Origin of the sequence: Mycobacterium sp. 48b (assembly GCF_048282725.1) — a bacterium.
GTDB lineage: Bacteria > Actinomycetota > Actinomycetes > Mycobacteriales > Mycobacteriaceae > Mycobacterium.
The window spans coordinates 3,166,655-3,281,175 of record NZ_JBLVUL010000001.1 but is presented as its reverse complement, the minus strand read 5'-3'; the positions used below and the strand labels follow the sequence as shown (position 1 = coordinate 3,281,175).

Here is a 114,521-nt window from a genome sequence, read left to right as displayed (position 1 = left end):
TATGAATTAGCCATTCGATTCATATGAATTCTCCGTGGGAAACCATCCGGTGAGAACATGTGATTTCGATATGAGGTGGTCGATGCCACCTCTATTCGAACTTAGACTGAAGGATATTTCACCTACTGGAAAGGTGGTGTTTCCAATCATGAAGGGACCAAGATATAACCGAATGACCGGTGTTGTGGCGATTATCGGAGGTGCAGCGGCCTTGGGCCTGATAACGGCCGCTCCCGCCGTCGCCGCACCGTCGAACCCGTCCGCGCAGGAGACCATCGACAAGTTGAAGGCCGACGGCTACAACGTCATCGTCGCCAAGGTCGGCAACAACTCGGTGGATCAGTGCACCGTCAGTGCGGTGCGCGACGGCCACGACGTCAAGAACAACTGGATCATCCGGGGACCGGCCGGCCAGGTGGGCACCCAAACGCGCTACACCACGGTCTACGTCGACCTGCACTGCAAGGGATGACGCCAGTCCACACCCGCGGCGTTCTGATCGCCTGACGCAGGCGGCCTGAGCCGTTGTCCTGCACGGAAAGCCGCGCGTCGGGCTGATGATGATCCTTGGTGGGCGCGGACGGTATCGAACCGCCGACCGCTGGTGTGTAAAACCAGAGCTCTACCACTGAGCTACGCGCCCCGTCGGAGGCACGGTACACGCCGAAACGGCGTGACCGGAAATCCCCCGAGAGATTTGTCAGACCCTTAAGGCCGCCAGCGCCTCCCGCCACACCGCCTGATCGCGCGGCTGACCCGGATCCATCATCTCCGCGAAGCGGATCTGGCCGGCCCGGTCGACGACGAACGTGCCCCGATTCGGGTATCCGGCATCGGAGTTGAACACGCCGTAGGCCTGGGTGACCGCGCCGTGCGGCCAGAAATCCGACAGCACCGGGAACGTGAATCCGCTTTCGATGGACCAGATCTTGTGCGTCGGTGGCGGGCCGACCGAGATGGCCAGGGTCGCGGTGTCGTCGTTCTCGTAGAGCGGCAGCTTGTCGCGGATCTCACCGAGTTCGCCCTCACACACGCCGGTGAACGCCAACGGAAAGAACACCAGCAGCACATCCTTGGCACCGCGGTACGCGCTGAGCGTGATCGGCCTGCCGTTCTGGTCCCGGAGCGTGAAATCTGGCGCCGGGGCCCCGACAGCGAGCATCAGGTCCGCTTTCCGGCGGCCTTCGATTTCGGCTGTACCAACCGGCTCGCCGTCCAGTCCCCCAATTTGGCCGACGAGGTCTGCATCAGACCCGCCGTCGGCGCCGATTCGGCGATCTCTGCGGGCAGCACGTGCCCGGGCTTACCGGTCTTGGGGGTCACCACCCAGATCACGCCGTCCTCGGCGAGTGGGGTGATGGCGTCCATGAGCCGGTCGACCAGATCCCCGTCGTCGTCTCTCCACCAGAGCAATACGACATCTACGACTTCGTCCGAGTCCTCGTCGAGCAGCTCGGAGCCGCACGCTTCCTCGATGTCGGCCCGGATGTCGTCGTCGCTATCCTCGTCCCAACCCAGTTCCTGGACTATCTGATCCTTCTGGATCCCCAGGATGTGGGCGTAGTTCGGGCCTGAGTCCGTCCCCGCCGCCGCGACCACCGTCGTCCTCCTTAACCTTTCTTCGAGCCTCTCTCAAGACCTGTCCGTTGCCCGCCTCATTCGCGCGTGCGATGCGTGTTGTGCCCTATCGTCGCACGGCGACCCACCAGTGCGGGTGTCCGGCGGGCGAGTTTGTCGGCCCGCCGGTCAGTAAGCCTTGTCGCATCTGGTCAGTGCGTTCTCTCTGGCGGTGTTGGAGCGTGTGGACGCCGCGTTGAACTGGTCGGGGCCGACGTGGCCGGAAATGGCGGTGACGAGGGCTCTCGCCGAGTCGACCCACTCGGTCAGCGCGGTGCGCAGATCCGGTGACAGCGCGTCGGACAGGCCGGAGCTGACCAGATCGGCGCTGCGATTCAACCCGTCGATCGCAGGGCCCGCCTTGGCCGCGGTGTCGCCGTTGTTGTTGACGGCCTCGACATAGCCGTTGACCGCGTTGACCGCGTCCACGGCTGACGTGCTGAGGTCCTCGCACACGGTGTGCACGGCGCGCGTGGTCAGGGAGGCCTGACGTTCGGATTCTCGGGTCACCGAGCTCGCCGAGGACTCCTCGATCGACGCCTTCACCGACGCCCGGTACTCGGGGGCCGCCGCAGAATCCACCTGGGCGGTACCGCCGGTAACAGCCGAACAACCCACCACGACCATCGCGACCACCGCGGCGCCACCGAGTGCGCACGCGGCGATCCGCGCCTTTGCCCCAAACTGCCCATCAACCGGCACGATCTGCAGACGTTACCGGTTCACAAAGCAACTGATGGGTAACTTCCGCACCGCCACCCCCAGCGACACCGAGGCGGCAAGATTGGTGGACGATAGAAGGTGCCACAAGCACTGTCAGTTGTTACCGCCTAACAAGGAGCGGAAGTTGACCACCGAGTTCGTGCGCCAGGATCTGGCCCAAAACTCCTCTACCGCAGCCGAACCCGACCGGGTCCGGGTGATTCGCGAGGGAGTTGCCTCCTACCTTCCCGACATCGACACCGATGAGACCGCGGAATGGCTGGAGTCGTTCGACGAGTTGCTGGAGCGGTCCGGCCCGGCGCGGGCGCGCTACCTGATGTTGCGGCTGTTGGAGCGCTCGCGCGAGAAGCGCGTCGCCATCCCGGCACTGACGTCCACCGATTACGTCAACACCATCCCCACCGAACTGGAGCCCTGGTTCCCCGGCGACGAGGACGTCGAGCGACGCTTCCGCGCCTGGATCCGGTGGAACGCGGCCATCATGGTGCACCGCGCCCAGCGTCCGGGAGTCGGTGTGGGCGGCCATATTTCGACGTACGCGTCGTCGGCTTCGCTGTACGAGGTCGGGTTCAACCACTTCTTCCGCGGCAAATCCCACCCCGGCGGTGGCGACCAGGTTTTCATCCAGGGCCACGCCTCCCCCGGCATCTACGCCCGCGCCTTCCTCGAGGGCCGGCTGACGACCGACCAACTGGATGGTTTCCGTCAGGAACACAGCCATCCCGGCGGCGGCCTGCCGTCCTACCCGCACCCGCGCCTGATGCCCGACTTCTGGGAATTCCCCACGGTGTCGATGGGCCTGGGTCCGATGAACGCCATCTACCAGGCGCGGTTCAACCACTACCTGCACGACCGCGGCATCAAGGACACCTCCGATCAGCACGTGTGGGCCTTCCTCGGCGACGGCGAGATGGACGAGCCGGAGAGCCGCGGCCTGATCCAGGTGGCCGCCAACGAGGCGCTCGACAACCTGACCTTCGTGGTGAACTGCAACCTGCAGCGCCTGGACGGCCCGGTGCGCGGCAACGGCAAGATCATCCAGGAGCTGGAGTCGTTCTTCCGCGGAGCCGGCTGGAATGTCATCAAGGTGGTCTGGGGCCGCGAATGGGACGCCCTGCTGCACGCCGATCGCGACGGCGCGCTGGTCAACCTGATGAACACCACGCCCGACGGTGACTACCAGACCTACAAGGCCAATGACGGCGCCTACGTGCGCGACCACTTCTTCGGCCGCGACCCGCGCACCAAGGCCCTGGTCGAGCCGATGACAGATCAGGAGATCTGGAACCTCAAGCGCGGCGGTCATGACTACCGCAAGGTGTATGCCGCCTACCGCGCCGCGATGGAGCACAAGGGCCAGCCGACGATCATCCTGGCCAAGACCATCAAGGGCTACACGCTGGGCAGCCACTTCGAGGGCCGCAATGCCACGCACCAGATGAAAAAGCTTGCGCTGCAAGACCTCAAGGATTTCCGCGACGTCACCCGGGTGCCCATCACCGACGAGCAGCTGGAGCAGGACCCCTACCTGCCGCCGTACTACCACCCGGGGCCCGAGGCACCCGAGATCCGCTACCTGCTGGACCGTCGACGCGCCCTGGGCGGGTTCGTTCCGGCGCGACGCAACAAGTCCACACCACTGCAGCTGCCCGCGTCGGACGCCTACAAGGCGCTGAAGAAGGGCTCGGGCAACCAGGCCGTGGCCACCACCATGGCAACCGTGCGCACGTTCAAGGAGCTGTTGCGGGACAAGAACATCGGACCGCGCCTGGTGCCGATCATCCCCGACGAGGCCCGCACCTTCGGCATGGACTCGTGGTTCCCGAGCCTCAAGATCTACAACCGCAACGGGCAGCTGTACACCTCGGTGGACTCGGCGTTGATGCTGGCGTACAAGGAATCCGAGGTCGGCCAGATCCTGCACGAGGGCATCAACGAGGCCGGGTCGACCGCGTCGTTCAGCGCGGTCGGCACGTCCTACTCCACCCACAACGAGCCGATGATCCCGATCTACATCTTCTATTCGATGTTCGGGTTCCAGCGCACCGGCGACGGCCTGTGGGCGGCGGCCGATCAGATGGCCAAGGGCTTCGTGCTCGGGGCCACCGCCGGGCGCACCACGCTGACCGGCGAGGGCCTGCAGCACGCCGACGGCCATTCGCTGCTGCTGGCGTCGACCAACCCGGCTGCGGTGACCTATGACCCGGCGTTCGCCTACGAGATCGCCCACATCATCGAGAGCGGTCTGCAGCGGATGTACGGCGAGCACGCCGAGAACGTGTTCTTCTACATCACCATCTACAACGAGCCCTATGTGCAGCCCGCCGAGCCGGCCGATCTGGACACCGAGGCGCTGTTGCGCGGCATGTACCGGTACCGCCGGGCGCCGGAACAACGGACGAATACCGCCCAGATCCTGGCCTCGGGCGTGTCGATGCCCGAGGCACTGCGCGCGGCGGACATGCTGGCCGCCGAATGGGACGTCGCCGCCGACGTGTGGTCGGTGACCAGCTGGGGCGAGCTCAACCGCGAGGGCGTGGAGATCGAGCGGCACCGGCTGCGCCATCCGGATCAGCCCGCCCGCACCCCGCACGTGACCAGCGCGCTGGCCGACGCGGCAGGCCCGGTGGTGGCGGTGTCGGACTGGATGCGTGCGGTGCCCGAGCAGATCCGGCCCTGGGTCCCGGGCACCTACATCACGCTGGGGACCGACGGCTTCGGCTTCTCCGACACCCGTCCGGCCGCGCGGCGGTATTTCAACACCGACGCCGAGTCGGTGGTGGTGGCCGCGTTGGAGGGGCTGGCCCGTGACGGCGAGATCGATCCCTCGGTGGCGATCGCGGCGGCCAAGCAGTACAAGATCGACGACGTGTTCGCCGCCGCGGTGTCCTACGTCGACACCGGCAGCGCCTAGCCGAGCACTCCGGACGGGGCGGTCACAGTTGAGAGTGTGACCGCCCACCGGAGGGGCACTTGGAGGAATCCACCATAATTTTGGCGTAGCTTTTAGGAATGGCCGACAAGCGGTTCGTTCCGCCGAAATCCACCGTCGAGGTCCTCGAGACGGTGCCCGATTCGACGCTGCGCCGGTTGAAGCAGTATTCGGGCCGCCTGGCGACCGAGGCCGTGCACGCCATGGCCGAGCGCCTGGACTTCTTCTCCGACCTCGACGCGTCGCAGCGGGCCAGCGTGCAGCTGGTGGTGCAGACCGCCGTGGTCAACTTCGTCGAATGGATGCGGGACCCGGAAAGCGACGTCAGCTACACGGCTCAGGCCTTCGAGGTGGTGCCCCAGGACCTGCGCCGTCGCATCGCACTGCGCCAGTCGGTCGAGATGGTGCGCACCTCGATGGAGTTCTTCGAAGAGGTGGTGCCGCTGTTGGCCCGGTCCGAGGAGCAGCTCAACGCGCTGACCGCGGGCATCTTGCGCTACAGCCGGGACCTGGCATTCGCGGCGGCCAGCGCGTATGCCGACCAGGCTGAGGCCCGCGGAGCCTGGGATCTCCGGATGGAGGCCAACGTCGTCGACGCGGTGGTGCGCGGCGACTCCGGACCCGAGCTGCAGTCCCAGGCAGCCGCACTGAACTGGGACGCCACCGTGCCTGCCACGGTGATCGTCGGCCTGCCCCGCCCGGATCGACTGGACATGGCCCGCGATGACATCCACGACGTCGTGAAGCGCCACGACCGGTCGGCTCTGTCCGATGTGCACGGGACATGGTTGGTGACGATCGTGTCCGGCCCGCTGTCAGCAACGGACCGCTTCCTGGTCGACCTGCTGTCGGTGTTCGCCGACGGCCCGGTCGTGATCGGGCCGACCTCCCCGACGCTGACCGCCGCACACCGCAGCGCCACCGAGGCGATCTCCGGCATGAACGCGGTGGCCGGCTGGCCCGGCGCGCCCCGACCGGTGTCGGCGCGAGAGTTGCTGCCCGAACGCGCCCTGCTGGGCGACTCGACCGCGATCGCAGCACTGGAGATCGAGGTCATGCGCCCTTTGGCCGACGCCGGGCCGGCGCTCACGGAGACCCTCGACGCGTTCCTCGATTCCGGGGGCGCCATAGAAGCTTGCGCGCGCAAATTGTTCGTTCATCCAAACACCGTGCGGTACCGGCTGAAACGGATCGGCGACTTCACCGGCCGCGATCCGGCCGTGCCGCGGGACGCCTACGTGCTGCGCGTTGCGTCGACAGTCGGCAGATTGAGCAAACAGGCGTCCCAGCCGAGCACGCTAAACGCCGGAACCGTCGTGATACCGGCGATCCGGCCGGCACATCCCACCCGACAGCGGGCCTGAACTGGGCTCACCGGATATCCGAGGGGCTGTGACAGATTTCGCTGAGGTGAAGGTCATGTCGCATCACATGCACTTTTGTGGGGAACCTACAAAAACATAAGACAAGGTTCATAATCTCTTACACCCCACAAAATCGTCTTCACAGTGTTCTCTTAATGACGTGCCTCAACCCGTGCTCGCATTGCTTGCTCCCGGACAGGGATCGCAGACCCCCGGCATGCTCTCCCCTTGGCTGGAGCTGCCCGGTGCGGCCGATCGCCTCGCCACGTGGTCGCAGATCAGCGGTCTGGATCTGGCTCGCCTGGGAACCACCGCCACCGCGGAGGAGATCACCGACACCGCGGTGACGCAGCCGCTGGTGGTGGCCGCGACGCTGCTGGCCTACGAGGAACTGGCCAAGCGCGGTGTGCCTGCGACCGCAGAGACCATCGTCGCCGGCCACTCGGTCGGTGAGATCGCCGCCTACGCGATCGCCGGCGTCATCTCCGCCGACGACGCGGTCAAGCTGGCCGCCACCCGTGGCGCCGAGATGGCCAAGGCCTGCGCCGTCGAGCCGACCGGCATGTCGGCGGTGCTCGGTGGCGACGAAGCCGAGGTCTTGGCCCGGCTGGAGTCACTGGACCTGGTTCCCGCCAACCGCAACGCCGCCGGCCAGATCGTTGCCGCGGGTGCGATCGCCGCACTGGAGAAGCTCGCCGAGGACCCGCCGGCCAAGGCCCGCGTCCGTCAACTGGCGACCGCAGGCGCGTTCCACACCCATTACATGGCTTCCGCGCTGGACGGCTACGCCGCTGCCGCTGCTTCTGTAACGACCTCCGAGCCCACCGCGACACTTCTGTCGAACGCGGACGGCCAGCCGGTCGCCTCGGCCGCCGATGCGATGGAGAAGCTGGTGTCCCAGCTGACCAAGCCGGTGCGCTGGGATCTGTGCACCGCCACCCTGCGGGACCGTTTCTCTGGCGCCGAGCGCGCCGGGATCGTCGAGTTCCCGCCGGCGGGCACCCTGGTCGGCATCGCCAAGCGTGAGCTGAAGGGCACACCGACCCGCGCGGTGAAGGCCCCCGCAGACCTGGATGGCCTGGACGAGCTGTGAGTCCAGCGACAACTGAATAGGCAGTTTCAACCGAACGTCCCGAATGTCCTCCGCTCCCGGAGGGCGTTGTCAACAAAAAGAAGGAGCCATTGTGGCCGCCAGTCAAGAAGAAATCATCGCCGGTCTCGCTGAGATCATCGAAGAGGTCACAGGCATCGAGCCGTCTGAGGTGACCCCCGAGAAGTCGTTCGTCGACGACCTGGACATCGACTCGCTGTCGATGGTCGAGATCGCCGTGCAGACCGAGGACAAGTACGGCGTGAAGATCCCCGATGAGGATCTGGCCGGCCTGCGCACCGTCGGTGACGTGGTGTCCTACATCCAGAAGCTCGAGGAAGAGAACCCCGAGGCCGCCGCCGCCCTGCGCGAGAAGTTTGGCTCGGAATGACAAAACCTTCCACTGCTAACGGAGGCTTCCCGAACGTCGTGGTGACTGCCGTGGAGGCCACCACGGCGCTCGCTGCTGACATCGAGAGCACGTGGAAGGGCCTCCTGGCCGGAGAAAGCGGCATCCGTGAGTTGACCGACGACTTCGTCACCAAGTGGGACCTTCCGGTGCGTATCGGTGGTCACCTCGTCGATGACGTCGACAGTCACCTGACCCGCATCGAGTTGCGCCGTAATTCCTACGTGCAGCGCATGTCTCTGGTGCTGGCCCGCCGGCTATGGAAGAACGCGGGTGCGCCGGAGGTCGATCCGGACCGGTTCTCGGTCGTGATCGGCACCGGTCTCGGCGGTGGCGAGAAGATCGTCGAGACCTACGACGCGATGAACGAGGGCGGGATCCGCAAGGTCAGCCCGCTCGCCGTTCAGATGATCATGCCCAACGGTGCGGCCGCGGTCGCCGGCCTGGAGCTGGGCGCCCGCGCCGGGGTCATCACCCCGGTGTCGGCGTGCTCGTCGGGCTCTGAGGCCATCGCCCACGGCTGGCGTCAGATCGTGATGGGTGACGCGGACTTCGCCGTCGTCGGCGGCGTGGAAGGCGGTATCGAGGCCCTGCCGATCGCAGCGTTCTCGATGATGCGAGCCATGTCGACCCGCAACGACGATCCCGCGGGTGCGTCCAGGCCGTTCGACAAGGATCGCGATGGCTTCGTGTTCGGCGAGGCCGGCGCGATGATGATCATCGAGACCGAGGAGCACGCCCTGGCCCGTGGCGCCAAGCCGCTGGCCCGTGTGTTGGGTGCCGGTATCACCTCGGACGCGTTCCATATGGTCGCTCCCGCGGACAACGGTCAGCGTGCCGGTGCCGCGATGAAGCGGGCAATGGAAACCGCGGGTCTGGAAGCCAAGGACATTGACCACATCAATGCCCACGGCACGGCCACCCCGATCGGTGACACCGCCGAGGCCAACGCCATCCGCGTTGCCGGATGCGAGAACGCAGCGGTCTACGCGCCGAAGTCGGCGCTGGGCCACTCGATCGGTGCAGTCGGTGCGCTGGAGTCGGTGTTGACGGTCCTCGCGTTGCGCGACGGGGTCATCCCCCCGACGCTTAACTACGAGACACCGGATCCTGACATCGATCTCGATGTGGTTTCGGGCGAGCCTCGTTATGGCGACTACAAGTACGCCATCAACAACTCGTTCGGGTTCGGTGGCCACAATGTGGCTCTGGCCTTTGGGAAGTACTGAGGGCGGGCAGACGTCCGTAGGTAACTCCCGAGGCTGAACAACCGAGGGAATGCACGGAAGGAAGAACTCCGTAAATATGGCGGGATTGTCCACTGGGAATGGTCTTCCCAATGTGGTTGTCACCGGCGTAGCCATGTCAACGGCGCTGGCAACCGATGCTGAAAGCACTTGGAAGAAGTTGCTCGACGGTCAGAGCGGCATCCGCACGCTCACCGACTCGTTTGTCGAGGAGTACGACCTGCCGGTTCGCATCGGCGGCCATCTCCTGGAGGACTTCGATCACGAGCTGACGCGGGTTGAACTGCGCCGGCTGTCATATTTGCAGAAGATGTCGACGGTGATCGGCCGCCGGGTCTGGGCCAACGCAGGCTCCCCGGAGGTCGATACCCGCCGTCTCATGGTGTCGATCGGCACCGGTATGGGCTCCTCCGAGGAGCTTGTGTTCGCCTACGACGGCATGCGGACCAAGGGATTGCGCGCAGTCTCACCGCTCGTCGTCCAGATGTACATGCCCAACGGTGCGGCAGCGGCCGTCGGGCTTGATCGCAAGGCCAAGGCCGGGGTGTGTACCTCGATCTCGGCCTGCGCGTCAGGCTCGGAGGCCATTGCCAACGCCTGGCGCCAGATCGTGCTCGGAGAGGCCGATATCGCGATCTGCGGCGGCGTCGAGACCAAGATCGAAGCGGTGCCGATCGCGGGCTTCGCCCAGATGCGCATCGTGTTGTCCAACACCAACGATGATCCCGCGGGCGCCTGCCGACCGTTCGACAAGGACCGCAACGGCTTTGTGTTCGGCGAGGGCGGTGCGCTGATGGTCATCGAGACCGAAGAGCACGCCAAAGCACGCGGTGCCAACATCCTGGGCCGACTCATGGGGGCCAGCGTGACCTCCGACGGCTACCACATCGTGGCGCCCGACCCCAACGGCGAGCAGGCCGGTTACGCCATGACCCGCGCCATCCAATTGGCAGGCCTGCAGCCCACCGACATCGACCACATCAACGCACATGCCACCGGCACCAACGTCGGCGATGTGGCCGAAGGTAAAGCGATCAACAATGCGATGGGCGGCCATGTGCCCGCGGTCTACGCGCCCAAGTCCGCGCTCGGCCACTCGGTCGGTGCGGTCGGTGCGGTCGAGTCCATCCTGACGGTGATGGCGCTGCGTGACGGCGTCATCCCTCCGACGCTCAACCTGCGCAACCTCGATCCGGAGATCGATCTGGACGTGGTGGCCGGTGAGCCGCGACAGGGCGACTACAAGTACGCCATCAACAATTCATTCGGATTCGGTGGGCACAACGTCGCGCTCGCCTTCGGGAAGTACTGAGATTCCGGAACTACCGCGACCCAGAGCTTTCCATCAAAGGAGACCTTTATGACGATCATGGCCCCCGAAGCCGCTGCTGAATCGCTCGATCCCCGCGATCCGCTGTTGCGCCTGCAGACCTTCTTCGACGACGGCAGCGTCGAGCTGCTGCACGAGCGGGACCGCTCCGGCGTGCTGGCCGCGGCAGGCACCGTCAACGGCGTTCGTACGGTCGCGTTCTGCACCGACGGCACCGTCATGGGCGGCGCCATGGGCATCGAGGGCTGTGCCCACATCGTCAACGCCTACGACACCGCGATCGAGGAGCAGAGCCCGATCGTCGGCATCTGGCACTCGGGCGGTGCCCGGCTGGCCGAGGGCGTCAAGGCGCTGCACGCGGTCGGCCTGGTCTTCGAGGCGATGATCCGGGCGTCGGGCTACATCCCGCAGATCTCGGTGGTCGTCGGATTCGCCGCCGGCGGTGCGGCTTACGGGCCCGCCCTGACCGACGTCATCATCATGGCCCCGGACAGCAAGGTGTTCGTCACCGGCCCGGACGTGGTGCGCAGCGTCACCGGTGAGGACGTCGACATGGTGTCGCTCGGCGGCCCCGACGCCCACCACAAGAAGTCCGGCGTGTGCCACATCGTCGCCGACGACGAGCTCGATGCCTACGAGCGCGGCCGTCGCCTGGTCGGATTGTTCAGCCAGCAGGGTCATTTCGATCGCACCAAGGCCGAGGCCGGGGACACCGACCTTGCCGCGCTGATGCCCGAGTCGGCCCGCCGCGCCTACGACGTGCACCCGATCATCGAGGCGCTGCTCGACGAGGGTGTGCCGTTCGAGGAGTTCCAGGGCAAGTGGGCCCCGTCGATCGTCGTCGGTCTCGGTCGGCTGGCGGGCCGGTCGGTCGGCGTGATCGCCAACAACCCGCTGCGCCTGGGCGGTTGCCTGAACTCCGAAAGTGCCGAGAAGTCGGCACGTTTCGTGCGGCTGTGCGACGCGTTCGGCATTCCGCTGGTGGTCGTCGTCGACGTCCCGGGCTACCTGCCCGGCGTGGACCAGGAGTGGGGCGGTGTGGTGCGCCGCGGCGCCAAGCTGCTGCACGCCTTCGGTGAGTCCTCGGTCCCCCGCGTCACCCTGGTGACCCGCAAGATCTACGGCGGCGCCTACATCGCGATGAACTCGCGGTCGCTCAACGCCACCAAGGTGTTCGCCTGGCCGGACGCCGAGGTCGCCGTCATGGGAGCCAAGGCTGCTGTGGGCATCCTGCACAAGCGCAAGCTGGCCGCCGCTCCGGATCACGAGCGTGAGGCGCTGCACGAAGAGCTGGCCATCGAGCACGAGCGCATCGCCGGCGGTGTGGATTCCGCCATCGAGATCGGCGTGGTCGACGAGAAGATCGATCCGGCGCACACCCGCAGCAAGCTGACGCAGGCGCTGGCCGAGGCCCCGCACCGGCGCGGCCGCCACAAGAACATCCCGCTGTAACTCTCCAGCTGGCGCTAATGGCCAGTTATTGCACACGACAGGCGAAAAGCCGTGCAATAACTGGCCATTCGGCGTTTCAGCGGGTGGTGTAGCCGCCGTTGGCGAAGATGGTCTGCCCGTTGACCCAGTGCCCCTCGCCGGTGAGGAACACCACCAGCGGGGCGATGTCGGTGATCTCGGTCAGCCGGTTGCCCATCGCCTGCGACTTGTGGAACTCGACCCGCTCGGGCGTCTCCTGCGGGTAGAAGAACGGCGTGTCCATCGGACCGGGTGCCACGTTGTTGACGTTGATGCCGCGGACGCCGAATTCCTTGGAGGCGGCCCGGGTGAAGTGTTCGACGGGGCTCTTGGAGCCCGCGTAGGTCGAGTATCCGTCGGTGTAGGCGGCCAGCAGCGCGGTCACGATGGTGACCACCGAGCCGTTGTCGTTGAGCCGCTTGCCCGCCTGCTGCAGGAAGAAGTAGGCCGCCTTGGCATTGATGTCGAACATGGAGTCGTACTCGGCCTCGGTGGTTCCCACGAACGGCTTGCGCAATACCTTGCCAACCGTGTTGATCGCGATGTCGACGCTGCCGAACGCATCGGTGGCCGTGTCGAAGAGCCGTTCGACGTTCGCCGGCACCGTCAGGTCACCCTGTACCTTGACGGCCTTGACGCCCGCGTCCTGTACCGCCGCAACCGTTTTGTCGGCGTCCGCCTCGGTGGCAGCGCTGTTGTAGTGAACGGCGACGTTGACACCCCGCGAAGCCAACGTCGTGCTGATCAGGCCGCCGAGATTCTTGGCTCCGGCAGCAACAATTGCTGATTTACCTTCCAGTTTGCTCATAGGTCGCAGCGTAGCCACGCTATCCACATATGAATAACGCAAAAATCTGATGTTTTCACAAGCAATACTTGTAGATAGATTAGGTACGTGTCGGCGAACATTCCTGATCTGCGGCGTTTACGTCACTTCATCGCAATCGGCGAGGCCGGCAGTATCACCGCTGCGGCGACTGCACTGCATGTTAGCCAACAGGCTCTCAGCAGCTCGATGCAGCAACTCGAAAAAGAACTCGATGCCAGGCTGTTCCGACGCGAGGGCCGTCGCCTCACGCTCACCCCCGCCGGCGAACTGCTTCTCACCGAGGGCCGGACACTGCTGGCAGCAGCCCATACGGTGGCCGACCGGGTGGCGCAAACCGCCGGAGGCGCTGCCGAGGTCTTTGTCGTCGGCCACACCCCGGCCCTCAGCGGCAGCGAAGCCTATGCCCGCCTCGAACCGGCCATCATCGCGTTTCCGGAGACCTCTTTCACCTTCCGTCAGCTCTACCCTGATCAGCTCACCGCCGCGGTGCTCGACGGCACGGTGCATCTGGGCCTGCGCCGCGGGGTCGTCCCCACCAACGAATTGTCCACGGCCATCTTGGGTTACGACCGGGTCCGGCTGGCCGTGCCCCGTGAACACCGGCTGGCGGATTCACCCACTGTGGATATTCATGAACTCGCCGGGGAACGCATCGCGTTGTGGGCGCCCCCGGGCGGGTCGTACTACAGCGACTTCCTGATGGGCGCGTGCCGGCGTGCCGGTTTCGAGCCCGACTACGTCGTCAGCCGGGTGCAGGGCGCGGCGACGGTCGCCGCCCCTCTCACGACCGGCGCCGTCGCGTTTGTCACCTCTCCCCCGGCCCGGTCATGGACGGGCGGGTGGTGATCACCGAACTCGAACCGCCACTGCTGGTGGGCGCGCAGGCAATGTGGCAGCGCCACACCGGTTCAGCGGTGCGCGATGCGCTGCTGGCGCAGCCGTAGTCAAAGGCAGTGGTCGCCGAGCCAGACATGCATGCGTTCGGCCACGTCCCGCCACCCTGGCTCCAGCATCATGTCATGACCCATGGACGAGATCACCTGCGCGGTGGCGCGATACGCGGCCGCCGTCGCACGCAGGTCTGATCGGGTGATGCAGGGGTCGTCGGCCGCTCCCATCACCAGGACGGGCAGACCGGGCCGGTGACGACTGGGCCCGAGGGGCTGCGTCATGTCCGCCATCGCCCGCACCGGCGGCTCGTACGAAAGGCGGCTCAGGCACGCGTCGACAACCGAAACGGAGGTGTCGGGGTGAAAGTACAACGCGCGCAGGTATTGCGCCATTTCGAGCCGCTGCTGTGGATGTGCCGCCTTCATGGCTGTCCGGATGACATCAGCGCGCCGGAGCGCCTCGGCATACCCGCTCGGTGGAACGGCGGCCAGCAGAACTGCCGCGGCCGCCGGATGCGATGACAGATACCGCTGCACCACATAGCCACCCATCGAATGCCCGACCACCACGGGCACGGTGGGCAGTTGATCGCAGACCGTCCGGACATCCTCGACGAAATCGGCGATCGAACACTCACCGACCCGGCACGAGTTCGACGCCCCGTGCCCGCGCAGACTGAGCGCGACGGCGCGGTAACCGTGATCGGCGAAGTAGCCGAGGAAATGGTCGTCCCAGCACCAGGCGCCATGTTGGACGCCGTGGACGAACACCAACGGCGCCGGATGCACATCGGTGGTCGCCCCCTTTTCGAGGACCTCCAATCCCCCGGCGTGCACGGGCGTCAACCGACCCGGGTCAGGTCGCTGCCCACTGAGATCTGCACCACGCGGCCCTCCGGATCGTTGTCGGGCACAGGCGCTTTCCACCAACCACGTGATCGCTCTTGCCTGCAGACCGTCGAGGCGATGTACTCGTTGCCGCCCTTTCCGCCCTCGCGCGAATGGGGAGGCAGGAAGCGGTAGATACCTTTACGCGAATTCTCCGCTGCCTGAGCAGGATTCGGGTCGATGCGGGTGTACGCATCGACAATGTCGTCGAGCGTCGTCGCGTCACCAGGGAACACACCGGGCTGGAAGGCCGAGTCGACGAACGTCAAGCCCGCACCACGGGCCTTCTCCAGCATCCAGCACAACGCGATGTCGCTGAGCCCACGGTTGCCGTTGCCGCCGCCCACATCGGAGTGCGCTCCGGCGAACCACACCTGTTCCAGACGTTGCTCGGCCGGAGCCATGTCCGACTGGGACCAGATGGTCGGGACGAACGGCCCGCGGCGTTCATCGATCGCGAGTGCCTGGTAGGCCTCGCCGACCCTCGAACTCAGAGTGGTGTCGTGAAACTCGTACCGCTTGTTGAACTGACGGGCCAGCCACCCTCCGACTGACGGGATCCCCAGGGCGCCCACGGTGTCCCAGACGCCGATGAACCGGATGTCGGGTTCACAGGAGTACATCTTCCGGAACAGTGCCGCCGCAACGCTGCGCGGATTGGTGTTCTGGTTTCCCGCTCGGTACAGCGCGTACGCCTGTTCGATCTGATCGGAATTATCGCGATGCAGCACACCCGAGTTGCGGATGAGGCCCGCCGTGCTGCGTGCGGTGTATGCGCCGCGGCTGAAGCCGAAGAAGAACAGCTCGTCGCCCTCTTCGTAGTTCTGCACGACGAATCGATAGGTCTCGCAGACATCCCGGAACAGGCCGGCACCGAAGGCTCCGCCGAGCAGACGGTCCGACCGGGTGGTGCCCACACCCCGGTGGTAGTACAGCCGCTGCTCTCGCCCCTCGGCGTCGTGAGCAGCCAGCGCCATCGCCACCTTGGCGACGTTGGTCGGCGCCGGTTTGCCGTCCGTCATCTGATCGGGTGTGTTCCACGTGCCGTCGCAGCACACCACCAGTCGCTTCGCCATCATCGAGCTCCCTCGCCGCACCCATTTGCGCCTCAAGGGTCAGTCTGCTCGCGGCGACCGGCCACACCATGCGTAGTCGGCTACTCGACTTCTCCGAATTCGGCGATCATCTCGTCGGCCGCCGCCGCCGCGAGGTCCCGGTCGCCGCTCACCAGCCCGATGCGGGTGCGCCGGTCCAGCACGTCCTCGGCAGATAACGCGCCTTCGTGGGTGACGGCGTACTCGAACTCGGCACGGATGACGTCGAGTCCCTCGGCCACCGGGTCGGTGGGGCGGGCACACCGGGCCCGGGCGATCACATTGGGTGCCTCGGACCCGTATCGGGCGACCAGCGAGGACGGCAGTTCGTGCTCAGACCGCAACGTGGACACCGGATTGGCCGGGGCGCCGACGAGCGGCAGATTGGCCGTGCGGCACCCCGCGGCGGACAGCCCGCGCAGCGTCAGTGCCCGGCCCAGGACGTCCTGGGCCATGTACCGGTATTCGGTGAGCTTCCCTCCGATGATGCTGATCACCCCGCTCGCCGACTCCACCACCGCGTGTTCACGGGATACATCGGCCGTGTTGCCTTCACCGGTGTCGATCAACGGCCGCAACCCGGCATAGGCACCGCGCACATCCGAGGTGGTCAGGTCGGTGGCCAGGGCGGTGTTGACAGTGTCCAGCAGGAACGCGATCTCACCCGGAGTCGGTTGTGGCACATCGGGAATCGGCCCCGGGGCGTCCTCATCGGTCAATCCCAGGTAGATCCGGCCGAGCTGTTCGGGCATCGCGAAGACGAACCGGTTCAACTCCCCCGGTATCGGAATGGTCAGCGCCGCGGTGGGATTGCCGAACGCGGCGGCGTCGAACACCAGATGGGTGCCGCGGCTGGGCCGCAGGGTGATCGCCGGGTCCAGATCGCCCGCCCACACGCCGGCGGCGTTGATGACAACGCGCGCGGTCGCGTCGAAGGAATCCCCGGTGAGTTCGTCGGTCAGACGCACCGAGGTGGCGCTCGCCCCGCCGGCGGAGACTCTCGTGAGAATGCGGGCCCCGTGCTGCGCGGCAGTGCGGGCGACAGCAGCCACCAGCCGGGCGTCATCGATGAGCTGGCCGTCGTAGGCCAGGTAGGCCCCGTCGAGGCCCTCGGTACGCACCGTCGGGGCCAGCTCGACCGCACGACGTGCGTCCACCCGACTCGACCGCGGCAGCGTCGACGCGCTCGTGCCCGCGAGCCTGCGCAGGCCGTCGCCGGCCACGAACCCGGTGCGCACCAGCGCCCGCGACGCACGTCCCATCGACGGCAACAGCGGTACCAGCTGCGGCATGGCCTTGACGAGATGAGGTGCGTTGCGAGTCATCAGGATTCCGCGCTCGATGGCACTGCGGCGAGCGATCCCGACGTTGCCCGTGGCCAGGTAGCGCAGACCGCCGTGCACCAGTTTCGAACTCCACCGGCTGGTACCGAAGGCCAGGTCGTGCTTCTCCACCAGTGCCACCCGGAGTCCTCGGGTCGCGGCGTCCAGCGCGATGCCGGCACCGGTGATTCCGCCGCCGACGACGATCACGTCGACCTGTTCACCGTCGGCAAGTGCAGCCAGTTCGGTCGTGCGCCTGGCGCGATTGAGCGCGGTGGGTCCGGTCACGAGGCGAGGTATCCGTTCAATGCGTGAGACAGTTCGACGGCCAGCGCGTCGGCGTCGAGAATCGGCTCGACCATCTGGGCGGACTGGATCGCGGACTGCGTGATCAGCAGGCACATGGTGGCCAGCTGGCGGGGATCTCCGGCCCGGACGCGGTTGTCTCCCAGGCCGGCCTCCTGCGCGAGCTTGAGCTCCCCGGCCAGCGCATCGATCAGGATCTGCTGGCTGGTGCCCAGACGCTCAGCGATGTAGACCATCGCCACTTCCGGCGCGGAGTGCAGGACCGCCATGATCACCTCGTCATGGCGCAGCCGTGCGGCCACGGTCACGATGCGATCGACCAGCGCCGCACGACCCGGACCACCGACCTCGGTCGTGTCGAGGACACCGACGACCCGGGCGGTCAGCAGCGCGGCGAGGATCGACTGGGTGTCGGGGAAACGCCGGTACACGGTCGGGCGGCTGACCCCGGCCCGCCGGGCGATCTCGGCCAGCGTCACCCGCTCCACGCCGAAGGCCAGCACGCAGCTGGCGGCGGCCGCCAAGATCTGGTCGCTCAGCGATCGATCGTTACTGATTGACATCATGTGTAATACTGTAACGCATGACTCAGCCGGCTGAACAGTCTCTGCCTCCGATGAAGTGGAATGCCTGGGGCGACCCCGGCGCGGCCAAGCCACTCTCCGACGGAATCCGGTCCCTGCTGCAGCAGGCGCTGGGGGTCGACCCTGCACCGGCAACGGAGCCGACTTCCGACCAGGTGCAGTTGCGGCCGTCGGCCCTGTCCGAGGCAGACCGCGACGCCCTGGCTGCCATCGTGGGCACACCGCACTGCGGTACCGACACGACGACGCGACTGTTGCATGCCGGCGGAAAGTCGACATTGGATCTGCTGCGCCGCAACGATTCCGGAGTGCAGGATGCACCCGACGCGGTGCTGCTACCGGGCACCGAGGAAGAAATAGCCGAGGTGCTCCGCATGTGCGCCGAGCACCGGATCGCCGTTGTCCCGTTCGGCGGCGGAACGAGCGTGGTGGGCGGCCTCGATCCGCTGCGCGGCGATTTCGCCGCGGTCGTCGCGCTCGACCTGCGCCGGTTCGACGCATTGCACGCCCTCGACGAGATCACCGGTGAGGCCGAACTCGGTGCCGGCGTCACCGGGCCGCAGGCCGAGGCATTGCTTGGCGCACAGGGCTTCTCGTTGGGCCACTTTCCGCAGAGCTTCCAGTTCGCAACCATCGGCGGGTTCGCCGCCACCCGGTCCTCAGGGCAGGATTCGGCCGGATACGGTCGCTTCGACGACATGGTCCGCGGCCTGCGCGCCGTCACCCCGGCGGGCACGCTGGACCTCGGCCGGGCTCCCGCCTCGGCCGCCGGCCCGGATCTGCGTCAACTGCTCCTCGGCTCGGAAGGAGTGTTCGGTGTCATCACCCGCGTCCGGGTTCGAGTGCATCCGGTGCCCGAGACCACCCGCTACGAGGCCTGGTCCTTCCCTGATTTCGCCACCGGGGCCGAGGCGCTGCGGGCCGTAACCCAGACCGGCACGGGCCCGACGGTGATCCGGCTGTCCGACGAGGCCGAGACGGGGGTGAACCTGGCCACCACAGAAAGCATCGGCGAGCAGAGCATCACGGGAGGCTGTCTGGCGATCACGCTGTTCGAGGGGACCCCCGCGCACACCGAGAGCCGCCACGAGGAGACCCGCGCCGTCCTGCAGGCCCATGGCGCGACCTCGCTGGGTGACGCACCGGCCCGCGCCTGGGAGCACGGCCGGTTCAACGCACCGTATCTGCGTGATTCGCTGCTGGCGGCCGGTGCGCTGTGCGAAACCCTGGAGACCGCCACCACGTGGTCCAACCTGGCGACGCTGAAGGCCGCCGTCACCGAGGCGCTGACCACCTCACTCGCCGAATCCGGCACACCGGCCCTGGTGATGTGCCACATTTCGCATGTGTACCCCACCGGCGCCTCGCTCTACTTCACGGTCGTCGCCGCTCAGCGCGGTAACCCGATCGAGCAGTGGCAAGCCGCCAAGACCGCGGCATCCGACGCGATGGTGCGCAGCGGCGGCACCATCACCCATCACCACGCGGTCGGCGCAGACCATCGCCCCTGGATGCGTGACGAGATCGGCGACCTCGGCGTCGAGGTGTTGCGCGCCGTGAAAGCCACGCTGGATCCGTCCGGAATCCTCAACCCCGGCAAGCTGATTCCGTGAATCAGGTCACGGTCCTGACCAATCCGATGTCGGGACACGGCAATGCGCCCCATGCGGCCGAGCGGGCGGTCGCGCAGCTGCAGCGGCGCGGCATCGACGTGTGCGCGATCGTCGGGACCGACGCAGCGCACGCCCGACGCCTGGTCGACGAGGCGCTCGACCGCGGCACCGACGCCCTTGTGGTGGTCGGCGGCGACGGGGTGATTCTCGCTGGCCCTGCAGGCACTGGCCACCGGTGATGTTCCGCTTGGCATCGTCCCGGCCGGGACGGGCAACGACCACGCCCGCGAATACCGTTTGCCGACGGGCGATCCCGAGGCCGCAGCCGATGTCATCGCCGATGGCAATACCGAGACCGTCGACCTCGGCCGCATCGAGGATGCCGCAGGCGCGGTCAAGTGGTTCGGCACCGTGATGGCCGCCGGGTTCGATTCCCTGGTCAGCGACCGGACCAACCGGATGCGCTGGCCGCACGGCCGGATGCGCTACAACGTAGCGATGCTCGCGGAGATCTCGAAGCTACGACTGCTGCCGTTCCGGCTCACGTTCGACGACGGGCCGGAGATCCGCACCGACCTCACCCTGGCGGCATTCGGCAACACCCGCAGCTACGGCGGCGGCATGTTGATCTGTCCCGGCGCCGACCACTCGGACGGACTGCTCGACGTCACGATGATCACCTCGGCATCGCGCACCAGGCTGATCCGCCTGTTCCCCACCGTTTTCAAGGGCACCCATGTCGACCTCGACGAGGTGACCACCAAGCGCGCCAGGTCGGTCCACGTGGAATGCCCGGGGATCAATGCTTACGCTGACGGGGATTTCGCACTGCCGTTGCCGGTCACGGTGTCCGCGGTAGCGGGTGCGCTGCGCTTGCTGGTGCCCAAGCAGTCCTGAATGAACTCGACCATGCAGTCGCGGGCCTCCCGGCTCTCGGGAAGGAACGGCAGGAACGCCGGGAAGGCATGGAGCTGACCGGGCCACAACCTGAGAGTGCACGACCGTCCCGCGTCGGTCAGCACCTCGTGCATGCGTTCGGCATCACACCGCAGTGCCTCCGATTCCGCCGCGATGATCAGGCTCGGCGGAAAATCGGCGAGCACCCCGTTGACCGGTGACAGGGCATGCACGTCGGCGTTCTTGGGCCCGACGCATTCGACGATCATCGGCAGGGCAAGCCCGATCCCCATCCGGTCCTCGGCGTAGTTGAGATGGCCGGAGCGGCGTTCCCCGTCGAGTTCGAGCAGCGGGCTGACACCGATGACGCCGGCCGGTGTACCGGTCCCCTGCTCCTGAGCAGCGAGAACGGTTGCGAATGCCAGGAATCCACCTGCCGAGTCACCCGCCACGACTGTGTTGGCCGGGTCCGCACCCTGATCCAACAGCCAGCGGTAGGCGCGAAGGCAGTCCGCGACGGACTCGTCGACGGTTACATCGGGGTGCTGTCGGTACTCGACGTGTACCACCGGAAGCTGGGTCCGACGGGCAAGTGCGACCACGACGTGCAGGTGGGTGTCGAAGCCGCCGAGAAAGAACCCTCCGCCGTGCAGGTAGAGGATGGCGCCGTCAGAGAGCGGGCGGTGAGCCGATTCAGCTGTGCGGATGGTCTCGACCGTGACATGACCGAGCGTGATGCGGCTGATCCGCAGCCCGCGCCGTGGGCGGAGCCGTTGCAGCCGCGCGAGCGCGTTGATGCGGCGGCCGATCGTGGCGAGGCGATCCTCGACAGCTCGATCCCCTTGGTAGGCAACAGATCTACGTACCTGGACGAGCAGTGTTCGGCGGGCGATGCCGTAGCATGCGCGGGATCTGCGACTGGGGCGTCGTGTCGCCAGCGCGGCGGCCGGTAAAGCCATCCCAACTCCTTCGGTCCTCGTATGACAGCGACTGCGGTTTCAGTCGGCTGGTTGCTTCGGCGATCCCAGGGCGGCAAGCAGTTTCACCAGATGACCGAACGCATCGGTGAACGGTCGCGCCGGCACCGACGGGTCGATGGCCCGCTGGATGCCCAGGCCGATACCGGCGCTGAGCAGTAGATTGCCGAGATCGGCCAGGCTTGCCGCGACGTCGCTGTTCGCCATTTGAGCTTCCGTGAGGCCGAGTTCGGCCGACATCGACTGCAGGACGTCGATGACCATCTGCGCGGCCTCGTTGCGCAACGCCGTGATCATCTGGGCGAGCTCGGGATTGTTTCGCGAGAGCACCGCGAATTCGAGTTCGAGCATGGTCCAGCCGACGTCGCCGGCGGTGCGCTCCAGCCAGGCACTCAACGCCTCCACCCGGGCGTCCAGCTCGGCGTCGGATATTGCGAGTTCGGCCATCTCCGCGAACTTCTCCCGGTGGATCAGCTCGAGGACATCGCGACACAGGTTGGGCTTGCTGCCGAAGTTGGAGTACACGGCACCCTTCGAGAAGCCCGCGTCGTCGGCGATGTCTTCCAGGCTGGTGGCGGCATACCCGTGGCTAAGGAAGCGCTGTTTGGCGGCCTCCAGAAGTTCGGCTCGCGTCTGTTCCTGGCGTTGAGCCCTGGTCAGCCGCGGCATTCGCTGATGATAGTTGCCAGCAGACTTTGGGTATTGATTTAACTCAAAGTATTCAGATACCGTCAGTATGCGAAATGCGTGAAACGACTCCAGGGGAGGCATGACGTGCGGTTTTCACAGCGGCAGGCGACGGTGGACGGGGCGGTGGTCATCGTCACCGGCGGGGCGCGTGGCATCGGAGCCAAGACGGCAGAGCTCTTCTCCGCCCGCGGCGCCACGGTATGGATCGGTGATGTCGATGCCGACGTGGCCGCGACAACCGCGGCCGGCCTGCCCCGCTGCCGGGCGGCATACCTCGATGTCACGCAACGGTCGTCGTGGGAGCGCTTCGTCGCCGAGGCCGCCGGTGAATCAGGCGGAGTCGACATCCTGGTCAACAACGCCGGGGTCATGCCACTCGGCGCGTTCGATGCCGAGTCCGAAGCCACCACCGACCTGATTCTCGACGTCAACGTGCGCGGCGTCCTCAACGGCATGCGTGCCGTGATCCCGTCCATGGTGGCCCGCGGTCGCGGTCACGTCGTCAACGTGGCGTCGATGGCAGGCATGATCCCGATCCCGGGCATGGTGACCTACAACGCCAGCAAGTTCGCCGCACTGGGCGCCTCGCTGGCGGCCCGTCGTGAGTACGCGGACACCGGGGTCTCCGTGTCCGCCGTGCTGCCGTCCGCAGTTCGCACCGAACTGGCCTCAGGTGTGCAGCTCGGAAACGGCCTTCCCACCGTCGATCCCGACGATGTCGCGCGGGCGATCCTCAAGACCGTCCGCACTCACGCTGCCCGAACCTCGGTGCCCGGTTGGGTCGCTCCGGGGTGGGCGCTTGTCGAGGCCCTGGTCCCAGAAGCGCTTCAGAGCGCAGTGCGGACCAGGATCGATGACCGCCGCGCCCTGACCGCCCTCGACGAGCACGGTCGCTCGACGTACCTGCAGCGCCTCGACCGGCAGTCGAAAGCCCATGCCGCACAGCCCGGTTCCGAGGTGACGCGATGACGACGGCACTGGTGATCGGCTGCGGTGGCACCATCGGCGGTGCGTGGACGGTCGCGGCCCTGCACGCCCTGGCCGAGCAGACCGGGTGGGATGCCCGCGACACCGCTGTGCTGCAAGGCACGTCGGCAGGAGCCGAGCTCATCACGATGCTGGGCGGCGGTGCCACGGTGGACGATCTCGTCGCCATGCACCGCGGCAACTCCACCGATCAGCGTCTGCGCAGGCACATCGCGGACACGCCGCCCAGCATGCCGCCGATTCCTGCGCCCCGCCTGCTCAACCCGCGGCTGCTCGGCAGCCAACGAGGTCTCGCCGCCGCCACCGGAATCGCTCCGGTGGGGCGCGGCAACGCGGACTGGCTGCAGCGGCTGGCCGACGGGTTCTCGGACGGCTCGGGATGGGTGGCACACCGCGGTGTGCGGATGGTCGCCTTCGACTACGAGCGCGGCGAGCGTGTCGCGTTCGGGGCACCCGGCGCGCCGAAAGCCACCGCAGGCGAAGCGCTCCGCGCCTCCTGGGCGGTCCCGGGCTGGATGCCACCGGTCACGATCGGCGGCAGACGCTTCGTCGACGGCGGCGCCGCTTCGACCGCGTCCGTCGATCTGATCGCCGCCGAGGAAGCCGAGACCGTCTACGTGATCACCCCCATGGCCTCCGAACCAGGAACGCGCGCACCGGGACTCGGCGGAAGACTTGAGCACGGCCTACTGCGCCGGCCGATGTCGGCCGGTCTGGACCGCGAAGTGGCGGCGGTGCGGGCGCGCGGAACCCACGTCGTCGTCATCCGGCCCGACGCATCTGATCTGGCCGGGCTCGGTTCGCATTTCATGCGCCGCAACAGACGACAGTCGGCATTCGAGGCATCGATGCGCACCGCACCCGACACGGTCCGGCGTGCACTGGCCGTCAGCGAGGAGGCCCGATGAGTCGCGAGGTCCGCATCGTCATCATCGGCGCGGGTATGGCCGGTATTGCCACCGCGTACACGCTCAAGCAAGCCGGATTCACGAATTTCACGATCCTGGAGAAGGGTTCGGATGTCGGCGGGGTGTGGCACTGGAACCGCTACCCCGGCCTCACCTGTGACGTACCGTCGCAGATCTACCAGTTCTCGTTCGCACCGAAGCCGGACTGGAGCCACATCTGGGCCAACGGTGCGGACATCCAGCGCTATCACCGCGACGTGATGGAACGATTCGGACTCGACGCCCATCTGCGGTGCGACACGGAGGTCGTCGAGGCGCGCTACGACAGCTCCACCACGTCGTGGACACTCACCACCCGCGACGGCGACACGCTGACAGCCGATTTCGTCATCTGCGCCACCGGCGTGTTGCATCATCCGTCGATACCCGAAATCCCGGGTATGGATACCTTCGGCGGACCGATCGTGCACACGGCGCGATGGGATCCGGACGTGGTGACCGACGGCAAGCGCATCGCCGTGATCGGAACCGGATCCACTGGTGTCCAGGTGGTTTCGGCCCTGCAACCGAAAGCCCGCAGTCTGACCCACTTCGCGAGATCACCGCAGTGGATCCTGTGGGCACCGATGTCGCTGCGGCAGTCGTCGGCACTGGCCAAGGTGCTGCACCGCAGGCCGGGATGGCACGACTTTCTGTTCCGCCGGCTGCACTGGGGGGCGGGAATCCTCGCCGACGTGGTCACCACGCCGTCGTGGCGGCGCAAGTTGGTGCAGTCCTACGCCAGGTGGAGCCTGGCCGCCCAGGTCCGCGACCGTGCGCTCCGCGCGAAGCTGACCCCGGACTACGAGCCGCTGTGCAAACGACAGGTGGTCTCGGGCTCGTACTACCGCGCCATCAAGCGCCCCAACGCCTCCCTGATCGACGATCCCATCCAGGAGTTCACCGCGGGCGGCATCCGCACCGCCGACGGCGCGCACCACGATGTGGACGTCGTGGTGCTGGCCACCGGATTTCAGGCGCACAACTACATGCGTCCCATGAACATCGTGGGCCGGGACGGCATCACGCTCGACGATGCGTGGGTCAAAGGCCCGCGGGCGTACCGCATGACGGCGATCCCGGGCTTCCCGAACCTGTTCACCGTGCTGGGCCCGAACTCGCCGACCGGATCGATCCCGCTCCAGTACTCCGCCGAGCTCACCGCCCGCTACATCGTCGCCTGGCTCAAACGATTTGAAAACGCGGAACTCTCGGAGGTAGAGGTCAGCGAAAAGGCCACCGACGAATTCAACGCAGCGGTCGCCGACGCACTCGGCCCGACGGTGTGGAACACCGGGTGCAATTCGTGGTACTTCACCGACGCCGGAACCATCGACCTGTGGCCGTTCGACCGGGCCACCCTCACCCGGATGCTGTCCGAGCCAGACCCCGCGCACTACCGGATCAGGTGACGCGAAGCCACGCACTCCCAGGCCTGCCCCGGCGATTCGGCGTGTTTGCCCAACAGCGTGAACAGCGCACGGTACGTTTTCGTCTGGGCCGGGGTTGTGAGTGAGTGGACTGGTACGGAGCGTCATGGAATCGACCAAATACATCGGCCGCGTCGGCGCACTGGCCGTTGCTCTCGGCATCGGCACGGCCTTGTCCTCCGGGACCGGAATCGCCTGGGCCGAAGGCGGGTCCGGAGATCCTGGCAAATCCACCGCGGGAAGCCCCAGCGGCTCCACGTCGAGTTCAGATCCGAAGAGCAGTTCGGGCAAACCCTCGAAGATCAAGAAGCCGGCCACAACTCCGTCCGGCACGCTGTCGAAGATCGGCGAGCGGATCCGCAAGGACGTGGAGTCCGGACTCGATGACGTCGGCGACGCGATCAAACAGACGCAGGGCCGGCTGGATTCCGCCCGTACCCCGCTGCCGAAACGGACCACCAAGGCCCGGAGCAAGATTCAGGGCGCACTGACCAACACCGCCGATACCGGCAGCAAGACCGCCGTCGCAGACAAGACCGACAGCGCCCGGATCGTCCCCGAAGCCGCGACCACCGCGCCTGATCTGCGGCGCGCCCAGCGGCCCAACACCGTGGTCGTCCGGATGCGGGATGCCGCGGAGGACATCGACCAGCGCAGCCACGACGCAATCTCGACGCTGCGCGCGGAGGTCGCCCCCTTCGACGTCCCCGCTGTCGCGAAGGAAAGCTCCGTCGTCCCCGTGGCTGCGCTGTCGAGGCCCGAGCCTGCCGCGCCCAAGATCACCGCACCGCCGGTGGTCTCCGCCTTGCTGGGGGTCGCCGGCCTGTCGCCGTTCGGCGCGGGCACCAGCCCGGTCGCTCCCGCCCAGTCCCCCGCGCTGTGGGCCATGATGGCCTGGACGCGTAGGGAATTCGAGCGTGCGATCAATCCGCTGAGTTCGCGCATCATCTCGGCCAACGATGCCGCCTCGGTGGTGGCCGAGGGCGAGATCCAGCCGATGGCTGCCGCCGCCCCCAACGCCGCGGTGCAGACGGACGACCTGACGCCCAAGCCTCAGGTCCCGTCCTCCCTGGCGAGCGCCACCACACCGCTCGACTGGGTGACCGGAGTCGGCGTCACCGACCACTGGTACGTCGCGGGCACGGACCTGGGCATCATGTGGAACAGCGGCTACACCGATCCGGTGACCGGAAAACCGGTCATCTACACGCTGTTCGGCGACACCTACAGCGAGCCCGGCATGGCCGGCGACTGGCGCAACAACGTGCTGTTCCGCACCATCGACACCGATCTGTCCGACGGTCTGCAGTTCAACGGTGCGGTGATCAACGCCGGGGCACAGTATCCCGGCGACCCCAACGGGGAGCATCAGTGGTACGGCACCGGGGGCGCCCCGGCCGGCGCCACGCAGATCATCTACGACCCGGGCGGCCTCAACGGACTGTTCGGCCAGACCTACACGATGATCCCGACCTCGGCGATCGCGATCGAAAACCCTGACGCCGAGGGCGGTTACCGGCAGTACGCCACCGTGATGTCGATCCGCACCTGGGACAACCCGGGCAGTTGGACCACCAACTACTCCGCGATCGCCTTCTCCGACGACGGCGGCAAGACCTGGACCGTCGACCGCGACACCGTGCGCTCGTCGGGCTGGTTCCGCGCCGGCCCGGCCTATGTCCCCGGCGATGAGCATTTCCAGCAGAACGCGCTGGTCATGTCCGACGACCCGACCGACCCGTACGTCTACGTGTACGGAACGCCTTCGGGCAGGCAGGGTTCGGCATACGTGGCCCGCGTGGAAAAGGATCAGATCACCAACCTGGATGCCTACGAGTACTGGTCGGGCGAGGATTCCAGCGGCGCCGGCCAGTGGGTGACCGGTGATCCGTCGGCGGCTGTTCCGGTGTTCGGCTCCAGCAGCACCGATTTCCTGCCGACGCTCTACAAGGTTGCGGACTTCTTCACGTTCGGGTTGTTCACCAAGATCGCGAACGGCATCTGGGTGGGCGGACTGCCCACCAACGGCAATGTCAGCGAAATGTCGGTGCAGTACAACGAGTATCTGGGCAAGTACGTCGTGCTCTACACCGACGGCGGCAACAACGTCGTGATGCGGGTGTCGGAATCACCGCAGGGTGAATGGTCGGATACGACGACTCTGGTGAACAACAACCTGACGACCAACACCGGCATGTACGCGCCCATGATCCACCCGATGTCGGGCACCGACTACTTCAACAAGGTCGACGCCAACGGCAACGTCGTGGAGGACAACTCGCAATACCTGTACTACAACCTGTCCTACTGGGGTGCCTACAACGTCCGGTTGATGCAGACCGACCTGTCCACGATGAAGACGATCTCGGTGTAGTTCCATGCACCGCACTCTTGCATCGACTGCGGCGGCCCTTACCGTGGCAGCCGCACTCACCACGAGTGCCTGCGCACAGGCCGATCCCGAACCGGTGCCACAAGGACCATCCGAAACCACGGCTCCTCAACCTGACTCGTCATGCACCGAGAGTCTTGCCGGGGCGCTGACTGCGGCCGATCCGGCGCAACTCGGCAACGACCGCCGCCTGCTGCAGTGCGATGACCGCCGGTGGCAGACGTTCAGCGGTGCCTATCCGTCGTCTGACCGCTGGTTGACCACCGGGCCCGAACTGATCCTGCACGGCCAGGGCCGGCGGAACCCGGAAGCGGCGGCGGGCACCTGGACGGCTACCCCGCAGACAGCGGAGGCACGGTGCAGCGTCGAGGTTGTCGACGTCCTGGGCGCCGGCAAGACGTCGGAGCCGCAGACGTTCAGCGCCGAGCAGGGCCGGTCGCTGACCTACGAGGTCAGCGACCACATGTTCACGACGAAGCTCAGCGGCTACTGCCTCTGGGCTCGTAGCTGACGTACTACCCCACGCCCCTGTTCAGCCAAGACACCTCGGCGCCGTCACCGCCGTTGCGGTAGGGCTCGAGAGACTCGTCCCATGCGGTACCCAGCACAGTGTCGAGTTCGGCGGCCAGCATGTCAGCCCCACCGGCCATCAGGGATCGCAGCCGCATCTCGCCGACCATCACATCGCCGTTGGCACTCATCGCACCGCTCCACAGACCGAGGTGCGGGGTATGGCACCAGCGGTGTCCGTCCACTCCGGCACTGGGGTCCTCGGTCACCTCGAAGCGCAGCACCGACCAGGAGCGCAGGGCATTGGCCAACTGCGCCCCGGTGCCGACGGGTCCAACCCAGTTGGTCACCGCGCGCAACTGGCCGGGCATGGCCGGTTGCGGGGTCCACTTCAGGTTCGCCCGCGCCGACAGGGTCGACGACAACGCCCACTCAACATGCGGGCAAACCGCCGCGGGTGAGGCATGGACATACACCACGCCCGTCGCCGCGTCGGCGAACTGGTTCGACGCACGCATCTGCTACTCCTTCGGATACGAGGGACGTCTTCCCCAACGACCTGGTATTCCGATCGAGCATGCAGTTGTGTGTGCCGCGCGTGTCTATTGTGCCCTGTGTGGCCAGTGTTGCGCTAGTCTGTCCCGTTTTCTCTCAGCACTCCATCAGATATCGCGGGCCACAGCGGGTAGGTCCAGTCCCCGAAGTCACGATCGGTGAGCACCACCAAGGCCAGGTCAGCGGCCGGATCGACCCACAAAAACGTTCCCGATTGACCGAAATGCCCGAACGTGCGCGCGGAGTTTGCCGAGCCCGTCCAATGCGGGGACTTGTCGTCCCGAAGCTCGAAGCCCAGCCCCCAGTCGTTGGGTCGCTGCACACCGAACCCCGGCAACACCCCGTCCAACCCCGGGAACTGCACCGTCACCGCCTGGTCGTGCAGTTGCTGCGACACCAGCGCCGGTCGCAACAACTCTCCGGCGAACGCCGCCAGATCCGCAACGGTCGACACGCCGCCGAACCCGGCCGCCTCCGCCCCACCCAAGAGCGCTGAACCCGACATCTGCAGCGGCTCGAACACCGCCTCGGTCAGATAGCTGCCGAACTCGATGTCGGCGGCACCCTCGACCGCGCGGGCGAGCAGTTCGAATCCGTAATTGGAGTAGATCCGGCGCTGCCCCGGCTGCGCGAGCACCTCGGCCGAGCGCATGGCCACCCCCGACGCGTGCGCCAGCAGGTGACGGATCGTCGAGCCGGGCGGGCCGGCCGGGGTGTCGAGTTCGACGGCGCCCTCTTCGATCGCGATCTGCGCGGCGCGCGCCACGAGCGGTTTGGTCACCGAGGCCAACGTGAAGGGCTTGCTCGTGTCACCGCGGCTGGCCAGCAACCCGGATGGACCGACCACCGCCGCCGCAGCCGAGTCGACCGGCCAGGTATCGATGACGTCGAGAACATCGGCATCCATCAGCAACGGCCGTTTTTCGTGCCTGCGCTCATCACCCACAAAATCTATCGGGCGCGCCCCACACTCCGGGAAAGCAGTTCCTCGACCAGGCCCGCCGCCACCGCATCCACGTCGGCGACCAGACGACGCAGACCGACCACCTGCCTCACCAGATCGCGCGGGTCGGTGTCGGTGACCGCGGAGAGCCGGTGCACATCGGAGACGGCGCGGTACGCCGACTGGGTCGACTCGGGTTCGGTGGCATCGCACCACCGCTGCATGGACTGCGCCCAGGCCGCCACCCGGTCACCGGCTCCCTGTCGATGCGCCAGCGTCAATGCCCGCCGGTACACGTCGGCCGCCCATTCCACGGGCACCGGTTCGTCGAGCACCGGCAGCAGCACCTGATCGAGAGCCCGGTACCCGGCGCCATCACCGGCGGCGACGGCGGCCGTCCCGGCGAGGGCCCGCGCCAGCGTGACCAGGGCGGCATCGTCCAAGCTCTCCGCGTGTGCGGCCAATTGTCGAGTCGCAGTACCGAATTGCTCGTGATCTCCGGCGTCGGCCGCCGTCACCGCGAGCAGATATGCCAGGTAACCGTGCGCGGCGGTCTCGGGGACGCCGTCGAGCAGTACCTGAGCTCGTAGCGCCCAGCTCCGGGCCAGCGCGAGGTGACCCCGGGCCAGCCAGGCCAAGCCGAGTTCGGCAGCTTTCATCGCCGCCTGCACCGGGTCGGTGCGCAGCAGCCGGGTGTGCACCTGTTCGTTGATCCGTACGGATTCGCGACCGTGTCCCTGACGCCACGCCGCCGCCGCGTACACGGCAAGATCGTCGGTGTCGAGGGTCTGCACCCCGTCGACGAGGCTGAAGGATTCGTAGCTGGTGCGCCAGTCATTTCGGCGATACGCCGTGCGGGCCACCACCAGCAATTGGGTTCGATCATCGACCACAACCCACGGTATCGCGGGGACACGTGGCCGGGCCGAGATTCCGCGGAGGACGAGATCCGGCCACTAATTGGACACCTGTCCGGTTTGCATTAGGTTATAGGCATGCCTCAGACAGTGCGCGGTGTGATCTCCCGGAGCAAGAAACAGCCCGTCGAACTCGTCGACATCGTCATTCCCGATCCGGGTCCCGGTGAGGTGGTGGTCGACATCATCGCCTGCGGCGTGTGCCATACCGATTTGACCTACCGCGAGGGCGGCATCAACGACGAATACCCCTTCCTGCTGGGTCACGAGGCCGCAGGCACCGTCGAGGCGATCGGCGAGGGCGTCACCCACGTCGAGCCCGGCGACTTCGTGATCCTGAACTGGCGCGCAGTGTGTGGCGAGTGCCGCGCCTGTAAGCGGGGCCGCCCGCACCTGTGCTTCGACACCCACAACGCCACCCAGAAGATGACGCTGACCGACGGCACCGAGCTGACTCCGGCCCTGGGCATCGGCGCCTTCGCCGACAAGACCCTGGTTCACGAAGGACAGTGCACCAAGGTCGATTCCGAAGCCGACCCCGCCGTGGCGGGCCTGCTGGGCTGTGGCGTGATGGCGGGCATCGGCGCGGCGATCAACACCGGCGCGGTGACCCGTGACGACACGGTGGCGGTCATCGGCTGCGGCGGCGTGGGTGATGCCGCCATCGCGGGTGCCGCGCTGGTCGGCGCGAAGAAGATCATCGCCGTCGACACCGACAACAAGAAGCTCAACTGGGCCCGCGATTTCGGTGCCACCCACACCGTCAACGCCCGTGAGCTCGACGCGGTCGAGACCATCCAGGATCTGACCGACGGATTCGGCGCCGACGTGGTCATCGATGCGGTCGGCCGCCCGGAGACCTGGAAGCAGGCCTTCTACGCGCGCGACCTGGCCGGCACGGTGGTGCTGGTCGGCGTTCCCACTCCGGACATGACGCTGGAGATGCCGTTGGTCGACTTCTTCTCCCGCGGTGGGTCATTGAAGTCCTCCTGGTACGGCGACTGCCTGCCCGAGCGCGACTTCCCCACCCTGATCTCGCTGTACCTGCAGGGCCGGCTGCCATTGGAGAAGTTCGTCTCCGAGCGCATCGGTCTGGACGCGATCGAGGACGCGTTCCACAAGATGCACGCCGGTGAGGTGCTGCGGTCCGTGGTGGTGTTGAAGAAATGAGCGGCGGACAGCGCGGCATCACCCGTGTAGTTACCAGCGGCAAGTTCGAACTCGACGGCGGCAGTTGGGACGTCGACAACAACATCTGGCTCGTCGGCGACGACAGTGACGTCATCGTGTTCGACGCCGCCCACACCGCCGCCCCGATCATCGAGGCCGTGGGCGGCCGCAACGTCGTCGCGGTGGTCTGCACCCACGGCCACAACGATCACATCACCGTCGCGCCCGAACTGGGCAAGGCACTCGACGCGCCGGTGCTGCTGCACCCCGCCGACGAGATGTTGTGGCGAGTCGTCCACCCCGACAGTGAATTCCGGACGGTCGAGGACGGTCAGGTGCTGCGTGCCGGCGGCATCGAGTTGCACGCCCTGCACACCCCGGGACACTCCCCTGGATCGGTCTGCTGGTCGATCCCCGAGCTGAACGCGGTGGTCTCCGGCGACACCCTGTTCCAGGGCGGCCCTGGCGCCACCGGACGGTCGTTCTCGGACTTCCCGACGATCCTGGATTCCATCTCGAAGCGGCTGGGCCTGTTGCCCGGTGAGACCGTGGTCTACACCGGTCACGGTGACACCACCACCATCGGTGATGAGATCGTGCATTACGACGAATGGGTTGCCCGCGGGCATTAGCGCTTGCAACGGCAACCGAGTCGATACCCTGGCTCAATGGTCGGCAGGCCAGTTCGCACGGCGGTGTTGCTCTGCGTGGCACTGCTGGTCGCGACGGCCTGTTCACCGTCGGCGCCGGAGCCGATGCCTCCGCTGTCCAGCCTGACCACTCAACCAACCAGCGGTCAGCCAAACATCCCGCGGCTGAGCGTCTCGGGAACATCGCTCACCCTCGATGGCAAACCGGTGTGGCCGGTCGGCATCAACGCCTATCAGCTGGCCACCAACTGGTCCATCAATGCCGGATGCGGCGCACAGGTCGATCTCGACTCGTACTTCGGCAGCCTGCCACCGCATTCGGTGACGCGTTTCAACGCGTACTCCAGCTTCGCGGTGAACAAGTACACCGGACAGCTCGACTTCACCTCGCTCGACGCGGTGTTCCGGGCGGCCGAACGACACGGGCAGCTACTGATCGCGGTGCTCACCAGTGACGACGGCGGTTGCGAGAACGACTATTTCAAGGATTACGACTGGTACGCGGGCGGCTGGCGGACCGAGGTGTCGCATGGTCTGCCGATGACGTTCGCCGCGTGGCTGGACACCGCCGTCAAGCGCTGGGGCGGCTCCCCCTCTCTTGCCGGTTGGACCGCGGTGGGCGAACCCGAACCGTCCTACTGCCTTGACCACACCTGCCACTGGACCAAGCGGACTTGCCACGCCACCGCGCCGGAGACGCTGCGGGCCTTCCTGGATGCCTCCGGTGCCCGGATCCGCGAGTTGGACCCTGGCACCGTCATCTTCAGCGGTCACGCAGGCGGTGGGCAGTGCGGATCGGCGGGACACGAGTTCGAGATGGTGGCCACGTCGCCCGGCGTGGACGTGCTCGAGTACCACTACTACGAACACATGGATTATCTGCCCGGCGACACATACGACGGGCTGCAGCGCCGCGTCGCCCAAACACGTGCGGTGGGCAAGCCGCTGTTCGTCGCTGAGATCGGCATGGAGGCCGGCTCCTGCGGTTCACTGGGTGCACGCAAGCAGGTGCTCAGGGATGCCATCGCCAAGATGCGCACGATGGGTGCAGCGGGCGCGATGTTCTGGGCCTTCGTTCCTGATCCCCGACCTCACGAATGCACCCTCGACATCGGTCCCGACGATCCGTTGTTCTCCATGATCGGTGCCGCGCCGGTCTAGGGGTATTGCGATCACGCTGAGCCAGTTCCTTAACGGACCACGGCGGTGCGCCCATAGTGGCACCCATGACGAGTTCAGATCGGCGTACCGCAGCGGTGATCGGCGCGGGACAAACCGGGGTGACGGCCGCTCTCGGGCTGCTGGACAACGGGTTTGAAGTCACCCTCTACAGCGATCGGGATCAGCGCAGCCTGCGCGACGACGTTCCGGCCACCGGTACCGCCCTGATCTTCGGTGAGGCCCAGCGGGCTGAGGAGTCGCTCGGCCTCAACACTTACCTGGCCACCGCCCCGACTTTGACCGGGGAAAGTGTGCGCGTGGTGGACGGTTCCGGTCCGGACCGGTCGGAGGAGATCGCCTTCGACGTCGACTTCGACGGCTTCGTCGGGCTCGCGGTGGACACCCGGCTCAAGGCTGATGATCGGCTTACCTTGTTCCAGCAGCGCGGTGGACGGTTCGTGGTCGAGGCCGTCGACCCCGTGCGTCTGGACGGGATCGCCGCGAATGTCGACCTCACGCTGGTCGCCACCGGCCGCGGTGGGTTGTCGTCCCTGTTTCCCGTCGACGCCGAGCGCTCCGCCTACGATCGGCCCCAGCGCAGCCTGTTGACGGTGACATTGACCGGTTTACCTTACGGGCCTGACGTTTTCGCCCATCGCAGCGGCGCGGGTGGTCGGCACAGCGCCCTGACCGTGGTCACCGATCAGGGTGAGGCGTGGTGGGGCGGCTACCTGCACAAGAACGCCGGACCGGCCTGGGCGTTCCTGGGCTGGGCCCGCCCCGGCAGCGAATGGGAGCACCGGTTCGCCGGCGCGCAGGACGCGCAATCCGCGCTCGACATCGTCACCGCGCTGCACCGCGACTTCATCGACTGGGACCTGCCCGAGGTCGGCGAACTCAGGACCATCGAGGCCGATCCGCACTCGTGGCTCAAGGGCGCCGTCACCCAGGTGGTGCGCGGCGGAGTCGGCCGCACCGCCAACGGGCATCCGGTGGCCGCCCTGGGTGATACCGCGGTGTCCTACGATCCGATCGCCGGTCAGGGCGCCCAGGGCGGGCTGATACAGGCTGCCGCACTTGTGCGCAAGGCAGCCGAACATGACGGACCGTTCGACGAGGCGTGGCTGCGCGGCACATTCGAGGATTTCTATGCGGACCGGGCACGGGCCGCGCAACTGGTGACCCGCTTGTTCCTGTCCGATCCCGAGCTGGCCGAGTACGGCAACCTGTTCTTCGCTGCGGCGCAGACCAGCACGCGGTTCGCCTCGAAACTCTATGGGCTGCTGAATGATCCGAGGCCGGTCGAACGTCTCGACTCGACAGCCGCCGCCAAGCAGCTGATCACCGAGTTCTCCGGTGAGCCCGCAGAAGCCTTACTGGAGCGGTTCGTCCCGAGCGGATCCTTCCAGCGCTCCGGCAGGGTAACGCGCGCCGCCTAGCCTCAGCTCTCCAGGATGCGGCGCTTCTCCGCCTCGAATTCTGATTCGGTCAGCGCACCGGTATCACGCAGGGCAGCAAGCGTTTTGAGCTGCTCGAGCCTGATCGCCTGATCGGTCGGCTGATAGCTACTGGGCTGGTAACTGCCGGGCACCGCCGGTTGTGGCGGTACCGGCTGCAGTCCGGCCGATGAGATGGGGCGCGCTCGCTTGCCCACCCGCGCCGACCACATGACGGCAGCGATCAGGCTCAGCACACCCAGCGCGGCCAGTCCGCCGAACAGCCAGACCAGCCAGCCGTATTGGCTGCCGTGTCCGAAGGCCAGCTGTGGATTGATGTAGCCCTGAACCTGGCCCTCGGCGCTGATCTCGTAGTCACCCGGGCTGGATACCTGCATGACCCACACCCGCACCCGGGCGTCGTTGTTCACCGTGGTTGTCCCGCCGATGGTTTCGGTCAGCACCGGGTCCGCAGCGCCCTCGGGGGCGGTGATGTGCAACCGCAGTGGTGGAACCGGCAGGCCGCTTCCAGATCCGGTGACCATGGTGTGGAGGCTGACGGTCACCTCGCCTTCCGGCAACTCAAGGCTGCCGCTGCCGGGGATGGGTACCTCGCCGTAAGCGTCGTACTCGTCCAGCACGAACGCGTTGAGGAACACCATCACGAACAGGCCGACAGCGCCGATCACGAGGGTGCAGATCGATGTCACTGTCGCGACGCGCGGTGCAGACCGACGGCTGTTCATAGCCGAAGTTTGTCATGGCCGACGACTCACGAGCTACCGTCGGGGTATGCCTCGCGACGAGACCGACGCCTCCGCGACCACCCGCCCGGCGCGGCGGTTCGCGCTGCGTTACTGGGTGGCTCTGATCCTGGTTGCCCTGGCCGCGATCTTCGTCGCACAGAACCGTGATCGGGTGGGTATGCACGTGCTCTGGGTGACCGTCGAGTCGCCGATGTGGTTCATCTTGGTCATCATTTTCGTCATGGGTCTTCTCATCGGACTGCTGCTGCGCCGGAGGCGGCGGAACTGACCATGCCCGCGCCGCGCCGAACGACACCCCACCCCCATACCGCCGGAATGAGTTCGGCGATCAAGCTTCTCGAGCTCGCCGCGCGCTCGGTGCCGATCCCGGACCCCCCACTGCCCATCGTCATCGCCGACTACGGGGCGGGCACCGCGCAGAACTCGATGCAGCCGATCAATGCCGCGATCACCGCCCTGCGCGGCCGAACCCGCCCCGAACACTCGATCCTGGTGACGCACACCGATGTCGCCGACAACGACTTCTCCACGATGTTCCGGATCCTCGAAGAAGCACCGGAGTCCTACCTGCACAAGGATTCGGCCACGTTCAGCTCGGCGATCGGACGGTCGTTCTACAGCCAGATCCTGCCGTCGAACAGCGTGCACGTGGGGTGGTCGGCCTGGGCGATCGTACGGTTGGGCCGCGTACCGATGCCGGTCAACGATCACGTCGTCGCGGCATACAGCCGCGACGACCGGGTGCGCGCCGCATATGCCAGACAGGCGGCGCACGATTGGCACGAGTTCATCGCTTTTCGGGGACGCGAGCTGTACCCGGGTGGTCGCCTGGTGGTGCTGACGACCGCGCTGGACGACGACGGTGACTTCGGTTATCGACCCCTGTTCGGGTCCGTGGCGAGCACGCTGGCCGAGTTGGTCACCGACGGTGTGGTCAGCGCCGACGAGGTCGCCCGGATGTCGCTTCCGATCGCGGGCCGGCGTGCCGTGGATTTTGCCGCGCCGTTCGCGCCGTCGGGGCGGTTCGAGCGGCTGGAGATCCAGCACGTGGAGGTGTTCGACGCCGAGGACCGAATCTTCAACGCCTACCGCACCGAGCGCAACGCACGCGCTTTCGGCACCCGGTGGGCCGATTTCTGCCGGTTCACCGCGTTCGCCGACCTGGGTACCGCGATCGTCGGTGCCCCCGACCGGTTGCCGGTGTTCTACGACCGGTTGCACGCGGGCATCGCGGCGCGGCTGTCCGCCGAGCCCGAGGAGATGCGCATACCGATCGCGGCGGTGGTGTTGGAGAAGCGCCGACCGAATTAGTGCTCAGCCCGGCGACCATGTCGGCAGCGCGGCATCGATCAGGTGCGGACCTGGCTCCGCCAGCGCAGCGCTGAACTGCTCGGCGAGTTCTTCTGCCGTGCGTGCCCGGGTGGCCGGCACACCGAATCCCTGTGCGATCGAGGCGAAGTCCATGTCGGGCCGGCTCAGGTCGAGCAGCGAGCGCGACCGCTCCCCGTCGGCGTGAGTGCCCACGCGCAACAACTCCAGCTGCAGGATGGCGTAGGCGTGGTTGTTGAGGATCACCACGGTGACGTCGAGTTGTTCACGAGCCATCGTCCACAGTGCCGAAATGGTGTACGCGGCACTGCCGTCTGACTGCAGGGCGATCACCGGGCGGCGCGGCGCGGCGATCGCGGCGCCCACCGCAACCGGCAGGCCTTGTCCGATCGCGCCACCGGTCAGCGTGAGGACGTCGTGCACCGCCGCACCTGCGGTGGCCGCCGGCAGGAACATCCCACTGGTGTTGGCCTCATCGGAGATGATGGCGTCCTCGGGCAGCAGAGCAGCGATCACCTGTGCCAGGTTCTGCGGGTTGAGCGGACCCGTCGGCAAGGCGGCCGGGTCGGGTTGCGCCGCAGCGGGCACGGCACCGCCCAATTCGTCTGCAAGGGCGGCCAGGTCGTCGATCGCCAGAGACCGGACTTCAGCTCCGTCGGGCACCAGTACGCTCCGCTTGCCCGGATAGGCGAAGAAGGACACCGGCGACTTCGCGCCGACCAGCACCAGATGCGTCGCACCGGAAAGCTGATCAGTGGCCTGTTCTGCCAGGTAGCCGAGGCGCTCGATGGCGGGTACGCCCTGCCCACGGGTCAGCCGGGCCGGGAACGTTTCGACCAGGACACGCGCCCCGGTGGCCGCGCGGATGCGTGCCGCCGCCGTTAACCCGTCGGCTCCGGTGGCCGCACTGCCGAGCAGGACCACCGCCCGTTCCCCCTGCCCGCGCAGCAGTTCGGCGGCGCCGGCAACATCCAGGTCACCGCCGGGCACCGGGCCTTGTGGAGATATGTTGTCCGGCAACGGGTTCTGTGGTGCGTCGCCCCAGGAATAGTCGGCGGGCAGAATCACGGTGGCGACACGTCCGGGTGCACCGGTCGCGCTGTCCACGGCACTGTGGACTGCCGCGTCGAGATCGGCGGCCGATTCCGGCCGGTGCACCGAACCGTGCGTCCAGCGCCCGAGCGCGTCGATGTCGGATTCCAGCGGCGCGTCGAGGGGCTGGTGACAGGTCGCATGATCGCCGACGACGTTGACCACGGGACTGAACGCCCGTCGGGCGTTGTGCAGATTGGCCAGGCCGTTGGCCATACCTGGGCCGAGGTGCAACAGTGTCGCCGCGGGCCTACCGGCGATGCGGGCGTACCCGTCGGCCGCTCCGGTGGCGACGCCTTCGAACAGGCACAGCACCGGGCGCATCGCGGGAGCGGAATCCAGCGCGGCAACGAAGTGCATCTCGGACGTGCCCGGGTTGGCGAAGCAGACATCGACCCCTTCGGCGAGCAGACGGTTCACCACCACTTCGGCGCCGGTGCTCATGAGCGCCTGGCCATCAACCACAGTCCGCCGATACCCAGCGCGGCATCCTCGGCGACGGTGGCCATGTTCCAGAACCCGCGGCGGTCTCCGCTGCGGATCGCCGCCAGGCGCGTCATGGCCAGCAGGAGCGCGGCCACCGACCACGACCCGAGAAAGGCCTCTGCTCGTCGCCCCCTGGCGTAGGCGACGACGCCGTAGCCCAGGCCTGCGTTGAAGGCCCCGATTTCACGTTGATACCACCGGTCATGCACCCATCCATAGTGGTCTGCCACCCTCCCGGGCGCCAGTACATGTCCGGTGAACGCACCGGCGGCCATCGCCAACGCTCCCGCCCCGAGTACCAGTTCCGCAGTGCCGTGTTTGGTCATCTCCACCCGCTCCTCTATTGACTGATTATCAATCAGTGTGGCACGGTAGGCGGGAACACCAACCGGAGTCAATCGGGGGCAGACATGAGACGACGTCGAATCAACCTGGCCGGCAAGCGAATTGTGCTTACCGGCGCCTCTACCGGAATCGGCCGGGAAATGGCCATGGCCCTGTCCCGTCAGGGTGCCGAACTGGTAGTAGTGGCCCGGCGGGAAGGCCTGCTCAACAAGCTGGCGGACGAAATTTCGCACGCCGGCGGTACCAGTCCCCGTGTGCTCGCCGCCGACCTCGCCGAGCCAGGGTCGGCCGCGCGCGTCGGAGCGCACGCACTCGACGCCCTTGGCGGCGTAGACATCGTCATCAACAACGCGGGCGCAAATTTGACCGGGCCACAATCATTGATCGCGGATTCGGCTTTTGCTCGTGAGGTTTTCGAGGTGAACCTGTGGTCGCCGCTCGCGCTCACCGCGGCGCTTCTGCCTGCGATGCACGCCGCGGACGCCGGCACGATCGTCAATGTCACTTCTACGGTGCAGGCGGTTCCGTTGCCGCTACTCGGGTACTACGCGGCGTCCAAGGCGGCACTCGCCCAGGCGACCAGGTCGCTGCGGTTGGAGCTGGCCGAGACCGGCATCGGGGTACTCGAGGTGGTGCCCGGCTCCACCGACACCGCCCTGCGCGATGTCGACGAACTTCCCTGGAAGACGAAACCTCCGCGAACGCTGCCTCCGGTATCGCCGGCATCGACCGCCAGGGCTGTCGTCCGCGGCCTGCAACGTGGCGCCACTCGCGTCGTCTATCCCTCCTACTCGTTGGTGCCGCTCGAAATCCCGGCATTCGGCCGGCTCGTGGCCGCGGTCGGCGGGCGACGGGTCAACACCCTCGACGCACTGGAACTGGGGACCCGATGATCCGCCTCGTCCTCAGCGACCGGCAGATCCGCGTCGGCACCACACTGGGACTCATCCACGTGCTGGTCGCGCTGGTCGCCCATTTCGCGGTACCCACATCGCTGGAGAGCCGACTGGGGCTGACCGCCGATCCCTGGTTTCGCCGCGAAACCGGCACGGTCAATGCCGGATTCGCCTACGGCCTGTACCGAATCTCCCGCGGAGAGCGCGACGCCACCTTCATCCGCAGCACTGCCATCAGCGGGCTGCTGATGGCGGCGGTGCGCGCCGTCGCGACGCTACGTGGGCGTCGGAGTGGCCCGCTGTCGGCTCTGGTACTGACCAGCGATCTGGTCCTGGGACTGGGCGGACTGGTGCTGGCCCGGCAGTTCGACCGATGAGCGGGCAGCCCGGGGTGCGCGTGAGCGCCGCCGACATGGACCAGCCGCCGCGACCCGGCGCACCGAACAAGCTCGCCCACATCGTGTTCAAGACGCCGCGAGCAGCCGAGATGGCGGACTGGTATTGCCGCGCCCTGGATGCCGTCGTGGTGTTCGACGACAGCCGGATCACGTTCCTGACCTACGATCACGAACATCACCGCATTGCGCTGGTCAAAGTGCCTCGGCTGCTTCGGCTTCCGGGGATGGTGTGGAAACTGCACCGCAAGGTTTACGGCGTCGACCACATCGCGTTCTCCTACCCGGACCTCAAAGCGCTGCTGGCCACCCACCGCCGGCTGGCCGACGCCGGCATCGCACCCGTGTGGTGCATCAACCACGGCCCCACCACCTCGATGTACTACGAAGACCCGGACGGGAATCGGATCGAACTCCAGGTCGACAACTTCACCACGAATCAGGAACTGCTGGATTGGCTCGACGGCGGTGAGTTCGACGCCAACCCGATCGGCGTCGAGTTCGATCCCGATGTGCTGCAACGGCTGGTGACTGCCGGCGTCCCGGGACTCACCCGGCGAGGGTCGGCGCCGCCCGAAGGGAGACCCGCCCGGGCCGGAATGCGCACACTGCGCTGGAAAACTCTGTAGGAGCATGTGAAATGCGATTGGCCACCTTCTCACCGGGAACCGGTGAGCCCCGGGCAGGCGTCATCCTCGGTGACGAGATCGCCGACCTGAGCGCCTGTGACGGCGGTCCCGACTCGATCCTGAGCCTGTTGCAGCGGTCCGATTGGACGACCGCGGCAACATCGCTGCTGGCGCGTGCGCCCCGCTATCCGGTCGAGACCGTCGTGTGGCATGCACCGGTTCCGACACCGTCGTTGTTCATGGCCATCGGGCTCAACGCGCCCGACCACCGACGGGACGTCAACGTCGGTTGGTTGCTGCGCGAACCACGGCTCGTCAGGATCGCCGCGGGTTACCTTCTCGCCCATCCACGTCCGCGGTATCCGTTCTTCTTCGCCAAGGCACCATCGTCGATCGTCGGGCACGGCGCTCCGATCGTGCTGCCCAAGGGTGCCAGACAGGTCGATTGGGAAGGCGAGCTCGCGGTCATCATCGGCACCGGCATCCACGACGTGGGCGAGGACGAGGCCCGCACGGCGATCGCGGGTTACCTGATCGCCAACGATGTGTCGATCCGCGACTGGCAGACCGACAATCCCACCGCGACCGCACTGGCGAAAAGTCACCCCAGCCACGGTCCGCTCGGACCATGGCTGGTGACCGCCGACGAGCTCGACCTGCGTACCGCCGAGTTGCGCACCTACCTCAACGGCGAGCAGCGGCAGCGTGGCAGGATCAGCGATCTGCTGCTGTCCCCCGCGCAGGTGGTCAGCCGGCTCAGCCGGTTCTGTGCCCTGCGGCCCGGTGATGTGGTGGCTTGCGGAACGTTCGGTGGCACCGGCTGGCCGGTCGGCCGGTTCCTCCGGCCCGGCGACACGGTACGAATCGAGGTCGATGGCATCGGGTCCTTGAGCAATCCCGTTAGCCTGGGCTGATGCCAGCCAAACCGGCCGTCGCCGACCGGCGTCAACTGATCATCGACGCGGCCCGGAAACTCTTCGCGACCCGCCCCTATGACCAGGTCACCACATCGGAGATCGCGAAGAATGCCGGTGTGGCGTACGGGTTGATCGCCCATCACTTCGAGAACAAGCGCGGCCTGTACCTGGCGGTGATGAACGAGATCGCGGCGGAGATCGCGGCGGCACAACTCGCCGCTCCGCCTGCCGATGCCTCGCTCATCGATCAGCTGCGCCATGCGTTACGCAGTCACATCGCCTACATCGACTCGTACTCGGACAGCTTCGTCGCGCTTCTGCGCGGCGCATTGGGGGCCGATCCCGAACACCAGGCCGCGATCGAACGGCTCCGCTGGATAGGGGCTGCACGGATCCTGTTGGCGCTGGGCATCGTTGAGCCTGTCGCTCCGGCGCTGCGGACCGCCATGCGCGGGTGGGTCGGTTACCTTGACGAGATGATGATCGACCGCATCGCGAACCGTGACATCGAAGTCGATGCGCTCGTCGAATTCGCCACCGCCGCCCTGGTCGCCACGCTGCGCGCGGCAGCCGACCTCGATCCCGCGATCGTCTACTCCCCCGATGTCGCCGAGGCGCTCGGTTCTTTCCGATGATCGCCGCCGTCGTCGTATTTCTCGGCTACACGGGCGTCATGGTGCGCATCGACGAGCGCCTCAAGGCCCGCGGCTCCGGGATCATCGCATTCGAACTGGCCGGGACGGCCGAGCGAGCCGAACACATCATGGCCGCATGGGGGCACGACGGACGACGCGATGCGCGGGCCTCGCTGCGCCTGGATTTCGGATACATGCTCACCTACGGAATCTTGCTGGCGCTGCTGGTCGATCGGGCGCGTCGCAGGCACGCCCATTCAGCAGCACTGCCATGGCTGGCCGTTCCGGCCGTCGCCGCAGATGCTGTGGAAGGTATAGCGCTGTTGAAAGTACTGCAGCGCAACGACATCGATGCCAATGCGCGACGGGCACGCACCGCAGCGCTGATCAAGTTCGGAATCCTCGCCAACGGACTGGGTTATGCCGTGACCTGGCCACGCAACGGGAATCGTCCTGGCTGACAGGCAATTTCACCGCCCTATCAGCATCTGGTTCGGTGCGGCAGGTGTCGAGACCCGTCAGCCCCCGGTGTGACCGCCACCGGGCGCCGGGACCCACGGCAGACCCGGGATCGTCGGATACGGGGCGGTGGGACTCCACGGCGCCTGGGTGGTGGCAGGCGCCTGGGTGGTCGTCACCGGGGCCTCCGTCGTCGGAGGCGGGGCTTGGGTGGTCGGGGTCGGCGTCGGCGTCTCGGCCGGCGGCGGGTTCTCCGTCGCCGGCGGAGCCTCGGGTGCAGGCTGCTCCACGGTCTGCGTCACGGTGTGCGGGGCCGGTGCCTCATGCGTGACGGTCTGCGGTGCGTCCACCTGCGCCGGCTGGTCGACCGGTGCGGCCGGTGCGGCAGGTGCGGTGTCGTCCGGGGTCGCACTCGTCGACGGGACCGCCTTGGAGGTGGACGCCGGACGGGTGGGCTCATCGCTGCCGGTGATGGTGATCAACACGGCCACGACTGCGACCAGGACCGCTGCGGCACCGGCACCGAGGATCACCGGGGGCCGGCGATACCAGGGCCGCGCCGCGATCTCGTCGCGTTCGGTCAGCTCGCGCTCACCGAACTCGAGTTGCGGGCGCGCCGCGGTGCGCCCACCGGCCGGTTCGAATCCGGTGTCGAAGTCGTTCCCGTAGGCGTCGCCGTAACCCTCGGCGGCGTAGTCATCGACCGGCGCGACGTCGGGGACGTTCTGGGCATCGGACCAGGCCAGTGCCTGGGATGCCGGCGGCGGCTCGGGCGCCACCAGCGACGCGGCCGCGGTCGGCGGGGCTCCGGAGGACGCAGGCGCCATCGCGGTCATCCCGTCCTCGGCGGTGCCGCGCACCGCGATCAGGCCACCGCCGATGGCCGAGGTGAGCTCTGGCTGCGGGGCGGTGATCACCGGCACGCGCAGGTGCTCGGACAGCGATGTGGTGATCGCCGGGATCCTGGCACCGCCGCCGGTGGTGGCCACCGCCACGAGCTCACCGGGACGCAGGCCGGCGCGTTCCACCGCACCGTGCAACACCGCCATGAACTCGCGCAGCGGTTCGGTGATCACGTCGTCGAGTTCGTTGCGGTTAAGCCGTACGTCGCTGCGATGCCCGGGCAGTTCGGCGACCAGTGCGGTGACGGACTCGGTGGACAGCCGCTCCTTGGCGCGCCGGCACTCGGCGCGCAGCCGGCCCAGTGAGCCGATGGCCGAGGTGCTGGCCAGATCGATCGTTCCGGCCGCGGACAGGTCGCTCACCACGTGGGTGAGCAGCCCCTGGTCGATCAGGTCGCCCGACAGATCGGGGTGCCGAATGGTCGGCGCGATCGGCTGGTACCCGTTGTCCGCATCGGCAAGCGTGATGCTGGTGCCGCTGCCACCGAAGTCGCACACGGCGATCACACCGCGCGTGGGCACCCCGGGATTGTCCTGCAGCGCGACCAGCGCCGACTTGGCGTCGGGCACCAGAACCGGGTCGCCGAAGCCGCCGAGCGCAGCCAGCTCGGCGCGCAGTGCCTCGACCTGGTTGGCCCGCCAGTGCGCGGGATGGGTGACGGCGATCGGGTCGGCAGGCGGGCGTCCCCCGGTCAACGTGCGCAGCAACGCTGCCAGAGCGTCGGCCAGCACGGTCTCACCCCGGTGCGACGAGCCGTCAGGGGCCAGCATCCCGACCGGGTCACCCACCCGCTCGACGAAGTCGGTGAGGATCAGACCGCGTTCGTTCAGGTTGGGGTTCTCGCTGGGTACACCCACTTCGGGGGCCCGATGCGGGAAGAGCGTCAGCACCGGCGACCGCGTCACCGCGGCGCGGCCCACCACTACCGCTGTGAGGTTCGTCGATCCAATCGACAACCCGATCCCGTCAGCCATGTCACCCCGTTTCGAGAAGGACCCTATCCGGTAGTCCATCTCATTTGACGGGGCTGGCGTTACCTAGCGAATGGTCCCCAGCCCGGGAATCAGTGGTAGATCCAGTGGTGTCACCCATCCTGGCAAATGTTCATTGACGGCGGGTACGGCGTTGAGCGCCCGCAGTCCGGTGGCCAGACACCCCGCGGCGGCCGCGTCGCGGCCCGAGCCGTCGGTGAACCGGAACGCGGTCTCCTGGGAGATGCTCGGGGTGCCCTCGATGTCGACGCGGTAGACGTCGTTGTCGTTTCCGGACGGCCAGTCCGGCGCGGCGTCGAGACCGATCCGGTTGACGTGCTCGAGCTGGATCCGGGTCTCGCCGCGGTACACACCGTTGATCGTGAAGCGCACGGCGGCGACGTTGCCGGCCGGGATGATGCCCTTGGCCGACTTGCGTTCATCGGGGGTGATCCACTTGTCCCACGTGGTGGTGATCTCGTCGAGTTCGATGCCCGCCGCGTGCGCGATCATCGGAACCGTTGCGCCCCAGGCGAAGATCAGGATGTCCGGCGTTTCGAGCAGGGCACGATGCTCGGGCGGTTTGCCGATACCCATCTCGAATTCGTAGTCACCGGTGTAGTTCGTGTAGTCCAGCAGTTCCGAGGCCCGCACGCGGCGCACCTCCGAGCACAGGCCCATCAACGTCATCGGGAACAGGTCGTTGGCGAAGCCCGGGTCGATGCCGGTCGTGAAACACGACGCCCCTCCCACTTCGCAGGCCTCGGTGATCGGCTCGATCCAGGCCGGCGGGTTGAGGTGCATCTTGGGCCAGACCCACGGGGTCATCGCGGTGGAACAGACGTCGATACCGGCGCGCAGGAATCGGGTGATCACGTCGATGTTGACGTCGGCGTGGGCGGCTGTCGGCCCGTAGTGCACCAACGCGTCGGGTTTCAGCGCGATGAGCGCGTCGACATCGTCGGTGGCCGTGATCCCGACGGGACCACCGAGGGAACAGATCTCGCCGACGTCGCGGCCCACCTTCTCCGGGTTGCTGACACCGACACCGACGAGTTCGAACAGCGGGTGTTTGACGATCTCGGCGATCACCATCTGCCCGACGAAACCTGTGCCCCACACCGCGACGCGTTTCTTCACGCCCACACCATAGGTGATACCGGTCACATCGGGAATCATCATCGGGCGATCAGCTTTGACCTCAACATCATTCGCATTCGTCGCACTACCCGCGGAGGCCCGACATCATGACCACACCAACTTTGACCGGACGCCGCGCACTGGTCACCGGAGGATCTCGCGGTATCGGCGCGGGCATCGTACGGCGGCTGGCGGCCGACGGCGCCGCGGTGGCCTTCACGTACGGAGCGTCTGCCGCCGAGGCAGACAAGCTGGTCGCGGAACTGACGGCCGACGGCGCGAAGGTCGTGGCCATCCAGGCCGACAGCGCCGACCCGGCACAGGTGGCGAATGCGGTCGAGCAGACGGTCGCCGATCTCGGCGGTCTGGACGTCCTGGTGAACAACGCCGGTACGGCCTTCATCGCACCGATCGATGAGTTCCCCCAGGAGCAGTTCGACCGGCTGGTGGCGATCAACATCGGCGGTGTCTACTCCGCAATCCGCAGTGCGGTGGCGCACCTCGGTGAAGGATCGCGAATCATCAACATCGGCAGCATCAATGCCGATCGGGTGCCCACCGGCGGAACAGCGGTCTACGCCATGACCAAGGGTGCGGTGTCGTCCCTGACGCGCGCCCTGGCGCGCGATCTCGGACCCGGGGAATCACCGTCAACAACGTGCAACCGGGTCCGATCGCCACCGATCTGAACCCTGACGAAGGCGAATTCGCCCAAGTGGTCAGGCAAACCACCGCGCTGGGCCGCTACGGCAACACCAGCGACATCGCCGCTGTGGTGAGCTTCCTGGCCGGCCCGGAGTCCGGATACGTGACCGGGGCGAACTGGAACGTCGACGGCGGATTCACCGCCTGAGGGTCACAGGTTGACGGGGTCGGGCTGACGCGGCGTCTTGGAGGTGTCCTTCAGCGCGGCTTTGAATTGCATTGCCCGATAGGGCCATCCGGTGTCGGTGCGCCATTGCGACACCACCAGCCCGACACCGCCGGTGATACCGAAGCGCGAGCCCGGCAGCAGGTAGCCGCCGTACAGCTGAGCGACCTTGCTGCCGGCGTGATCCTCGGCCTCCCACGACGATCCGACGATGGGCGTCTGGACCGGCGTGGTGTACATGTTGGCCACCGGGGAGGACACCACCCGGTAGCCCAATGCGTATGAGGATGCCAGGAATCCGCCCAAAACCCATCGACCGGGGGCGGTGCGTCGAAAGGTCAGTTCTCCCCAGGTCTCGTCCGGCGGGGTGATCGGTGTGGCCTGCCGGCCCCACTGCCAGCGCCCGTTGGTGAACCCCCAGCTGAGGTATTGCGACCGGCGGCCGATCTGATCGGGGCGCACCCGCATCAGGATGATGCCCTTGTCGCGCTGAAATCCCGTCGCCACCACGTACACCCAGCCGTCGTGCGGATCGAAGTCCCACGACCAGCATTGCGCGTGACCGTCATGCAGATCGGCCGGGAACTTCGCCTCTTCACCCAGATGGGTCCAGGACACCCCGCTGTCGTCGGACCGCCAGATCTCGGTCCAGATGACCGTGCCGAAGCCATGATTGACGATGGCGTGCAGGTACAGCGAGTCGCCGACCCGCAGCAGATCCGACGGGATCACGGTGCTGATACCACCGCGCCGCCACCCGGATGCCTCGTCGTCGTGGATGTAGTGCCACAGTTGCCGCGCGTAGTCGGGGTCTGCTCCCCCGGCGGATTCGTAGACGATCTCGTGATTGGCGTCGCCGGTGCCGATCAACACCACCGGCGAGCGCCAGTCGCCCTGGCCGACCTTGCTCCCGGAGAACGTGTCGCCGAAGACTGACACCAGCTTGCCGTTGGGCGCGATGATCGACGCACCGAGATCGGTGGCGGTGACGCCGAAGCGATCGGTGCGTCCCGGCCCGGTGATGTCGACGACCTTGCCGTCGATCAGCGGTAGCACTGCACCTGCTCCTTCGTGCCTACGTGCACCACCGCAGGCCGCCGGGCTCACAATCCAGCGGGTACACCTCCACTTGGGTCTTCAGTGGCTCCTTGTAGGCCAGCGTGAACGGGAAGGTGTGGATGGCGGGAGCGAGAGTGCCGCCGCACGCTTCGTTGTTGGCCACGCTGCGGGTGCCCCTGAGCGCGATGTCGTCGAACTTGTAGGTCTCGGTGATCGGCGCCCAACTGCCGTCGGCGCACTTGATGCCGTCCATGATCGACGTCGAATACGTCCACTGCCCACCGACCAGCCTGGCGTCGCCACCCACGCTGACGCGATGGGTCTCCACGTGGAGCCGGCAGGCCACCGCCAGCTCCAGCGGCTCACGCAAATCGCCGACGGTCGGAACACAGGACGGCCAGACCGACCAGGTGTCGGTCTTGCCACCCTCCTGGCTGTAGGTGTAGACGCCCAGCATCATGGGGTCGGCCTGTGCCGGGGCCGCAACCCCGAGGCTGAGTCCGATTCCGACCGACGACAACAGGGCGGCTGCAGAGGCCATGCGCTTGAACGTCACAATGGGTGAGTATCGCAGTCTTCATCAGCGTCGTCACCGGTATGGGTCGGTATATCTCTGGCCGGCCCCTGTGGCGGCCCCAGCGGGTGAGCGTACGGCGGATCACCCGCGGTGATCCTGGAGTAATCGTGACCACACGACCAGCGTTGAAAGCGTTGGCGGCAGTCCTGGTATTCGTGCTGGCTGCCTGTTCCACCGGCAGCCGGGTAGACCTCGGCGACGAATCGTCGGGCAATCTGATCGCGGCCATCGCGGGAGAACCCGATCAGCTCGATCCACACCGAACGAGTGCCTACTTCTCGTTCGAGGTGTTGGAGAACGTGTTCGACACCTTGGTCGAACCCGACGAGAACCTGCAGATGCGGCCGGCCCTGGCGCGGTCCTGGGAGGTCAGCGACGACCAACTCACCTGGACCTTTCACCTCCGCGACGGTGTGCGCTGGCACGACGGCAGCCCGCTGACCGCCGGGGACGTCGTGTATTCGTACCGGCGCATCATCGACGGGCAGCTGACCAACGTCGACAAGTTCAGTGCCGTCAGCAGCGTCACCGCGCCGGACCCGGCCACCGTGCGGATCACCGTCCGCCAACCCACCCCGAACCTGCTGACCAACCTCGGCGGGTTCAAGGGCATGGCGATCGTGCAACGCGCCAACGTCGAAAGCGGCCGGATCGCCACCCATCCGATCGGCACCGGCCCGTTCTCGTTCACCGGGCGACGTAGCGGGGACTCGATCACCCTGAAGGCCAACCCCGACTATTGGGGAGGCGCTCCCCCGGTGTCCGGGGTGACGTTCCGGTTCATCTCCGAGCCGACGACGGCGCTCTCGGCTCTGCAGGCCGGCGAGATCGACTGGACGGATTCGGTGCCACCGCAGCGGGTGGCCCAGTTGCGCGACGACGACTCGTTGACGCTGGCGGTCACCCCGGGCAACGACTACTGGTATCTGGCGCTCAACGAAGCCCGGCCGCCGTGGAACGACCCACGGGTGCGCGAGGCGATCGCGTACGGCATCGACCGCGATGCCATCGCGGCGGCCACCAGCTACCGCACCGCGGAGGTCAATCAGCTGGCGATACCGCGGGGCAGCCCGTGGTTCACCGACTATCACCGGTACGGGTACTCGGTAGAAGAAGCGCGAGGCCTCCTCCAGGAGGCCGGCGCCGCACCGCACGACCTCGACATGCTGGTCACCAGCGAGTACCCCGAGACCGTGACGGCGGCCCAGATCATCGCCGACAACCTTGCGCCCCTTGGCATCACGGTGCACATCCGCACCGTGGACTTCGCCACCTGGCTCGACGAACAGAACAGCGGCCACTTCGACATGCTGATGATGGGCTGGCTGGGAAACATCGACCCGGACGATTTCTACTACGCCCAGCACCACACGAACGGCACGAGCAACGCGCAGAAGTTCTCCGACCCCGAGGTCGACCGCCTGCTGGATGCCGGCCGGACCGAAACCGATGTCGCCGAGCGAAAAGACATCTACTCCAAGGCCGCAACCCGGATCGCGGACCAGGCCAGCTACATCTACCTGTACAACCCGTCGGTGATCCAGGCCTGGGCCAACAACCTGTCGGGGTACCAGGTACGCCGCGACGGTGCCGTCCGGTTCCGCACCGCCGCTCTCGACGGAGGGGAAACCCGATGACCCAAAAGGGTTTGCGCAGGATGCGTTTGAGTAATCCGGTCGTGGAGTTCCTGGCCCGACGGCTGCTCTACTCGGCGGTGGTGCTCGTCGGGGTGCTGATCGTGGTGTTCGCCCTGGTACACCTGGTGCCGGGCGACCCGGTCCGGATCGCACTGGGCACCCGCTACACCCCGCAGGCCTACGACGCGCTGCGCGCGGCCAGCGGTATGGACCGACCCGTCGTCGAGCAGTTCTTCACCTACATCGGCTCGGCGCTCACCGGCGATCTCGGGGTGAGCTTCCGCAACGGCGATCCGGTCACGGTGACCCTGCTCGACCGCCTGCCCGCGACGCTGTCGCTCGGCCTGGTCGGGATCCTCATCGCCCTGGTGATCGCGCTGCCCGCCGGGATCTTCGCCGCGCTGCGAGAAGGCCGGATCAGCGACGCGATCGTGCGGGTCGCCAGTCAGTTCGGGGTGTCGGTGCCGGACTTCTGGTTGGGCATCCTGCTGATCGGGCTGTTCGCCTCGACCCTGGGATGGTTGCCGACCTCGGGATACCGTCCCCTGCTCACAGATCCGGGCGGCTGGTTGCGCCACATCATCCTGCCCGGACTGACGGTGGGCCTGGTGGCCGGCGCGATCATGACGCGCTACGTGCGATCGGCGGTTCTGGAGGTCGCCGCCATGGGCTACGTGCGGACCGCACGGTCGAAGGGCCTGGCGCCGCCGGTGGTCACCTTCCGGCACATCGTGCGCAACGCACTGCTGCCGGTGTTGACCATCACCGGGATCCAGCTGGCCACCATCCTCGGTGGAGTGATCGTGGTCGAAGTCGTGTTCGCCTGGCCGGGTTTGGGCCGGCTGGTGTTCAATTCTGTTGCGGCACGCGACTATCCGGTGATCCAGGGTGCGGTGTTGCTGATCGCGGTGCTGTTCCTGCTGATCAACCTGCTGGTCGATGTGCTGTATGCGGTTGTCGACCCGAGGATCCGGCTGTCATGACCGCCACGCAGAGTTCACGGGTCGCATCATGGCGGCTGTTGTTGTCGAATCCGGTGACCGCGATCAGCGCCGCGGTACTGGTGGCGGTGCTGGCCATCGCGGTGTCCGCATCCTGGATCGCCCCGTACGGCATCAACGACATCGACGTGCCCAGTGCGTTGCAGGGCCCCGGCGCCGCACACTGGTTCGGCACCGATGAGCTTGGCCGCGACGTGTTCTCCCGCGTGCTGGTGGCCATCGCCGCCTCGCTCCGCGTCGCGGTGGTATCGGTGGCGCTGGCCGCGGTGATCGGCGTGCTGATCGGCGTGCTGGCCGGTTACCGGGGCGGCTGGATCGACACCGTGGTGATGCGTGTCGTCGACGTCATGTTCGCGTTCCCGGTGTTGCTGCTCGCGCTGGCGATCGTGGCGGTCCTCGGGCCGGGAATCACCACCACGATGCTGGCCATCGGGATCGTCTACATCCCGATCTTCGCGCGCGTGGCCCGGGCCTCGGCGCTGGGTGTGCGGGTGGAGCCGTTCATCGCGGTGTCCCGGAGCATGGGCACCGGTGACGGCTACATCCTGGTCCGGCACATCCTGCCGAACATCGCCGGACCCTTGATCGTCCAGCTCTCCCTGTCGTTGGCCTTCGCGATCCTGGCCGAGGCCGCGCTGTCGTTTCTGGGGCTGGGCATCCAACCGCCGCAACCGTCGCTGGGCCGGATGATCTTCGATGCCCAGGGGTTCGTCACGCTGGCGTGGTGGATGGCGGTGTTCCCGGGTGCGGCGATCTTCGTGATGGTGTTGGCGTTCAACCTGTTCGGTGACGGGCTACGCGATGTGCTCGATCCGAAACAGCGCACCTCGATCGAGGCGAGAAGGGCGGGCCGGCGATGACCTCACCAGTGCTGACAGTGTCCGATCTGCACGTGACCATCGGCCGCCGCGAGATCGTGAGGGGCGTGTCGTTCGACGTGCACCGCGAGCAGACGGTCGGCATCGTCGGCGAGTCCGGGTCGGGTAAGTCGATGACGGTGCTGGCCGCCACCGGTTTGTTGGACGCACCGGGTGCGGTGGTCACCGGCAGCGGCCTCTTGGCCGGCGGCTCCCAGCTGATCGGCGCATCGGCGCGGGCGCTGCGCGCGGTGCACGGCAGCCGGATCGGCTTCGTCTTCCAGGATCCCGGGACGTCGCTGAACCCGCTGCTGACCCTGGAACGTCAGATCACCGAAACCCTTGAGACACACCGTGAGATGACGCGGCGGCAGGCCCGGGCGCGGGCCGGTGAGCTGCTCGAGGCGGTCGGGCTGTCCCCGATCGGCTCGATGCGTACCCGCATCAACTGTCCGGCGGCCAACGCCAGCGGGTGATGATCGCGATAGCCCTGGCCTGCGATCCGGAGCTGCTCATCGCCGACGAGCCGACGACCGCGCTCGACGTCACCACCCAGGCTCAGATCATCGACCTGGTGGCCGATCTGCAGCGGGATTTCGGTACCGCGGTCGTGTGGATCAGCCACGACCTCGGTGTCATCGGCCAGGTGGCCGATGAGGTGACCGTGCTGCGCGATGGCGAGGTTGTCGAGCAGGCGCCGATCCTGCAGGTGTTCGACCACCCGCAACACGCCTACACCCGCGAGTTGCTGGCCGCCCGCCCGCTGCTCGACGGTGCGGGTCCCGAACCCGCTCCGGTAGACGCACCGGTTCTGTTGCAGGCCAAAGGTCTTGACGTGCGCTACGGCTCAGTGCACGCCGTCAAGGATGTCTCGTTCGAGCTGCGGCGTGCGACGACGCTGGGGATCGTCGGCGAATCGGGATCGGGCAAGTCGACGGTGGCCGCCGCGCTGACCGGGCTGGCGAAACCGTCGGCGGGCACTGCCACACTCCACGGAGACGACGTGTTCAGCGGTGGGCGATCCCTGCGCCGGCGGATCAGCCTGGTATTCCAGGACCCGTTCGCCTCGCTCGATCCGCGGGCCCGGGTCGGCGCCGCGATCGGTGAGCCGCTGCGGGTCCACCGGCTCGCGAAGGGGCGCGGGGCCCGCGCCGCACGGGTGGCCGAACTGCTCGAACTTGTCGGACTACCAACAGATTTCGCGTCGCGCTATCCGCATGAACTGTCCGGCGGGCAGCGCCAGCGGGTCAGTATCGCCCGGGCCCTGGCCACCGAACCCGACGTGCTCATCCTCGATGAGTCGACCGCGTCGCTGGATGTGTCGGTGCAGGCACGGGTGCTGGATCTGTTGTCCGAGCTGCAGCGGGAGCTGGGGTTGACCTACCTGTTCATCGCCCACGACCTGGCGGTGGTGCGCCGGATGTGTCACGACGTGTTGGTGATGCGGGCCGGCGAGGTGGTCGAGTACGGCCCGGCCGCCGAGCTGTTCGCCGCACCCGAGCACTCCTACACCCGCACCCTGCTGGCGGCGGTTCCGCCTGCGCGGCCGCGTGAGAAGGTGTGAGCCATGACTGCTCTGGATGGAAAGGTCGCGTTGGTCACCGGTGCCTCATCAGGTCTCGGCGCGGCGGTTGCCCAATTGTTCGCCGCCCGTGGCGCGAAGGTGTTCGGTGTCGCCCGCGACGCCGAACGGATGGCGACGGTGTTCGAGGACGTGCCCGGCGGGGTCTACGCCTCGGTGGACATCTCCTCCTCGGAAGCCTGCCGGGACGCGGTCTCGCAGTGTGTCGAGAAGTTCGGCCGCCTCGACGCCCTGATCAACGTCGCGGGCTTCCACCAGATGCGCCACACCGTGTCGGTCACCGACGAGGACTGGGACAAGGACCTCGCGGTCAACCTCAACGGGCCGTTCTTTCTGTGCCGGGCCGCGCTGCCCCACCTGTTGGAGGAGGGCGGCAACATCGTCAACGTCGCCTCCATCGCCGGGATCGAGGGTGAGGTCTACTCGGCCGGTTACTGCGCGGCCAAGCACGGACTCGTCGGTCTCACCCGCGCACTTGCCATCGAGTTCACCTCGGAACGGCTTCGAGTCAACGCCGTGTGCCCAGGCGGCATGCTCACTCCACAGACCACCGAGTTCGCCGCGCCGGAGAACGCCGACTGGAATCTGATCATGAGGATCGCCGCGCCCCGCGGGATGATGGACGTGGCCGACGTCGCCAAGACCATCGCGTTCCTGGCCAGTGACGACGCGGCCGCGGTGCACGGCGCGGTCTACATCGTCGATGCGGGTAAGACGGCGGGCTGAGCACCGCCACTTTTAATCGCGACCCACACTGTTCCTTCCGCGGCCCGGCGAGCGCACCATAGGAGTGTCCGCCGGGTACGGCGAAGGGAGCGGACGATGAAAGCCCACGTCGGCGATTTCCTGGTAGTCAAAGGCACCACCACCGACCAGCACGAACAGCACGCCGAGATCCTCGAGGTGCGCGCCGAGGACGGGTCCCCACCGTTTGTGGTGCGGTGGCTGGTCACCGGACACGAGGCGACGGTCTATCCGGGCCCGGACGCGATCGTGGTCTCGGCCGCCGAGCACTCTCGCGCGGCCGAGCGCGCGGCGGAGCGTCAGGGCCGCCGGGGCTAGCCGCCCGGCACCACCAGGACCGGCCGGAATGTCCGTTGCAGTGTCGCAGCGGCCACGCTTCCCAGCAACACCTTCTTCAGCGCCGACCGCCCTCGCGAGCCCACGACCACGACACCGGCCCGTTGGTCTTCGGCAAATGCCACGAGGGCATCCGCAGTGGCGCCGGCACCGGATCCGCGGAACCTGGGCACACGATGCGCAGGCTGTGCGGCGGCGACGTCAACCGCACTGCCGTCATCCACGCCAACCGTGACCACCTCACGGTCGGCGAACAGGGCACCGGCGGCGGACAGTGCGCGCTCCGACCCGGCCGAGCCGTCGACGCCGACCACGACCGGCCCATCGGCCAGCGCGTCGTATTCGGCCGAGATCATGTTCTGGGACACCACGAGTACCGCGCGGGGCGCGTGGTGCACCACGAGGTCCGAAACGCTGCCCAGCTTCGAGTCGCTGGCGCCGATCCCTCGCGCGCCGACGATCAGCACATCGGGTTCGAGCTGCTCGGCCACCTGCGCCAACCCCAGTCCCTCCCCCGCCCACGTGCGCTTGACCAGCGCCTCGGGATTCCAACCGGCGGCCCGCGCCAGGGTGACTCCGGTGTCGACCAGTCGTGCGGCCTCGCCCTCGCTTTCCCGGTCGACGAGGTCGATCAGCTCGTCGACGTTTCGTGCCGAGTGGCGCAGCCGGGCGCGCAATCCCTTGCTGCCGAACGGCGGTGTGCACAGATAGACGACTACCGCGTCCGCGGCCGGGAACAGCGCGGCACCACTTCTGATGGCCGCATTGGCCGCGAGCGACCCGTCGTAACCGAGCACTACCTTCATGTGCGTCCCCTTATCCCGTTCGTGCGTCCGATTCCAGACTAAAGGGCCGCTCGCAGTACCCATTGGGTTCGCGCCGACGGTTCACGGCCCCGAGCAGGAAACAGGTAGCGCGCTACCCTATCGACCGGCCTGGTTATGCGCGCAAGCTCTGCTCATGGACGCCACCGTCAGCGGCTTGGCACCCCTGAACACACCCGTCGCTGTCACTCCCGCACCCGGCAACGCCAATGCCGGGGCCGAACTTCGTGACCAGACGTTCAAGCGCTGGGTGTTGGGTGCGGCCGTGGTCAGCGCCGGTGGCGGCGGGATCGTCGGCACCTTCCTGGCTTTCGCGGCCCCCATCGTGTTGAGCCCGGCGGAGGCACAAAACCTGCTGATGCGCGGCGGTACCGTCCTGATCGTGTTTCTGGCGGTCGCGGTTCCGGTGATGCTGCGGGTACGGCGGCTCCGGTTCGCCGCCAGCACAGCGTGGCTCAGCGAGGGCCGCCCACCCACCGCGGAGGAACAGCGGATGACGCTGGGCGCCTCCGGTGAGGCAGTGCGGTTGTCGGCTGCGGTGTGGGGCGTCGGAGCGGTGATCTTCGGGTCACTGGCGCTCAGCCAGCAGGTGTCCACCGCGGTGTACATCTTTAGCGTGGTGGCGCTGGGCGGCATTTCGACGAGCGCGGTCTGGTATCTGATCGTCGAACGGGTCATGCGGCCGTTGTCGGCCCGGGCCCTCGACGGCGCAACCCCGGACCGGCGATTCGGGCCGACGATCGGGCGCAGGCTGGTGATGGCCTGGCTGCTCGCGACGGGAGTTCCGCTGTTCGGCATCGCCGTGCTGGCCGCCGGCTACCTGGCCGATGTCGGCTTCCGGACCCAACGCACCTTCGCGGCGATCCTGATCCTGGTGGCGGTGGCGATCGTGGTGGGGCTGTTCGCGATCCTGATCGCGATCCGGTCGGTCACCGAACGGGTCACCGCCCTGCACCGGGCCCTGGCCCAGGTCAAGGCGGGCGATTTCACCGCCCGGGTCGAGGTCGACGACGCCAGCGAGATCGGGCGGCTACAAGCCGGTTTCAATACGATGACGGCCGGCCTGGCCGAACGTGAGCGCATCCGCGACACCTTCGGCACCTACGTGGATCGCGATGTGGCCGAACACATCCTGTGCGCTGCCGGATCGCTGGAGGCCCAAGAGCTGGATGTCACGCTGATGTTCGTCGACATCCGCGGATTCACCACGCTCGCCGAACGGTTGCGGCCCACCGAGGTGGTCACCACCTTGAACCGGTTGTTCGAACGGATCGTCCCGATCGTGCACGACCACGGCGGCCACGTCGACAAGTACGCGGGCGACGGCCTGATGGCGGTTTTCGGCGCACCCCGGCGCAAGGACCGTCATGCGGATGACGCCCTGGGCGCCGCGCTGCAGATCGCCGACGCGGTGCACGAGGAGTTCAGCGGCAGCCTCACGGTGGGGGTCGGCCTGAACTCCGGACCGGTGGTGGCCGGGAATGTGGGTGGTGCCGGACGTCTGGAATTCTCGGTGATCGGCGATGCGGTGAATGTCGCGGCCCGCGTCGAGACCGCGACCCGCCAGACCGGCGACACCGTGCTGCTCACCGGCGCTACGTTGAGTCAACTCAGCGGGGATCGAGGCGGTTTCGAGCCGAGGCCCGGCCTGGCGCTCAAGGGCAAGACCTATCCGGTGGCGGTGTACGCCCCGGTTTCCGCAAGGGCTCACGTTGTGAAAACGGCCTCCTGACGAGAAGATCCCGCCCCGGCGATACGCGCTGGGGCGGGACCGGATCCGCTGGGGGCAAGTCAGATCACCGTCCGGCGGACCCGTACGTAGAGCTCGTGCAATCCGGCGATGCCGCCGAACAGGCCCGCCGTCTCGATCACCTCGACCCTGGTCTGCTCATCCGGATGCTCGGGCTTGCGGTACGGCAGATTGGCAAGGGCCGCACGGAACGCCTCATCGAATTTGAGATTGGGTGAGGTACCGATGGCTTCATCCGAGTCGTCGGCAGCCACCGAAGGTAGCGCGGCGAACTGATGGAGACCACTTGAGACGTCCTGGATCTCGATCTCGTCCTGGCCGTCGGCATGGTGCACCGTGATGGTCGAGATGTCCTGCGGGTAACGCACGAATTCGGCGTACCGGTAGGGCGTCACAACCTGCGGCCAGATGCCGCTGCGCGGGATCGCGAGCAGATCAAAATGCGGAGGGAAGATCCGGATCGGGTCCTGCTCGATGTCCACATCGAAACCCGGGGTCGGCAGATCACCCTCGGCGACGATCAGCACGAACGTCCCGGCCCGGTAGGCCCGGATGGTGCGCCGGCTCGCGAATGGCGTCGTCGACTTCCCGATGGTTTTCTCACTGGCGATGGTCATGTTCGTGTCCTTGTCTACTCGATGGCCGCCCCGAATGGGTGCCCTGTGGCCAGCGTGACGGTTGGCCCGTCACCGGGACACGCGTAGCCGGCTACTCCAATTCGTCGACGTGCGTTGGGGATTGAGGTAGCCGGCGACGTCGCGGTCACACCGCGGGCACGAGCAGATCGGCGAACTTCGTGACCGCCTCGTCGTAGCGGACGTTGTGGCCCTGGACCACTGCGGCCTCCAACACCGGCATCCGCACATCCTGCACCCGGCGCGGCGACGGCACGCCAGGAGTCGACTCGTAATTGAAGGCGATCACGTCGAGGTACACCGGTTTGCGAAGATGCTTGCCGCTCAACAGTTTCTGCAACGCCTCGGAGATCGCCGGGTACGGGGTGAACTCGGGGTTCTGCAGCCAGTCGGCCAGGTCGGTCGCCGGTACGCTGAAATCCACGCCCAGCGCGTCGAGACGGTCCACCACCGCATCCGGGGCCGGAGCTGCCGGCGGCACAACGGCGACACCCGGCGGTGTCACCGCGAACGGTTGATGGTTCCACCCCTGATCCGGTGCGGCATCCCACCATTGGGTCCCGATCGCGCCGTCGGGCCGCACCCAGAACACGTCCAGATGCGAGGGGAGCCGTCCGACGGAGTCCAACGCCGACCCGGACGCCGCCGCCCCGGCGGGAGCGATCGGGAACGGGGCATGGTCAGCCCAGCTGTGCCCGACCGCCGCATGCCACCACTGCGTTCCGATGGATCCGTCGGGCGCGACCCAGAACACGTCCAGATTGTTCGGGGTGCGGGAGGTCGCGGTGATACCGCCGCCGGCCGCCACTGCACCCGGTGCTGTGATGGTGAACCATCCGTGATCCGCCCAGCTTGCACCCGGGGCGGCGAACCACCAGTTGGAGGCGACCGCGCCATCGGGGGTCACCCAGTACACGTCGAGGTTGTCGGGCGTGCGGGCCACGACGGACAGCGCCGACCCGGGCCGGGCGGATCCGGCGGGTGCGATCCTGAACGACCCGTGATCGGCCCAGCTCGTTCCGGGCGCCGCTGTCCACCAATTCGAGCCGATCCCACCGTCTCTGGTCACCCAGAAGACGTCGAGATGATCGGGCATGCGCGCCACGACGGCGACCGACGATCCCTTCTCCGCCGAGCCGGGGGGCGCGATGTTGAACGCGCCGTGGTCAGCCCAACTCGCTCCCGGCGCGGCCGCCCACCATTGGCCGGCGATGGCACCGTCGGGCCGTACCCAGAACACGTCGAGGTTGTCCGCGGTCCGCGCGACCGCCGCAATCGGTGCTCCGGGCGTCGCCGAGCCGGCCGGCGCGATCGCGAACGCGCCACCGTGCTCGGTCCATCCACCGTCGGAGCCGGCGGCCGACCATTGCGTCATGACGGATCCATCGGGCCCAACCCAGAACACGTCGAGGTTGCCCGGTGTGCGGGCGACCGTGGTGACAGCCGCACCGGGTGCGGCAGCTCCGGTCGCCACGACATCGATCGGACTGTGGTCGGCCCAGCTGTCTCCCGCCGTGCCGGTCCACCACTGTGACCCGATCGCCTTGCCGGTGGTCGCCCAGAACAGTTCGAGGCGAAGCGGTTCCCGCGAAACGACATTCAGTGCCGAGGACGCGGTGGCGCGCAGGTTCGCCCGGGCTTCGTCGGGCGGCAGATGATTGATGAGGTCGTTCCAGATGTAGCGGTAGTACGGGTTCTCCTGGTCGGCCTCTTTGTACCGGGAGCTGGGTCCGGTTCCGCCGAACCACTGATCGACGATCGCGCCCTGCTGTTCGGCGTTGAACTCTGACCAGGCCCGACCGGGCGGGCCGTACTGATACACGTTGTCGCCCAGGATGAAACTCGCCTGATTCACCATGCCGCTGCACATCAGGCCCGGCAGCGACCCGGTGTGTGCGATCTGCCAGGCGTGGGTGAGTTCGTGGATGAGGAGTTGACCCGGCTTGGGATAGCCGTCGCCACCGGTGCCGAGCGGATTGTCATAGGCGCGCCCGATATTGAGGTACGTCTTGCCGTCAACGCCCGGGGCGGTGAAGGCGCGATCGCCGAGACCGGCGAGATTGGTGATGATCACGTCTTGGTAGGGCAATGAGTTGCCGAAGACCTGTCGGGCAAAAGCGATTTCGGCGGCGTTGAGCGGCCGGAACTTGATCAGCGCATTCGTGACCGCGCCGATCGCCACCCCGGCCACCACACCGAGGATGAGCGCGGTTCCGATCCCCGCCCCGGCCACGGCCGACACCGCGAACACGACGACTCCCCCGATGACTCCGAGCGTGCCTCCCGGTCCCAGCGTCGCACCCATCCAGTCGATCGCCTCGCGGGTGGCTCCGATCACCACACCCAGGGCACCGCCCACGGCGCCGGCGGCCACATCGAGGATGTCGCCGACCAGTTCGGTCAGCGTGCCGACGACACCGCCCCACTTGTATTCCTTGGCCACACCGTAGGTGGCCTGGTCGTCCAATTTGGACCAGTAGAGCGCCAGCAGCGGGCTGTGGCCGCGCTCCTCGTGGTTCCAGCTGTCGACACCGGAGACGTGTCCGCTCTTGATGAACGCCATCGTCGGAAACCCCGGGGCCGTCAGGTAGGCACGCAGATTGAAGTCGAAGTCGCCGAGAATGCTGCTGCTGTGCATATGGAACTTCACGTGGTAGTCGCCGTTGTCGCTGACCTCGACATCGACCCATCCACCCAGCGGTGTTCCAGAAGGTGTGGTGACGACTCCGTGAAAGGTGCGAGTTGCCATGTGCGCGAACCCCTTCGCCCGTGTGATTGCTGACCTGCACAATCGTTCAGGTGGGCGGCCGGGGCCGGTAGAGTAGCCCGCTACTCGAATCTCGGCGTCAAACGCTGCTTTTCAGCGCTCGCCGTATTCCAGTGGCGGTTCCGACGAATCGACCTTTCCGTAGCTGCTGATGGTGAGACCGTCGGGCCCCACCTCATAGCGCGCACCGTCGGCGGGGTTGACGGCCACGAAGCCGTTGCCGGACCGTTCAGCGGTGGGGATCTGGAGGTTGGCGCCGTCGCTGAGCCGTTCGCCGCGGTAGGAGAAGCTGTCGGGGCCGGTCTGGCAGATCACCGCCAGCGAGGATTCGGTGCGGATCACGGCCGCCGGGGTGCTGCCCGCGGGGCATCGCGCGGTGTGGTCGACGAAACCCTGCGCGTCGGTGCCGCTGACGCCGGCGGTCGCCGAGCCGGACGTGGTCGTGGTGGTGGTCGGCGACTCTGACGTCCCGCTGGACGGGGCCGGTGTGGTCAGCGTCTCACGGGTGGAGGCACCGTCGCCGCCGCTGGCGAGCACCGCGGCCAGCACGGCGGCAATCCCGAACAGTCCCACCGTCACCAGGATCAGGGTGAGCTGGGTCCGGTTGAACCGTGGTTTGCGCGCCGGCGCGGCCGGTGCCTGCGCCGGGGGTGGCGCCGGCGGGTACGGCGTGAAGCCGGTGTGGTCCGGGTTGGGGTAGATCGACGAGAACTCGCGGGTGCCGGGCGGCTGCGGCTGTGGCTGCGGAGTGAGCCGCGGCGGGGCAGGTGCCGGCGCGGGCGCCGGAGCGGGCGCGGGTGCCGGAGTGGGTGGCAGCAGCGGCGGGGCAGGTGCGGCAGCCGCACCGCCACTGACGGCGTCGCGGGCGGCCTTGGCCAGTTCACCGGCGCTCGGATAGCGCTCGACAGCGTCCTTGGCCATACCCTTGGCCACGACGTCGTCGAACGCACGCGGTATGCCACGGCGCATGATGCTCGGCCGAGGCGCCGGGGAGAACATGTGGGCGCTCATCAACTGGCGCAGGTCGCCCGTCTCGTACGGGGGCCGGCCGATCAGCATCTCGTACAGCAGGCAGGTCAGGGCATACACATCGGCGGCCGGGCCGACGGGGCCGCCGGAGAACCGCTCCGGTGCCATGTAGGCGCTCGATCCGATCAGGACGCCCGTCATCGTGACGCTGGCCTCCCCGCCGACATGGGCGATGCCGAAGTCCACCAGGTAGGCGAAGTCATCGGGCGTGAGCAGGACGTTCTCCGGCTTGATGTCGCGGTGCACCAGCCCGTCGGCATGCGCGGCGTCCAGCGCCGCGGCCACCTGCGTGACGATCGCGGTGGCCCGCTGCGGGGTGAGCGGGCCGTTGGTCCGCAGCAGCTCCTTGACGCTGGCGCCCTCGACCAGCCGCATGTCGATGAACAGCACACCGTCGATCTCGCCGAAGTCGTGCACCGGGATGACGTGCGGTTCCTGCAGCCGCGCCGCGACCCGGGACTCCCGCCGGAACCGCTCCTGAAAGCTCGCGTCTGCCGCGATCTCGGTGCGCAGCAGCTTCACCGCCACCATGCGTTCCTTGACCGTGTCGTAGGCCCGGTACACCTCCCCCATGCCACCGACACCGATCAGCGATTTCAGCTCGTAGGGTCCGAACCGGGTGCCGAGGCGCGAGGCACCAGGGGGCGGGGTCATTGCGCGATCCTTTCCGGTTGCACCATGCCCCCGGGGCGGGGCGGGCAGCGGTCGTCTCGCACACGAGGATAGTTCGACCGCGGCCCGGCCCGCCGCGAGCGGTGCCCGGACGCGTCAGTCGAACGACGAGTGCGGGGCGCCCATACCCGGGTCGATCTGCACCGGTCCGGTCGCCGACGGCGCGACCGGGAAATCGAAGATCGCCGTCGGGATGTACACCGTCGCACAGGCATTGGGGATGTCGACGACGCCGGACAGGCGGCCCTCGATCGGTGCAGCTCCCAGCAGCAGGTAGGCCTGCTCGGGGCTGTAGCCGAATTTGGTCAGGTAATCGATCGCGTGCAGGCATGCGCGCTGGTAGGACAGGTGCGAGTCCAGGTAACGCTGCTCACCGTCGAGGGTGACCGAGGTTCCGGAGAAAGCCAGCCATTCGGAGTACTGCGGATCGGTGTTGCCGGGCATGAATATGGCGTTCTCGCTCACCCCGTAGGTCTCCATTCCGCCGGGGATGACGTCGACACGCAGGTCGATGAAGCCGCCCATCTCGATGGCACCGCAGAAGGTGATCTCACCGTCGCCCTGGGAGAAGTGCAGGTCTCCGACCGAGAGGTTGGCCCCGTCGACGTAAACCGGATAGAACACCCGGCTGCCCTTGGTGAGGTTCTTGATGTCCTGGTTGCCGCCGTTCTCGCGCGGCGGTGCGGTGCGGGCGGCTTCGGACGCGGCCTTGGTGAAGGCATCGCCGGTCAGTCCGCCGAGGATCGCGTCGCGCGGTTCGGGCGGCAGGGCCAGCGGCGGTACGCGGTCGGGGTCCGTGGCGATCAGGGCGGCCTCGCGGGTGTTCCACTTCGCCAGCAGCCCTGTCGATGGCGCGGTTCCCATCAGCCCCGGGTGCACGATGCCGGTGAACTCCACGTGCGGTACGTGCCGTGAGGTGGCCTTTTGACCGGAGAAGTCCCAGATCGCCTTGTAGGCGTCAGGGAACTGGTCGGTTAGGAACCCGCCGCCGTTGAGCTTGGGGAAGATGCCGGTGTAACCCCAGCCCTGGCCGGCCAGCGGCCCGGAATCCTCCTGCGGGATGGGGCCGACGTCGAGGATGTCGACGATGAGCAGATCGCCCGGTTTGGCACCCTCGACGGCGATCGGGCCGGAGAGCACGTGCACGGTCGTCAGCGGTGCGTTGAGGATGTCGTCGGCCGAATCGTCGTTGACGATCGCACCGTCGAACCATTCGCGACAGTGCACCCGGAAAGAGTCACCCTGCTTGACGGTCACCGCGGCCGGGATGTCGGGGTGCCACCGGTTGTGGCCCAGCTTCTCCTGATCGGTGAACTTCTTGGTCGAGTCGAGCGGAAATACGACTTCGGGCATTGATCCTCCTTCAGGACTTCAGGGACGAGGCAACTTCTGATGAAGCGGGTTGGTGGTGACTTTCTGCCGCCGGCCACCCGGCGGCGGTCCGGCCACCACCGCGGGGCGGTCGGCCGACGCTCGTGTGGTGTCCTGCAGCGTCATGGCGGTCGAGGCGCCACGGCCCAGGTTCGGCGCCGCCACGGTCCTGCGCGCCGGACCCCGGCAGTCCGGGCAGTCGATCGCGTCCGGACGCGCGCTCATCGGATACATCTTCTTGGTCACTCCGCAACCGGACGCACACCGAAATTCGTAGAGAACCAACAGGTTTCCTTAACGTTGCCGGGAGTCGCTCTGTCGACAAGCGTCACACTACCGACGAACGCCGGTATTGGCGCGCCACTTTGGCAACAGAGCCCCAAAGTTTGGACCTTTTGACGGTCGAGGCGGACTTGCCCGACTACCGGTGTTGCGTTGCGGCCGGGCCCATCCGCTGCGGTAGCTTCACGCAGACGCGACTGGAACTCCAGTCAGCAGATCGTGAGGATGTCCCGTGAATGACGTCAAACCGTTCTCGCCCTCGATCGACTGGAGTTCGGAACTGCTGCACTCTCTGTGGTGGCTGGCCCAGGCCTGGACGATCACGGCGGTGTGCACCTTGGCAGTGCTGATCCTGTTGGCCCGGTTCACCACGTGGGGCCATCAGTTCTGGACCGTCACCGGCTCGTACTTCACCGGCCGCCACAGCCTCAAGCCCTGGCTGACACTGGCCGCGATGTTGCTGTCGGTGATCATCGGCGTGCGGCTGGCGGTGTTGTTCAGCTACCAGAGCAACGACCTGTACTCCGCGGCGCAGGTCGCGGTGCAAGGGTGGGCCACCGGCAACGACGAGGTGAGAACGTCTGGCATCCGGGGCTTCTGGATCGCACTGCTCATCTTTTCGGTGCTGGCGGCCATCCTGGTCACCCGGGTGCTGGTCGATCTGTTCATGACCCAGCGCTTCATGCTGGCCTGGCGGACCTGGCTGACCGACCGGCTCACCGGCGACTGGCTCGACGGCCGGGCCTACTACCGGTCCCGGTTCATCGACCAGACGATCGACAACCCCGATCAACGCATCCAGTCCGACATCGACGTGTTCACCGCGCTGTCGGGCCCTCAGCCCAACACCCCGCACCAGACCAGCAACGGCACCCTCCCCTTCGGCGCCATCTCGTCGATCGTCTCGGTCGTCTCGTTCACCTCGATCCTGTGGAACCTCTCGGGTGACCTCAACCTCTTCGGCATCGAGATTCCGCGCGCGATGTTCTGGTCGGTGTTCGTCTACGTCGCCTTCGCCACCGTGATCGCCTTTGCCCTCGGCCGTCCGCTGATCCGGCTGTCGTTCAACAACGAAAAGTTCAACGCCGCTTTCCGTTACGCGCTGGTGCGCCTGCGCGACGCCGCCGAGTCGGTCGCGCTCTACCGCGGCGAGAAGGTCGAGCGGTCACAGCTACGGGAACGTTTCGCCGCGGTCGTCGCCAACTACAAGCACTTCGTCAACCGGACCATGGTGTTCACCGGGTGGAACCTGTCGATGAACCACATCATCATCCCGCTGCCCTGGGCACTGCAGGCTCCGCGGTTGTTCAGCGGCCAGATCCAGCTCGGCACGGTCAACCAGTCGGTGGCTGCCTTCGGCGCGATCCAGGACGCGTTGTCGTTCTTCCGCAATTCCTACGACACGTTCGCGGGTTACCGCGCATCGATCATCCGCCTGCACGGGCTCGTGACCGCCGACGAGCAGAGCCGCGAGCTGCCCCAGTTGGAGGTCGCAGAGCTTGCCCAGGGTTCCACCAGTCTGGTCGAGCTCGGTGACGTCGAGGTGCGCAACCCGGCCGGCGAGCAGTTGATCGACGATCTCAGCCTGTCGCTGGCCGCAGGCGAGGCGATGATCATCACCGGCAAGTCGGGGACCGGCAAGACCACCCTGTTGCGCAGCATCGCCCAGCTGTGGCCGTACGCCTCGGGCACGGTCCAATGCCCGCGGGGCGACAACGAGACGCTGTACCTGTCGCAGGTTCCCTACGTTCCGTTGGGTGATCTGCGGACCGTGGTGTCCTATCCGCGCCAGCCCGGGGAGCTGCCCGACGAGGCGTTGCGGGACGCGCTGCTCGCGGTCGCGCTGCCGCGCTATGTGGACCGGCTCGACGAGGACGGCGACTGGGCCAAGGTGCTCTCGCCCGGCGAGCAGCAACGCGTCGCATTCGCCCGGGTGCTGCTGACCAAACCCAAGGTGGTCTTCCTCGACGAGGCGACCTCGGCGCTCGACGAACCGCTCGAGTTCATGATCTACAGCCTGATCCGGCGCGAACTGCCCGACACCGTGTTGGTGAGCGTCACCCACCGCTCCACGGTGCACCGGCACCACAACACCCACCTGGAACTGCTCGGCGAGGGACAGTGGCGGCTCGGTCCTGTCGATGAGACCGAACCCGTCGGGTAATGCCTGATGAAGCACGCCGGCGACCCGCCCCTGTCCAGCGTCTGGTAGGACGGTGGCACGACACCACGTAGTAAGGTAAGCCTTCGCACAATGCCCGACCGCTGCATCGTGCTCCCCTCACCGACCACCAAGGGTTCCTGATGGCCGATTCCAGAGCCCCCCACACGGGGGTCGCTCGATGGATCCGTCGATTCGCCATTCCGGTGATTGTCGGCTGGATCGCCCTGCTCGCGTTCCTGAGCGCCACCGTCCCACCGCTCGAGGTGGTGGGTCAGATGCGCTCGGTGTCGATGAGTCCCAACGACGCACCGTCGGTGATCGCGATGAAGCGCGTCGGCACGGTGTTCGACGAGTTCCACTCCGACAGCTCCGCGATGATCGTGCTGGAGGCCGAGGACAAACTCAACGACGACGCCCACCGGTTCTACAACGACATGGTCGACAAGCTGGAAGCCGACAAGAAGCATGTCGAGCACGTCCAGGACTTCTGGGGCGACCCGCTCACCGAGGCCGGCGCGCAGAGCAACGATGGTAAAGCCACCTACGTGCAGGTCTATCTGGCCGGCAACATGGGTGAGGCACTGGCCAACGAATCGGTCGAGGCTGTCCAGAAGCTGATCGCGGGGCTTTCCCCACCCCCGGGCCTCAAGGTTTACGTCACCGGGCCAACCGCTCTGGCCGCCGATCAGCAGATCTCCGGCGACCGCAGCGTCAAGATCATCGAAGGCGCCACCTTCATCGTCATCATCACGATGCTGATGCTCGTCTACCGGTCCATCATCACGGTGATCCTGGTGCTGGCGATGGTGGTGATCGAGCTCTCCGCCGCCCGCGCCGTCGTGGCGTTCCTGGGCTATCACGAATTGATCGGCCTTTCGACGTTCGCGACACAGCTCCTCGTCACGCTCGCGATCGCCGCGGCCACCGATTACGCGATCTTCCTGATCGGCAGATATCAGGAAGCCCGAAGCGTGGGCGAGGACCGCGAACAGGCCTACTACACGATGTTCCACGGCACGGCGCATGTGGTGCTCGGTTCCGGTATGACGATCGCGGGCGCGACGCTGTGCCTGCACTTCACCCGGCTGCCGTACTTCCAGACTCTCGGCATCCCGATGGCCGTCGGCATGACGATCACGGTGCTGGCCGCGCTGACGCTGGGCCCGGCGGTGATCACGGTGGCCAGCCGATTCGGCAAGGTACTCGAACCCAAGCGCGCCATGCGCATTCGCTTCTGGCGGCGACTCGGCGCCTTCGTGGTCCGCTGGCCGGGGCCGGTCCTGCTCGGCACGATCCTGCTCTCGCTGGTCGGTCTGCTCACGCTGCCGGGCTACCGAACCAACTACAACGATCGCAACTACCTGCCGACCGATCTGCCGGCACAGGAGGGGTTCGCCGCGGCGGACCGGCATTTCTCGGCAGCCAAGATGAACCCCGAGTTGCTGCTCATCGAAACCGACCACGACGTCCGCAATTCGGCGGACTTCCTGGTGATCGACCGGATCGCCAAACGAGTTTTCGAGGTCCAGGGAGTCGGCAGCGTGCAGGCCATCACCCGCCCACAGGGTGAGCCGCTGGAATTCAGCACCATTCCCGCCCAGATGAGTATGGGCGGGGTCATGCAGACGATGAACCGCAAGTACATGATGGACCGCGCCGACGACATGCTGCTGCAGGCCGACGAGATGCAGAAGACCATCAACACGATGGACCAGATGATCGCGTTGATGCAGGAGATGAGCGGCATCACCCACAACATGGTCGGCAAGATGGACCAGATGGTGGTCGACGTCGCCGAATTGCGGGACCACATATCCGATTTCGACGACTTCCTGCGTCCGCTGCGCAACTACCTGTATTGGGAACCGCACTGCGCCAACATCCCGGTGTGCTGGTCGATGCGTTCGGTGTTCGACGGCCTCGACGGTGTCGACACGCTGACCGACAGCATCCAGCAACTGATGCCCGACATGCACCGGCTCGACGAACTGATGCCGCAGATGGCGACGATGATGCAGCCGCAGATCGAGACCATGCGCACCATGAAGACGATGATGCTGACCATGTACCAGACCCAGAAGGGTCTGCAGGATCAGATGGCGGAGATGCAGGACAACCAGACCGCCATGGGTACGGCGTTCAACGATTCGAAGAACGACGACACGTTCTACCTTCCGCCGGAAACCTTCAACAACGCCGACTTCAAACGCGGTATGAAGAGCTTCATCTCTCCGGACGGAAAAGCCGTGCGGTTCATCATCTCTCACGAAGGTGATCCGCTGACGCCGGAAGGCATCGGCATCATCGACGGCATCAAGCAGGCCGCCAAGGAAGCCATGAAGGGCACCCCCTGGCAGGGGTCCAAGATCTACATGGGCGGTACCGCCTCGGCGTTCAAGGACATGCAGGAGGGCAACAATTACGACCTGCTGATCGCCGGGATCTCGGCGATCAGCCTGATCTTCATCATCATGCTGATCATCACCCGCAGCCTGGTGGCGGCCGCGGTGATCGTCGGCACGGTGCTGATATCGCTGGGAACGTCGTTCGGGTTGTCGGTCCTGGTGTGGCAGCACCTGATCGGGATCGAATTGCACTTCATGGTGATGGCGATGGCGGTGATCGTGCTGTTGGCCGTCGGCGCCGACTACAACCTGTTGTTGGTGGCACGGCTCAAAGAGGAACTGCCGGCCGGCATCAACACCGGCATCATCCGGGCCATGGGTGGCAGTGGGTCCGTGGTGACCGCGGCCGGTCTGGTGTTCGCCTTCACCATGATGGCGATGGTGGTCAGCGAGATGATCGTGGTCGCCCAGGTCGGTTCGACGATCGGTCTGGGCCTGCTGTTCGACACCCTGGTGATCCGGTCGTTCATGACACCGTCGATCGCGGCGTTGATGGGCCGCTGGTTCTGGTGGCCGCAGATGGTGCGTCAGCGCCCCGCGCGCGGCGTGGTGGCCCAGTCGCTCGCCCGGTCGAACGCCTAGCGCACGCCGAGCCGTCAATGCGGCGGATTGCGGTAACCATCAAGCAGTGATCCGCCGCCCAAGTGGTTATCCACAGATCGCCGAATGCCTCTGGTGAACCATCACGCCGGTCGACGAGCATCGGTTCTGTGGGTGTCGGTGAAGCGCTTCGGCGCCAGGACGGGGTGATTCTCGCGTCGGCAGGCGCTGGATGCGGGGCTGGCTGACCATGAAATCCGACGATTGCTCAGACGCAATGAGTGGGCGCGGGTGCACGCCGGCGTCTATGTCGAACACACCGGTCCGCTGACCTGGACACAACGGGCTTGGGCTGCAGTGCTTTACGCGGCCCCGGCCGCCCTGTGCTTCGAATCGGCTTTGGGCACGCAGATGTCACCGATCCATGTCGCCGTCGAGCGGCAACGGTCGACATTGGCTGAGCCGCTCGGCGTCCGCATTCACCGGATTGCCCACGTCGGCGATCGCGTGCTGTGGAACGCAGGGCCGCCGCGGATACGGTACGAGGAAGCTGCCCTCGACGTCGCCGGCCGTTCTGCCCGCGAACTCGATGCCGTAGCCGTTCTGGCCAACGCCTGCCAATCTCGGCGCACCACTGCGCGACGGCTGCTGAAAACCCTCGACTCTCGTGGTCGGCTGCGGCGTCGTCGCTGGCTGCGCGCAGTGCTGGTCGACATTGCCGACGGGACCTGCTCGGTGCTTGAGCACGGCTATCTTGTGCGCGTCGAGCGTCCGCACGGTTTGCCGCGAGCTACCCGCCAGAAGCGGTCGGCGTCATCGCTCGGTGTCTGCTATCGCGACGTCGAGTACGGCAAACGGCTCGTCGTCGAGCTCGACGGCCGAGTGTTTCACGATTCGGCGACGGCCCGCGATTCCGATTTCGAGCGGGATCTGAATGCCGCGGTCGACGGCCGTTCGACCGTCAGGCTTTCCTATGGGCAGGTCTTCGACCGGCCGTGTCGAACCGCGGCCAAGATCGCTCAGGTCCTGCAGCGGCACGGGATCGCGGTAGCCGGCCGCGCATGCGGGCCGGGATGTGAGTTCGTTCGACTCGACCGCGCCGCGTAGTCGTCAACGCGGCGGATTGCAGTCAATATCAAGCAGTGATCCGCCGCATTGAGTACTCGCGGTGGTGGCTAGGCGACGGCCGCCGCGATCAAGAGCTCGGCGGCGGCGTCGACCCGTGGCCGGTCGGCTGTGACCAGGCCGTCCTGACACAGTCCGCGCAGGCCAGAGACCACCAATGTGGCACGTGCGCAAGCATTCTCGGTGGGATACCCGATCACGGACAACGCCTGCGCGATCGGGGCGATCATCACCTCGACCGCGTTTCGGGCTGCCTCGCCGTAAGTCCGGGGATCGGTGACCGCCAGGCTGAGGACCTGTAACAGCAGCCGCACGTTGCGCCGTTCGCCGCCCCGGGTCAATTCCCGCCACAAGTTCCTTGCCGCATCGACGAATTCGTCTGCGGTGGCGACACCGGCGAACATCTCCCCCAGCTGCGGACGGCTGGCGTCCAGGGCCTGCGCCAGCAGCTCGGCCCGGTCGCCGAAGTAGTACAGCAGCATGCGCTTGCTGGTCCCCAGGGCCTCGGCCATCGGCGCCAGCGACATCTCACCGATGCCGTACTGCTCGAGATACCCGACGACACCGTTCAGCAGCTCTTCACGCTTTGCGGGATCTGCTGTCCGGGCCACCCCTTGACTGTACCGATCGGTACATTTATAGTCAATAGCGTACCGATTGGTACATTTATTGCGGATTTGAGGAGGACCTCATGACCGAGCTTCGAGTTGCCGTCGTGGGTGCCGGCATCGGCGGGTTGACCGCTGCAATTGCCCTACGGGCCAATGGAATCGACGCAACCGTCTACGAGCAGGCGCACGCGCTCAAGGCGATCGGCGCCGGGGTCTCCATCGCCACCAACGGATCACGCATCCTGAACAAGCTCGGCGTGGGCGATGCGGTGGCAGCGATCGCCGGCCCGGTCACCCACTATCAGTTCCGCACCTGGCAGGCCGAGCCGATCGCCGGCGAACCGTCGACCCTCGGTTTCGGAGACCCGGCCCGCACCTGGTGTCTGCACCGTGGCGAGTTCCAGAAGGTGCTGGCCGACGCGCTGCCCGTCGGCGCCCTGCAGTTGGGTCGCTCCTGCGTCGGGGCCACGGAGCACGCCGACGGGGTCCGGGTCGAGTTCTCCGATGGCACAGCGGTCGACGCGGACCTTCTGATCGGCGCGGACGGCATCCACTCCCGCCTGCAGGGCAAGGTGACGCGCGCGGCCGCACCCGTGAGCGAGGGAATCATGGCCTACCGCGGCTTGATTCCCGCCGAGCGGCTGCGCGGCGTCGTCGATATGAATGCCAGCGCGATGTGGCTGGGCCCCCGGCAGAGTTTCCTGGCCTACCCGGTGTCCGCCGGCGAGCTGGTCAACATCGTCGCGTTCGTCCCCACCAATCTCACCGTGTCCGAATCGTGGACCGCCCCTGGTGATGTGGCCGAACTCGCCGCCGCCTACCAGGGCTGGGACCCGACCGTTCTGTCGATCATCGACGCGATGGATTCCACGTTCCGGTGGGGAATCTACGACCGGGAACCGTTGGACCGCTGGTCCACCGACCGGATCACCCTGCTGGGTGACAGTGCCCATGCGGTCACACCCCACCTCGGGCAGGGCGCCAACCAGGCCATCGAGGATGCGATGACGCTGGCTGTTGTTCTGCGCGACGCACCGGACGGCGAGCTCGGTGCGCGGCTGCGTCGCTACGAGAACCTGCGCCTGGATCGCACCCGTCACGTGCGCAGGCAGGCGCGCGCCGCCGGGAGCATCTACCGCTCGACCGAACTCGGCCCGTACACGCAGGCAGAACAACTGCAAGCGATCCTCGACAGCGTCGCCATCAATACCTACGACGCCGAGCGGGTCGCCGAGGGCGCATGCCAGGCCGCCTGAGCAATCAGGAAGGCTGCTCCGTCTCGATGTAGGCGGTGAGGACGTCGACCAATGTTCCCAGCTCCTTCGACGAGTCGACCGGCGCCGGCCAAACCATCTGGGCCACGACCAGACCCCTCAGGGTGGCCCAGATCAGATTTCCGATCCCGGCCCCCTTCGGCGCGGACAGTCCTTCGGCCAGATGGGCACCCAACCGGTTGAGATGCTGCATCAGTTCGGCCAGGTGGGTGTTGGCAGAACTGTCCCGCATCCCCCGCGTGGAGATGAGGATCTCCAGGGCCGCCATCGACACCGGGCTGGAGAACGCACGCCAGACGATGTCGACGATCAGCTCGGTGCGCGCTCGGGTGGTCATGTCCTGGTCGAAGGCCGGCAGGTCGGCCAGTGTCGCGGCCAGATCACCGAATCCCTTGTCCACCACGGCCATCAGCAGGCCATCCAGGTCGCCGAAGTGGTACTGGACCACACCCCAGGTCACCCCGGCCCGCCTGGTGATGTGCCGGACGCTGGGCGGGGTGAACCCTTCGTCCTGGATGCAGCGCACCGTTTCGGCGATGACCGCCTCACGCGTACGTTCGGCACGGGCCTGACTTCCGGTGGCGGGCCGTCGGGGTGCGGTCATGGTCGCGATATCACCACATCACCCCGCGGAGGTGATCCAGCGGGCGCAGGTCGTGCGCGGCGAGGATGCCGCTCGGCGCGGAGCACACCATCTCGATCGCGTTGACGGCGCGCGCCGCAGTCGCGATCACGCCGGCCTCGTTGTGGTCGACGCCCGATCCGCCGACATGAGTGTTGATCTCGACGCCGGGGCTGCCCTCGATGACGACCCGATGCACACCGGGGTGACCGTCGGGCGGGAATGGCCATTCCGGCGCCGCCGCCTCGGTCAATCGGTTGACGTGCTCCATGGTGATGACCGCTGTGCCGTCACGCATCCCCTCGACGCCGAACCGCACCGCAGCTACCTGTCCTGGGTCGACGTTCATCATGGTGCATTCGATGGGCGCAGAGGTGACCCAGGGCTCCCAGCGCTCGCGTATCTCGTCGAGTGTCACTCCCAGATCGTCGGCGAGGCAGCGAACCTGCGCACCCCACATGGAGGCGAGCACTCCCGGCAGCGACATCACCGGGCCGTGATCCGCCGGCTTTCCGAAACCGAAGCTGGCACCGGTGAATTCGGCGTCGTCATACGATCCGTAGTCGAAGACCTCCTGCACGGTGATGGCGGTGGCGCGCGCCGCCAGACTCAGCGCGGTGTAGACCAGCGTGTCCCCGGAGAAACCCGGGTCGATGCCGTTGACGTACAGCGTCGAGTTGCCCGCGGCGCACGCTTCCCGCAGCGGGCCGGCCAACCATTCCTCGGCCTGGTCGGGTGCGACCATCCAGACGAAGGACGTCCCGACGACGTTGACACCGGCCCGCAGAAAGCGGGTGATGTCGGACAGCGCCTCGGCTGGGCGGGTTTCAGCTTGTGACGTGTAGACGACACAGTCGGCGTTCAGGCTCACCAATTGGTCGATGTCGCCGGTGGCGACCACCCCGGTCGCTGCCTCGACGCCGCACAGTTCTGCCGCGTCACGCCCGATCTTGCCCGCGCCGCACGCGTGCACTCCGACGAGTTCCAGATCAGGGCGTTCGATGAGGCTGCGCAGTGCGTGCCGACCCACGTTGCCGGTGGAGAACTGGATGACGCGACGGGACAAGGGATCTCCTCAGAGCAGGTCGGTGATGGTCTTGAGGCCGGCCTCGTAGAGGACCCCCGGGAGCATGCCGCCGTCGATCTCGATGGTGGTGCCGTTGATGAAATCGGCCGCACCGGAGGCGAGGAACACACAGGTGCGCCCGACCTCGGCCGGTTCGCCGCCCCGCTTCATCGGAACGGCGTCGAAATACCTCGTTCCGGTCGGGTCATCTTTGGGAAGCACGAAGGACCGGAAGTTCTCGGTGATCGTCGGGCCGAGCGCAACACAGTTCACTCGCGCCGTGGGTCCCCACTCTTCGGCCAGTGAGCGGGTCAGCTGGTTGAGACCGGATTTGGCCGCGCCGTAGGACACCAATGTCGGCGAACCGGCCGGATGCCCTGCACCGCTGGAGATGTTGATGATGCACCCGGTGCCGTCCTGGGTCTTCATCTGGCGAAACACCCGCACGGCGAACCACAGCGGACTGATCAGGTTCATCTGCACGGCGAACGCGTGGAACAACGCGGTGCGCTCGAAGTCGTCGTCGGAGGACGGCGCACCCTGGATCCGCGAAACCAGGGCCGGAACATCCTCGGCGTGCGGGGCGGGAACGGTGCCGCCGGCATTGTTGATCAAGATGTCGATGCGACCGTAGGTGTCGGCCACCTGCTGCACCATTGCGTCGATCGCGCGGTAATCGCCTTGGTCGCAGACCAACTGGGCAGATCGGTCCCGCCAACTGTCCTCGATTCCGGGAATTCCCGGCAGTGCCGACCGAGAGCACCCCACAACGGTCGCCCCGGCGCGAAGCAACTCATGCGCGATGCCGACGCCCACACCGCGGCTGGTACCGGTGACGATGGCGACTTTGCCTTCGAGTGATGCCACGAGCCAGAAAATTACACGTTTAATGTTTTTGCGGCAATGGTGCGCCACCAGCCTGACCATGGCGCGGGACGGTCTCGCGGCACCGCCCTGACGCCGAGGCGAGTGTGATCCTCGTCCCTCGAGCCACCGGCGACCACCAGGTCCCCAGTTATTAGGTTAGGCTAAGCTGCCATCGCGCCGACTGCCGTCCGCCCGTCCTGCGTCGAGGCCAGCGGGTCGCTCAATGACGAGAAACCCAGCGAGCACCACATCGTCACACGCTGAGCGCGCCGTCCCCGGCGCCGGGGTGAGGAGACCACGTCTGAACGGCCTGTATGACCCCGACAAGGAAAAGAGCAGCTGCGGCGTCGGATTCCTGACGCGCAAGGACGGCGTCCAGACCCACGAAGTCATTCGCAAGCTGCACGAAGCGCTGTGCGCGGTACCTCACCGCGGCGGAATGTCCTCGGAAGGCGTCGGCGACGGCGCGGGCGTGAACCTCGATCTCTCACTGCGTTTCTTCGCCGGACTCACCGGCCGCGAAGACCTGCGCCCCGGACACTTCGGGGTGGGCAACTTCTTTCTGCCCACAGATTCCGATCAGCATGGTGCCGCCGAGACGATCATCGACGAGGCCCTGACAGCGCAAGGATTCCAGACGTTGCTCAAACGGGATGTACCCGTGGACAACTCAGCGATCAGAGCAGCCGCCGTCAAATACCAGCTGCCCATCCGGCAATGGGTGTTCTGGTCGGGCGCAGACGCACTGTGCGACCGCAAGATCCACGACGCCCTCATGGCCATCGAAGCTGTCGCCTACACGCACCCAGACCTCCAGGGTCTTTACCCATTGTCGCTGAGCTCGCGCACTCAGGTGCTCAAGGGCCGGCTCAACTCCGACGAGGTGGTGCCGTACTTCTGCGATCTCTCCGATCCCCGCATGGAAGTGCACTCGATGTTCTTCCACACCCGGTTCTCGACCAACACCGCGCCGAACGCGACCATGGCGCAGCCGTTTCGGCTCATGGCGCACAACGGTGAACTGAACACCGACAAGAAGAACCGGCTCTCCGACAACGCGATCGCCCGGGCCCGCAATCGCGCGATCGTCCGTCCCGGAGGGCAGTCCGACAGCTGCCGCCTCGACCAGACCTTGCAGAACCGGGTGCTGGAGGACGGCCTGGACCTCGTCACCGCCGTGGTCGCAATGATGCCGCCCGCCTGGGAGAACGATGCGACGCTGTCGCCGCCGGTACGAGCGATGCTTGAGTACTTCAGCCTCTACGAGGAGAAGAACGACGGGCCGGCGGCACTGATCTTCGGCGACGGCAACATCATCGGCGCGCGGCTGGACCGGCTGGGACTGCGCCCGCTGCGCACGGTCGAGACTGCCGACTACCTCGGGGTCATGTCAGAAGCCGGGCAGGTCTGTTTCCCCGCGGCCGACGTGATCCGACGCGGCCGTATCGAGGCCGGCGGCATGCTCTATTACGACCATGCCGAACGCCGGTCCTACACCACCACCGAGGCACTGGAAAAGCTTGCGCATCAAGCTGATTACCCGGACATGCTCACCGCCGCCAGGGTCAACCTGAACGATCTTCCCGTCGTCGCACCCGAGAACCAGCTCGCGCCGGCCCGGTACAACGGCGACCTCAACCGGCATCAGCGATACGTCGCCTACTCGCTCAACCAGGAGAGCTTCAAGTTCCTGATGGACCCGATGCTGGCCACCGGCCAGGAGAAGATCTCGGCCATGGGCTACGGTGCGGCGATCAACGCGCTGTCCAACCACGAAGGGGGCATGGCCCGGTACTTCTCGCAGCGTTTCGCGCAGGTGACCAACCCTCCGCTGGACAGCATCCGCGAGGCCGACGGCATGACGTTGCGCGTGGCGCTGGGCGCCAAGCCCAACAGCGGGGCCATCCCCGCACCGCAGATCGTGGTTCCATCACCGATTCTGAACCACCGCGACATGCTCAAGATCCGCGATCAGCAGCACACCCCTGTGCGCCGGTTCGGCATGCGATACCGCATCGATCTCGCCGATTCCGCCGCCAACGCCACCACACTCGTGAACGCCATCGACGCCCTGTGCGGCGAGGTGGAGGCATTCGCGCGGGACACGGGCGGGATCGCCGTCATCTCGGACCGGCACGTCGAGAGCACGCTCGCGGCAATGCCACTCATCATTGTCATCTCCGCGATCAACCAAAGGCTCATCGAGGAAGGCCTGCGACTGCGGGTCTCGGTAATCGCCGAGAGCGGTCAGCTGTCCTCGTCACACCACATCGCCACGGTGCTCGGTTTCGGCGCGTCGGCGGTGTACCCGTTGGCCGTCCAGATGCGGGCCGAGGAGAAGTTCGGCGACTCCGAGAACGACACAGCCGCGGCGTTCCGCCGATTCGCCAAGGCGGCCGAGAAGGCGCTCATGAAGACCATGGGCCGGGTCGGGCTGTGCACGGCCGAAAGTTACATCGGCGGTGAGTTCTTCGAGCCCAGCTATCTCGACACCGGGGACCCGGTACTGCACCGCTACTTCCCGAACGTGGTTTCACCGGTTGCCGGCGTGGGATTCAGCACCCTGGCCGGCACCGTGGCCGACTGGCACGCTCGCGCGCTGGCGGTCAGCGGTGAGAAAGACATCCCGCTGCTGGGATTGTTCAAGGAACGCGCCGAGGGAGCCGGACACTCGTACGGGACCACGGCGGTGCGGGGATTCGTCGACATGACCGAGGAGTCCATCTCGTTCGGCGACGAGGCCCGGCCCGAGAACCCCGACATGACCGATCCGGTGTTCCTGCGGGGCCTCCCGCTGCACCAGCTCGAAGGCGCATTCGGCCTCGATGACGAGGCCTACCGCAACAACAGCTTCGACGCGCTGACCCCGCGCGCCATCAACAGCTTCGACATCACGCCCGGTTACCGCCATTTTGTGTTCGCGATGAACACCGAACGCACCCGCCGCCCGGCGGCCCTGCGCGACGTGCTGGCATTTCCGGCCGACGTCACCTTCCTGCACAGTGCCGACGAATTCCGCGCCGAGATGGGCCAATTCGCCCGTTCCGGAAACAACAGCTTTGCCGTCCGCGGGCTGACCTGCGCTCGCGTCGGTGACGAGTTCACGCTGCGGCTCGTCCACGGCGATCAACGTCTGGTCCCGCTGCGGGACTCGCTGACGCAGCGGTTCGGCGTCGGCATCATCGACTCCGAGGTGATCGGTGACCGGCTGTGGCTACGTGCCGCGGGTGAAGCGCTGCGCTACCTCGCGAAGATCCAGACCGCACCCGCCTCGATTCCGTTGACCTCGGTGCAACCGGCCTGCGAGATCGCGGCCACCCTGGCCTCGGGCGCGATGAGCCACGGCGCACTGGTGGCTCCCGCTCACGAGGCGGTGGCCCACGGCACCAACATGGTCGGCGGCCTCTCGAACTGCGGTGAGGGCGGCGAGCATCTCACCCGCTACGGCACCATCCGCGGCTCGCGGATCAAGCAGTTCGCCTCCGGGCGGTTCGGGGTGTGGGCGGGCTATCTAGCCGACCCGATGTTGCGGGAGCTGGAGATCAAGATCGGGCAGGGCGCCAAACCCGGTGAGGGCGGCCAGCTTCCGGCGCCGAAGGTGAGTGTGCAGATCGCGGCGGCCCGTGGTGGAACCCCGGGGGTCGAGTTGGTGTCCCCGCCGCCTCACCACGACACATACTCGATCGAGGACCTCGCGCAGCTCATCCACGACTGCAAGGCCGCCCGGGTACGGGTGATCGTCAAGCTCGTCTCGTCCGAGGGCATCGGCACCATCGCCGTCGGCGTCGCCAAGGCAGGTGCGGATGTCATCAACGTCGCAGGCAACACCGGCGGCACCGGCGCAGCCGCCGTAACGAGCCTCAAGTACGCCGGCCGGTCCGCTGAGATCGGCGTCGCCGAGGTGCATCAGGCGTTGTGTGCCAACGGCATCCGGCAGAAGGTGATGCTCCGCTGTTCGGGCGCGCACCAGACCGCCGGCGACGTGGTCAAGTCTGCACTGCTGGGCGCCGACAGCTTCGAGTTCGGCACCACCGCGCTGATGATGCTCAAGTGCGTGATGGCCAAGAACTGCAACATCAAGTGCCCGGCCGGACTGACCACGAACGCCGAAGCGTTCGAGGGCGATCCGCGGGCGCTGGCCCAGTATCTGCTGAACATCTCCCACGAGGTCCGAGAGATCCTGGCCACGCTCGGCCTGGCGTCGCTACGCGCCGCTCGTGGGCGTAGTGATCTGCTCCACCTGCTCGACCATCCGTCGAGCATCGGCCGGCTCGACCTGCGCGCCATGCTTTCGGTGGCCGAAGAGTTCGTCGTCGACGCGCCGATCTACATGGAGAAGGAGTATGCGGTCGACGACGCGTTCCTGGCGCAACTCGATCTGGACGGCGTGGCGTTCGCCCCGGTGCGCCTGACCAATCAGAACAAGAGTGTCGGCGGGCAGTTGGCCATCGACATCGAGCGGAAGCTCAATCACGAAGCCGCCACCGGATCAGCAGTAGCCACCGACGATCGGGGGCGGTGCTACCTGCTGCCCGACAGCGTGGCGATCAGCACCACCGGATCCGCGGGCCAGAGCTATGGCGTGTTCTGCAACGACGGTATGACGTTGACCCACACGGGAACCTGCAACGACGGTGTCGGCAAGAGCGCATGCGGCGGCACCATCGTGGTCCGCTCCCCCGGCGGCGGATCCGCCACCCCCGGCGGCAACGTGCTGATCGGCAACTTCGCCCTGTTCGGCGCCTCGGGCGGCCGGTTGTTCGTCGAAGGTGAAGCCGGCGACCGCTTTGCGGTACGCAACTCAGGTGCCACCGCGGTCGTCGAAGGTGTCGGAGAATTCCTGTGCGAGTACATGACCAACGGAGCGGTGCTCAACATCGGCGGCTTCGGCAAGGGCGTCGCCAACGGCATGAGCGGCGGCTTCCTCTATCAGTACGACCCCGACTGCGAGCTCGGCTCGAAGGTCAGTATTGATTCCGCGCTGGTCGCACCGGTCACCGAGGCGCCGTTTCACGAGGTCGCCGCCCGCACCCTGCTCGAATGGCACACGGCGGCCACCGGATCGGCGAAAGCTCAAGCGCTGCTGTCGGACTGGGACACCACTCGCCACCACGTACGCTATGTGATGCCGCGGGCACTGCTGCAGTACCAGGACTCCGACGCGATCCTGGCAGCCAAGACCCGCAAGGAACTGCTCGACGAGCTGGCGGCGTCGCTCGCCGGTTTCCAGGTGCAGAAGTTCAAGCGCTCCTATCGGGACCGCCAGATCGTCCTCGGCGGTGCGGTACCCGGCTACGGCGATACCGACACCGAGGGCATGTTCGCATTGCTCAACACCTACACGGTGTTGAACATGGCGCAGCAGTTGGCCCTGTCGCGAACACCGGGGGTGGCGGACGTGACCGATCCGTTGATCGGGAAGGCAGTCCAGAACCTCATCCTGACCGAGGATTTCTTCCTGATCCAGAAGTTGCAGCGCTACGCCCGGGAAGCCATCGAGGTGTTCAGCGACGAAGAGCTGGCCGTGTTGATCGCCGACAAGCGGATCACCGACTACAAAGAGGCGCTGACGCAACGCAATGTGCTGTCGACGGACTCCCTCGGAACGTACGGCTGGATCCTGCACCAGAACGCCAAGAACGTCGACAAGATCGGGCGCCTGCCCTCGTTCGAGGAGCTGTTCGCCCACAAGGTGATTCCCGATGTCGTGATGTCCGGCCCCACCGTCGGCAGCCTGGAGACCGCGTAGCCATGAAGATCGCCTACATCCCCCAAGACGCCCCGTTCAACGAGGACCAGCGCGCCTGGATCTCGGGCTTCCTGGCCGGTCTGCACTCCCGGCTCGCGATGAACGTGGCGACACCGCCGTCGACCGCCGACCAGGCGGCGCCGCGGCCACCGCTGCGGATTCTGTATGGCACCCAGACCGGCAACGCCGAAGCGGTCGCGGGCGACGCCGCGGCGGCGGCCAGAAGCCAAGGGTTCGACGTGACTGTAAGCGGGCTCGACGAGATCGCCCTCGAGCAGTTCGCCGGGTTGCGCTACGTCCTCATCATCACCTCTACCTACGGCGAGGGCGAGATGCCCGACAATGCCGAATTGTTCTGGGAGGCCTTGTCCTCCACCCAGGCACCACGTTTGGAGGGCGTGTCTTACGGCGTCCTGGCCCTCGGCGACACCAGCTACGACGGTTTCTGCCAGGCCGGCAAGCTCATCGACACCAGGCTAGAGCAACTCGGCGCGAGCCGCGTCGTCGGCCGCGCCGACTGCGATGTGGATTACGAGCAGCAGGCCGCCGACTGGGTCCAGGGTGCGATCGGATCCCTGGTCACCCTGGCCGGCGCCAGCGGCAGCCCCGGCACTCCGCCGCCCAGCACCGTCGCACGCTCCGGGTGGACCCGCAAGAATCCGTTCGTCGCCGAGCTGCCGGTCAATCGCCTGCTCTCCTCGACGGGTTCGGCCAAGGAGATCCGGCACTACGAATTCGCCCTTGCCGACAGCGGGATCACCTATGAGGCGGGCGATGCGCTCGCGGTCGTCCCGCAGAACGATCCGGCCCTCGTCGAGGCGATAGTTGCCCACTTCCGCGTGTCGTCCGACACGCTCGTCGACGACACGCCCCTGGGCGAACTGCTCGGACATCGGTACGAGATCAGCACACCGTCAAAGGATCTGCTGAGCGAGATCGAGAGCCGCGCCGAGAACGAGGAGTTCTCCCACGCGCTCCGCGGCGGGGTGAAAGAGGTACTGGAGCGCTGGTTGTACGGCAAGGACGTATTGGACGTGCTGCGCATCGGCGGCGACGCGCTCAGTCTTGAGGAGTTCATCGGACTGCTGAAACCGTTGCAGCACCGCGCCTATTCGATCTCGTCGAGCTCGCTGGCCCATCCCGATCGCATCCACCTCACCGTCGCGAGTGTGCGTTACCGCAACACCGGCCGCGACCGCGGCGGGGTCTGTTCGACGTTTTTGGCCGACCGGTGCGGCCAGGCACGAATCTTCCTGCAACCCAACAAGTCGTTCCGGGTGCCCGCCGACGACGTGCCGATGATCATGGTTGGCCCCGGCACCGGCGTGGCGCCCTTCCGGGCGTTCCTGCAGGAGCGCGAGCAACGTGGTGCCGGCGGCCGGAACTGGCTGTTCTTCGGGGACCAACACCGCGAACACGATTACATCTACGCCGAGGAGCTCGCGGACTGGGAGCGGTCCGGCCTGCTGAACCGGTTGGATCTGGCGTTCTCCCGCGATCAGTCGGCCAAGATCTATGTCCAGAACCGGATGCGGGACAACGGCAAGGAACTCTTCGCGTGGCTGCAGGACGGCGGGCACTTCTACGTGTGCGGCGACGCGACCCGGATGGCCAAGGATGTCGACAGCGCCCTGCACGACATCGTCGGTGAACACGGCGGCCTCGGTGTCGACGAGGCCACCGAGTACGTCAACACCCTCAAGCGGGAGAAACGGTACGTGCGCGATGTGTACTGATGGCCGACGCTGCGACAACTGCCCGGCCAAGCGGATCACCGCCGGGCCCAAGATAATTGCCCAGGCCCTCCCGTTCCTCGGCACCGTGGTGGCAGTGACCGCCAACGATTCCGCGCTGCTGAGCCACACCGGCGCCTACCTGGCCCCGGCTCTTCCGGGTGAGGCGTTGCGTTGCGGCGACGAGTACATCGGCCTTCGGCTGCATCCCGGACTCATCCGCGACACCTATCTCACGCCGCGGGCGCTGATCCTGGCCAACGAAACCGGTACTCACCGAGCTCATTTCACCCCGCTGTCGGATCAGCTGTCCATTCAAGCGCTCGAGATGGCGCCCGCCGGGCAGACCGAATCAATTGAGCCCGTTGACTGGTCAGCCGCCAACTGGAGCGAAACCGACCAGCTGACCCACCTCGACGAACTCACTCCCGAGCGTTACCAGGTGCTGCCGTTCACCGGCGCCCGCCAAATCGACCCGCGCGTCATCCCGCACCTGCTGGCTCACCTGGTCGACATGGATCTGCCGTTCACCGTCGGTGTCCCGGCCGGCGGGTGTGTGCAGTTCCACCGCGGCCGGGCCGCGATGTTCGACGGTTCCGGCCCACACTTCGCGGTGGTCTTCGGAGCCAGTCGATATGTGGTCGACCCGGTGTTCGTGGCGGAGTGCTGGGTCACGCAGTCGTCGAGCGCGGCCGGGCTGACATCGGCCCTTGAGCTCTACGACCACAGCAACCGCTGTGTCAGCGTCATCACCCAAACCGGACCGCTGTGCGAGCATCTGCACGAGGCCTGGGAAGCGATCGCGGCTTCGCTACCGGAAGTCGAGCGGTAGCGGCGAGATTCCCACCGGGTCGCCGGTGGCTACCGCGCGAGCAGCGCCGCTTCCTGCGGGGTGACCAGACGCTCCTGCTTGGCGGGATACCGGCGGCTCTTGATGGGGCATCGGATCAGCGAGAGGGCGATCCGCGCGGTGCGCGCGTCAACTGTTCGGCTGATGTACACGGCGGTTCACTCCGTTCCTCTGGTTGACCGTTGTCGGTTTCGTATCGGATACACGGTGCGTTGGGTCATCGGGTTCACGGCTCCCCGGGCAGCATCGGTACTCCGGGGATCATCGGGTAGGCGCCGGCCGGTTGTTGCACGATGCCCGTCGGTTGTCGGACGGTGCCGGCCGGGCCACCGAGCCCGGGTTGGGTCTTGTGCCCTCCGGTCAGAATCGACAGCAGCGAGGCGTAGTTGTCGATCGCACTGACCAATGCGCCGGGGTCGAAAGGCACCGCGGGCGCCTGGTCGTCGGTGGGCAGCGGCGTCCGCGGCGAGGCCGCCGCCAATCCGTTGCTCACCGTCAGGACCGCCAGCGCGCCGGCCGCGCTCAACGCCGCATACCGGAGCAGGCGGCCGAGTGTGATGGACGCGGACATGTTGCCTCCCCGATCTGACATTGAGTGCATTTGTTGCACTTGAGTCACTCGGGAAACACTGGTCCGCAACAGTCACATTTGGGGCACGACACCGTCACAAATCGCTCCCTATGGCGTGGCTTTGCCTTTGCCAGATAGCAGCTGTGAGAAAGTGCCGCGCTCGACGGAGGTCAGTTTTCCTTCAATCCCAACGCCCGGACCAGCGTGAAAAACAGATAGCCGGGCTATCGGCGCCCACACTTGCCGCAACAGCGATGACGCGTGTTTGCGATCGCAATTACCTGGCGATTCTCGCGTCAATATTGTCCAACCGACTTTGCCCACGTTGATACCGTGCGGCGAGACGAACGGGGAGGACCATGACGAAACACATCACAACCTGCCTCATCGGAGCAGTGGCGATCGGCCTGGCTGCCACGGCGTGCAGCCCGGTCACCGAGAAGGCCGAAGCCACCACCACGACAGCGCCCGCCACCACTGTCACCACCACCGCGGCCGCGACCGGCGAGTCGCTGACGTCGCTGTTGCCGACGCCGGCCGACGTGCAGCAGACCAAAGGCCCCAGCGACATCGCCGACGGCGGAATCCACCTGCACTACCAGGTCAACGGCACACCGGATGCCGTGATGACGGCCTACAAGGACGCGCTGCAGGCCAAGGGATGGGCGCTCACCACGATCATCACCTCCAGCGGGGGCGGCGGTGGCGGGTCGACCTACACCGGGACACACGGCGACGCGTACGGCGTGTTCGACGGTGGTGGATACGCCAACACCACCTACATCGACGTCTGCACCTGGCCGGCCAAGCCGGCGAATCCCAACTGCAGCCGCAGCGATCGTTAGCGACGCGCATCGTGGCCGGTTGCGCACCGGTCCACCGGCGTGCCGGCCGCGGCGAATGTCATCTGCCCGAAGCCGATCAGAACCGAAATTCCGGCATTCCGAAATCACAACGTAGCCAACGTGTTGCGTGCGATCTACCCATAGTCGGCCGTTGACCGCCTTACGCTAGAGGGCATGTCCGGCCCGCCCGCGGGTTCGCGGTCTACGGTTGCCAAGTTGGCCATGCACTGTGTGCTGGCCGGATTGCTTGCGGCGGTGTTGATGTTCCCCGTCGTCGGCGGTGTCGGGATCATGACGGCGCGGCTGTCGGACACAGTCGCACAGGATTCCGCGGAGGTGCTCAAAGGTGACGCGCCGATCGTCACCACCATGGTCGACGCCACGGGCCAGCCGATCGCATGGCTGTACGAACAACGTCGATGGGTGGTGCCCATCGATCGGATCGCCGACACGATGAAGCTGGCGATCGTATCGGTGGAGGACAAGCGTTTCGCCGAGCACAACGGGGTGGACGTCCAGGGAACCTTGAACGGACTCTTCGGCTATATGCGGGGCATCGAGGACGTGCGCGGTGGATCGACCATCGAGCAGCAGTACGTCAAGAACTACAACCTCCTGGTCAAGGCGAAAACCGATGCCGAGCGACGCGCGGCAGTCGAAGTCAGTCCCGCACGCAAACTGCGGGAGATCCGGATTGCACTCGCGATGGACAAGACCCTCCCGAAGGGAGAGATCCTGGCCCGGTATCTGAACCTCGTGTCGTTCGGCAACGGCGCCTTCGGAGTTCAGGACGCGGCCCGTACCTACTTCGGTGTCGACGCCGCCGACCTCACCTGGCCGCAGGCCGCCCTGTTGGCGGGCGTGGTGCGGTCCACCAGCGCCCTGGACCCCTACACCAACCCGGACGGCGCCCTCGCCCGGCGCAACCTGGTGCTCGACACCCTGATCGACTATCTACCGGACCGGGCCGAGGAGCTGCGCGCCGCCAAGGCCGCACCGCTGGGAGTACTCCCCCATGCCGACCCACTTCCGCAGGGCTGCATCGCCGCGGGCGACCGCGCCTTCTTCTGCGAATACGTCCTGAATTACCTGGCGCGCGCAGGCCTGACCATGCAGGACGTCGCGCGCAACGGGTATCTGATCCGGACCACGCTCAATCCCAAGGTTCAGGACAGTGTCAAGTCAGCGATCGAGAAGTACGCAGATCCCAACACCCCCGGAGTCGCGAGCGTGATGAGCGTGATCACGCCGGGCAAGGACACCCACCGGCTGATCGCGATGGGCGACAGCCGCACATACGGACTCGATCTCGACGCCAACCAGACCGTGCAGCCGCAACCCTTTTCGTTGGCCGGTGACGGCGCCGGGTCGATCTTCAAGATCTTCACCACGGCCGCCGCCCTCGACATGGGAATGGGCATCAACGCTCAACTCGATGTCCCCGGAACGTTCATGGGCAAGGGCCTGGGCAGCAGCGACACCCCCGGTTGCCCGAGGGAAACCTGGTGTGTGCGCAACGCTCACGGCTTCAAGAGCCCGCTGAGCGTCACCGACGCCCTGGCCCAGTCGCCCAATACCGCGTTCGCCAAACTCATCTCACAGATCGGTGTGCCGCGTGCCGTGGACATGGCAGTCCGGCTGGGATTGCGGTCCTATGCCGAACCCGGCAGCGCCCGCGATTACAACCCCGACTCGAACGAGAGCATCGCCGATTACATCAAGCGGCAGAACATCGGATCGTTCACCCTCGGCCCGTTCGAACTCAACGCGCTTGAGTTGGCCAATGTCGGAGCGACCCTGGCCTCCGGCGGTACCTGGTGCCCACCGAACCCGATCGACAAGATCTTCGACCGGAACGGCCGGGAAGTTGGTGTGCAGACCGTCCCCTGCGACCAGGCGGTGCCCGAGGGCCTTGCCAACACATTGGCCAACGCGCTGGGCAAGGACCACTCGGGCGGAACCGCCACCGGCGCAGCGAGTTCGGTCGGCTGGAAACTGCCGATGTCAGGGAAGACCGGAACCACCGAGGCGCACCGGTCTTCGGGATTCCTCGGTTTCACCAACCAGTACGCGGCCGCGAACTATGTCTTCGACGATTCCTCCTCACCGTCGGGGCTGTGCTCGTACCCGTTGCGCAAATGCGGCGACGGCACCCTGTTCGGCGGTACGGAGCCGGCCCTGACCTGGTACGCCGCAATGAGTCCCATCGCCGACGACTTCGGTCCCATCGCCCTGCCGCCCACCGACCCGCGCTATGTCGACGGTGGCCCCGGCGGCGAAGTGCCGAGCGTGAGCGGGATGAAGGTCGACGATGCCCGTAAACGCCTGTTGGAGTCCGGTTTCCGCGTGGCCGACAAACCCACTTCTGTCAACAGCAACGCCACCAGAGGTTCGGTGGTCGGGACAACGCCGAGCGGCAGGACCATTCCCGGCTCGATCATCACGATCAACACCAGCACGGGATATGTGCCACCCCCGCCGCCGGTGTTCATCCCCGGTCCTGAGCTTCCGCCGCCACCGACGCTCAACGAGCTGGGACCACCTCCGCCGCCCAACGTCATCGAGATCCCCGGGCTGCCACCGATCACGCTGCCGCCGCCCGCTCCGCCACCGCCGCCGCCCCCGCCGCCTGCGTGACACCGGCTGCCGGGCGCTAGCGCCAATAGCCCTCGTGAGGTTGTGCGGCTTCGTCTTCGAGCAGCGGGCCGATGACGGTGATCGGGCGCTGGCCGTGCAGAAGAATGTCGCGGCAGGGCAGCGCGAACGACCCCTGCTTCGGGTTGTCGCCGGTGAACTCGAACAGCCGACGAACGGACAGACCGAAGACGACCCTGCCGACCCCGGTCCAGTAGGCCGCGCCCGAGCACATGACACACGGCTCGGTGCTGGCATACAGCGTCGCGCGAGCCATTCCGTCGGTGCCCAGCACGCGCCATGCCTCGGCGGAGGCGATCAGCTCAGCGTGCTGGGTCGGGTCACCATCGCTGAGTGCCGACGTGTTGGCGCGCTCGACGACCACTGTGCCGTCGGCGTCGGCGACCAGCGCGCCATAGGGAGCGCTGCCGCTCTGCCGGGCATCCTGCGCCAGCGCGAAAGTGCGTCGCAGTAGCGCCAGGTCGGTATCCCTGGGCGTGGGATCGGCGTGAGCCTGGGCACTACCGACGGCTGCCGCACCGGCCAGTCCCACGAATGCTCCAGCACCGAGCAACACCGTCCGCCGGTGCAGATTCGCCATGATCGAGGATGCTAGCGGCGCCGACAAGTCTGCACGTTTGAATATCGACGGATCTGGCAATTACCTACTGCGACAGACCGCGAGGTTTCCTTCGTCGAACGGATTGACCATGATCGTGCTCGGCATCATCCTCTTGTTGATCGGCTATTTCGCCGGCATATCGATCCTGTACACCATCGGTGGGATTCTGTTGGTGATCGGGGTCATCTTGTGGATTCTCGGAGCCGTTGGCCGTCCGGTCGGCGGGCGAAAAGTCTGGTATTAGCCACCTACTAGACCACCTGGAAACCACCGGCCGTGATGGGCTTGCCGCCCACCACGGCCGGTGGTTTCTGGGCGTGCGCCGGAGCCGGACCGATCGCTTCGATGCCCTTGCGGCCATTCGGGTCCGGCGGCTCAGCGGTGGCGTTCGAAATACTTCTGATAGGCCTCCGCGGAAGCGGCCAGATCGGGTCTGGCAGCCAGCACAGGCTTCATCTTCCTGCGGGCTTCTTCACGCTTGTACGGGATGAACTCGGTCGGGAAATTCCCCTCGTGCGGGTGGTAGTCGCGGAGCACCCGGCGCGCCACGGTGGCCTTGTGCACCTCGTCGACGCCGTCGGCGATGCCCATGGTCGGGGCACCGGCGTACATCGCCTGAATGGGCGTGAGATCGGTGGTGCCAAGCGAACCCAGAATGTGCAGGGCATTGAACGACACGTCGCGCAGCACCTTCGCCATGGTGAACTTGACGGCAGCGATCTCGGTGCGTGCTTCCTGGGTCGAGGTGTGGTCGATCTTCCACGCCGTCTCCAGGACGAACAGCCGCAGCATCTTGATCATCGCGTAGGACTCGGCGATCTTCTCCTGCACCATCTGATGTTCGGAGATGAGCTTGCCGTGCGATTGCCGGCTGAGCGCCCGCTCGCACATCATGTCGAACGCCAGGTTGCACTGAGCGATGGTGCGCATGGCGTGATGGATGCGTCCGCCGCCAAGGCGTCTCTGCGCCAATACCTTTGCCCCGTCCTCCGGGCCGAGCAAGTGGTCGAGCGGCACCCGGACGTCGCGGTAGACGATGTGGTTGTGGTTTCGCGGCTCGGGCATGATCTCCACACCCGGCGTCGTGCGCGGCACAACGAACATCCCGTTGGTACACATCACGAACAGAATGTCGGCGACGCGTCCCGCTGAGGTAAACCACTTCTCGCCGTTGATCACCCACTCATCGCCGTCCCGCACGGCGTGCGTCTTGAACAGACTGGGGTCGCTACCGCCCTGCGGTTCGGTCATCGAGTACGCCGAGAACAGATCCTGGTTGAGCAGTGGAACCAGCCAGCGTTCTTTTTGTTCGTCGGTGCCGTAGGCGGCGAGCATCTCCATGTTGCCGGTGTCAGGAGCCGACGCTCCGAACATGTGCGGCGCCCCGGCATATCGTCCGATGATCTCGTTCAGCAGGCCGAGCTTGAGCTGGCCGAAGCCGGGACCGCCGAGGTCCCGGTCCAGGAAGATCGCCCACAGACCCTGATCCTTGACCTCCTGCTGCAATTCGCGGACATAGGCCTTCACCACCGGATCGGGTGAGCGCACCGCGTATGGGAAGACGTGGTCGAGCGGCTCGACCTTGTCCTCACAGAACTGCTTGACCCAATCGAGTTTCTTCTGGAACTCCGGTTCGGTGCTGAAATCCCATGCCATACAGGTCTCCTCGAGTGATGCCCTGGTCGTCAGGCATGTGCTCCTGTCTAGCACCCGCCGTACAGTCCGCGAGGGAAAAAGACGCCGAGAGCCCACGACGAGCCGCGGGCTGACGACGGATCCACACACGATCAGCGGCAATACCGTGGTGCCGGTAGCGCTTACGAAACGATAGGCGGTGCATCGATCCGCGCGGAGATCTGCTTGACGATCTTGACCGCCGAATCGGCCGGGTTGGCACTGCACGTGTTGACGTCCACCACGATGTTGTTGTTCGCGGTGAGCGCCCGACCGCAAGCCCATCCGCCCGCCCGGGCGTTGGACTGGGTCGCCACCGTGCTCAGCACACCACCGTCGGTCGAGATGGGACCCACGTCCCACAGAGTCCCGGTCTGCGTGTGGGTGTAGTGCTTGCACGCGGGCCACTGCTGCACCGAGGAGTTGTAGAAGGCTTTGGCCTGTTCGGCGTCGGCGAAGCGAACCACGGCCTGCTTGGCGTAGTGAGCGAGGACGTCGGGCTCGCTCAGCGACACCTCTTGCTCGTCGGTGAATCCGCTGTCGGCATACACGGGCGCCTGCGCGGCACCGTCGACCGCGAGGCACTCACGGGGCGCCATCGTCCCGCTGTCATCGGACATTCGAGAGTCGGTACCCGTGACGGCCATTCCCCCGGCGGCCATTGCCGCATTGATCTGTTCGGCTGAAAGCAGCAATCGGGGCAGGGTTTTCTGCCTCAGTGGCGTCGGAGGAAACGATGTGATCATCGGCCTGGACGACGTTTTCTCGACCGCTTGTTCGGTTGACTGACCGCAGCCCGCGACGAGGGCGCAAGCAGCAGCGATGGTGATCACGGTGTTCGCAAAGCGCATTCGTCGTCCCCCATTTCTGCGCCAGCACATCTGTGTCACGGTGATGTTGACCCGTAATGGATAAATCCAGGAAAACAGCGCAGACATACTCCACGCAGAACATTTGTCATAACAGTCGAAGACTTTCCGAAACCGTTATCGAAACACCACCAATACGGGGATCGCCCGGCAGTGGCGTGCCGCGTCCGGCATGAGATTGCCTGCGAGCCCGCATGCCCCACATCCCCGCCCACAACGCGACACGATGAACGGCGGGTCAGCCACCCTTGGACGATCATGGCAAATCAAACGAATCCGACGGACGCACCCGTCACCCACCGCCAGCCAAGTTGCTGTTTCCGTGCAACCAGGACCCGCTATACGAATCGCGGCCGCGTTCATACTCAGGTCGCCGACCTGCTCGACCGCGCGGTTACTGAGCGCGACGATTGGAATCCCGGCATCAGTATGCATTCTGCAGGCTAATAGCCTATTATTTGCATACTTGAGGAGGGTTATGGCAAGACAGCACAGCACGGCGGTCCCTGCGAGCCTCGCCGCGCGCCCACTCCGCACCTTTCGCACCGGGCAGGCCGACGACACCTACGCGTACCCGGGTCCCGAGATCGCACGACTCCACGAACGCGGTCTGGTTCATCGCCTCGCCGACGGTTACTACGTCGTTATCCCCCAAGACATGGTGGGACGCAAATGGATTCCTGACCTCGAAGCCGCCGCCGCAGGGATCGCAACGACGGTCTACGGCCATGACAACGTCGTCGTCATGGGACTCAGCGCCGCACGTCTGTACGGCGCGATCCCGCGCGCCCTGGCAACCGCCGTCGTGGCGGTGCCGCGCCAACACCGCCCCATTACGCTCACCGACCGGCCGGCAATCGTGCGGTTCGTCAAACGCAACACCGCGGAACTCGACGCCGAACGCGTCAGCACTCACCTCGGCCGCACGCTGGCGACGACGCCCGAGCAAACCATCCTGGACCTCGCGCACCGTCCCGCCCTCGGCGACAGCGCAACCGACGTCCCTGCCGCCATCATCGCCCTCTACGCGCGATCAGATCCCGACCGACTGCACCAGCTGGCTACCCAACAGCGCCGGCTGGCGTCCCTGCGGCGCGCCCAGGAATGGGCCGGGATCGATCATGGATCCTGACGAACGTGAGGCGGTGGCAACTCAATTCGGCGCTTCCACAGAACAAGTCGAGCGCGACCACCTCATCTCGCATCTCCTGGCATTTCTGAGCCACACCTTCGGTGACCGGATTCATTTCATCGGCGGCACCGCCCTGGCCCGAACCCACTTGCCGGACGGGCGACTTAGTGAGGACATTGACCTCATCGCCATCGGGAACCGGGCGGACGTCGCACGAGATCTCGACAGCACACTTCCCCGCGCAGTAGCACGCAGCCATGGAAGACTGGCCGTGGAACCAGCCCTAGGCAACACTCGGGACACGATCCCTGTCCTGTTGCGCCCGGACGACGGACGTCCTGTGCGACTGCAGCTGCTGTCAGCACGCGACCGTGTCGTCTGGCCAACGGAACGCCGCGAACTATTTCAGCGCTACGCGGACGCACCGGCTGCTGAACTGATCGTGCCCACACTCCCCGCCTTCGCTGCCTCGAAGACCGCGACATGGACCGACAGACACGCACCTCGCGACCTCTGGGACCTGTGGGCACTGAACCGACGCGGCGCCATCGATGCGAACGCAGCCGCACTGTTTCGGCGATACGGACCTACCAATAAGGCGCCGACGCTGCACATGTTCGACCGGGCGCCAGCGGACGCCGAATGGCAGGCGCAGCTGGCCGGCCAGACCCGGCTAAACGTCTCAGCGGCCGAAGCACTCACCGAGGTACGTGAGGCCTGGCGACAGGTCACACGACCTACGAACAGCCGCATAAACGGTGAATGAACGATGAGTTCGAGATGTTGATCTTGAAAAACAGCCTCTGAAGTAGGGCGGGCGGGGCTCGAACCCGCGACCAAGGGATTATGAGTCCCCGGCTCTAACCAACTGAGCTACCGCCCCATACGCATCTGCGCGGCAATATGGTCGCACACGCCGCAGGCACAGACGCGAATGAGGGGCCGTAGGCAGGCTTGTCGCGGCTACGCTCACCGCATGATCCGCTTTCTGCTGCGCGTAGCGATCTTCCTGGGCTCGTCGGCCATCGGCTTGCTGGTCGCGGCGTGGCTGGTTCCCGGGGTCTCGGTGTCGGCATGGGGCTTCGTCACCGCGGTGGTGATCTTCGCCGTCGCACAGGCGATCCTGTCGCCCTTCTTCCTCAAGATGGCCAGCCGCTACGCCTCGGCATTCCTGGGCGGCATCGGGCTGGTCTCGACGCTGATCGCGCTGATCCTGGCCTCGGTACTGACCCACGGTCTCACCATCCGCGGCATCGGCTCCTGGACCGCCGCCACCGTGGTGGTCTGGCTGGTCACCGCCGTGGCCACGGTGGTGTTGCCGGCGCTGTTCCTCAAGAAGAAGGTCGCCTCGAAGTAGCGCTCGGCGGTGGGATCATGGCGGACGTGCCTTCTCATGCGTTCGCCTCGGACAATGCCGCGCCCGCACACCCCAAGGTGATCGAGGCGATCGTCGCGGCCAACGACGGCGCCGTCGCGTCCTACGGGAACGATCCCGTCACTCAGCGCGCCGCCGAGGCCATCAAGGCGGCGTTCGACTCCCCCGATGCCGAGGTGCTCTTCGCGCTCACCGGCACGGCGGCCAACATCATCGCGCTGGCCTCCGCCGTACGGCCGTGGCAGGAGATCCTGTGCAGCGATATCGCGCACTCACTGGTCGACGAAGCCGGCGGCCCGGTCCGGCTCTCCGGCGCTCCGGTGACAAAGCTGCCCAGTGACAACGGTGTGATGGACCCGGCCGTGCTCGACAGCCAGGTGGCACGCCGTGGTCCGGTGCACCACTCGCAGCCGCGCATCGTCACCATCACCCAGTCCACCGAGAACGGCCGCGTCTGGACCCCGCAGGCCATCAAGGACTTCATCGACCACGCCCACGATCTGGATCTGCTCGTCCACATCGACGGCTCCCGCATCGGCAATGCGATTGCCGCGCTGGACATCTCTCCCCCGGACGCCATCGCCGACGCCGACATCGTCACCGTCGGCGGCACCAAGAACGGCATGCTGATGGGCGACGCCGTCCTGGTGCGCCGTCCCGAGCTGTTCGACGGAATCCACTTCGTGCAGAAGCAGATTGGTCAGCTCGCCAGCAAGCAACGATTCATCGCAGCTCAGTTCGAGGCGATCCTGCACGACGGGCTGTGGCTGCAGACCGCCGCCCATGCCAACCGGATGGCCGCGCGGCTCAGTGCGGGCTTGCAGGCACTGGGGCTGAAACTGTCTTCCCCCACGGAGGCCAACGAGATCTTCGTCGACCTCGAACCGACTGCCTACGCGGCGGTCTCGGACGGATACGCCGCGCACCGGCCCGATCCGTTGCTGCCCACCGTGCGGTTCGTCTGCTCGTGGGCGACCAGCGAGGCCGAAGTCGACGGCGTTCTGGAACTCTTGTCGCCGATTTCCACCTGAGGGCAGTGGTTTCGGCGTTCGCACGGCCCTGGGGTCAAAAACGGCGCACCGCCGAACCGGCATGAACCCTCAGCTGTAGATCGGCTGCCCGTCGGCGCCCAACCGGTACTCTTCTGTGCCCTCGTCGACACGGGCAGCGTCGGCACCCAGCGCGACAGCCACCTTGTTGCAGGCGTTGCGCATGACGTCGAGGGTCAATTCGACGGCCTCGTCCTGCGAAAAGTGTTGACGCAGTTCGTCACCGGACACCAGCGCGGGGGTCCAGACGAGCGCGTCGACATAGCGCAGCGCGGCCTTGTGCCGGTCGGACAGATCGGAGTTCTCGAAGTCGTCGATGCCGTCATAGTCCGATTCGGTGGCGCCGGCCTCCAGCGCCGCGGCCTCCCGCAGCGACTTGCACAGGCGGCAGTTGTGCTGTCGCGCCCCGCGCAGCCGCACGATCTCGGAGGTCACGGGGTCCAGTTCGCGCATCCGGCCGACGGCAGGGACGAAGGTGTCCAACACGTAGTCCGCCGGGTTGGTGTCGTGATCCCAGTCGACGGGGCCGGCCGGCCATTCCACGCCCAGCGCGAAGAGGCCGGCGCGCATCCGCGGCACGAAGTCGGCCACGTAGATCAGAGTCGTCACCGTGAATACGTCGCGCCCGAGCAGATCCGAGAACGCAGCCCGCTGCGCGTTGGTGATGCCGGTGACGTCGACGCTGAACTGCTCGGCGAACTCGGTGACCATCGGATCGACGGCACCGCCACGGGACTCGGCCGGCAGGGGCGGCAACCCCAGGGTCGAAGCACATACTTCACGCACCGCGGCATTGATATCGGCCAGCCGCGGCGGCGATACCGCGACCAGGCCCGTCAACTCGCTGAGCACATCGGCAGACACACCGGCAGTATCCATCAACAACGGCCACTTCGTGCGATTACCCGGACTCCGAATCCAACACCTCCAGGCCGGAGGCATAGCTCTCCTTCACCACGTCCAGATGGACCCAACTGTCGACGACACCGACACCGGCCAGCCCCCGCGCACGGCGTCGACGATCTCGACCAACTGCGCGGCCGAGAACACCTAATCGGTGCGCCGTACCCATGGCCAGGTCATGAGCGCCCACACCCCGGCGACCAAGGAGCTGGCCACCAGGACGTAGACCGGCCACGGACCCATCACGTCGAGCAGCGACGCGGTGGCGGGTTTGGCGTTGAGGAAGCCGTAGTTGGTTCCCGCGACGCCGTTGAACACCATCGTGACCCCCGCCCACACCGCGGTCACCACCACCACCAATCGATAGTCCCGCCAACGCGGGCGCATGCCCCGGCCCCAGGTCAGATAGATTGCCGCCCAGACCACGAGCAGGTGAATCGACCAGAACGCCAGGAACTCGTAGTGCGGAAAATCGGGGCTCTTGAGCACCGGCGAGATCAGCGCCTGCGTGCTCAGCACCAGACCCCAGTAGTAGGTGAGCACGTATGCCCAGTGCCGCTGCGACCACAGCGCGTACGCGCCGACGACAGTCGCCAGGTCGGTCAACCGCAACGGCACCGAGCGTTCGATGGACGGCGGGATGAGCGTGTAGGTGAGCATCGCGACGTAGATGGCGGCCGTCAGCGCACCCAGAACGCGGCCGAACGACCGTGCCTGGTGTTCGGTCTGCCGCCGACCGAGCCAGACCACCAGCGCCGCCCCCACAAGGAACACGGCGATGGCGGCCCAGTGCGACGGACCGTAAACCGTGAATTGCCGCTGAGACAGCACGCCGGCCTCCCTAGCTCATTGCGCTTGACTCACCGAGGACATGTGGAAGTCCGGGATCCGCAGCGTCGGCATGGATGCGCGGGTGGCCCAGTCACCCCACTCGCGGGGCAGGGTGACCTCGCTGATGCCGGCTTCCGTAGCGCGCCGCAACAGATCCAGCGGGCTCTCGTTGAACCGGAAGTTGTTCACCGCAGCTGTCACCTCGCCGTCCTCGACCAGGTACACACCGTCGCGGGTCAGCCCGGTCAGCAGCAGCACGGTCGGGTCCACCTCGCGGATGTACCACAGTGTGGTCAGCAGCAGGCCCCGTTCGGTGCCGGCGATCATGTCTGCCAATTCTGTTGTGCCACCGGTCATCAACAGATTGTCGGCGGGTACCGCGACCGGTGTGCCGTATTCGGCGGCCACGGCCCGCGGATAGGCCAGCGCGTTGACCACGCCGTCGCGGATCCAGTCCACCCGGCCGATGTCCATCCCGTTGTCGAAGATCGACACCCGCTCCGAGGAACTCGGTACGGCGACGAACGGTTGGCATGCCAGCGGCTGCGCGAACGGGTCCGAGTACAGGGTCAGTCCCAGATCGGTGAGCTTCTCCCCCACCCGGGTCCCGCCCGGGGCCGACAGCGCGGTGCGGCCCTCTTGTGCCCCGCGGCCGTCCATGGCCCAGGTCAGGTAGATCATCATGTCGGCCACCGTCGAGGGCGGCATGAGTGTCTCGTAGCGGCCGGCCGGAAGCTCGACCGTCCGCTGCGCCCACCCCAGCTTCAGCGACAACTCGTCGAGCAACGAATCAACCCGCACATCAACGAAATCCGGGGTGCTCACCCCGGCCCACACGCTGGCACCATCACGCTTGGCGTTGATCTCCACCGACCCGGTCGGCTGGGTGTAGCGGCGGCGCAATCCCGTCGAGGTCGCCACGAAAGTCGTCTCCATGACATGGCGGGCATATCCGTAGAGCTGGTCGGAGCCCGCGAACCCCTTGGCCAGATCATCGGCGATGCCGGTGAAAATTTGCGCACCGGTGCCCACCAGCGGCGCGTCCCAGTCGGAGGGCACCCCTGCGCCCGGCCACGGCGGTGCGGCATCCCGGGCCTCGGGCGAGGCCGCCGCGGCACGCTGGGCGGCGGACACCAGGTCGGGGATGACCGCAGGATCCACCTCGGTGGAGCGCACCGACCCGACATGCGCCGTGCCGCCGCGGCGCACGATCGAGATCACCGTGATGGTGCGGCTGACCGTCTCGCCGTTGGTCGTCATCGAATTGCCGGACCACCGCAGCGACGCGTCGGACCGGTCGGTGACCAGGACCATGGTTTCCGTGCCCGGATCTGCTGCGCCCAAGGCGATGTCGACGACCTGCTGTGCGCCGATCATCGGCCGCCCTCCGTCCGGGTGTTCAGTACGTTGATGCCGCGGAACAGTGCACTCGGGCAACCGTGGCTGACCGGGGCCACCTGCCCGGGCTGGGCCTTGCCGCAATTGAAGGCGCCGCCCAGGCGCCAGGTCGACGGACCGCCGACGGCTTCCATCGCACCCCAGAAATCGGTAGTGGTGGCCTGGTACGCCACGTCGCGCAATTGCCCGTCCAGCCGGCCGTCGCGGATCCGGTAGAAACGCTGGCCGGTGAACTGGAAGTTGTACCGCTGCATGTCGATTGACCACGATTTGTCGCCCACGATGTAGATGCCGTCAGACACCCGCGAGATCAGGTCGTCGGTGCTGAGATCCTCCGCACCGGGATGCAGGGACACATTGGCCATCCGCTGGATCGGGACATGGTGTGGCGAGTCGGCATACGAACAGCCGTTGGAACGGGCCTGCCCCAGGCGGGGAGCGAACACCCGGTCCAGTTGATAGCCGACGAAGACGCCGTCGCGCACCAAGTCCCAGCTCTGTGCGCGCACCCCCTCGTCGTCGAAACCGACGGTGGCCAAACCGAATTCGACGGTGCGGTCGGCGGTCACGTTCATCACCGGCGAGCCGTAACGCATGGTGCCCAGCTTGTCCGGAGTGGCGAACGAGGTCCCGGCGTAGGCCGCCTCGTAGCCGATCGCCCGGTCGTATTCGGTGGCATGCCCGATCGATTCGTGGATCGTCAGCCACAGGTTGGACGGGTCGATGACCAGGTCGGTGGGGCCCGCGACGACGGACGGCGCCTTGGTCTTCTCGGCGAGCAGGGTCGGGAGCTCGGCCAGCTCAGAGGTCCAGTCCCACACGTCATCACCGGTCAGGGCTTCCCAGCCCCGCGCCGTCGGCGGCGCCAGCGTGCGCATGGTCTCGAACGATCCGGCAGCAGAGTCGACGGCGACCGCCTCCATCGTCGGCATGACCCGCACCCGCTGCTGGGTGATCGAGGATCCGAACGTGTCGGCGTAAAAGGTCTGCTCCTTGACCGCATGCACTCCCGCCGACACGTGGTCCACGCCGTCGGCAGCCAGCAACCGGCCGGAGTATTCGCCGAGCAGCGCGATCTTCTCGGCCGCGGGGACGACGAACGGGTCGACGCCGTATTCGGACACCCAGGTCACATCGGTGTAGACCGGTTCACCTGCCAGCTCGATGCGCTCGGCGTTCAACGGAGCGAGCGTGGTGGCCACCTGCACGGCACGGCGGGCCGTCTCCGCCGCCACCTCGGGCGCGAGTTCGGCGTGAGACGCGAATCCCCACGCGCCGTCGACGATCACCCGCACCGCCAGACCCACCTCGCGGTTGACCACAGACATCTCCAACTCGCCGTCGCGCAATTGGATGATCTCGGTGGTGATGCGGTGAATCCGCAGATCGGCATAGCTGGCACCGGCGGCGGCTGCCGCGGACAGTGCCGCGTCAGCCAACTCGAACCGGGGCAGCTCCAGGAAGTCGGCGTCCACGCGTCGTTGAGCTGTCACGCCCCCACGGTAGCGGCGCCGCGAGGCGACTTGGCTCAGGTGGGAGTAATGCGGCTCAACCACGCCTCGACGTCACGGTGGCGCGTGAATCGGACGATGTGCAGGTCGGGCAAGTGTGGCCCATCGCAGGGATGGTGTCGCGGAGCTTGTTTCGGGTGCGGAATCCCCAGCGCAAGATGTGGTCCCGGTCGGTGAAAATGGTGCGCAGCGGCGGTTCGATGTTGCCGTTCCACAACTCGATCCGGCCGACGCGCCTGCGAAGGGTGCGACGCGTCAACTGGCGCATGGCCACCGGGGTCGGCAGGTCGAGCCACAGCAGCGTGTCCGCGCGGGCCACGATCTGGCCCCGCACGGCGCGGTACTGCCATTCGATCACCCAGGAATCCCCCGCGATGAACCGTTCGACGTCGCTGATGAACGTGGGGCGGGGCTCCCACCCGGGCCCGTGATACAGACTGTCGATCTCGACGTACGGCAGATCGAACTGCCGCGACAGCCGCGTCGCAAGCGTTGTCTTGCCCGATCCCGTCACCCCGGCCACGGCAATGCGCCGCGGCTCCCAGGTCACCGGATCTTGAGCCGTAAACACCGGATCGATCGTAGCGAGGCCTACCGTGTGGACATGACGAACCTCAGCAGGCGGACAGTCCTGGGTGGTGCGGCGGTGGCCGCCGGTGCAGCCGCGGTCGGATTCGGCGGCTACGAACTGCTGGGCAGACGCGGCCCGGACGCGGCCGGTCAGCCCAACATCCTCGTCGTCATCGTCGACCAGATGCGTGCGCCGCAGTGGTTCCCCGACACCCAGCAGCTCGGCGCGTTGTTGCCGAGCCTGGACCGGCTGCGCACCCGCAGCACCTCGTTCGGCTCGCACTACAGCGCGTCGAACATGTGCACGCCGTCGCGCGGGGTGCTGACCACCGGGCTGTACTCCCATCAGACCGGGTGCCTCTACACCGGCGAGGGCCCCACCGAGTCGACGCTGGCAGCCCGGTTCCCAACCTGGGGGACGATGCTGCGCGACGCCGGCTACCGCACGTGGTGGTGGGGCAAATGGCATCTGGGCAGCATGGCCGACAACACCCCCGACGGCCTGGACGTCCACGGCTTCTCCGGCGGCACCTACCCGTCCCCCAACGGCGCGCCGAACCAGGGTCTGCAGCAGGACCCGTCGATTGTCGATCAGTTCGCCGGGTGGTTCGACGCCCATGCAAACGAGGGACCGTGGTGCACCACCGTGTCACTGGTCAACCCGCACGACATCTGCTGGTGGCCGAAAAATGCACTGCCAGAAGATGTTCCGCACCGGTTCAGCGCGAAGCCGGCGAACTTCGAGACCGCAGATGACCTACGTCGACGCGGCAAGCCGCAGTTGCAGATCGACTACATGAACTTCATGTCGCCGCTGATGACCGGCGCGATGGACTACACCGGGCCCGAGTCAGCCGCGCAGTGGGCGCGATGCCTGGACATGTACCTGTGGCTGCATCAGCAGGTGGACACCCAGATCGGCCGGGTGCTGGACATCCTCGCCGCCCGGCCCGACATCGACGACAACACCGTCGTCGTGTTCACCTCCGACCATGGCGAGTACGCCGGCTCGCACGGCCTGCGCGGCAAGGGTGCCGCGGTCTACGAGGAGAGCATCCGGGTGCCGCTCTACATCCGTGACCCGTCAGGTCACCTGACGCCGGGTCCCGGCGACACCCGCACCCAGATGACCTCGAGTGCCGACCTGGCGCCGCTTCTGATGACCATCGCGCACGGCGGCGCGGGCTGGCGATCCGACTCCCGCTACTCCTACCTGGCGGGCCGCGCCGACATCGCCGGGATCGCCGCCGACGCGTCGGCAGCGGGCCGACCGTGGATCGCGCACGCCACCGACGACATGTCGGTGGAGGAGATGGCCGCGTTGATGAAATCGCCACTGGCGAAGAAGTTCTTCGGTGCTTCCGGTCCCCCGACCGAGATCCCAACCTCGGCACCCAGTCACATCGTGGCCGTGCGTACCCCTGAAGCCAAGCTCGGCATGTACACGTACTGGAAGCCCGGCTCCATGGACATCGACACCACGCGGCCCGTCCACCACGAGTTGTACGACTACGCAACCGATTCCGGTGTTCAGGAACTCGACAACCAGGCCGGGCGCAGTGCCAAACAGGCCGACCTGCAGGCACTGCTCGACCACGAGGTGATGCCCGAGCTGCGGGCCCCACTGCCGGGGTTCCTCGACGAAGCGCAGGAGCAGGGGCTGGCGAATATGAAGGAACTCGCCACGTTGCGCGGAGGCTGAGCCGACAATTCAGCACGGAGGCTGAGCCGATGGCTGAAATCGCTTCCCCGCGGCGCCTCACGTACTAGCGTCCATCCGACGGTCGTCGGTTCGCTAGGAGGTTGGCGTCATGCGCGTGTTGGTCACCGGCGGCACCGGATTTGTGGGTGGATGGAGCGCGAAAGCGATTGCCGACGCCGGTCATTCCGTCCGCTTTCTGGTGCGCAATCCGGACCGGTTGCAGACCAGCGTCGCCGCACTCGGGGTCGACGTCTCCGATCATGCGGTCGGCGACATCACCGACCGCGACTCGGTCATGCGTGCCCTCGAAGGCTGCGACGCCGTGCTGCACAGTGCCGCGCTGGTCGCCACCGATCCGAGCCAGACCGCGCAGATGATGAGCACCAACATGGACGGTGCGCGAAACGTCCTGGGCGGCGCCGCAGAACTCGGCCTCGACCCGATCATCCACGTATCGAGCATCACCGCATTGTTCAATCCTGACGTGGAGACGCTGGAAGCGGACCTGCCGGTGTTCGGCGGGACCGACGGCTACGGGCGGTCCAAGGCCCAGGTCGAGATCTACGCCCGTGGAATGCAGGACGCCGGCGCGCCGGTGAACATCACCTACCCCGGCATGGTCATGGGTCCGCCGGTCGGCAACCAGTTCGGTGAAGCCGGCGAGGGCGTCGCTGCCGCACTGCAACTCGGCGCGATTCCCGGTCGCAGCGCGGCCTGGACCATCGTCGACGGTCGTGACCTGGCAGCCCTGCACGTCGCGCTGCTCGAGCCCGGCCGTGGGCCCCGCCGCTATATGGCGGGCGGACATCGCATTCCGGTGGACCAGCTGGCCAAACTGCTCACCGAGGTCGGCGACAAGACCATGTTCGCCGTCCCGGTTCCCGACACCGTGCTGCGCGTCGCCGGGCAGGTGCTCGACCGGATGGGCCCGTTCCTGCCGTTCCAGACCCCGTTCACCGAAGCCGGGATGCAGTACTACACGCAGATGCCGGCGTCCGACGACTCACCGAGCGAACGGGACTTCGGTATCAGCTACCGCGATCCGCGAATCACCCTGGCCGACACGGTCGCCGGATTTCGCGGCCTCAACGGCTGACGGCCGGAAGCGGTCCGTCGAGGACCCGCTTCCGGCCGCCGGCCGTCGTTCAGTTGGCGTCAGTTCTCGCCGATCTCGGCTGCCGTCTGCACCACCGGTGCCGATGGTGCCGCACCTCCGAGCTGGCGGGCCGCGAAATCAGCTGCCTGGATTGCCATCCCGTTGTCCTTGTAGGAGCTGTGGGCGGCACGGTTCAGACCACCCGGGAAGCAGATGGGGTCACCCGGTGCGCACAGCTGGATGGTCTTGGCCGCGTAGGACGGGCCGATGGCGATGGGCGGTGCGCTACGGTCGGCCAGGCCCAGGATCCACTCGTCCGGCGTTCCGAACAGCGCCACGGCCGCGACGTGCGAGGCGACCGATGCAGGCATCGGGCCGCTGATGCCGGCGGGCAACACGAACCCTGCGGGCACACTGCCGGCAGTGGTGTAACCGGCGACCGCGGCGCCCTGCGAGTAACCGCCGAGCACGATCTTGGTCGCCGGGCAGGTGGCCGCGATCGACTGGATCCGGTTGCTGGCATCGGCGACGCCGTCGGCCGCCTGACCGAAGTTCAGCGACGCCGGGTAGTTCACCCCGTACACGTCGACCGTTTTGCCGGGCAGATCGGCGCTGAGAGCGTCGACGAACGCCTGCCCGGTGGCACCCACACCGGGTGCCTCGTTGGTGCCCCGGGCGAACACGACCTCGACATCGGCACACCCGTCGGCGGCATTGGCCGAGGCGATCGGGCCGGCCAGCGAGCCGAGGACCATGGCGGCCAGGGCGAACACCGTGAAGACCACGGACTGCGTCATCCTGGTGATCGAAGCGCCCGTTCGGGCTCGCTGCACTGCGCTCATGACATTCTCCCCAGTCCCTGTTAGCGGCGATTACCTGCTACAAGTGCCGGGCAGCGAATTCGATTCCGCAGCCGTCAAGTGATGTACGTCATCTGAGCAAATTTCGTGCGCCGGGATGGCGCAGCGGCATTCCGGCGTTGACGATGGGCACTCAGGTGCCCGGCATGGCGTCCGACGGTCACGAACCGCTTTAATGGCTCGATGGCCACCTCGCGTGTCCGCACCACCGCCCTGGGGTACGCGCTTGTCGCCCCCAGCCTGTTCGGCGTTGTCACCTTCCTGTTGCTGCCCATGCTGGTGGTGATCTGGCTGAGCCTGCAACGGTGGGACCTGCTCGGCCCGATCGAATATGTGGGACTGGACAATTGGGCTTCGGTGCTCACCGATTCGTCGTTTGCCAGGTCGCTGGCGATCACGCTGTTGTTCATCCTGCTGGTGGTGCCGACCCAAACCGTGCTGGGTCTGATCGCGGCGTCGCTGCTGGCCCGGGGGCTCCCCGGCACCGGGTTCTTCCGCACCGTGTACGTGTTGCCGTGGATCTGTGCGCCGTTGGCCATCGCGGTGTTGTGGAAGTGGATCCTGGCACCGACGGACGGGGCGCTGAGCACAGTGCTGGGCCGGCAGGTGGACTGGCTCACCGATCCGGGACTGGCGCTGCCGGTGGTGTCGGCCGTCGTGGTGTGGACGAACGTCGGTTACGTGACGCTGTTCTTCCTGGCCGGCATCCTCAACATCCCGGCCGACGTCCACAACGCCGCCCGTACCGACGGGGCCACCGACTGGCAGCGGTTCCGCCACATCACCCTGCCGATGCTGCGTCCGACCATGTTCTTCGTCCTGGTCACCGGAATTGTCAGCGCCGCCCAGATATTCGACACCGTGTACGCATTGACCGCGGGCGGCCCGCAAGGTCGCACGGACCTGGTGGCCCACCGGATCTATGTCGAGGCGTTCGGTGCGGCCGCGGTGGGCCGCGCCTCCGTGATGGCCATCGTGCTGTTCGTCATCCTCGTCGGCATCACCCTCCTCCAGCACATCTACTTCCGTCGCAGGATCAGCTATGACCTCACGTAACGCACTGATCTACGTGGGGCTGCTCCTCGGCGCGGTGATCACGCTGCTGCCCTTCGGGCTCGGGTTGCTCACCTCGTTCACCTCGGCCGAGCAGTTCGCGACCGATCCCCCGCTGTCGCTACCCACACCGCCGACGCTGGAGAACTACGTGGGGCTGTCCGAGGCCGGGTTCGGTCGCGCCATCTTGGTGACCGCGTTGATGACCGCCGTCATCCTGCTGGGACAACTGGTGTTCTCGGTGCTGGCCGCCTATGCCTTTGCCCGGCTGCAGTTTCCCGGCCGCGACGCGTTGTTCTGGGTCTACATCGCCACGCTGATGGTGCCCGCGACGGTGACCGTGGTGCCGCTCTACCTGATGATGGCCGAGGCCGGATTGCGCAACACCTTCTGGGCGCTGGTGCTGCCGTTCATGTTCGGCTCGCCATACGCGATCTTCCTGCTGCGTGAGTACTTTCGGTCCATTCCGCGCGATCTCATCAATGCGGCCCGCCTCGACGGCGCCCACACGCTGGACGTGATCACCCATGTCGTGGTGCCTGCGAGCCGGCCGATCCTCGTGACGCTGGCACTGATCACCGTCGTGAGCCAGTGGAACAACTTCCTGTGGCCGTTGGTGATCACGAGCGGCAGCAAGTGGCAGGTGCTCACGGTCGCGACAGCCGGTCTTCAGACGCAGTACAACGCGCAGTGGACGCTGGTGATGGCGGCGACCACGGTGGCGATCGTCCCGCTGATCGTGTTGTTCATCGCGTTCTCGCGCAACATCGTCCGGTCGATCGTCGTGACGGGGATCAAATGATCACCGAGATGCACACCAGGGCTGCCATACCGCGGCGGCAACAACCCTCACGTCGATCTCGCGGCAGGGAGCGGCCATGAGACGCTCCACCCTCCTGGCCGCAGGCCTCGCACTGACCATGGCCGTCCTGCTCGTCGCCGCCGTGCTGCTGGGCCACACGACCGAACCCGAAGGCCGCACCGTGGTCACCGTGCGCCTGTGGGACCCGCAGGTCGCTGCCGCCTACCGGGAGTCGTTCGCCGAATTCAGCAAGGAACACCCCGACATCGACGTACGCGTCAACACGGTGGCCTACTCGGCGTACTTCGACAGTCTGCGCACCGATGTGGCCGGCGGCAGTGCCGACGACATCTTCTGGCTGTCCAACGCATACCTCGCCGGCTATGCCGACAACGGCCGACTGCTCGACATCGGACAGACATTGGGCGCCAACGCCGCCCGGGCCTGGGAACCCTCGGTGGTCAACCAGTTCACCCGGAACGACGCCCTGTGGGCGGTTCCGCAACTGACCGACGCCGGTATCGCGGTGTTCTTCAACGCCGACCTGCTCGACGCCGCGGGCGTGGACCTCGCCGAACTGACCACACTGCGGTGGTCGAACGGGCCCGACGACACCCTGCGGTCATTGGCGGCCAGGCTCACCGTCGACGAGCAGGGCCGCTCGGCGGGCACCGACGGTTTCGACGTCGGCCGCATCCGGCAGTGGGGCTACAACGCCGCCAATGACCTTCAAGGCATCTATCTCAACTACATCGGCTCGGCGGGCGGCATCTTCACCATCGGTGACCGCTTCGCATTCGACAACCCTCAGGCCGTCGAGGCGTTCAAATATCTGGTCCGGCTGATCAACGAGGATCACGTCGCGCCACCGGCCTCGGCCACCAACAACAACGGGGACTTCTCCCGCAACACCTTCCTGCAGGGTCGGATGGGCCTGTTCCAGTCAGGAACCTACAACCTGGCCGCCATCGCGAACCAGGCCCGGTTCCGGTGGGGCGTGGCGATGCTGCCTGCGGGTCCCAAGGGCCGCGTCAGTGTCACCAACGGCATTGCCGCAGCGGCCAACTCGGCGACCCGCCATCCCGATGCGGTGCGCGAGGTGTTGTCCTGGATGGGCAGTAAGCGCGGCAATGAATACCTGGGCACGAAAGGCGCCGCCATCCCGGCCGTGCTGCGCGCGCAGCCGGTGTACCGCGACTATTGGAAAGCCCGCGGGGTCGATGTCAGCCCGTTCTTCCGGGTGCTGCACGGGCCGCGGATCCCGGCGCCGGGGGCGGCCGGCTTCCCGGCCGGATACCAGGCCCTCAAACCGTATTTCGACGAGATGTTCCTGGGCCGCCTCGATGTCGAGAGGTCACTGGCCGACGCGCAATGGGCGGCCAACTCTGCGGCCGCCCGTTGACCCCGAGCGAATAACCGGCCCCTGACCTCCGGTGCGTCGCTTACATTGGGCTGATGCCCCAGCACACCAGTGCATCCCGCCGCCACCGCACGACGGTGGCGCTGATTGCCGCGGCCGTGTTGGCCGTCGCGCCGGCCTGCGCAGCCGGGCACTCCCCCGACACTGCACCGTCGGCACCTCAGAGCGATGCCGGATTCGCCCCGGCGGCCCCACCACCCGAAGCCGGCCCGGCGATGAAGAACGCGCCGGCACCGGCCGAGGTGAAGCGCGACATCGTCAAGACCGCGTCGATGTCGATCACCACCGGCAATCCGGCGGCGGTGGCGGACAAGGCCGTATCGCTGGCCACCGACGCCGGCGGCCGCGTGGACAGTCGCTCCGAGGATGCCGGCTCCAGCTCCGGCCGCGCACACATCTCCCTGGCATTACGGGTCCCGGCCGCCAAACTCGAAGGCACCCTGGACGAGTTCAAGAAGCTCGGCACGGTCCAGACCGTCGAGGTCCGCGCCGACGACGTGACCTCGCAGCGCGTCGATCTCGACGCTCGCATCAAGGCGCTGCAGACCTCGGTGGACCGGCTGCTCGGGATCATGCGGGACGCCAAGGATCCCGAGGCGCTGATCCAGGCCGAGAACGCGCTGTCGCAGCGCCAGGCGGATCTGGACAGCCTGCGCGCGCAGCGCACCCAGCTCGGCGACCAGATCGACTACAGCACGGTCAATCTCGACATCACCGCCGAGCAGATCGGCGGCCCGGCCCCGCAGTATCAGGGCTTCTGGGGTCAGGTCGAACGCGGGTGGCACGGCCTGGTCTCGATGGCGTCAGGGGCCGTGATGCTGTTCGGTCTGCTCCTGCCGTGGCTGGCGGCGGTCGTCATCGCTGCAGTGATCATTGTGGCCGTCGTCCGGCTCACGACGCGTCCCAGACGGACGTCAGCGACGGGGCAGGCTGGTGGGCAGGACGGTCAGCTCCAGGGCCAGAGCGCTGCCGCAGACCAGAACGAGGATGGCGAAGGCGATCCAGTCCCGCGACCGGGGTCGTGACGGTGCCGCCGAGATCTGGCCTGCCCCACCGCGTGCGGTGATGGCATCGCCCATCTCGTCGCCCCGGCGCAATGCCACGGTGACGGCGGCGGCCAGCAGATCGACCAGATTGGCCACCCGTTGTTTGCGCCGCGCCCGGAACGTCTCGGCCGGCTCGACGGGGCGCAGCCGGTGCGCCGCGTACAACGTGCGAAACTCGTCGATCAGCATCGGAAATGCGCGCAGTGCCAACGCAATCGTCACCGCCCAGTCATTCACCGGGATGCGAAACAGCCGTAGCGGCCGGCCCAAAGTGGCCACGGCAGGGGCGATGTCGGCGACATTGGTCGTCCAGGAAACCAGCGCGCCGAGCCCCAACAACACGATCGCCAGGGCCGTGACGCGCAGGTAGTTCAGCAGCCCGCCCAGACCGATCTGCACCGACCCGATGTCGATCACCGGCGAACCACCGGCCAGTGCGGCAAGCGCCCCGCCCAGCAGCACCAGAATCCACAGAAAGAACGGGATGGACGGCAGCACGCCGCGCGGAATGTGCGCCAGCCGTGCCGTCACCAGGACCAACACCGCGACGGCTGCGATCGGCACCCATCCGGGATAGAAGGTCAGCAGCAGGCCGATGCCGGCGACGGCGAGCAGTTTGGTGCCGGCCCACAACCGGTGGATGACGGTGTCGCCGGGAACCGGACGCAGCAGCACGACGGGTTTGCGTTGTCCTCGTGTCGGCGCGGTCATCGGGTACCTCCGGCAGCTGTCGGGGTCAGGGCGAGTTCACCGCGGTGCAGGTGCAGCGTGCGCGGGCACAGGCCCTCCAGGCCGGTGAAATCGTGCGAGATGACGACGACGGTCAGCCCGTTGTTGTGCCGCAGATCCTCCAGCAATCGCAGCAGTCCGCGTTGGCTGGCCGCGTCCAGTCCGGCCAGCGGCTCATCGAGGATCAGCGCGCGCGGCGACCGGGCCAGCAACCCGGCCAGGACGACGCGACGCATCTGACCCCCCGAGAGCTGGTCGATGCGGCGCTGAGCCAGTGCCGCATCCAACCCGACCATCTCCAGTGCGCCTGCGACGCGGTCCTCCTCACGCGCCGAGAAGCCTGCAGCCGAGGCGATTTCACGTCCGACGGTGCTGCGCATCAACTGCAGGCGGGCGGCCTGGAATGAGATCGCCACCGAGCCCACCTGCTGCGCGACCGGCACCCCGTCGAGTAGACAGGCGCCGTAGGTGGGAACCGTCAACCCGGCCATGATCCAGGCCAGGGTCGATTTGCCCGAGCCGTTCAGGCCGTGCACCAGGACACCGTCACCCTCGTTGACCGTGAACGTGATGTCACGCAAAGCCGTTTTGGCCCAAGGGGTCCCGCTGGCGTATTCGTGTCCGACACCGGTCAGCTCCAATACCGGCGCACTGCCGTGAGCGACGGGGGTGGCTGCCACCGGCACCGCCGAGGTCTGCACCATGTCGGTGTTGTCGGCGGTGCCGCCGTTGCCGCTGAGCTTCACCGTGCGGTCGGCGGAATCGGCCTCGTCGTTGTAGTGCGTGATGTGCACCAGCGACATCTGGTGATGCTCGGTCAGCCCGGACAACACGCTCATCAAGGTGTCGCGGCCCTGTTGGTCGACCATGCTGGTGACCTCGTCGGCGATCAGCAGCGAGGGGTCGCGGGCCAGTGCCCCGGCGACGGCCAGGCGCTGCAGTTCCCCACCGGACAATCCGCCGGTGTCCCGCTCGGCCAGGCCTTCGAGCCCCACTTCACTCAGCAGTCGCTCCACGTCGGCGGTCGCGCCGACGGGCAGCCCCCACACCACGTCATCGGCCACCCGGGTGCCCAGCACCTGGCTTTCGGGATGCTGCATCACCACGGCGGTGCCGCCGATGCGGCCCAGCCCCACGGCGCCGGTCCGTTCGATGCTTCCCGAGGTGGGTTGGCGTCCGGCCAGCATCAACATGAGAGTGGTCTTGCCCGAACCGTTCGGGCCGGTCACCGCGACATGCTCGCCGGGCTGAAGTTCCATCGACACCGGGCCCAGCGCGTCACGCTCGACTCCCGGGTAGCGGAACCGCACGTCGGTCAGCCGCGCCGGGACGGGGGCGATCGCCGCCCCCTCGTCCTCGTCGTCGGCATCGAGCTTGTGGACGTCGGGAACCCCGAGCAGCCGGGCCAGGATCCGCGAGAGCGCCCACCACCCGACCATGCTGACCGAGGTGATGCTGGTGATGCCGAGGAACAGCATCAGCACCGGCCAGTAGTCGAGCATCGTGGCGAAGATCGTCCTGAGCGGTTCGGCCGCCACGTCGATCACCGGGATGCGCTCCAGCACCTTGACAATCCCCTCGATGCCCGCGCTGAGCGAGTCGAAGATCAGGCTGCGCAACCTCGTCAGCACTGTCAGCGCCACGATGATCGCGGATCCGAACAGCGCCCCGGCCACGATGGCGGCGGCGAACGCCGTTCCGGTGCCACGGCCACGACGCTTGACCACGCCGGTCAGTCCGCCGATATAGGCGCAGTCGATGACCGTCATCGCCCCGCCCATGCCGGCTATCAGGAAGGCGATCGTGCCCGCGGCGACGGTCGCGGCGAGCAGCACCCGCAACCGGTAGCGGTAGGCCAACAGGCCCATGGGCACCGTTCCCAGCACCGAGAGCCCGGCCGCGAACGGCACCACCACGGCGATGATCGCGGTGGCCGCACAGAGCGCCGCCATCACCGAAGCCTGCGCAAGCTCGCCTGGGGTGAGGCCGCGCCGAGGCGTCGTCGCCGGGGGGTTCGCGGTCATCGTTCGATTCTGCCAGCCGCGATCGTCACCGTCGGATCCCCGTCGTGTGACCGAGCGCACGCCCGAGGACTAGACTACATAGCAAATCTATGTAAATATGGTCGTCATGCCGACCCCGACCGAGGATGTCACGGTAACCGACGAAACCGCGCTGGGCGCCGACCTGCTGTCGGTCGTCGCCCGGTTGAACCGGCTGGCCACCCAACGCGCCCGGCTGCCGCTGCCGTGGGCCCAGGCCCGACTGCTGTCCACGATCGAGGACCAGGGCGAGGCACGCATCTCCGACCTCGCCCTGCTCGATCACTGCTCGCAGCCGACCATGACCACCCAGGTCCGCCGCCTCGAAGACGCCGGCCTGGTTACCCGCACCACCGATCCCGGCGATGCCCGCGCGGTGCTGATCCGGATCACCGAGCAGGGCCGGCAGACCCTGGACCAGGCCAGGGCAGATCGCGCCGCCGCGATCAATCCCCGGCTCGAGCGGCTCAGCGCCGAGGAGCGCCGGACGTTGGCAGCCTCCGTCGACATCATTCGACGGTTGCTCGCCGACGTCGCCGAGCATCCGCTCTCGCACGAAAACTAGTTAGGAGTTACCGCCCCGATGTGGCGCCAACCCAAGGCCGTATGGGCCGTCGCTTTCGCCTCCGTCGTCGCCTTCATGGGCATCGGACTGGTCGACCCCATCCTCAAACCCATCGCCGACAACCTCGACGCCTCGCCTTCGCAGGTGTCGTTGCTGTTCACCAGCTACATGGCGGTGATGGGCGTGGCGATGCTGATCACGGGTGTGGTGTCCAGCCGCATCGGCCCCAAACGCACGCTGCTGCTCGGCCTGGTGATCATCATCGCCGGCGCCGGTCTGGCCGGGATGAGCGACACCGTGATGCAGATCGTGGGCTGGCGCGCACTGTGGGGCCTGGGCAACGCCCTTTTCATCGCCACGGCGCTGGCCACCATTGTCAACTCCGCGAAAGGCTCTGTGGCGCAAGCCATCATCCTCTATGAGGCGGCGCTGGGCCTGGGTATCGCGATCGGCCCGCTGGTCGGCGGCGTGCTCGGCTCGATCTCCTGGCGGGGCCCGTTCTTCGGCGTCTCGGCGCTGATGGCCTTCGCCCTCGTGATCACCGCATTCCTGTTGCCTGCCACGCCGCGCGCCGAACGTGCCACCACACTCGCCGACCCGTTCCGGGCACTGCGCCACCGCGGACTGCTCGGCGTCGCGATCACCGCGCTGCTCTACAACTTCGGCTTCTTCACGCTGCTGGCCTTCACCCCCTTCCCGCTGGACATGACCGCCCACCAGATCGGGCTGATCTTCTTCGGCTGGGGCCTGGCACTGGCATTCACCTCCGTGGTGGTCGCCCCGCGGTTGCAGCACCGCTTCGGCACGGTGCGGGTGCTCATCCTCAACCTGCTGGCGTTCACCGCGGTGCTGGCCGTGATGGCGGTGTGGACGGACTCCAAGACCGTCCTGGCATCGGGTGTGGTGATCGCCGGCCTGTTCATCGGTATCAACAACACGCTCATCACCGAGACCGTGATGAAGGCGGCCCCGGTCGAACGCGGTGTGGCCTCCGCGGCCTACAGCTTCCTGCGCTTCGGCGGCGCCGCCGTCGCGCCGTGGCTGGCCGGGGTGCTCGGCGAGCAGGTCAACGTGCATCTGCCCTACTGGGTGGGCGCGGGCGCGGTGCTGGCCGGCGCCGGTGTGCTGACCCTGACGCGGCCACACCTGGTCGGGATCGATGTCGAGGAGTCCGAGCTCGACGAGCTGACCGACGAGGCCACCGCGGTCACCGTCGGCAGCGACACCTAGCCGCCAGGGGGCGAATCCCACCCCGACCGCAGGCAAAGCTCCCCACAATGGGTGACATGTCGCAACAGTTCGACGGCGAGGCCCGGTTGTCCTGGGTGCTGGCGGGCCTGGCCGGAGTGCTGGGGGCAGCCGCGTTCACCCATTCGGCCGGATATTTCGTCACCTTCATGACCGGCAATACCGAGCGGGCGTTCCTCGGGCTTTTCCAGGGCGAGGAGTGGCTGGCGATCGGCGCTGCGCTGCTGTTGCTCTCCTTCGTCGGTGGAGTGGTGATCGCATCGTTGTGCCGCCGCCACCTCTGGGTCAATCACCCCCACGGCGCGACGGTGCTGACAACGCTTGCGCTGGTGGTGTCCACCGTGGTCGACCTGCTCGAGCGCGGCTGGTCGGCCCGCGATGTTCCGTACGTCCCAATCCTGTTCGTGGCCTTCGGCATCGGCGCATTGAACACGTCGTTCGTCAAGGACGGCGAGGTGTCGATCCCGCTGAGCTACGTGACCGGGACCCTGGTCAAGCTCGGACAGGGCATCGAACGCCACATCAGCGGAGGACAGCTCAGCGACTGGCTGGGCTATTTCATGCTCTGGTCCGGATTCGCCGGTGGCGCCATCGTCGGCGGCTTCATCAGCGTGGTCGTCAGCGGCTCTCAGATGCTGCTGGTGGCCACCATCGTCTGTGCGATCACCGCGGCCTACACCTACTTCTACTTCGATCGTCACGCGTTGTTGAAATAGCGCTCTTGCCTGCCCACTCGCTCGCTCGCTCGCTCGCCGAGATTGACGTGAGGGTCGTGATTCGGCGAGTTTCACGACCCTGGTGTCAATCTCGACGCGCCAAACGTACTCACAATGCGAACAGCAGGAACTGCGTCACCTGGGTGGGTGAGAAATTGTCGTCGCTGACCGCGATCACCGATTGTCGACCATCGGCCAGCCTGGGCCCCAACGTAATTCCCTCGATGTTGTCCAGGGGCGTCAGACCCGGCGTGGTGGTCAGATCCGCCAGCAGCGTTTTTGTCATTTCGGTGGAGCCCTCGACCACCTGTGCCCGGTAGATCCGCACCGCGACGTGCGTGCCGTAGCCGCGCTCGACCACCAGAAAGCTGCCGTCGTCGAGCGCCACCAGATCCGACAACCCGTTGTCGCCACCCGGGCCGGCGCTGACCGGGTCCAGCGGATAGGTGTACTGGCCGTCGACCGCCCCGGACTCCGCGTCGAAGCGGACAACGCGGGTCAGCGCACCGTGCTGCTCATCCGGCGGCGGGCCGTCGTCATAGCCGGGGCCCTCCATGGCGGCCCAGAGATACCGCCCATCCGGTGTGAGGGTGAGCCCTTCCAAGGTGCTGTTACGCCGGGCACCGTGCTCGTCGGCCGACATGTGCAACCCGTCAGGCAGGGCGAACTCACCGAGGAAGCTGCCGTCGAGGCCCGCGGTCCGCACCCACGGGTCGAGCAGGACCGGCGCACCCGGCCCCTCGACTCGCCGCTCCCCCTCGCTGGTCCAGTACAAGCGCTGTCTGCGCGCATCGAAGGCAATGGCCTCAGGGTCGGGCGGCACCACAGGTGGCCGCACATCGACGTTCAACGCGCCGAACGGCCGGGTGTCGCGGTCCAGCCACGGATGGGTGCTGACGAACTCCACATCATCGATGCTGTTGTCCGACAGGGTGATCCGTGCAGTGTAGAAGCGGGCCGGATTCTTGGCGGAGCGGTCGTCACTGACGATGTAGTACAGGTCGGCGGCCGGGTCGTAACTGATTCCCGACAACCCGCCGATCACCGTGCCGTCCAGCATCGCGCCGTGAGCCACCTGACGCTGGCCCAGATAGTCCAGTTGCGGGGTGGCCTGCGCCGGGCCGCACGCCGACAACACCAAGGAGCCGGCCAACAGGATTCGGCGCAGCATCAGGTGATGACGGCGCCGACCAGGATGCCGACGGCGTAAGTCGCCGCGATCGCGATGGCGCCGAACACCAGTTGCCGCAGCCCCGCGACAGCCACCGGCTTACGGGTGAACTTGGCCGCCACGGCGCCGGCGATCAGCAGACCCACCCCACCGCAGGCCAGGCCGGCCCACAGTGATTCGAAGCCGAGCAGGTACGGGATGAGCGGGACGATCGCTCCGATCGCGAACAGTACGAACGACGATCCCCCGGCCACCCACGGCGACGGCTTCTCGGTGGGGTGCACACCCAGTTCCTGCACCAGATGAAAGTTCAGTGCCCGGTTCTCGTCGCGGTGGATCTCCTCGCCGGCCTTCGCCGCTGTTTCGGGCGTCATCCCCATCTCCTGAAGCATGGCCACGAGTTCGGCCTGCTCGGCGTCCGGGTTCTTGCGGAACGACTTGCGCTCGACCTTGACCTCGGAATCGACCTGCTCGTTGGCAGTGGTCACCGAGGTGTATTCGCCCAGAGCCATCGAGAAGGCACCGGCCAGCAGGCCCGCCACGCCGCTGAGCACCACGGTCTGGGCCGATGCGCTGGCCCCGACACCGGCGATCAGCGCGGTGTTGCTGACCAGACCGTCCATCGCGCCGAAGGTCGCCGCGCGCAACCAGCCTCCGGTGACGTCGGCATGGCGGTGATAGCTCACATGCGGCAAACCGGTCGGAGACAGTGACTTACCGATGGAGTCCGGCATGGCGCCAGTCTTTCGCGGC

General features: G+C 66.8%; 100 protein-coding genes, 2 tRNA genes and 4 pseudogenes. 59 read left to right on the top strand and 47 right to left on the bottom strand.

Annotated features, from left to right (window positions below; translation table 11 throughout):
- The first annotated feature begins 211 nt into the window (after positions 1-211).
- Entirely contained in the window at positions 212-472 is a 261-nt protein-coding gene (locus ACNQR1_RS15905) for a hypothetical protein (protein WP_418047156.1), read from the top strand.
- Positions 473-568: 96 nt separating this feature from the next.
- Here the strand turns inward: ACNQR1_RS15905 and ACNQR1_RS15900 are convergent.
- The 4 genes from ACNQR1_RS15900 to ACNQR1_RS15885 form a co-directional block, all read right to left on the bottom strand.
- Positions 569-643: transfer RNA gene (locus ACNQR1_RS15900), tRNA-Val, on the bottom strand.
- Between the two features lie 57 nt (positions 644-700).
- A complete protein-coding gene (locus ACNQR1_RS15895) occupies positions 701-1,162 on the bottom strand; it encodes a peroxiredoxin (RefSeq protein ID WP_418047155.1) in 462 nt (153 codons plus the stop codon).
- Positions 1,162-1,599, bottom strand: coding sequence for a DUF3052 domain-containing protein (locus tag ACNQR1_RS15890; RefSeq protein ID WP_418047154.1), 438 nt, complete (start codon positions 1,597-1,599; stop codon positions 1,162-1,164). The genes ACNQR1_RS15895 and ACNQR1_RS15890 overlap by 1 nt, the downstream gene beginning before the upstream one ends.
- 147 nt (positions 1,600-1,746) lie before the next feature.
- Positions 1,747-2,319, bottom strand: a complete 573-nt coding sequence (locus ACNQR1_RS15885; RefSeq protein ID WP_418047153.1) for a hypothetical protein — start codon at positions 2,317-2,319, stop codon at positions 1,747-1,749.
- Positions 2,320-2,464: 145 nt separating this feature from the next.
- Here ACNQR1_RS15885 and aceE point away from each other — a divergent pair, with 145 nt between their 5' ends.
- The 7 genes from aceE (at position 2,465) to ACNQR1_RS15850 (ending at position 12,164) form a co-directional block, all read left to right on the top strand.
- A complete protein-coding gene (aceE, locus tag ACNQR1_RS15880; RefSeq protein WP_418047152.1) occupies positions 2,465-5,254 on the top strand; it encodes a pyruvate dehydrogenase (acetyl-transferring), homodimeric type in 2,790 nt (929 codons plus the stop codon).
- Between the two features lie 98 nt (positions 5,255-5,352).
- Positions 5,353-6,636: a PucR family transcriptional regulator gene (locus tag ACNQR1_RS15875; protein WP_418047151.1), complete on the top strand. Its 1,284-nt coding sequence runs from the start codon at positions 5,353-5,355 to the stop codon at positions 6,634-6,636.
- 172 nt (positions 6,637-6,808) lie between these two features.
- Positions 6,809-7,729 carry an ACP S-malonyltransferase gene (locus ACNQR1_RS15870; RefSeq protein WP_418050382.1) on the top strand — a complete coding sequence of 307 codons (921 nt, stop codon included), beginning with the start codon at positions 6,809-6,811 and terminating at the stop codon, positions 7,727-7,729.
- A 91-nt stretch (positions 7,730-7,820) separates the two neighbouring features.
- Positions 7,821-8,117: a meromycolate extension acyl carrier protein AcpM gene (acpM, locus tag ACNQR1_RS15865; protein ID WP_003884427.1), complete on the top strand. Its 297-nt coding sequence runs from the start codon at positions 7,821-7,823 to the stop codon at positions 8,115-8,117.
- Positions 8,114-9,364, top strand: coding sequence for a 3-oxoacyl-ACP synthase KasA (gene kasA / locus ACNQR1_RS15860; RefSeq protein ID WP_418047150.1), 1,251 nt, complete (start codon positions 8,114-8,116; stop codon positions 9,362-9,364). Before acpM ends, kasA begins: the two co-directional genes overlap by 4 nt.
- A gap of 76 nt (positions 9,365-9,440) precedes the next feature.
- Positions 9,441-10,694 (top strand): 3-oxoacyl-ACP synthase KasB, encoded by a 1,254-nt coding sequence (gene kasB / locus ACNQR1_RS15855; protein WP_418047149.1) that lies wholly within the window; start codon positions 9,441-9,443, stop codon positions 10,692-10,694.
- Positions 10,695-10,742: 48 nt separating this feature from the next.
- Positions 10,743-12,164 carry an acyl-CoA carboxylase subunit beta gene (locus ACNQR1_RS15850; protein WP_418047148.1) on the top strand — a complete coding sequence of 474 codons (1,422 nt, stop codon included), beginning with the start codon at positions 10,743-10,745 and terminating at the stop codon, positions 12,162-12,164.
- A 76-nt stretch (positions 12,165-12,240) separates the two neighbouring features.
- Here the strand turns inward: ACNQR1_RS15850 and ACNQR1_RS15845 are convergent, their stop codons facing one another.
- Positions 12,241-12,990, bottom strand: a complete 750-nt coding sequence (locus ACNQR1_RS15845; protein ID WP_418047147.1) for an SDR family oxidoreductase — start codon at positions 12,988-12,990, stop codon at positions 12,241-12,243.
- A gap of 87 nt (positions 12,991-13,077) precedes the next feature.
- Here ACNQR1_RS15845 and ACNQR1_RS15840 point away from each other — a divergent pair.
- Positions 13,078-13,955 (top strand): annotated as a pseudogene (locus ACNQR1_RS15840) (LysR family transcriptional regulator).
- On the opposite strand, the gene ACNQR1_RS15835 reads toward ACNQR1_RS15840, so the two are convergent.
- The 4 genes from ACNQR1_RS15835 to ACNQR1_RS15820 form a co-directional block, all read right to left on the bottom strand.
- The gene (locus ACNQR1_RS15835; RefSeq protein WP_418050381.1) at positions 13,956-14,738 is read right to left on the bottom strand and encodes an alpha/beta hydrolase; all 783 of its coding nucleotides are present in this window, start codon (positions 14,736-14,738) and stop codon (positions 13,956-13,958) included. It lies immediately after the preceding pseudogene.
- A 5-nt stretch (positions 14,739-14,743) separates the two neighbouring features.
- Positions 14,744-15,865 (bottom strand): DUF2235 domain-containing protein, encoded by a 1,122-nt coding sequence (locus ACNQR1_RS15830; RefSeq protein ID WP_418047146.1) that lies wholly within the window; start codon positions 15,863-15,865, stop codon positions 14,744-14,746.
- Positions 15,866-15,945: 80 nt separating this feature from the next.
- On the bottom strand, positions 15,946-17,493 hold the full coding sequence (locus tag ACNQR1_RS15825; protein ID WP_418047145.1) for a glycerol-3-phosphate dehydrogenase/oxidase: 1,548 nt from the start codon (positions 17,491-17,493) through the stop codon (positions 15,946-15,948).
- Positions 17,490-18,077, bottom strand: coding sequence for a TetR/AcrR family transcriptional regulator (locus ACNQR1_RS15820; RefSeq protein ID WP_418047144.1), 588 nt, complete (start codon positions 18,075-18,077; stop codon positions 17,490-17,492). Before ACNQR1_RS15820 ends, ACNQR1_RS15825 begins: the two co-directional genes overlap by 4 nt.
- A 50-nt stretch (positions 18,078-18,127) precedes the next feature.
- On the opposite strand from ACNQR1_RS15820, the gene ACNQR1_RS15815 reads away from it, so the two are divergent.
- Both ACNQR1_RS15815 and ACNQR1_RS15810 read left to right on the top strand, forming a co-directional pair.
- Positions 18,128-19,708 (top strand): FAD-binding oxidoreductase, encoded by a 1,581-nt coding sequence (locus ACNQR1_RS15815; protein ID WP_418050380.1) that lies wholly within the window; start codon positions 18,128-18,130, stop codon positions 19,706-19,708.
- 26 nt (positions 19,709-19,734) lie between these two features.
- Positions 19,735-20,605, top strand: a pseudogene (locus ACNQR1_RS15810) (diacylglycerol kinase).
- Here ACNQR1_RS15810 and ACNQR1_RS15805 read toward each other — a convergent pair.
- Both ACNQR1_RS15805 and ACNQR1_RS15800 read right to left on the bottom strand, forming a co-directional pair.
- Positions 20,515-21,564 carry an alpha/beta hydrolase gene (locus ACNQR1_RS15805; RefSeq protein ID WP_418047143.1) on the bottom strand — a complete coding sequence of 350 codons (1,050 nt, stop codon included), beginning with the start codon at positions 21,562-21,564 and terminating at the stop codon, positions 20,515-20,517. The pseudogene ACNQR1_RS15810 and the gene ACNQR1_RS15805 sit on opposite strands and share 91 nt — an antisense overlap.
- 39 nt (positions 21,565-21,603) lie before the next feature.
- On the bottom strand, positions 21,604-22,251 hold the full coding sequence (locus ACNQR1_RS15800) for a TetR/AcrR family transcriptional regulator (RefSeq protein ID WP_418047142.1): 648 nt from the start codon (positions 22,249-22,251) through the stop codon (positions 21,604-21,606).
- A 105-nt stretch (positions 22,252-22,356) separates the two neighbouring features.
- Here ACNQR1_RS15800 and ACNQR1_RS15795 point away from each other — a divergent pair, with 105 nt between their 5' ends.
- The 5 genes from ACNQR1_RS15795 to ACNQR1_RS15775 all read left to right on the top strand — a co-directional run bounded on the left by ACNQR1_RS15795 (position 22,357) and on the right by ACNQR1_RS15775 (position 28,539).
- Positions 22,357-23,241, top strand: coding sequence for an SDR family oxidoreductase (locus tag ACNQR1_RS15795; RefSeq protein WP_418047141.1), 885 nt, complete (start codon positions 22,357-22,359; stop codon positions 23,239-23,241).
- Positions 23,238-24,167, top strand: a complete 930-nt coding sequence (locus ACNQR1_RS15790; RefSeq protein WP_418047140.1) for a patatin-like phospholipase family protein — start codon at positions 23,238-23,240, stop codon at positions 24,165-24,167. The genes ACNQR1_RS15795 and ACNQR1_RS15790 overlap by 4 nt, the downstream gene beginning before the upstream one ends.
- Positions 24,164-25,618, top strand: coding sequence for a flavin-containing monooxygenase (locus ACNQR1_RS15785; RefSeq protein WP_418047139.1), 1,455 nt, complete (start codon positions 24,164-24,166; stop codon positions 25,616-25,618). The genes ACNQR1_RS15790 and ACNQR1_RS15785 overlap by 4 nt, the downstream gene beginning before the upstream one ends.
- A gap of 124 nt (positions 25,619-25,742) precedes the next feature.
- Positions 25,743-28,010, top strand: coding sequence for a DUF4185 domain-containing protein (locus tag ACNQR1_RS15780; protein WP_418047138.1), 2,268 nt, complete (start codon positions 25,743-25,745; stop codon positions 28,008-28,010).
- Between the two features lie 4 nt (positions 28,011-28,014).
- Positions 28,015-28,539 (top strand): hypothetical protein, encoded by a 525-nt coding sequence (locus tag ACNQR1_RS15775; protein WP_418047137.1) that lies wholly within the window; start codon positions 28,015-28,017, stop codon positions 28,537-28,539.
- 4 nt (positions 28,540-28,543) lie between these two features.
- On the opposite strand, the gene ACNQR1_RS15770 is transcribed toward ACNQR1_RS15775, so the two are convergent.
- The 3 genes from ACNQR1_RS15770 to ACNQR1_RS15760 form a co-directional block, all read right to left on the bottom strand.
- Positions 28,544-29,056: a DUF3145 domain-containing protein gene (locus ACNQR1_RS15770; RefSeq protein WP_064931052.1), complete on the bottom strand. Its 513-nt coding sequence runs from the start codon at positions 29,054-29,056 to the stop codon at positions 28,544-28,546.
- A 113-nt stretch (positions 29,057-29,169) separates the two neighbouring features.
- The gene (locus ACNQR1_RS15765) at positions 29,170-30,000 is read right to left on the bottom strand and encodes a serine hydrolase domain-containing protein (protein ID WP_418047136.1); all 831 of its coding nucleotides are present in this window, start codon (positions 29,998-30,000) and stop codon (positions 29,170-29,172) included.
- Positions 30,001-30,044: 44 nt separating this feature from the next.
- Positions 30,045-30,929 (bottom strand): chemotaxis protein CheY, encoded by an 885-nt coding sequence (locus tag ACNQR1_RS15760; RefSeq protein ID WP_418047135.1) that lies wholly within the window; start codon positions 30,927-30,929, stop codon positions 30,045-30,047.
- A 102-nt stretch (positions 30,930-31,031) separates the two neighbouring features.
- On the opposite strand from ACNQR1_RS15760, the gene ACNQR1_RS15755 reads away from it, so the two are divergent.
- From ACNQR1_RS15755 to ACNQR1_RS15740, 4 genes are all read left to right on the top strand, one after another.
- The gene (locus tag ACNQR1_RS15755; protein WP_418047134.1) at positions 31,032-32,123 is read left to right on the top strand and encodes an S-(hydroxymethyl)mycothiol dehydrogenase; all 1,092 of its coding nucleotides are present in this window, start codon (positions 31,032-31,034) and stop codon (positions 32,121-32,123) included.
- A complete protein-coding gene (locus ACNQR1_RS15750) occupies positions 32,120-32,755 on the top strand; it encodes an MBL fold metallo-hydrolase (protein WP_418047133.1) in 636 nt (211 codons plus the stop codon). The genes ACNQR1_RS15755 and ACNQR1_RS15750 overlap by 4 nt, the downstream gene beginning before the upstream one ends.
- Before the next feature lie 36 nt (positions 32,756-32,791).
- Positions 32,792-33,934 (top strand): beta-mannosidase, encoded by a 1,143-nt coding sequence (locus ACNQR1_RS15745; RefSeq protein ID WP_418047132.1) that lies wholly within the window; start codon positions 32,792-32,794, stop codon positions 33,932-33,934.
- A gap of 65 nt (positions 33,935-33,999) precedes the next feature.
- Entirely contained in the window at positions 34,000-35,373 is a 1,374-nt protein-coding gene (locus tag ACNQR1_RS15740) for a styrene monooxygenase/indole monooxygenase family protein (RefSeq protein WP_418047131.1), read from the top strand.
- A gap of 2 nt (positions 35,374-35,375) precedes the next feature.
- Here ACNQR1_RS15740 and ACNQR1_RS15735 read toward each other — a convergent pair whose 3' ends face one another.
- Positions 35,376-36,116, bottom strand: a complete 741-nt coding sequence (locus ACNQR1_RS15735) for an SHOCT domain-containing protein (RefSeq protein WP_418047130.1) — start codon at positions 36,114-36,116, stop codon at positions 35,376-35,378.
- A 46-nt stretch (positions 36,117-36,162) separates the two neighbouring features.
- On the opposite strand from ACNQR1_RS15735, the gene ACNQR1_RS15730 reads away from it, so the two are divergent.
- Positions 36,163-36,405: an LPXTG cell wall anchor domain-containing protein gene (locus tag ACNQR1_RS15730; RefSeq protein WP_418047129.1), complete on the top strand. Its 243-nt coding sequence runs from the start codon at positions 36,163-36,165 to the stop codon at positions 36,403-36,405.
- Positions 36,406-36,407: 2 nt separating this feature from the next.
- Positions 36,408-37,448 (top strand): SAM-dependent methyltransferase, encoded by a 1,041-nt coding sequence (locus ACNQR1_RS15725; RefSeq protein ID WP_418047128.1) that lies wholly within the window; start codon positions 36,408-36,410, stop codon positions 37,446-37,448.
- A gap of 3 nt (positions 37,449-37,451) precedes the next feature.
- Here the strand turns inward: ACNQR1_RS15725 and ACNQR1_RS15720 are convergent, their stop codons facing one another.
- Together ACNQR1_RS15720 and ACNQR1_RS15715 are read right to left on the bottom strand one after the other, a co-directional pair.
- Complete coding sequence (locus ACNQR1_RS15720; RefSeq protein ID WP_418047127.1) at positions 37,452-39,002, bottom strand: acetolactate synthase large subunit; 1,551 nt, start codon at positions 39,000-39,002, stop codon at positions 37,452-37,454.
- Positions 38,999-39,370: a hypothetical protein gene (locus tag ACNQR1_RS15715; protein ID WP_418047126.1), complete on the bottom strand. Its 372-nt coding sequence runs from the start codon at positions 39,368-39,370 to the stop codon at positions 38,999-39,001. Before ACNQR1_RS15715 ends, ACNQR1_RS15720 begins: the two co-directional genes overlap by 4 nt.
- A gap of 84 nt (positions 39,371-39,454) precedes the next feature.
- On the opposite strand from ACNQR1_RS15715, the gene ACNQR1_RS15710 reads away from it, so the two are divergent.
- Genes ACNQR1_RS15710 through ACNQR1_RS15685 form a run of 6 tightly spaced genes read left to right on the top strand, consistent with a single transcriptional unit; the run spans position 39,455 to position 43,322 of the window.
- Entirely contained in the window at positions 39,455-40,282 is an 828-nt protein-coding gene (locus tag ACNQR1_RS15710; RefSeq protein WP_418047125.1) for an SDR family NAD(P)-dependent oxidoreductase, read from the top strand.
- Positions 40,279-40,662, top strand: coding sequence for a hypothetical protein (locus ACNQR1_RS15705; RefSeq protein ID WP_418047124.1), 384 nt, complete (start codon positions 40,279-40,281; stop codon positions 40,660-40,662). The genes ACNQR1_RS15710 and ACNQR1_RS15705 overlap by 4 nt, the downstream gene beginning before the upstream one ends.
- Positions 40,659-41,309 (top strand): VOC family protein, encoded by a 651-nt coding sequence (locus ACNQR1_RS15700; protein WP_418047123.1) that lies wholly within the window; start codon positions 40,659-40,661, stop codon positions 41,307-41,309. Before ACNQR1_RS15705 ends, ACNQR1_RS15700 begins: the two co-directional genes overlap by 4 nt.
- 11 nt (positions 41,310-41,320) lie before the next feature.
- Positions 41,321-42,223 (top strand): fumarylacetoacetate hydrolase family protein, encoded by a 903-nt coding sequence (locus tag ACNQR1_RS15695; RefSeq protein ID WP_418047122.1) that lies wholly within the window; start codon positions 41,321-41,323, stop codon positions 42,221-42,223.
- Positions 42,223-42,861: a TetR/AcrR family transcriptional regulator gene (locus ACNQR1_RS15690; RefSeq protein ID WP_418047121.1), complete on the top strand. Its 639-nt coding sequence runs from the start codon at positions 42,223-42,225 to the stop codon at positions 42,859-42,861. The genes ACNQR1_RS15695 and ACNQR1_RS15690 overlap by 1 nt, the downstream gene beginning before the upstream one ends.
- Positions 42,858-43,322 (top strand): hypothetical protein, encoded by a 465-nt coding sequence (locus ACNQR1_RS15685; protein ID WP_418047120.1) that lies wholly within the window; start codon positions 42,858-42,860, stop codon positions 43,320-43,322. Before ACNQR1_RS15690 ends, ACNQR1_RS15685 begins: the two co-directional genes overlap by 4 nt.
- 57 nt (positions 43,323-43,379) lie before the next feature.
- On the opposite strand, the gene ACNQR1_RS15680 is transcribed toward ACNQR1_RS15685, so the two are convergent.
- Positions 43,380-45,197 carry an Hsp70 family protein gene (locus ACNQR1_RS15680; protein ID WP_418047119.1) on the bottom strand — a complete coding sequence of 606 codons (1,818 nt, stop codon included), beginning with the start codon at positions 45,195-45,197 and terminating at the stop codon, positions 43,380-43,382.
- 63 nt (positions 45,198-45,260) lie between these two features.
- Complete coding sequence (locus ACNQR1_RS15675) at positions 45,261-46,373, bottom strand: dihydrodipicolinate reductase (RefSeq protein WP_418050379.1); 1,113 nt, start codon at positions 46,371-46,373, stop codon at positions 45,261-45,263.
- Positions 46,374-46,441: 68 nt separating this feature from the next.
- Between ACNQR1_RS15675 and ACNQR1_RS15670 the strand changes: the two are divergent.
- Positions 46,442-47,187 (top strand): annotated as a pseudogene (locus ACNQR1_RS15670) (SDR family NAD(P)-dependent oxidoreductase).
- A 3-nt stretch (positions 47,188-47,190) separates the two neighbouring features.
- Here the strand turns inward: ACNQR1_RS15670 and ACNQR1_RS15665 are convergent.
- A complete protein-coding gene (locus ACNQR1_RS15665) occupies positions 47,191-48,261 on the bottom strand; it encodes a DUF4185 domain-containing protein (protein WP_418047118.1) in 1,071 nt (356 codons plus the stop codon).
- Between the two features lie 19 nt (positions 48,262-48,280).
- A complete protein-coding gene (locus tag ACNQR1_RS15660; RefSeq protein WP_418047117.1) occupies positions 48,281-48,805 on the bottom strand; it encodes a hypothetical protein in 525 nt (174 codons plus the stop codon).
- 56 nt (positions 48,806-48,861) lie between these two features.
- Here ACNQR1_RS15660 and ACNQR1_RS15655 point away from each other — a divergent pair, with 56 nt between their 5' ends.
- From ACNQR1_RS15655 to ACNQR1_RS15630, 6 genes and pseudogenes are all read left to right on the top strand, one after another.
- On the top strand, positions 48,862-50,478 hold the full coding sequence (locus tag ACNQR1_RS15655; protein ID WP_418050378.1) for an ABC transporter substrate-binding protein: 1,617 nt from the start codon (positions 48,862-48,864) through the stop codon (positions 50,476-50,478).
- Positions 50,475-51,461, top strand: a complete 987-nt coding sequence (locus ACNQR1_RS15650; protein ID WP_418047116.1) for an ABC transporter permease — start codon at positions 50,475-50,477, stop codon at positions 51,459-51,461. Before ACNQR1_RS15655 ends, ACNQR1_RS15650 begins: the two co-directional genes overlap by 4 nt.
- Positions 51,458-52,339: an ABC transporter permease gene (locus tag ACNQR1_RS15645; RefSeq protein WP_418047115.1), complete on the top strand. Its 882-nt coding sequence runs from the start codon at positions 51,458-51,460 to the stop codon at positions 52,337-52,339. The genes ACNQR1_RS15650 and ACNQR1_RS15645 overlap by 4 nt, the downstream gene beginning before the upstream one ends.
- Positions 52,336-53,900: pseudogene (locus ACNQR1_RS15640) on the top strand (ABC transporter ATP-binding protein). The gene ACNQR1_RS15645 and the pseudogene ACNQR1_RS15640 overlap by 4 nt, the downstream one beginning before the upstream one ends.
- A 3-nt stretch (positions 53,901-53,903) precedes the next feature.
- Positions 53,904-54,644 carry an SDR family NAD(P)-dependent oxidoreductase gene (locus ACNQR1_RS15635; protein WP_418047114.1) on the top strand — a complete coding sequence of 247 codons (741 nt, stop codon included), beginning with the start codon at positions 53,904-53,906 and terminating at the stop codon, positions 54,642-54,644.
- A 96-nt stretch (positions 54,645-54,740) separates the two neighbouring features.
- Positions 54,741-54,980: a DUF1918 domain-containing protein gene (locus tag ACNQR1_RS15630; RefSeq protein WP_418047113.1), complete on the top strand. Its 240-nt coding sequence runs from the start codon at positions 54,741-54,743 to the stop codon at positions 54,978-54,980.
- Here the strand turns inward: ACNQR1_RS15630 and ACNQR1_RS15625 are convergent.
- Positions 54,977-55,804 carry a universal stress protein gene (locus ACNQR1_RS15625; protein WP_418047112.1) on the bottom strand — a complete coding sequence of 276 codons (828 nt, stop codon included), beginning with the start codon at positions 55,802-55,804 and terminating at the stop codon, positions 54,977-54,979. The genes ACNQR1_RS15630 and ACNQR1_RS15625 overlap by 4 nt on opposite strands.
- Positions 55,805-55,958: 154 nt before the next feature.
- Between ACNQR1_RS15625 and ACNQR1_RS15620 the strand changes: the two genes are divergently transcribed.
- The gene (locus ACNQR1_RS15620) at positions 55,959-57,554 is read left to right on the top strand and encodes an adenylate/guanylate cyclase domain-containing protein (protein WP_418047111.1); all 1,596 of its coding nucleotides are present in this window, start codon (positions 55,959-55,961) and stop codon (positions 57,552-57,554) included.
- Between the two features lie 59 nt (positions 57,555-57,613).
- On the opposite strand, the gene ACNQR1_RS15615 is transcribed toward ACNQR1_RS15620, so the two are convergent.
- The 5 genes from ACNQR1_RS15615 to ACNQR1_RS15595 form a co-directional block, all read right to left on the bottom strand.
- The gene (locus ACNQR1_RS15615) at positions 57,614-58,189 is read right to left on the bottom strand and encodes a hypothetical protein (RefSeq protein WP_418047110.1); all 576 of its coding nucleotides are present in this window, start codon (positions 58,187-58,189) and stop codon (positions 57,614-57,616) included.
- Between the two features lie 145 nt (positions 58,190-58,334).
- Positions 58,335-60,956 (bottom strand): hypothetical protein, encoded by a 2,622-nt coding sequence (locus ACNQR1_RS15610; RefSeq protein ID WP_418047109.1) that lies wholly within the window; start codon positions 60,954-60,956, stop codon positions 58,335-58,337.
- Positions 60,957-61,067: 111 nt separating this feature from the next.
- Complete coding sequence (locus ACNQR1_RS15605; RefSeq protein WP_418047108.1) at positions 61,068-62,657, bottom strand: serine/threonine-protein kinase; 1,590 nt, start codon at positions 62,655-62,657, stop codon at positions 61,068-61,070.
- Between the two features lie 114 nt (positions 62,658-62,771).
- The gene (fmdA, locus tag ACNQR1_RS15600) at positions 62,772-64,028 is read right to left on the bottom strand and encodes a formamidase (RefSeq protein ID WP_418047107.1); all 1,257 of its coding nucleotides are present in this window, start codon (positions 64,026-64,028) and stop codon (positions 62,772-62,774) included.
- A gap of 18 nt (positions 64,029-64,046) precedes the next feature.
- Positions 64,047-64,271: a zinc ribbon domain-containing protein gene (locus tag ACNQR1_RS15595; RefSeq protein ID WP_418047106.1), complete on the bottom strand. Its 225-nt coding sequence runs from the start codon at positions 64,269-64,271 to the stop codon at positions 64,047-64,049.
- Positions 64,272-64,560: 289 nt separating this feature from the next.
- Here ACNQR1_RS15595 and ACNQR1_RS15590 point away from each other — a divergent pair, with 289 nt between their 5' ends.
- From ACNQR1_RS15590 to ACNQR1_RS15580, 3 genes are all read left to right on the top strand, one after another.
- Positions 64,561-66,492: an ABC transporter ATP-binding protein/permease gene (locus ACNQR1_RS15590; protein WP_418047105.1), complete on the top strand. Its 1,932-nt coding sequence runs from the start codon at positions 64,561-64,563 to the stop codon at positions 66,490-66,492.
- 140 nt (positions 66,493-66,632) lie between these two features.
- A complete protein-coding gene (locus ACNQR1_RS15585) occupies positions 66,633-69,479 on the top strand; it encodes an RND family transporter (protein ID WP_418047104.1) in 2,847 nt (948 codons plus the stop codon).
- Between the two features lie 186 nt (positions 69,480-69,665).
- Complete coding sequence (locus ACNQR1_RS15580; RefSeq protein ID WP_418050377.1) at positions 69,666-70,544, top strand: hypothetical protein; 879 nt, start codon at positions 69,666-69,668, stop codon at positions 70,542-70,544.
- A 68-nt stretch (positions 70,545-70,612) separates the two neighbouring features.
- On the opposite strand, the gene ACNQR1_RS15575 is transcribed toward ACNQR1_RS15580, so the two are convergent.
- Positions 70,613-71,173, bottom strand: a complete 561-nt coding sequence (locus tag ACNQR1_RS15575) for a TetR/AcrR family transcriptional regulator (RefSeq protein WP_418047103.1) — start codon at positions 71,171-71,173, stop codon at positions 70,613-70,615.
- 80 nt (positions 71,174-71,253) lie between these two features.
- Here ACNQR1_RS15575 and ACNQR1_RS15570 point away from each other — a divergent pair, with 80 nt between their 5' ends.
- A complete protein-coding gene (locus ACNQR1_RS15570; protein ID WP_418047102.1) occupies positions 71,254-72,429 on the top strand; it encodes an FAD-dependent monooxygenase in 1,176 nt (391 codons plus the stop codon).
- A 4-nt stretch (positions 72,430-72,433) separates the two neighbouring features.
- Here the strand turns inward: ACNQR1_RS15570 and ACNQR1_RS15565 are convergent, their stop codons facing one another.
- From ACNQR1_RS15565 to ACNQR1_RS15555, 3 genes are read right to left on the bottom strand one after another with little or no spacing between them, the layout of a single operon-like run.
- The gene (locus ACNQR1_RS15565) at positions 72,434-73,051 is read right to left on the bottom strand and encodes a TetR/AcrR family transcriptional regulator (protein ID WP_418047101.1); all 618 of its coding nucleotides are present in this window, start codon (positions 73,049-73,051) and stop codon (positions 72,434-72,436) included.
- 10 nt (positions 73,052-73,061) lie between these two features.
- Positions 73,062-74,135 carry a dihydrodipicolinate reductase gene (locus ACNQR1_RS15560; RefSeq protein ID WP_418047100.1) on the bottom strand — a complete coding sequence of 358 codons (1,074 nt, stop codon included), beginning with the start codon at positions 74,133-74,135 and terminating at the stop codon, positions 73,062-73,064.
- 9 nt (positions 74,136-74,144) lie between these two features.
- On the bottom strand, positions 74,145-75,002 hold the full coding sequence (locus ACNQR1_RS15555) for an SDR family NAD(P)-dependent oxidoreductase (RefSeq protein WP_418047099.1): 858 nt from the start codon (positions 75,000-75,002) through the stop codon (positions 74,145-74,147).
- 223 nt (positions 75,003-75,225) lie between these two features.
- Here ACNQR1_RS15555 and ACNQR1_RS15550 point away from each other — a divergent pair, with 223 nt between their 5' ends.
- The 3 genes from ACNQR1_RS15550 to ACNQR1_RS15540 are packed head-to-tail and all read left to right on the top strand — an operon-like array spanning position 75,226 to position 83,316.
- Entirely contained in the window at positions 75,226-80,751 is a 5,526-nt protein-coding gene (locus ACNQR1_RS15550) for a glutamate synthase-related protein (RefSeq protein ID WP_418047098.1), read from the top strand.
- 2 nt (positions 80,752-80,753) lie between these two features.
- Complete coding sequence (locus tag ACNQR1_RS15545) at positions 80,754-82,487, top strand: diflavin oxidoreductase (protein ID WP_418047097.1); 1,734 nt, start codon at positions 80,754-80,756, stop codon at positions 82,485-82,487.
- Complete coding sequence (locus tag ACNQR1_RS15540) at positions 82,477-83,316, top strand: hypothetical protein (RefSeq protein ID WP_418047096.1); 840 nt, start codon at positions 82,477-82,479, stop codon at positions 83,314-83,316. The genes ACNQR1_RS15545 and ACNQR1_RS15540 overlap by 11 nt, the downstream gene beginning before the upstream one ends.
- 29 nt (positions 83,317-83,345) lie before the next feature.
- Here ACNQR1_RS15540 and ACNQR1_RS15535 read toward each other — a convergent pair whose 3' ends face one another.
- Together ACNQR1_RS15535 and ACNQR1_RS15530 are read right to left on the bottom strand one after the other, a co-directional pair.
- Positions 83,346-83,486 carry a hypothetical protein gene (locus ACNQR1_RS15535; protein WP_162563219.1) on the bottom strand — a complete coding sequence of 47 codons (141 nt, stop codon included), beginning with the start codon at positions 83,484-83,486 and terminating at the stop codon, positions 83,346-83,348.
- Positions 83,487-83,560: 74 nt separating this feature from the next.
- Positions 83,561-83,905, bottom strand: coding sequence for a hypothetical protein (locus tag ACNQR1_RS15530; protein WP_418047095.1), 345 nt, complete (start codon positions 83,903-83,905; stop codon positions 83,561-83,563).
- Positions 83,906-84,264: 359 nt separating this feature from the next.
- On the opposite strand from ACNQR1_RS15530, the gene ACNQR1_RS15525 reads away from it, so the two are divergent.
- On the top strand, positions 84,265-84,750 hold the full coding sequence (locus tag ACNQR1_RS15525; RefSeq protein ID WP_418047094.1) for a hypothetical protein: 486 nt from the start codon (positions 84,265-84,267) through the stop codon (positions 84,748-84,750).
- A 174-nt stretch (positions 84,751-84,924) separates the two neighbouring features.
- On the top strand, positions 84,925-87,387 hold the full coding sequence (ponA2, locus tag ACNQR1_RS15520; RefSeq protein ID WP_418047093.1) for a transglycosylase/D,D-transpeptidase PonA2: 2,463 nt from the start codon (positions 84,925-84,927) through the stop codon (positions 87,385-87,387).
- A 16-nt stretch (positions 87,388-87,403) separates the two neighbouring features.
- On the opposite strand, the gene ACNQR1_RS15515 is transcribed toward ponA2, so the two are convergent.
- On the bottom strand, positions 87,404-87,985 hold the full coding sequence (locus tag ACNQR1_RS15515) for a nucleoside deaminase (protein WP_418047092.1): 582 nt from the start codon (positions 87,983-87,985) through the stop codon (positions 87,404-87,406).
- A 109-nt stretch (positions 87,986-88,094) separates the two neighbouring features.
- On the opposite strand from ACNQR1_RS15515, the gene ACNQR1_RS15510 reads away from it, so the two are divergent.
- Positions 88,095-88,250: a hypothetical protein gene (locus ACNQR1_RS15510; RefSeq protein ID WP_110765202.1), complete on the top strand. Its 156-nt coding sequence runs from the start codon at positions 88,095-88,097 to the stop codon at positions 88,248-88,250.
- A gap of 131 nt (positions 88,251-88,381) precedes the next feature.
- On the opposite strand, the gene ACNQR1_RS15505 is transcribed toward ACNQR1_RS15510, so the two are convergent.
- Positions 88,382-89,662 (bottom strand): acyl-CoA dehydrogenase family protein, encoded by a 1,281-nt coding sequence (locus ACNQR1_RS15505; protein WP_418047091.1) that lies wholly within the window; start codon positions 89,660-89,662, stop codon positions 88,382-88,384.
- Between the two features lie 161 nt (positions 89,663-89,823).
- Positions 89,824-90,426 (bottom strand): sensor domain-containing protein, encoded by a 603-nt coding sequence (locus ACNQR1_RS15500; RefSeq protein WP_418047090.1) that lies wholly within the window; start codon positions 90,424-90,426, stop codon positions 89,824-89,826.
- A 601-nt stretch (positions 90,427-91,027) separates the two neighbouring features.
- Here ACNQR1_RS15500 and ACNQR1_RS15495 point away from each other — a divergent pair.
- Together ACNQR1_RS15495 and ACNQR1_RS15490 are read left to right on the top strand one after the other, a co-directional pair.
- Complete coding sequence (locus tag ACNQR1_RS15495; protein ID WP_418047089.1) at positions 91,028-91,681, top strand: type IV toxin-antitoxin system AbiEi family antitoxin domain-containing protein; 654 nt, start codon at positions 91,028-91,030, stop codon at positions 91,679-91,681.
- Entirely contained in the window at positions 91,671-92,447 is a 777-nt protein-coding gene (locus ACNQR1_RS15490) for a nucleotidyl transferase AbiEii/AbiGii toxin family protein (protein WP_418047088.1), read from the top strand. The genes ACNQR1_RS15495 and ACNQR1_RS15490 overlap by 11 nt, the downstream gene beginning before the upstream one ends.
- A gap of 43 nt (positions 92,448-92,490) precedes the next feature.
- On the opposite strand, the gene ACNQR1_RS15485 is transcribed toward ACNQR1_RS15490, so the two are convergent.
- Positions 92,491-92,564 (bottom strand) — tRNA-Ile (locus ACNQR1_RS15485).
- 93 nt (positions 92,565-92,657) lie between these two features.
- On the opposite strand from ACNQR1_RS15485, the gene ACNQR1_RS15480 reads away from it, so the two are divergent.
- On the top strand, positions 92,658-93,038 hold the full coding sequence (locus ACNQR1_RS15480; RefSeq protein ID WP_418047087.1) for a phage holin family protein: 381 nt from the start codon (positions 92,658-92,660) through the stop codon (positions 93,036-93,038).
- Positions 93,039-93,055: 17 nt separating this feature from the next.
- Positions 93,056-94,087: a threonine aldolase family protein gene (locus tag ACNQR1_RS15475; RefSeq protein ID WP_418047086.1), complete on the top strand. Its 1,032-nt coding sequence runs from the start codon at positions 93,056-93,058 to the stop codon at positions 94,085-94,087.
- Positions 94,088-94,156: 69 nt separating this feature from the next.
- Here ACNQR1_RS15475 and ACNQR1_RS15470 read toward each other — a convergent pair whose 3' ends face one another.
- From ACNQR1_RS15470 to ACNQR1_RS15450, 5 genes are all read right to left on the bottom strand, one after another.
- Positions 94,157-94,984: a carboxymuconolactone decarboxylase family protein gene (locus tag ACNQR1_RS15470; protein WP_418047085.1), complete on the bottom strand. Its 828-nt coding sequence runs from the start codon at positions 94,982-94,984 to the stop codon at positions 94,157-94,159.
- A 171-nt stretch (positions 94,985-95,155) separates the two neighbouring features.
- Positions 95,156-95,839 (bottom strand): TIGR02206 family membrane protein, encoded by a 684-nt coding sequence (locus ACNQR1_RS15465; protein WP_418047084.1) that lies wholly within the window; start codon positions 95,837-95,839, stop codon positions 95,156-95,158.
- 15 nt (positions 95,840-95,854) lie between these two features.
- On the bottom strand, positions 95,855-97,216 hold the full coding sequence (locus ACNQR1_RS15460; protein WP_418047083.1) for a metallopeptidase TldD-related protein: 1,362 nt from the start codon (positions 97,214-97,216) through the stop codon (positions 95,855-95,857).
- Positions 97,213-98,730: a TldD/PmbA family protein gene (locus ACNQR1_RS15455; protein ID WP_418047082.1), complete on the bottom strand. Its 1,518-nt coding sequence runs from the start codon at positions 98,728-98,730 to the stop codon at positions 97,213-97,215. Before ACNQR1_RS15455 ends, ACNQR1_RS15460 begins: the two co-directional genes overlap by 4 nt.
- A 55-nt stretch (positions 98,731-98,785) precedes the next feature.
- Positions 98,786-99,319, bottom strand: coding sequence for an AAA family ATPase (locus ACNQR1_RS15450; RefSeq protein WP_418047081.1), 534 nt, complete (start codon positions 99,317-99,319; stop codon positions 98,786-98,788).
- A 33-nt stretch (positions 99,320-99,352) separates the two neighbouring features.
- Here ACNQR1_RS15450 and ACNQR1_RS15445 point away from each other — a divergent pair, with 33 nt between their 5' ends.
- Positions 99,353-101,020: a sulfatase-like hydrolase/transferase gene (locus ACNQR1_RS15445; RefSeq protein ID WP_418047080.1), complete on the top strand. Its 1,668-nt coding sequence runs from the start codon at positions 99,353-99,355 to the stop codon at positions 101,018-101,020.
- Positions 101,021-101,129: 109 nt separating this feature from the next.
- Complete coding sequence (locus tag ACNQR1_RS15440) at positions 101,130-102,116, top strand: NAD-dependent epimerase/dehydratase family protein (protein ID WP_418047079.1); 987 nt, start codon at positions 101,130-101,132, stop codon at positions 102,114-102,116.
- Between the two features lie 59 nt (positions 102,117-102,175).
- On the opposite strand, the gene ACNQR1_RS15435 is transcribed toward ACNQR1_RS15440, so the two are convergent.
- Complete coding sequence (locus tag ACNQR1_RS15435) at positions 102,176-102,958, bottom strand: cutinase family protein (protein ID WP_418047078.1); 783 nt, start codon at positions 102,956-102,958, stop codon at positions 102,176-102,178.
- Positions 102,959-103,159: 201 nt separating this feature from the next.
- Here ACNQR1_RS15435 and ACNQR1_RS15430 point away from each other — a divergent pair, with 201 nt between their 5' ends.
- The 4 genes from ACNQR1_RS15430 to ACNQR1_RS15415 all read left to right on the top strand — a co-directional run bounded on the left by ACNQR1_RS15430 (position 103,160) and on the right by ACNQR1_RS15415 (position 107,276).
- Entirely contained in the window at positions 103,160-104,032 is an 873-nt protein-coding gene (locus ACNQR1_RS15430; RefSeq protein ID WP_418047077.1) for a carbohydrate ABC transporter permease, read from the top strand.
- A complete protein-coding gene (locus ACNQR1_RS15425) occupies positions 104,019-104,831 on the top strand; it encodes a carbohydrate ABC transporter permease (protein ID WP_418047076.1) in 813 nt (270 codons plus the stop codon). Before ACNQR1_RS15430 ends, ACNQR1_RS15425 begins: the two co-directional genes overlap by 14 nt.
- Positions 104,832-104,907: 76 nt before the next feature.
- On the top strand, positions 104,908-106,233 hold the full coding sequence (locus ACNQR1_RS15420) for an ABC transporter substrate-binding protein (protein WP_418047075.1): 1,326 nt from the start codon (positions 104,908-104,910) through the stop codon (positions 106,231-106,233).
- A gap of 53 nt (positions 106,234-106,286) precedes the next feature.
- The gene (locus ACNQR1_RS15415; protein ID WP_418047074.1) at positions 106,287-107,276 is read left to right on the top strand and encodes a DUF4349 domain-containing protein; all 990 of its coding nucleotides are present in this window, start codon (positions 106,287-106,289) and stop codon (positions 107,274-107,276) included.
- Here ACNQR1_RS15415 and ACNQR1_RS15410 read toward each other — a convergent pair.
- Together ACNQR1_RS15410 and ACNQR1_RS15405 are read right to left on the bottom strand one after the other, a co-directional pair.
- Complete coding sequence (locus tag ACNQR1_RS15410; protein WP_418047073.1) at positions 107,166-108,008, bottom strand: energy-coupling factor transporter transmembrane component T family protein; 843 nt, start codon at positions 108,006-108,008, stop codon at positions 107,166-107,168. The two genes, ACNQR1_RS15415 and ACNQR1_RS15410, sit on opposite strands and share 111 nt — an antisense overlap.
- On the bottom strand, positions 108,005-110,050 hold the full coding sequence (locus ACNQR1_RS15405; protein WP_418047072.1) for an ATP-binding cassette domain-containing protein: 2,046 nt from the start codon (positions 110,048-110,050) through the stop codon (positions 108,005-108,007). The genes ACNQR1_RS15410 and ACNQR1_RS15405 overlap by 4 nt, the downstream gene beginning before the upstream one ends.
- 106 nt (positions 110,051-110,156) lie before the next feature.
- Here ACNQR1_RS15405 and ACNQR1_RS15400 point away from each other — a divergent pair, with 106 nt between their 5' ends.
- From ACNQR1_RS15400 to ACNQR1_RS15390, 3 genes are read left to right on the top strand one after another with little or no spacing between them, the layout of a single operon-like run.
- Positions 110,157-110,633, top strand: a complete 477-nt coding sequence (locus ACNQR1_RS15400) for a MarR family winged helix-turn-helix transcriptional regulator (protein WP_418047071.1) — start codon at positions 110,157-110,159, stop codon at positions 110,631-110,633.
- 18 nt (positions 110,634-110,651) lie between these two features.
- Positions 110,652-111,863: an MFS transporter gene (locus tag ACNQR1_RS15395; protein WP_418047070.1), complete on the top strand. Its 1,212-nt coding sequence runs from the start codon at positions 110,652-110,654 to the stop codon at positions 111,861-111,863.
- Between the two features lie 56 nt (positions 111,864-111,919).
- Positions 111,920-112,597, top strand: coding sequence for a YoaK family protein (locus tag ACNQR1_RS15390; protein WP_418047069.1), 678 nt, complete (start codon positions 111,920-111,922; stop codon positions 112,595-112,597).
- A gap of 109 nt (positions 112,598-112,706) precedes the next feature.
- Here ACNQR1_RS15390 and ACNQR1_RS15385 read toward each other — a convergent pair whose 3' ends face one another.
- On the bottom strand, positions 112,707-113,768 hold the full coding sequence (locus tag ACNQR1_RS15385) for an esterase-like activity of phytase family protein (RefSeq protein WP_418047068.1): 1,062 nt from the start codon (positions 113,766-113,768) through the stop codon (positions 112,707-112,709).
- Positions 113,768-114,502: a VIT1/CCC1 transporter family protein gene (locus ACNQR1_RS15380; RefSeq protein WP_418047067.1), complete on the bottom strand. Its 735-nt coding sequence runs from the start codon at positions 114,500-114,502 to the stop codon at positions 113,768-113,770. The genes ACNQR1_RS15385 and ACNQR1_RS15380 overlap by 1 nt, the downstream gene beginning before the upstream one ends.
- Positions 114,503-114,521 lie beyond the last annotated feature (19 nt).

Coding starts and splice junctions, on each gene's coding strand:
- ACNQR1_RS15895 (WP_418047155.1), bottom strand. CDS start 1,162: ATGCTCGCTGTCGGGGCCCCGGCGCCAGATTTCACGCTCCGGGACCAG.
- ACNQR1_RS15875 (WP_418047151.1), top strand. CDS start 5,353: ATGGCCGACAAGCGGTTCGTTCCGCCGAAATCCACCGTCGAGGTCCTC.
- kasA (WP_418047150.1), top strand. CDS start 8,114: ATGACAAAACCTTCCACTGCTAACGGAGGCTTCCCGAACGTCGTGGTG.
- kasB (WP_418047149.1), top strand. CDS start 9,441: ATGGCGGGATTGTCCACTGGGAATGGTCTTCCCAATGTGGTTGTCACC.
- ACNQR1_RS15850 (WP_418047148.1), top strand. CDS start 10,743: ATGACGATCATGGCCCCCGAAGCCGCTGCTGAATCGCTCGATCCCCGC.
- ACNQR1_RS15845 (WP_418047147.1), bottom strand. CDS start 12,990: ATGAGCAAACTGGAAGGTAAATCAGCAATTGTTGCTGCCGGAGCCAAG.
- ACNQR1_RS15830 (WP_418047146.1), bottom strand. CDS start 15,865: ATGGCGAAGCGACTGGTGGTGTGCTGCGACGGCACGTGGAACACACCC.
- ACNQR1_RS15820 (WP_418047144.1), bottom strand. CDS start 18,077: ATGATGTCAATCAGTAACGATCGATCGCTGAGCGACCAGATCTTGGCG.
- ACNQR1_RS15815 (WP_418050380.1), top strand. CDS start 18,128: ATGAAGTGGAATGCCTGGGGCGACCCCGGCGCGGCCAAGCCACTCTCC.
- ACNQR1_RS15805 (WP_418047143.1), bottom strand. CDS start 21,564: ATGGCTTTACCGGCCGCCGCGCTGGCGACACGACGCCCCAGTCGCAGA.
- ACNQR1_RS15800 (WP_418047142.1), bottom strand. CDS start 22,251: ATGCCGCGGCTGACCAGGGCTCAACGCCAGGAACAGACGCGAGCCGAA.
- ACNQR1_RS15790 (WP_418047140.1), top strand. CDS start 23,238: ATGACGACGGCACTGGTGATCGGCTGCGGTGGCACCATCGGCGGTGCG.
- ACNQR1_RS15785 (WP_418047139.1), top strand. CDS start 24,164: ATGAGTCGCGAGGTCCGCATCGTCATCATCGGCGCGGGTATGGCCGGT.
- ACNQR1_RS15780 (WP_418047138.1), top strand. CDS start 25,743: ATGGAATCGACCAAATACATCGGCCGCGTCGGCGCACTGGCCGTTGCT.
- ACNQR1_RS15775 (WP_418047137.1), top strand. CDS start 28,015: ATGCACCGCACTCTTGCATCGACTGCGGCGGCCCTTACCGTGGCAGCC.
- ACNQR1_RS15770 (WP_064931052.1), bottom strand. CDS start 29,056: ATGCGTGCGTCGAACCAGTTCGCCGACGCGGCGACGGGCGTGGTGTAT.
- ACNQR1_RS15765 (WP_418047136.1), bottom strand. CDS start 30,000: ATGGATGCCGATGTTCTCGACGTCATCGATACCTGGCCGGTCGACTCG.
- ACNQR1_RS15755 (WP_418047134.1), top strand. CDS start 31,032: ATGCCTCAGACAGTGCGCGGTGTGATCTCCCGGAGCAAGAAACAGCCC.
- ACNQR1_RS15750 (WP_418047133.1), top strand. CDS start 32,120: ATGAGCGGCGGACAGCGCGGCATCACCCGTGTAGTTACCAGCGGCAAG.
- ACNQR1_RS15745 (WP_418047132.1), top strand. CDS start 32,792: ATGGTCGGCAGGCCAGTTCGCACGGCGGTGTTGCTCTGCGTGGCACTG.
- ACNQR1_RS15740 (WP_418047131.1), top strand. CDS start 34,000: ATGACGAGTTCAGATCGGCGTACCGCAGCGGTGATCGGCGCGGGACAA.
- ACNQR1_RS15735 (WP_418047130.1), bottom strand. CDS start 36,116: ATGAACAGCCGTCGGTCTGCACCGCGCGTCGCGACAGTGACATCGATC.
- ACNQR1_RS15730 (WP_418047129.1), top strand. CDS start 36,163: ATGCCTCGCGACGAGACCGACGCCTCCGCGACCACCCGCCCGGCGCGG.
- ACNQR1_RS15725 (WP_418047128.1), top strand. CDS start 36,408: ATGCCCGCGCCGCGCCGAACGACACCCCACCCCCATACCGCCGGAATG.
- ACNQR1_RS15720 (WP_418047127.1), bottom strand. CDS start 39,002: ATGAGCACCGGCGCCGAAGTGGTGGTGAACCGTCTGCTCGCCGAAGGG.
- ACNQR1_RS15715 (WP_418047126.1), bottom strand. CDS start 39,370: ATGACCAAACACGGCACTGCGGAACTGGTACTCGGGGCGGGAGCGTTG.
- ACNQR1_RS15710 (WP_418047125.1), top strand. CDS start 39,455: ATGAGACGACGTCGAATCAACCTGGCCGGCAAGCGAATTGTGCTTACC.
- ACNQR1_RS15705 (WP_418047124.1), top strand. CDS start 40,279: ATGATCCGCCTCGTCCTCAGCGACCGGCAGATCCGCGTCGGCACCACA.
- ACNQR1_RS15700 (WP_418047123.1), top strand. CDS start 40,659: ATGAGCGGGCAGCCCGGGGTGCGCGTGAGCGCCGCCGACATGGACCAG.
- ACNQR1_RS15695 (WP_418047122.1), top strand. CDS start 41,321: ATGCGATTGGCCACCTTCTCACCGGGAACCGGTGAGCCCCGGGCAGGC.
- ACNQR1_RS15690 (WP_418047121.1), top strand. CDS start 42,223: ATGCCAGCCAAACCGGCCGTCGCCGACCGGCGTCAACTGATCATCGAC.
- ACNQR1_RS15685 (WP_418047120.1), top strand. CDS start 42,858: ATGATCGCCGCCGTCGTCGTATTTCTCGGCTACACGGGCGTCATGGTG.
- ACNQR1_RS15680 (WP_418047119.1), bottom strand. CDS start 45,197: ATGGCTGACGGGATCGGGTTGTCGATTGGATCGACGAACCTCACAGCG.
- ACNQR1_RS15675 (WP_418050379.1), bottom strand. CDS start 46,373: ATGATTCCCGATGTGACCGGTATCACCTATGGTGTGGGCGTGAAGAAA.
- ACNQR1_RS15660 (WP_418047117.1), bottom strand. CDS start 48,805: ATGGCCTCTGCAGCCGCCCTGTTGTCGTCGGTCGGAATCGGACTCAGC.
- ACNQR1_RS15655 (WP_418050378.1), top strand. CDS start 48,862: ATGGGTCGGTATATCTCTGGCCGGCCCCTGTGGCGGCCCCAGCGGGTG.
- ACNQR1_RS15650 (WP_418047116.1), top strand. CDS start 50,475: ATGACCCAAAAGGGTTTGCGCAGGATGCGTTTGAGTAATCCGGTCGTG.
- ACNQR1_RS15645 (WP_418047115.1), top strand. CDS start 51,458: ATGACCGCCACGCAGAGTTCACGGGTCGCATCATGGCGGCTGTTGTTG.
- ACNQR1_RS15635 (WP_418047114.1), top strand. CDS start 53,904: ATGACTGCTCTGGATGGAAAGGTCGCGTTGGTCACCGGTGCCTCATCA.
- ACNQR1_RS15630 (WP_418047113.1), top strand. CDS start 54,741: ATGAAAGCCCACGTCGGCGATTTCCTGGTAGTCAAAGGCACCACCACC.
- ACNQR1_RS15625 (WP_418047112.1), bottom strand. CDS start 55,804: ATGAAGGTAGTGCTCGGTTACGACGGGTCGCTCGCGGCCAATGCGGCC.
- ACNQR1_RS15620 (WP_418047111.1), top strand. CDS start 55,959: ATGGACGCCACCGTCAGCGGCTTGGCACCCCTGAACACACCCGTCGCT.
- ACNQR1_RS15615 (WP_418047110.1), bottom strand. CDS start 58,189: ATGACCATCGCCAGTGAGAAAACCATCGGGAAGTCGACGACGCCATTC.
- ACNQR1_RS15610 (WP_418047109.1), bottom strand. CDS start 60,956: ATGGCAACTCGCACCTTTCACGGAGTCGTCACCACACCTTCTGGAACA.
- ACNQR1_RS15605 (WP_418047108.1), bottom strand. CDS start 62,657: ATGACCCCGCCCCCTGGTGCCTCGCGCCTCGGCACCCGGTTCGGACCC.
- fmdA (WP_418047107.1), bottom strand. CDS start 64,028: ATGCCCGAAGTCGTATTTCCGCTCGACTCGACCAAGAAGTTCACCGAT.
- ACNQR1_RS15595 (WP_418047106.1), bottom strand. CDS start 64,271: ATGAGCGCGCGTCCGGACGCGATCGACTGCCCGGACTGCCGGGGTCCG.
- ACNQR1_RS15585 (WP_418047104.1), top strand. CDS start 66,633: ATGGCCGATTCCAGAGCCCCCCACACGGGGGTCGCTCGATGGATCCGT.
- ACNQR1_RS15570 (WP_418047102.1), top strand. CDS start 71,254: ATGACCGAGCTTCGAGTTGCCGTCGTGGGTGCCGGCATCGGCGGGTTG.
- ACNQR1_RS15565 (WP_418047101.1), bottom strand. CDS start 73,051: ATGACCGCACCCCGACGGCCCGCCACCGGAAGTCAGGCCCGTGCCGAA.
- ACNQR1_RS15550 (WP_418047098.1), top strand. CDS start 75,226: ATGACGAGAAACCCAGCGAGCACCACATCGTCACACGCTGAGCGCGCC.
- ACNQR1_RS15545 (WP_418047097.1), top strand. CDS start 80,754: ATGAAGATCGCCTACATCCCCCAAGACGCCCCGTTCAACGAGGACCAG.
- ACNQR1_RS15540 (WP_418047096.1), top strand. CDS start 82,477: ATGTGTACTGATGGCCGACGCTGCGACAACTGCCCGGCCAAGCGGATC.
- ACNQR1_RS15530 (WP_418047095.1), bottom strand. CDS start 83,905: ATGTCCGCGTCCATCACACTCGGCCGCCTGCTCCGGTATGCGGCGTTG.
- ACNQR1_RS15525 (WP_418047094.1), top strand. CDS start 84,265: ATGACGAAACACATCACAACCTGCCTCATCGGAGCAGTGGCGATCGGC.
- ponA2 (WP_418047093.1), top strand. CDS start 84,925: ATGTCCGGCCCGCCCGCGGGTTCGCGGTCTACGGTTGCCAAGTTGGCC.
- ACNQR1_RS15515 (WP_418047092.1), bottom strand. CDS start 87,985: ATGGCGAATCTGCACCGGCGGACGGTGTTGCTCGGTGCTGGAGCATTC.
- ACNQR1_RS15510 (WP_110765202.1), top strand. CDS start 88,095: ATGATCGTGCTCGGCATCATCCTCTTGTTGATCGGCTATTTCGCCGGC.
- ACNQR1_RS15505 (WP_418047091.1), bottom strand. CDS start 89,662: ATGGCATGGGATTTCAGCACCGAACCGGAGTTCCAGAAGAAACTCGAT.
- ACNQR1_RS15500 (WP_418047090.1), bottom strand. CDS start 90,426: ATGATCACATCGTTTCCTCCGACGCCACTGAGGCAGAAAACCCTGCCC.
- ACNQR1_RS15495 (WP_418047089.1), top strand. CDS start 91,028: ATGGCAAGACAGCACAGCACGGCGGTCCCTGCGAGCCTCGCCGCGCGC.
- ACNQR1_RS15490 (WP_418047088.1), top strand. CDS start 91,671: ATGGATCCTGACGAACGTGAGGCGGTGGCAACTCAATTCGGCGCTTCC.
- ACNQR1_RS15480 (WP_418047087.1), top strand. CDS start 92,658: ATGATCCGCTTTCTGCTGCGCGTAGCGATCTTCCTGGGCTCGTCGGCC.
- ACNQR1_RS15475 (WP_418047086.1), top strand. CDS start 93,056: ATGGCGGACGTGCCTTCTCATGCGTTCGCCTCGGACAATGCCGCGCCC.
- ACNQR1_RS15470 (WP_418047085.1), bottom strand. CDS start 94,984: ATGGATACTGCCGGTGTGTCTGCCGATGTGCTCAGCGAGTTGACGGGC.
- ACNQR1_RS15460 (WP_418047083.1), bottom strand. CDS start 97,216: ATGATCGGCGCACAGCAGGTCGTCGACATCGCCTTGGGCGCAGCAGAT.
- ACNQR1_RS15445 (WP_418047080.1), top strand. CDS start 99,353: ATGACGAACCTCAGCAGGCGGACAGTCCTGGGTGGTGCGGCGGTGGCC.
- ACNQR1_RS15440 (WP_418047079.1), top strand. CDS start 101,130: ATGCGCGTGTTGGTCACCGGCGGCACCGGATTTGTGGGTGGATGGAGC.
- ACNQR1_RS15435 (WP_418047078.1), bottom strand. CDS start 102,958: ATGAGCGCAGTGCAGCGAGCCCGAACGGGCGCTTCGATCACCAGGATG.
- ACNQR1_RS15430 (WP_418047077.1), top strand. CDS start 103,160: ATGGCCACCTCGCGTGTCCGCACCACCGCCCTGGGGTACGCGCTTGTC.
- ACNQR1_RS15425 (WP_418047076.1), top strand. CDS start 104,019: ATGACCTCACGTAACGCACTGATCTACGTGGGGCTGCTCCTCGGCGCG.
- ACNQR1_RS15420 (WP_418047075.1), top strand. CDS start 104,908: ATGAGACGCTCCACCCTCCTGGCCGCAGGCCTCGCACTGACCATGGCC.
- ACNQR1_RS15415 (WP_418047074.1), top strand. CDS start 106,287: ATGCCCCAGCACACCAGTGCATCCCGCCGCCACCGCACGACGGTGGCG.
- ACNQR1_RS15410 (WP_418047073.1), bottom strand. CDS start 108,008: ATGACCGCGCCGACACGAGGACAACGCAAACCCGTCGTGCTGCTGCGT.
- ACNQR1_RS15405 (WP_418047072.1), bottom strand. CDS start 110,050: ATGACCGCGAACCCCCCGGCGACGACGCCTCGGCGCGGCCTCACCCCA.
- ACNQR1_RS15400 (WP_418047071.1), top strand. CDS start 110,157: ATGCCGACCCCGACCGAGGATGTCACGGTAACCGACGAAACCGCGCTG.
- ACNQR1_RS15395 (WP_418047070.1), top strand. CDS start 110,652: ATGTGGCGCCAACCCAAGGCCGTATGGGCCGTCGCTTTCGCCTCCGTC.
- ACNQR1_RS15390 (WP_418047069.1), top strand. CDS start 111,920: ATGTCGCAACAGTTCGACGGCGAGGCCCGGTTGTCCTGGGTGCTGGCG.
- ACNQR1_RS15385 (WP_418047068.1), bottom strand. CDS start 113,768: ATGCTGCGCCGAATCCTGTTGGCCGGCTCCTTGGTGTTGTCGGCGTGC.
- ACNQR1_RS15380 (WP_418047067.1), bottom strand. CDS start 114,502: ATGCCGGACTCCATCGGTAAGTCACTGTCTCCGACCGGTTTGCCGCAT.